Origin of the sequence: Aliarcobacter cibarius, from assembly GCF_013372265.1 — a bacterium.
GTDB classification, from domain to species: domain Bacteria; phylum Campylobacterota; class Campylobacteria; order Campylobacterales; family Arcobacteraceae; genus Aliarcobacter; species Aliarcobacter cibarius.
The window spans coordinates 1,326,445-1,441,787 of the sequence record NZ_CP054051.1 but is presented as its reverse complement, the minus strand read 5'-3'; the positions used below and the strand labels follow the sequence as shown (position 1 = coordinate 1,441,787).

Sequence of the window (115,343 nt, the reverse complement as noted above, 5' to 3'; positions counted from 1 at the left end):
TCTCTAAAAAGATAAACCTAATAGAAAATAAAAAAAGAGATTTACAAGCCTTAAAAGAGCATTTTGAAAAAGTAACACAAAAGGGAGTAAAAAATAAAGAAGAGTTAGCAAAACTTGAGATTTATAATTATGATAAGAATTTACATGAAGAATTGCTTTTAAAGCAAAAAGAGTTAAAGAGTAAGTATGAGTATATATTATCACTTGAAACTATGTTAAAAAGAGTAGATAGTATAAAAGAGGAGTTAAAAACTTCAATTTTAAATCAAGATAAGTACAATCTAGAACTTCTACAAAAAGATTTAGAGTATAAAGCTATAAACTATGATGAGGTAAAACATAAAGAGAAATTAAAAGAGTTTGATGAAGTACAAAAACAAAAAGATAGTTTAGTGACTCTTATAAATGATTTAAAAGTAAAAATAGCAACTATACAAGGGCAAATAAAAACTATACAAGAGAGTTTACAAAACAACGAAACTCAACTAAAAAAAGTACAAACAAAAAAAGATGATTTAAATGATTATGAAAAAATTAAAATAAATCTAGCAGAGTTTAAAACAAAATTAAACTCAAAAGTGGCTCCAAGAATCTCTGATATTGCTTCAAATATGTTTGCTCAAATTACAAAAGGCAAATATCAGCATATAGAAGTTTCAAATGAATTTGATTTTTATATCTATGATGAAGGTAAAAAATATCCAATAGAGCGATTTAGTGGTGGAGAAATTGACCTTGCAAACTTGGTTTTAAGAATCGCTATTTCAAAAACTTTGAGTGAACTAAGTGGTGCAAATAGTGTAGAGTTTTTAGCTTTTGATGAGGTTTTTGGAAGTCAAGATGACTCAAGACGTATGGAAATTCTAGAAGCTTTTCATACAATCAAAGAGCAATATAGACAAATATTTTTAATAAGCCATGAAGTAGAGATAAAAGAGATGTTTGAGCGGGTTGTTGAGGTTTAGTATTTAAAAATGAAAACTAATCAAATAATCATATTTTATGATGAGGAGTGTCCTTTTTGTAAAAACTATACAAACTTTTTAAAGTTAAAAAAAGGTTTTGATTTAAAACTAATTGATGCTAGAAAAGATAAAGTAGAACTACAAAATATTTGTAAAAACTTGGATATAAATGACGGGTTTATAGTTATTTATGAAAATCACTGTTTTCAAGGAGCTAAGGCTTTAGAGTTTTTAAATAGTGCAGTTGATAAAACTACGGTTTTGGGAAAATTGCATTTTTTCTTTGCTTATGAAAATATTTTTTCAAGATTCTTATATAAAATTCTTTTTATTTTGAGAAAATTTATACTTTTCGTTTTAAGAAAAGATAGCAAAATCTAATCTTTTCTTAAGATTTTAAAATTATTCGTAAAAAGAATCTATATTCTTTTTGTGTCTAGATGCCCACTCTTCAAAACTCAAAGCAGACTCTTTTTTAATTTTTTCTTTACACTCTTGATATATCTCTTCAGCTCTATCTTTTGGAATAACAGCTATTCCTTCTTCATCAGCAACTATTATATCACCTGGGTTTACGTTTATTCCACCTGCAATTATTGGTGTGTTTACAGGAACAGCTTGTTTTTTTGTTCCTGGCATTGCTAAAATACCTCGTCCAAACATGGGAATTCTTTTTTCTCTAATCTCTGCAATGTCTCTAACAACACCATCAATCACAAAACCTACAATTCCTCTATTGTATGCAATAGTGGCTACATTTCCACCTATTACTGCATAATCCATTGTATTTGATTGTGCTACGATTATAGAACCAGCAGGTGCTTCATAAATAGCCCTATGAAGTGCTAAATTTTCTCCTGCAACCATGTTTACAGTAAATGCAGGACCTGAGATTCTAGGAATATTTGACCAAAGCTCTTTTATTCCAGCATCCATAAAACTTTCTCTTTTTAAAGTTCCTGCATAATCACAAGGTGAGATTTCACTAAATTTTTGATAATCCACATATTCTCCTTACTTTTGATTAGAAATATTACACTATTAAAATAAAAAGTACCAAATACTTAGAAAATGAATAATACAGTTTTCATTATCAATAGGATAAAATTACAAAAAGAAGAGATATGTCAACTACAAAAACATTACATCCAAGAAATTTTCATAACGATAGGTATGATTTTTCTACTTTAATAAAATCTCAAAATGACCTGAAAGAGTTTGTGAAACCAAATAAATATGGTGATTTATCAATAGATTTTGCAAATTCTAATGCTGTTATTGCACTAAATAAAGCTTTGTTATCGCATTTTTATGGAATTAAAAATTGGGAAATTCCAAAGGGATATTTATGTCCTCCAATTCCTGGACGAGCTGATTATATTCATCATATTGCTGATTTATTAGCTTCTTGTAATGACGAAAAAGTTCCTAGAGGAAAAACTATTAAAGGTTTAGATGTTGGAATTGGAGCAAATTGTATTTATCCTATCATTGGAGTTAGTGTTTATGGTTGGAAGTTTTTAGGAAGTGATATAGAAAAAGTTTCTATTCAATCAGTTCAAAATATCATAAATTCAAATGAAATTTTAAAAGAAAATATTATAGTAAAACAGCAAGAAAATTCTTCAAATATTTTTGTAAATATTATAAATAAAGATGAAAAATATGATTTTACTTTATGTAATCCACCATTTCATAAATCATTAGACGAAGCATTAGCTGGAAATAAAAGAAAAGTTCAAAATCTTACAAAACAAAAAAATACAAAAAGTGCTTTAAATTTTGGTGGAAAAAATAATGAACTTTGGTGTGAAGGTGGAGAAATAGCATTTATTAAGAATATGATAAAAGAGAGTTTGAAGTTTCCAAAAAACTGTTTATGGTTTACAACTCTTGTATCAAAAAAAGAGAATCTACCTTTTATTTATAAATCATTAAAAGATATAAAAGCAGTTGAAGTTAAAACAATAGAAATGGCACATGGTCAAAAAATAAGTAGAATAGTAGCTTGGACCTTTTTATCAAAGGATGAGCAAAAAACTTGGGCTAAGAATTGGGTAAGTTAATTTATACCCAATATCTTAAAATACTCAACTCTACTTATTTCAGTTGCTCCTAAACTTGCTAAATGGTCATTGTATACTTGACAATCAATAAGCTCGATTTCATTTTCTTTTGCCCATTGACACAAATGATAAAAAGCAACTTTTGAAGCATCTGTTACTTTTGCAAACATACTCTCCCCACAAAATATATTGCCAATTACAAGCCCATAAAGTCCTCCAACAAGCTCATTATCTAAATAAACTTCTATACTATTTGCAATTTCTAAATCATGTAGTTGTGTATATGCATAAATAAATTCATCACTTATCCATGTATTATCTTCATGTTTTCTTTTTATACTTGAACAGTTTTTTATAATTTCAAGAAAATTTGTGTTTGATTTTACAACAAAGCCTTTGTTTGTAATAGATTTTCTAAGACTTTTTGATACTCTCATATTTTCAGGCTTCAAAACCATTCGTTTATTTGGACTATACCAATTTATGTAACCATAATCATCTATAAACCAAGGGAAAAGTCCATTTTCATAAGCATTAATTAATCTTTGAGGATGAAAATCACCGCCAATAGCAACCAAATCGTTATTCATTTGCTTTAAAGAAGGAAATGAAAAATCTTCCTCATCTAAAAGCCAAATTTTTTCTTTTTTATCTAATAATTTCATTTTAGAATTTTAGTTAAAAATATGTTAAATAAAGTTATAACAAATTCCTAATTTAAATAATTCATAATAACTTTTTATAATTATTATATTTTTAATATAATATTAATCTAATAGTAAATTAATATTATTTTATATATAATTATCTATATAAATAACTTAAGGAATTAATAATGATAATTTCAGTTTGTAATGAAAAAGGTGGTAGTGGTAAAACTACAATAGCCTTAAATATTGCAGTAAAACTCGGACTTTTAAAAGAAGATACTTTGCTAATTGATGCAGATCCTCAAAGAAGTATTGAAGTATTTACTAATATTAGAGCTAATGAAAATATTGATCTTATTTTTAATACTGTTTCTAAATTTGGAAGTAGTTTAGGAAAAGAAGTAAAAAGCTTGCAAAATAAATACTCTTCAATCGTAATTGATACAGGTGGAAGAGATAGTGAAGAGATGAGACAAGCATTAGCTATTAGTGATCTAATTATTATTCCTACATTACCTAGTGATTTAGATATTGCTGTTTTAAATAAAATGATAAACCTTTTTAATCAAGCTAAAGTATTTAACCCAAATGCTAAAGCACTTATAACTATTTCTAAAGCTAGCCCAAATCCTTTCTTAACTAAAAAAATAGAAGATTTAAAACAATATATTAAAGATAAAGACCTTGAAGATATAAAACTTTGTGAAAGTGTAATATTTGAAAGAGAAGCATATAAAAACTCTTTTTCAAATGGCTTAGGTATCTTAGAATTCCTTGATGAAAAGTCTAAAGCTTACCAAGACTTTAATAACTTCTTTGATGAATTAGTTGAGTATGTTAATAACTAATAACCATTAATATACTATTAGATTAATATTAAAATAATAATAAATAACAATTAATAAAGGTTATATAATGAAAGAATCTATTTTTAATAAAAATAAACAAAAATCATTTGCATTTGTAGAAGATCAAAATACTCAAAATAATGTAAATGAATTAGATGAATTTGTAAATTCAGGAAGAGGGCAAACAAAAAAAGTTCTAAACCCTAAAGGTAGACCAAAACTAAATGATGATGAATTAAAACATGAACAAATTATAGTTTACCTTACAAAAGAACAAAAAGATGAAATTACTAAAAGAGCAAAACAATCATCACTAAGTGTTTCAAAATATGTAATGCTTAAAGTGTTCGGTATAAACTAAATAAAAATAGTATTTATGCTTTTGAAATTTTTATACAAATTTAATATATTAGGAGTAACTGATACTCATTTCTTAGCACTTTGCTATTTTAAATATGTTAATATCCAAACTTTTAAAAAGGATTAGAATATTTATGAAAAGATTAGATGCATTTTTATCGAGTTTGGGATATTGTAGTAGAAGTGAAGCAAGACTTTTTTTAAGATTAAATACAGTTTTAGTAAAAAATGAAAGAGTTTTTAATCCAAGTACAAAAGTAAATCATTGTGATGTTTTGATAAATAGTGAACCTTTAGATGCTGAAAAATTAGTTATTATTTTAAATAAGCCAAGTGGATATATTTGTTCTCATAATGATGCAGGAAAGCTTATATATTCTCTTTTACCTTTAAGATATCAAAATAGGAATCCAAAAATTTCAACTATAGGAAGACTTGATATTGATACAACAGGTGCTATTTTACTTACAGATGATGGAGAATTAAATCATAAATTAACAAGCCCGAAAAAAGATGTTAAAAAAATTTATGAAGTAACTTTACAAAATCCATTAAAAGGTGATGAAAAAGAGCTTTTTTTTAGTGGAGAAGTTATTTTAAATGGTGAAGACAAACCTTTAAAACCAGCTTTTCTAAAACAGATTAATTCTAATTTAGTTCATCTTGAAATTGTAGAAGGAAAATACCATCAAGTAAAAAGAATGTTTGCATATACAGGAAATAAAGTTATAAAACTTCATAGGTTAGAATTTGCTGGATTTAGAGTTGATGATTTAAAAGATGGTGAATTTAAAATTTTAGAAAATGATAAAATATAAATATTGCAATTTGTAATATTTTTAGATGAATTTTAAACTTTTAGTTATAATAAAAAATATAAAGGAAGAAAGTGAAGAAGATAATAATCTGGCACAATAACTCTTGTTCAAAATCAAATAGTGCAAAGTGTTTTTTGGAAGATAACGGTATAGAGTTTGATGTGAGAAATTATTTAGAAAATCCTCCTTCTAAAGATGAAATAAAAGAGGTTTTAAAAAAGCTAAATATAAGTGTAAAAGAACTTATTAGAGATAGTGAAAAACTATATATAGATTTAAATATTAAAAATGTAGAAGATGAAAATATTCTTTTAAATTTTATGGTAGAAAATCCAATATTAATTCAAAGACCAATTTTAATAAGCAATGAAAAAGCTTATATAGCAAGACCACCAAAAAAGATAGAAGATATAATAAATGAGTTTTAATATAAATGAGAAACAGTTAAGAATTAGATATATAAGAGTTGTTGAGAAATTTTTGACTAGAACAATTTCTTTGTTAAAGTTAGAAGATTTTAATAAAGAGTTATTTATAAAAAGAACAACTAAAAATTATGAAGATATGTGTAAAACTCAAAAAGTAGACTTGTATTCAGATTATTATACTGGATTAAATAGTTTTATTGATAAAACAATTACTTTTATAAAGAATCCAAGTGATGATTTTGTAGATGAAAGAGCAACTTTGTTAAAAGATGCAAATTTACTTCAAAAAGAAAAAAATAAAAATACTTACAAAAAAGACAAGCACAAAAAAGATAGATTTTATGATGGAAACTAGTGAGAAAAAATTCAATCTAACAGGTGCTTTGAAAAAAGTTCTTTATAAAAACGATGAAACAAAATACATTATTGCAGTTTTAGAAAATAATCAAAAGATTTGTGGAGTATATTTCGATGCTGATATTGAGAAAATAGTTGGTGAAGAGATAATTCTAAGTGGAAATTGGACAACTCATAACAAATATGGGGTTCAATTTGAATTTGATACTTTGCAAATAAAAGAGCATGAACTATTCTTTTTTCTTACTAAAATTGTTAAAGGTTTTACAAAAAAAGTTGCAAATGAGATTTTAGAAAAATATGGTGAAGAAGGTTTAATAGAAATCTTAGAAAATAATCCAAATGAACTTTTAAATTTTAAAGGAATTAAAGAAAAGAAATTAAAAACTATTTTATCTTCTTGGCACTCTTTTAAACATTTAAGAGAACTTGGAGCTTTTTTGGGAAAATTTGGCGTAACATCAAACTTAATCACAAAAATATATTCAACTTTCGGTGAAGTTGATAATCTAATAGAAAAAATAAAACAAAATCCATATATTTTGATAAATATAAAAGGGATAGGATTTAAAAGAGCAGATGAAATAGCAAAAGCTTTAGGAATAGATCCCAAATCAGAATTTAGAATAAGAGCATGTATAAATTATACTTTAAGAGAATTTTGTGATAACAACGGTAACTCTTCAATAGATAAATTTCATCTTTACAAGCTATTAGATGAAAGCTTGAGATTCTCAAACGAAGAGATGTTATATGAAAATATTTTAACAAATATGTTAGCGAAGGAAGAAATTTATCAAACAAGCCAAAATAGAGTTGCTTTATCTATGTTATATTTTGCTGAGAAAAGAATTTTAGATTTTTTTAATAGAAGAGCAGATGATAAAAATAGAAAAATTATTGAAAATTTTGAAGAATATTTAAATAAAAAACAACAAAGTTTAGGTTTTTCTTTAAGTGACGAACAAAAGAAAGCTGTAGAACTTATAAATTCTGGAGAAAAAACACTATTCTTAATAGGTTATGCAGGAACAGGAAAATCAACATCAAGTAGGGCTATTTTAGAGCTTCTTGAAGAGATTATGAGCTATGATGATATTATAACTATTGCTTTATCAGGAATTGCTAGTCAAAGAATAAGTGATACAACAGGTTATTCATCAAGTACTATTCAAAGTTTACTTGTAAAGCATAAAGAAAAAGAATTTTTTCCATATAAAGCAATACTTTTAGATGAAGCTTCAATGGTAAATTCAGTAACTTTTTATCAAATTATTTCAAAAATCAGTGATGATACAATTTTTATTATAGTTGGAGATGATGGACAATTACCTGCTATTGGGGCAGGGAATATTTTAGCTGATAGTATAAAGTTTGAGCTTGCTCCAATATGTAAACTTACAAAAATTTATAGACAAAATGAAAATCAAGCTATTGCAACTATTGCAAATGATATTAGAAAAGGTGAACTTCCAAATTACAAAGAAGACTATGAAGATTTTAAATTTGTAGATGTTTCAATTTCAAACTATTATTCTATGAAAAATTCACTAAGTCAAAATGAGTTTTCAAATATTAGAGGTGAAAATAGTGAATATATTTTAAATAATATTTTAAATATAGCAAGTGATTATATTCAAAACTATTATGATTTTATAAAAGATAAAAATATTGGAAAAGCATTAACTTTGTTTCAAGTAATTACTCCTATGAAAGGAGGAGTTTTAGGTGTTGAAAATTTAAATGTTGAACTTCAAAGACTTTTTAATCATACAAAATCAAAAAGTCTTAAAATAAAAGATTTTGAGTATAAGTTAACAGATAAAGTTATTCATATAAAAAATGAAAATATGAAAGCTCAAACTATGAGTATGTATAAATCAAATTCTAGTGATTTTATGGAAAGAAGAGTTTATAATGGTCAATTAGGATTGATAATAAAATTTGATTTTGATGAACAAAAATGTGTAGTACTATATCCAAATGATGATATGGTAGTTTTTTATGATTTTGATAATATTCATACTCTTTTAAATTTAGCATATTGTTTAACAATTCATAAAACTCAAGGAATGGAGTACGAAAATGCACTTATTCCTATGACATTTTCTCACTACATAATGCATAATACAAAGTTATTGTATACAGCAATTACAAGAGCAAAAAGAATGTGTTTTATTGTAGGAGAAGAAGAAGCTTTTAAAAGCGCTTGCAAAAAAATTGAGGTTACAATTAGAGAATCAATAATCAACGATTTATTGAGTAAAAATGATGAAAATTTTAAAATTGCACATCCAAACAATATTATAGATATTTCTATTTAAATAACATAAAAGCAATATTTTTGTAACATATCCTCTAAAAAATTTAAAGAGGATTTGATTTTATGATAACTTGGATGCAAAGGCATAAAAAATGGCTCGTTATTACTATTTGGATTAGTACAATAGCATTTGTTGGAGCTGGATTTGTAGGTTGGGGGTCTTATGATTATGGATCTAAAGGTGGAGTTGTAGCAACAGTTGGTAATAAAGAAGTGACTGTTGAAGAGTATCAACAAGAGTACTCAAATCTTTATGGTGAATATTCAAGAATGTTTGGTCCTATGTTTTCTAAAGAGTTAGCTCAACAATTAAGATTAGAAGATATTGCATTTAAAAAAGTTTTAGAAAAAAATCTTGTTATGGCTTATGGTGATTCTGTTGGATTTACTGTAACAGATGAAGAAGTAGCAAGAGAACTTTTAAAATATGAAGTTTTCCAAAAAAATGGAAAATTTGATAAAGATTTATATGTTAACGTTTTAAATCAAAATAAATTAACACCAAAAGATTTTGAAGATAGTTTAAAAAATTCTATTCTACTTCAAAAAACTCAAGAGTTATTTACTTTAAATCCTACTCAAAATGAAATTGAAAATATTAGTAAATTATTATTTATTCAAGATGATATTACAATTAAAATTTTATCTTTAAACGATATGAAAGTAGATGTGAAAGACGAAGAGATAAAATCTTATCATGAAGCTAACAAAAGTAAGTATATGAGTGAGATAGTTTATGATTTAGAAATCAAAACTATTCCTTTAATTTCCTCAAACCCAAGTGAAGAGGAAATTAAAACACAATACGATAAATTTAAATCAGATTATAAATTTGAAGATGGAAGAATAAAAACTTTTGAAGAAGCAAAAGAACAAGTAATTGCAGATTTAGATGAAAAATTCACAAAAAAAGAAGCTTTGAGCTTATTCTTAAAACTTAAAAAAGATGAAGAAAAATTTGACAAATCTGAGAGTTTTGCACAATCTAAACTTCCTTTTGTAGCTGAAAATATTGAGAAAATAGATGAAGTTAAAAATGGTGAAGTTGTTAAACCATTTTTTGAAAATAAAAATTACTATATAGTTAAATTAGTAAATAAAAAACCTTCGGCTCCTCTTAGTTTTGAAGAAGCAAAAGATAAAGTTACTTTAGATTTCCAAAGAGAATTAAAATCAAAAAAATTAGATGAAACAGCAAATAGTATGTTAAGTGGATTTGTGGGGGACAATATTAATGATGTTACTAGAGAATCTATCTCTAAAATACCTAATCTTGGTCAGCAAGAAGCTGCAACTTTCTTAAATCAATTATTTTCATCAACTAAAAAAGAAGGTGTTATAAGACTTGATGATAAAGCAGTTTTATATAGAATAAATAATTCTAAAATGGCTACTTATGACAAGTCTAAAGATGAATTAGTTAAGAATGCTGTGATTCAAGTTCAAGAAGGTGATTTAATAAACAATTTATTAAAAAAATTAGAAACAATTTATCCAATTAAAACATCAATACAAACAAAGGAGTGACATTGAATAATATTTTAGCGATTGATTTAGGCTCTTCTGCTATTACTACTGTTATTGCAAAACATGATAATGAAAATAATATAAGTATCTTAGGTACAGGAATTCAAGTTAGTAATGGTATAAATAAAGGTTTAATAATAAATATTGAAGATGCCTCTAAATCTATAAAAGATGCTGTTGATATGGCAAAAAAATCAACAAATGAACAAGTAGATACGACTGTAGTTTCTGTTTCAGGAGCTTATTCAAAAAGTCATAGAAGTACAGGTTCTGTAAATGTTCCAAATGGTCTTATCTCTGAAACAGAAATTAATCAAGTTATGCAAATGGCACTTTATAATGCAACAATAGTTCCAGATTATGAAGTTGTTCATGTAATTCCTATGTTTTTTAAAGTAGATGATAGTGTAGAGGTTGATAATCCATTAAATATGAATGGAACAAGATTAGAAGTTTCAGTAAATATTGTAATGTCAAAAAGAACAGCTTTAACAAATATAAAATCAGCTTTAAAAACTTCTGGTATTGATAATGTAAAATTTGTTTTGGATTCTTATGCTTCAGCATTAGCGGTTTTAGATGAACAACAAAAGAAATTTGGAGCAGTAGTAGTAAATTTAGGTTCAACAGCAACTGAGTTTGTATATTTTAAAGGGAATTCTATAGTTTATAATGGATTTATTCCTGTTGGTTCAAATCATATTACGACAGATTTATCTATTATGCTTCATACACCACCAAGTGCAGCTGAAAATATAAAATTAGAGTATGGCTCTTTAATAAAAAATTATTCTGAAAATAATGAATTAGAAGATAGAAAAGTTAAAACTCCTAGAATTGGTGATGAAAACAGTACATCAGAAATAGGGTTAGATTCTATTCAAACAATAATTCACGCTAGAGTTGAAGAAGTTTTAGTGTTAGTTAAAAAGAAGTTAAAAAAGAATGCACTTTTAGATAGTACAGGTTCAGGAATAGTACTAACTGGAGGAATGACGTATCTTGATGGAATAAAAGATTTAGCTAGAAAAGTTTTTGAAGGAATTCCTATTAGTGTTTCTGCTCCAAAACCAATAATAAATAGTTTTGATGTAAATTTTGACGAAGCATATATGTCTACAATAGTTGGACTTTTAGAATATTCTTTAGGAAAAAATAGAAGTTATCAATTAGATTCAAGTAAGAAATTAGTTAGACCTATTCAAAAAGAAAGAGCTATGGATATTATTAATATGCAAAATATGGCTAACAAAGTTATGGAGCAAAAAACAGACTCTTATCAAATAAAAGAGAGTGGTGGAATGGATTTAACTCATCTTGTAAAAGAGAAGAAAAAAGAGGGAATTGGAAAATTATTTAAAAAAGTAACGGAGTGGTTTTAATGGAAAATAGCAACTTATTTGGAACAGCTGAAATAAAAGTAACAGAACAGATGCCAACAAGAGTTTTATCAAATAACCAACCAAAAATTGCAGTTATTGGAGTTGGTGGAGGTGGTTGTAATATGGTAAACCACATGATAGAAGAAGGTTCTCATAAAATTGATTTAATTGTCGCAAATACAGATCTTCAATCACTTCATTCTTCAAAAGCACCTAAAAAAATTGAACTAGGACCAAAACTTACAAAAGGTTTTGGAGCAGGTATGAATCCTGAAGTTGGAAGAGATGCTGCAATAGAGAGTTATGAAGAGATTAAATCTGTTTTAGAAGGAACAGAGATAGTTTTTGTAGCTTCTGGACTTGGTGGAGGAACTGGAACAGGTGCTGCTGCAATTATTGCAAAAGCAGCAAAAGATGTTGGTGCACTTACAGTTTCTGTAGTTACTAAACCATTTGCTTGGGAAGGTAAAAAAAGAGCGGGTTTAGCTAATTTAGGATTAGAAGAATTAAAAAAAGTTAGTGACTCTTTAATAGTAATTCCAAATGAAAAGTTAAATGAAATTGTTGATGTTGGATTAACTTTCAAAAATTCATTTAAAATAGTTGATAATGTTCTATATCAAGCAGTAATTGGAATGAGTGAAGTTATCTTAAATCCAGGACATTCTGATATTAATACTGACTTTGCTGATGTTAAAACAATTATGAAGCATAAAGGTATTGCTCTAATGGGTATTGGAAAAGGAAAAGGGGAAAATTCAGTTCAAGATGCACTTGATAATGCAATAAACTCTCCACTTTTAGATAAGGTTCCATTAGAAGGAGCAAAAGGGATTTTAATACATTTTAGTATGAGTCCAAATATAACACTTTTTGCAATATCAAGTGTTATGAGTACAATTCATGATAAATTAGATCAAAATGCTGATATTATTTTTGGAACGACAACTGATAAAACTTTAGAAAATGATGAAATTAAAGTTACTATTATAGCAACTGGATTTGATTCAAAAAATGAAGATAGAGATCAAGTTGAAAATACTGATGAGACTGAACAAAAATCTGTTCCAATTGATAGTGAAAACTATTTAGACACTCCACCTCTTATGAGAGACTATAAAATTCAATACGCTTTAAAATAATCTTTATAAGAAGAGTTTTACAACTCTTCTTATATTTGGAAATCTATCTGTTTAGATTTTTTCTTGTTTTCATCTTCCCATTCAAAAATGAAACACATAGCTAGTTTATCTTTTTTAAGTAAGTATTTACCAGTAAAATAACCAGATACAAAAATAGATATTATTGCTAAAAATGAACTAAATACCAAAGTAGAAAAGCCGCTTAGCCCTTGTCCAACAGTACATCCTATAGCCATAATTCCACCAACACCCATCATTGCTCCACCAATCATATTATATTTTACTTTATTAATATTTTTGTTTGCTGTACAACCAAAACTATATTTTTTATTAAATAAAGTCGAAACAAAAGTTCCAACAAGTGCACCAATAACCAAACAAACACCAAAACTAAACTCATTTACTTGATAATATGTAAAAAGTTCAAGTGTTTTTGCACTAGGATATACAAAGCTTATAGCTTGAACTTGTATCTCTTTTTCCATACTTTCAGAACCAATGTAACCAGTAACAAACCAAGCAGCACCTATTAATAGACCTACTATTACTCCATCATATAAGCTAAATACTCTTTTTACTTTTTTTGTAAATGTATATAAAAGTACAAATAATACAGCCAATACTACATAAATGTTTAGTTGAAAATTATCTATAGTTTTAGATATTTCTATTAATGTAGGATTATTTATAAATGGATTTATAATCTCAAATAATACTCCTTTTGTTGTAGCATATGCAAAAATTGCTATAAAAATTAATGTAATTAAAGCATTTGAATCACCTTGGGCAAATTTTACTATGCTTCTACTACTACAACCATCAGCAATCATCATCCCTGCACCAAATAAAGCTCCACCAACTATAATTGCAAAATAGTTAATATCTTTTTTGAAATAAGCACTTTGTGTTAAATCAATTTCAAAATAATTTGAAATAATTTGTGTAGAAATTACTGCAACAATCATTGCCATAATTACACTTGCTGCTCTTTTTGTAGATTTTATTTGTAAAAAATCTTTTATACTTCCACTAAAACAAAACTGGTTTTTTTGAGCAATAAATCCAAAAATTATACCTAAGGCTAAACCTAAAATATTTACTAAACTATAAGTTTCTAATTCAAACATATCTATATTTCATCCTCATCATCTTCTCTCATATCTTCAAGATCTAAAAGAATATTATTAGCCTCTTCCTCAGTTAATAGACCTTTATCTATTTGATTTAGTGCTTCATTATAAAACTTTTTAACATCTTGCATATATTCTAGTTCTATTTTCAAATTTTTATTACTACTATTTTTTTCTAAAAGTTTTTCTATTGCAACTATCTCTTCTTCTACTTCTATTAAAACATCTGTTTTTAAAAGTACTTCTAGTTCTTTTATTTTACTCAAAACATATCCTTTTATAAATTTTAAACATTATATTAAAAATTACTTTTAATTATTAATATAATTCTTTAAAATGATTATTTTTAAACATTTATGTCACTAAAAGGCTTTTTTATTTTAGTTTAGATAGACTTTATTATTGAAAATTTGTGTAAACCGGAAAATATTTTGAAAATAGAGACAAAAATAGAGAAATTTAATGAACCGTTATATCTTGAGAGTGGAAGATTACTTGAAGAGTTTGAAATAGTTTACGAGACTTATGGAACACTAAATGAAGATAAATCAAATGTAATTATTATTTGTCATGCTTTATCAGGTAGTCATCATGCTGCAGGAAGATATGAAAAAGAAGCAAAAGCAGGTTGGTGGGATAAATTTATAGGAGATGGAAAAACTATTGATACAAATAAATATTTTGTTATTTGTTCAAATAACATAGGAAGTTCTTATGGTTCGACATCTCCTTTAAGTATTAATCCATCAACAAAAAAAGAGTATAGATTGAAATTTCCTGTTTTAACAATCTCAGATATAGTTAATGCACAAATGAAACTTTATAAAAAACTAGGAATAAATAATGCAGTTGCAGTAATTGGTGGAAGTATGGGAGGAATGCAAACTTTGTGTTATGCAATAGAACATCCAACTTTTGCAAAACACTACATTGCAATGGCATGTACAGCATATACAAGACCTTGGGTAATAGCTTTAAATAAGATAGGAATAGAAGCAATTAGACATGATAAAGCATTTAAAAATGGTGAGTATGATAAAGAAGATTTAAGAGCAAATGGTCTTGTAGGATTAGCTATTGGTAGAATGGCTGGATTGATTGCTTATTTAAGTCCAGATTTATTTAATAGAAAATTTTCAAGAGATTATGTTGAAACAGATGGGCTTTATGAGCTATTTGGTAGATTTGAAATAGAAAAATATTTAGAACATAATTCTTATAGTTTTCCAAAATTTTTTGATCCATTATCATATTTATATATATGTAAAACAATTAATATTTTTGATGCAGGAAGAAATAAAGATAGCCTAGAAGAATCTTTTACGAAAATTGAAGGAAAACTTCATTTAATTGCTTTTAAAGACGATATGTTGTTTTTCCCTGAAGAGATGGAACAGATTAAAGATATCATGATAAAAATTGGTAAAAAGGAACAAGTTACATTCAAACTTGTAGATAGTTCTAGTGGGCATGACTCTTTTTTAGTTGAAGTTGAAAAATTTGAAGAGCATGTAAAAAATGTATTAAAGGATTAAAATGGAAAAAAATAATGAAGAAACTTTAAATTTTGAAGAAAAAATAGTAAAAGCAAAAGAAATTTTAGAAAAGCTTACAAAAAATGATATTACTTTAAGTGATTCTCTAAAATTATATAATGAAGGTCTAAAAGAACTAGAAGTTGCTCAAAAATTACTAGAAGAAGCAAAATTAGTTTTTACTACACAAAATAAGAGCTAAATACTCTTATTTTTCTATAAAATAAGCTATTATTAACTAAACAAATAAAAATAATAATTTTTACTAATAAAGGTATCAATATGATAAATTTTAATGAATATTTTAATAGACAAATAAATCTTTGGGGAGAAGATACTCAAAAATCTCTTCAAAATAAAAAAGTTGCAATTATTGGAAGTGGTGGATTAGGAAGTAGCTTGGGATTTGCACTAGGAGCTAGTGGTATTGGAGAATTTACGCTAGTTGACTTTGATACGGTAAGTGTTAGTAATATTCATAGACAAATAGCTTTTAAAGTCTCTGATGAGGGAAAACATAAATCAATTGTTTTAAAAGAATTGATTGAAAGTAGATGTCCTTTTACAAAAGCAACTGCTTATGTTGAGAGTTTTGATGAATTTTCTAAAAGAGATTTAAAATTTGATTTAGTAATCGATGCAACAGATAATCTTCCTACAAGAGCTGCAATAAATTCATGGTGTCAAAAAAATAATCAAATTTGGCTTTATGGAAGTGTTGAAGAGTTTCATGGACAAGTTTGTTTATTTGAAAAATCAAGTTATGAAGCTGTTTTTCAAATAACAAATAGAAAACCAAATGGTATTGCTTGTCCAATTGTTATGAATATAGGATCTCTTCAAGCAAATATTGCGATTAGATTTTTAGCAGGACTGGAAGTTCAAAAAGATATATTGCATTATTTATATTTTGATAAAAATGGAAATTTAGGAATTAAAAAATTTAATTTACCAAAATAGATATATAATAATTTTTTAATTATTATTCAGCTTTTTTTTATTAAAAGAAGCTGAATTTTGTCCTTTTTAATTCTTTTTTTACAAACTTATATCAAATTATCACATTTTAATTACTAATCTAACAAAAACTTAAGTACTTTTTAGATAAGCTTGCCAAATTTTTAAATCAGCGAAAGGAAAGTTATGCCAAAAAGAGAAGATATAAAAAACATTTTGTTAATTGGTTCAGGACCAATTGTTATAGGGCAAGCGTGTGAGTTTGATTATTCAGGTACACAAGCAACAAAAACTTTAAAAGAGCTAGGATATAGAGTTATATTAGTAAACTCAAATCCTGCAACTATCATGACAGATCCAGAGTTTGCTGATAAGACTTATATTGAGCCAATTACAGAAGAGGTTGTTCTTAATATCATTAAAAAAGAGAATATTGATGCAATCCTTCCAACTATGGGTGGACAAACAGCGTTAAATGTTGCAACTTCTATGTATTCAAAAGGTCTTTTAGAAGGAATTAAATTTTTAGGAGTTCATCCAGAAGCTATTAAAAGAGGTGAAGATAGACATCTTTTTACTGAATGTATGAAGAGAATAGGATTAGATTTACCTAGAAGTGAAAATGCATATAGTCTTGAAGAAGCTATAAGAGTTGCTAAAGAGATTGGTTTTCCAGTAATTAGTAGAGCTTCATTTACTCTTGCAGGTGCAGGAAGTGGAGTTGCTTATAATATGGAAGAATTTAAAGCTTTAGCACAAGCGGGGCTTGACGCTTCTCCAATAAACGAAATTGAGATATTAGAATCAGTTTTAGGTTGGAAAGAATATGAGATGGAAATTATACGAGATACTAATGATAATTGTATAGTAGTATGTTCTATTGAAAACTTAGACCCTATGGGAGTTCATACAGGAGATAGTATTACAATTGCACCTGCACTTACTTTAACAGATAAAGAATATGCAGTAATGAGAGAAGCTTCTTTTGCAATTTTAAGAGAAGTTGGAGTAAATAGTGGTGGATCAAATGTTCAGTTTGCAATGTGTCCAAAAACTGGAAGAATGATTGTTATTGAGATGAATCCAAGAGTTAGTAGAAGTTCTGCACTTGCATCTAAAGCTACAGGTTACCCAATAGCAAAAGTATCAACACTTCTTGCAGTTGGATTCACACTTGATGAGATTACAAATGATATGACTGGAACACTTGCAAGTTTTGAGCCTGCGGTTGACTATATAGTTGCTAAAGTTCCTAGATTTACATTTGAAAAATTCCCAAAAGCAAATTCAACTCTAACAACTTCTATGAAAAGTGTTGGTGAAGTTATGTCTATAGGAAGAAACTTTAATGAGACTATCCAAAAAGCTTATTGTTCACTAGAAACAGGAATTTGTGGATTTGATAGCATTACAACAGATTTAGACTTAATTAAAAAAGAGATAAGAAGACCAAATGATAAGAGACTTCAATACTTAATGGATGGTATGAGACAAGGTCTTACAAATGATGATATTTTTGAATTATCAAAAATTGATCCATGGTTCTTAGCAAAATTTAGAGAATTATACGAACTAGAGTTAGCAATGACTCCAGCTATTTTAAAAGATGAAGAACTTCTTAGAAAAGTAAAAGCAAATGGATTTAGTGATAAATTTATTGCAAATATTATAGGAAAAACTGAAGAAGATGTATATAATGCGAGAAAAGCTTTAGATATAGATTTTGAATATAATGAAGTTGATACTTGTGCTGGAGAATTTAAAGCTTTAAATCAATATTTATATTCAACTACTAATATTTCAAAATTACCAAAAGTAGAAACTCCTAAATCAAATGAGAAAAAAGTTATGATCATTGGTGGTGGACCAAATAGAATTGGTCAAGGAATCGAATTTGATTATTGTTGTGTACATGCAAGTTTTGCATTAGCTGAAATGGGTGTAAAAACAATTATGTATAACTGTAATCCAGAAACTGTAAGTACAGATTATGATACATCAGATGTTTTATATTTTGAACCAATTGATTTTGAACATGTTAGAAGTGTAATTGAAAAAGAGCAACCAGATGGTGTTATTGTTCATTTTGGTGGACAAACTCCTTTAAAATTAGCGCAAGTCTTAACAAAAGCTGGAGCGAAAATTATTGGAACAACTGCTGATGTAATTGATCTTGCTGAAGATAGAAAAAAATTCTCTGCTTTTGTTGAAAAAATCGGTCTTTTACAACCAGAAAATGGAACAGCAGTTAAATTAGATGAAGCTATAAAAATAGCTGAAAAAATTGGATATCCAGTATTAGTTAGACCTTCATTTGTTCTTGGTGGAAGAGGAATGAAAATAGTTTATTCTACTGAAGAGTTAAAACAATATATGGATGAAGCAGTTTCTGTTTCAAATGATGCTCCTGTTTTAATTGACAAATTCTTAGATAGAGCAATTGAGCTTGATGTTGATTGTATTTGTGATGGTAAAGAGGCTTATATTGGTGGAATCATGCAACATATCGAAGAAGCAGGTATTCATTCAGGTGACTCAGCTTGTTCATTACCTCCAATTAGTATAGAAGATAATTTAATTAAAGAGTTAGAAACAAAAACAAAAGAGATGGCTTTAGGATTAGGTGTAGTTGGGTTAATGAATGTTCAATATGCTATTCATAAAGGGCAAATTTACTTAATTGAAGTAAATCCAAGAGCATCTAGAACAGTTCCTTTTGTATCTAAAGCGACAGGTATGCCTTTAGCAAAAGTTGCAACTAGAGTTATGTGGGGAGAAAGTTTAAGAGATGCTCTTAAAGTATATGATAGAAATATCGTATATGAAGATAACGGTGTCTTAAAACCAAGATTAAAAGATCACGTAGCTGTTAAAGAATCTGTTTTCCCATTTAATAAACTTGTAGGAGCAGATTTACTTTTAAGTCCAGAGATGAAAAGTACAGGTGAAGTTATGGGTATTGCTTCAAACTTTGCTATGGCATTTGCAAAATCTCAAAGTGCAGCTAAAAACTCACTTCCTAAATCAGGAAAAGTATTTATATCTTTATGTGATTTAGATAAACCTTTTGCTGCAACTATTGCAAAAAGTTTAGTTGAAAGTGGATTTACTATTGCTGCGACTGGTGGAACAGAGAAAATTATTACTGAAGCTGGTATTGCTTGTGAGAAAGTGTTAAAAGTAAGTGAAGGGAGACCAAATATTACTGATCTTTTAACAAATGGTGATATAGCAATGGCTATAAATACAAGTGGTGAGCAAGAAAGTTCTAAAGATGATGGTAAAGAAATTAGAAGAGCAGTTTTAAGAATGAGTGTGCCTTATTTTACAACTGTTGCTGCTGCTTTTGCTGCTGCAGATGCAATTAAAGAGTTAAAAACTTCTGATGTTTCAACTCCTAAATCGATTCAAGAATATTTAAATTACTAATGAATCCTAATTTGGTGTACCTGGTACAAACTGATACCACTGTTGGTTTCTCATCAATTAATGATGAGAAACTTTCAGCTACCAAACAAAGAGATAAAAATCAAAAAAATCTTAAAACAGTAGATAGTTTTAATACTTTAAAAGAATTTACAAGAATTCCTAAAAAATATAATAAATTAGTTAGAAATAGTAAAAAATCTACATTCATTTATCCAAATTTATCATCATTTAGAGTGATATCTAAAGAATCACATTTCTTTGATTTTATAAAAAAATTCAAGATTCTTTCTTCAACATCTGCTAATAAAACAAAAGAAAATTTTCAATATGAATATGCTATAAATAATTCAGATGTGGAAGTGATAAATAATCTGGGTTTTTTTGAAACAACATCTTCAAGAATTTATAAAATTGGTAAAAATAGTTTAACAAGAATAAGGTAGACTGTTTATATCTTTTAATTTTAAGCAAAACAAAACCGAAACTAAACTATAATCCATTTTCTTTTTAAAGACCCTGTCGTCTAGTGGCCAAGGACCCTAGGATTTCCTCCTAGTGACGCATGTTCGAATCATGCTGGGGTCGCCACGTAATCATGGTACTTCTAGAACTTTTAAAGTTTTTCTATTTTTTACTTTCACACCTATTTCACACCTCTCTTGTAAAAAAATAAATAAAATTTCAATGCTAAGATTATTTTATAAAGTTTTTATTCCTAATACAAAAAATATATTATTCAGTGTTTTATTTATCTTTTAAATAATTAATATGATAAAAATAGTTTAGTTTTTTAAAGTTAGTCTTTTATTAGTTTTGCTGAGCTTTTAATTTTATAATACCTTAATACTCTAAATTAAAATAAATTATTAATTTAATATTAAAATTTATAATTAATATATTAATTTAAGCTATGTGCTTAAAATTTCTATGTATATTTGATTCCCTACGTCATTCTAATATTCTTTAATACATATTGTAACGATATTTTCGCTAAATTCATTATATTTACATTGTTTCTAAATCTATATATACTTATATAAATATTTAGAGCTTTGGCAAGCTCACATCTGCTTAGACAGATTTATCGCCCGATAAATTTGCCTAAGCTCTAAGTATTTTAATGGGTGAGTAAACGCCAAATAAGCACTCTATTTTATTACTAATTTTATAATAATTAAATTTAAAGATATAAAGCCACTTTATTGTTGGAGAATATTTTGAAGTTTAAAAAAGGAGGTTCCTAGCAATTCTTTACCTGTTAGTTTGGCGACTACAAGAATTGCTAAAAAAGTGAAAGCATTATAACATAAATCACAAATAAAATCAACCTTATTCTAATTTCAAAAAAGCAACTTAAATGTTGAGAATAAAATATTGTCCAAATAAAACTATTATTAAGCGGTAGAGTGTAAGGACTGCACAGTAAGGCGAAATCCTACAATAAATGGAATACTTACATGAGGTGAGAATGAACTCACCGAAAATAATCATAGCCAAATAAGAGACCAAATCAGCAAGGTGTGAGGATGTGTATGTGGTACGATTCACCTTGGAGATGCCCGTTCTACTATTTATGTAGTAGCAAGAACACCCCTATAGATTTACCAGTTAAGATATAAAACAGAGGTTTTTAAATTAGTAATAAGTACTAATACTGGATTGATAAAGATATAGGTTACTAGATAAGGGGAACCGTCTAGTGTAATTGTGTTGTAGATTAAGAGCTGAACAATAATCTACTTAAGTCGAAGCGACCGACCGAAAAAGTCGAGTCATAACTTAACTTGTCCTGTAACAAATTGTTAAATCCAGTTTGTTACAAGGGCAAGTTGTCTCCGCTTCCCTTCCTCCCCTATCAAATCATCTTCCTTCTTTTGTTTTTTCCCTATAAAAATAAAAAAATCAAGAAGGAGACAACTGAGACAAAGAAGGTGGAAAATAAATATTATCAAAACTATTTAATTTTTCAAATAGAATATCTGATCATTAATTATAAAAGTAATTTTTTTACATTAGTATTTGATAATTCTAATATATCACTGTATGTGATTTCATTTTCAGATTTATTAATAATTGAAGATAATTTTAATTTACTTAATTCATTGTATTTTTTATATACTTCTCCAGCATCAATAAAACCATCTTCATAAATATTTACCCATTCATCAACAGCTAAAACTTCATAATTATTATCAATAGCAATAGAAAAATTTTTACCAGGATTGAAAGCTTTATAAATAATTTCTTTTATATCATTTTTACATTGCATAAATCTTGGCTTTAAATATTCTAAGTGATTATTGAAATCTTCATCTGTAATTGATATAAATTGTTTATAAATATCTATAAATCTTTCTAAATCAACAATATTTTCTTTTTTAATTTTTGAAATTATATTGTGTTGTTTTTCTACAAAAGCAAAATCAACATAATCTCTAATGGTAACATGTTTTCTATGTTTTATTTTTTTTGCAATAATTTCTAATGGAGTTTGTATTTTTATGTTTCTGAGTCCTAAAACATCATCCACAATAAAAGGTTCTGAAGTTAGATATCTACTTTCTAAAAAATCTAATTTAAGTTGATGATTTAGATCTGATAAGATAAATGTTATTCCAGAATTTGAAACTTCAGTATCTTCTACAGAAATTTCAAATCCTTCACAAATAGCTAGCTTATAATCGATTAGTTTTTGAATACTACTTATATCTTCTGTGAAAATATCAATATCATAAGACATTCTATGATTATAATGATAGCATGACAGTGCTGTTCCTCCACCAAAACTCCAATCAGTTATATTATAATCATCTAATATATAAGTTACATCCTCTAATAATTCAGCTTGTTCTGAAAAATCATATTCATTCATATTCTTCAACTTTATAAGATGTTTTCTCTTTTAATGCAGCGTGAATTGATTTGATTTTAGCTTTGTTAATATGATTTTTTTCAACAAATTTTTCTAATACATTTCTAGGCATTTCATTAAAAATTCTTACATATATAGGACTTTTTTCTTTTTCAAATTGATCAAAGATAGTCAAAGCTTCATTTATTTTTAATTGCTTATCTTTTACAAATGACCAGTTACAATATGCTAAAAATTTATTATCATAACTTGATTCATGATTTAGAGTAATATTTTGATTAGACATATTTACATTATTGTTAAGAAGTACTTCTCTTCTAACATATCTTCTCATCTTAAATTCTCCTTATGAAAATCAATTTTTTATATATTTTCTTTACAATGTTAGCATATATAGTATAAAGTTTATTTTAATATTTGAAGTAGTTTGCATAAGAATTATTTTAATATTAAATCCACTTTTTATGTAATGCAGAGATAGGGAATGACTTCCCAAAAATGTACACATTTTTATTCTCTGCTCTACGAGACTCACTTGCTAAAACTTTTTTTCAAAAAGTTTTAGGTTTTTATTAGTGAAAAATTTTTTAAATATTTACAAACTATACATTTTATTAAATCAATATTTTAGAAGAGCTATTTGTAAATGATATTTTAAATAAATGTGATAAAAAAGTTGAAGATTTTGTTATGAATATAATAAAAATAAAGACAAGGTAAGTGTGCATGCAGGGACTTACCGTAAGTGCTGTAATTGTATACAACTATAGTTTAAAAAGAGTTTAAAATGAGCAAAAGTATTAATGTACCTAAGTTAAGATTTAAAGAGTTTAGTGGCGAGTGGCAACACATATCATTAAAAGATATTGCTTCTATTGTTGGTGGAGGAACGCCTGATACAACACAAGAAGATTATTGGAATGGTGAAATACAATGGTTTACTTCTACTGAAATAAAGAGTAAATATATTAAGGGGAGTAACAGAACTATTACAGAACTCGGATTAAAAAAGTCATCAGCTAAAGTATTACCTCAAGGTACTTTGTTATTATCAATGAAGAGAAAGTCAAAGCATTTAATGCAATTGCAGATGAAGAGAATCTAAATAAAGATGAACTAAAAAAAGTTGTAGATACCTATATTTATGAACAAAGAGAACCACTTCCTAATGATATTGCTAAAACATTAAATGTAGCTCCAAAATATCTAGAGAGAAAAATGATAGTAACTAGAGTATTAGAAAGAATAGTTGGATTTGTGGATAAGTTTTATGAGAAATAAATGTTAATATGTTGAAGAGATAATTATTTTATCTAATAATATACTATTTATATAATAGTATATTAATATCATTTTATATATAACTTAATATTAAAATATAGCTTAATTAAAAAAGTTAGGCTGAGTTATTCTCTTTTCTTATAGTTAACTAAGTAATCATCAACAATCTTTAACTTCAAACTTTTAGATGAACCTCTATGTATTTTAATTAATATTTTCAATGGAGAAAATACTCCACTTTAATCAGTGTCAAACTAGGCAGTTAAAAAATAAAATTTGATTTTGTAATTTTTTATTGATAAGCATCTTTTCTATGAGATACTCTAAGAACTAAAATTATAAGTTTTTCATTTTGCTTTTCATAAATTATTCTATAAGTTCTTAATCTTAATCTAAATAAACCTTTAAATTCTCCCTGCAAAGATTTTATTTTTTTTATTTTTATCAACTCTTTTTCATAATCTTCATCAAAATTATTTATAAAAATTTCTAACTCATCTAAAATAAAATTCCTTACAGATTTATCTAAAGACAATAAATCTTTTGAAGCTTTTTTATCAAAATCTAAACTATATTTGTTCATCTGATAATTTTCTCATTTGGCTCAAACTTATAGTTTCATTTTTTTCTAAACTTCTTTTCTTTGCAATTTGTAAATCCAAATGGTCAAAATAAAATTCCAAAGCTTGATTTATTAAAGCACTTTTATTTTGATTTAATTCTTTTGCAAATTCTGTAACTTCATCTGATAAATTTTGTGGCATTGATACTAAAAGTTTTGTATTTTTAACAGCTAACATAATTTTAATCCTTTATTTAAGATATATAAAAGTATATCTATTTAGATATAAAATTAATATTAAGATTTTAATGCCTGATCTGTCAACACTTTATAGGATAAAATTTAAAGTATTTTTATACTCCTAAGTTTTCAACAGCTTCTCTTCCACTATCTGGACTTAATTTTGCATATCTCAAAGTCATTTTTATATCTTTATGATTCATTAATTTTTGAATAGTAAAAATTGGAGTTCCATTGATAGCTAAATGACTTGCAAATGTATGTCGTAAAGTATGAATTACAACTTTATTTTTTCTATCATCTTTGTAAATTTCCATGTTAAATAAATCATCTAAAATAGTTCTTAGTCTTTTTCCTGGATTAGATTTAAAAATCTTATCATTCAAAGATATATTTTGTATTTTTGAAATTAGTAGTTCTTTTAAATCCTTTGTTAAGAAAGCTTTATAAGTTGAATTATTTTTAAAATCTTTTAGAGTTATAAGATTATGAGTAAAATCAATATCTTTTTTATGAATATTTAAAATAGTTGATAATCTTCCTCCAGTACTCAAAGCTAATTTAAAAAATAAGTAAGCAACTTCATCTTTTTTTGTTTTATCATATAAAATTTCTATCTCTTCTTTTGATAAAAATCTTTCTCTAGCATTATCAATATCTAATAAATTTATATATTTTGTGAAATCATTTCTAATTAAATCATTTTTTAAAGAGTATTTTATTATTGCTTTTAAAAGATTTAAGATATTGTTTATAGTTTTGGGGGCTATCGGTTTTTTTGTATTTAAATTTTGTTTTTCTTTTAAATGGTTTGTAAATTTCAAAATATCATTTTTAGATATACGATTTAAATCATAAAATTTAAAAAAAGGTAATATGTGAGCTTTATACGAAAATTCATCATTTATCTTAGTTTCTTTTTCAGCTCTATGTGAAAAATATTCATCAGCCAAAGTTTGAATAGATAAAATTTCTCTTTTTTTTCTTTGAGCAATTATTGGTGGTTCTTCTCCGATTCTTTGTTTTGTTAAAATTTCATTTCTTTTTGCATTGCAATAAGCTTCTCTAACACCTTCACTATATTTGCCAATTTTCAATTCCACAGTCATATTATTTTCATCTTTATATCTGATATAATAAGTTTTATCAGCTTTCCCATTTGTTATAGAATCTCTATAAATTACACCTGTTAAATTTGTTGTATGTCTTGCCATCTTTCACACCTATTTCACACCACATAATATATTTAATGAATTTTATATGGTTTATTGAGTTTTGTCAAATGTTAATAAATCCCTATAAATTGGTATTTTCTAGCATATGTTAAAATTTAAGGTTTATAAAAAAATTATTAAAATCCGGATTTCCTCCTAGTGACGCATGTTCGAATCATGCTGGGGTCGCCATTAAATTTAAACTTCTACAATTTCAATAATTTTCTGGCTTTAAAATATAATTTTTATTATTGGATTATTTAAAATAAAATAATTATTATAGAGCTTTATTTTTCGATTATAATTAATAAAATAATTTCTTAAATCTTTAAATATAAATAAATAATTAATTTACTAATTTTAAATATTACAAAAATCTTACACATTTATATTAAAATGTTGCAATATATTGTTTAATTTATAGATAATTCCTTTGAAATTTAGATAGAATTAGGATAAGATGATTAACGGAGAGATTATGTTAATGGGTTCTATACTGATATTGTTTTGTTTAAGTTTTCATCTTTAAAAATTGTCAAATAAGGTTAAGTAGACTTATGTTGAATTTATCATCAGTGATGAATAAATTGGTTGTATAAAATTGTAAGGAGAGCACAATTATGAAAAAAGTATATTTATCACTTTTAACTTCATGTTTTATTTTGGTTACATCATCTTTATCTGCTGAATTAGATAGAGTTTTGGATGATGTATTAACTACAAATCCATTAATAAAACAAAAAATGAGCAATTATGAACAAACAGTTTATGATTTAAAAATTGCTAAATCTGAATATCTACCTAAGTTAGATTATATTGGTAGATTAGGTTATGAAAAAACTTTAGAACAAGTTGGTGGAGCAAATGATGATAGAGGTTTTAATACTTATAGAAACTCTTTAGTATTAACTCAAAATCTATTTAATGGTTTAAAAACTGTTAATAGAGTTAATTATGAAGAAGCTAGAGTAATGGCAGCTGCATATAACTATGTTGAACAAACAAATGATGTTGCATTTAATGTTATTAGACAATATATTAATGTTTTGAAATTTAAAGATTTGTATAACTTAGAAAAAGAAAATGTTGGTTTGACAAGAGCAATACTAGAAAAAACACAAAGTTTGTCTGATGCTGGTTCTGGTTCTATTTCTGATGTAGAAAAAGTTGGCGCTAGTTTACAATTAGCAGAGTTTAATCTGTTAACTCAAGAGAATAATCTAATGGATTCTCAATTTAATTTGGCTAGATTAACAGGTAAAAGAATAGATAAAGATGAATTAATTCTCCCTAAATTTACATTTGATCTTCCAAAAACAAAAGATGAAGCTGTTAGTCACGCAATTAAATTTAACCCTTCAATAATTGTAGCAAATCATAATATTGAAACTGCAAAAGCTCAATTGGCTCAAAATAAAGGTAAATTTGCACCAACAATAGATTTTGAATTGGCTTATAACCTAGATAAAAATACTGGTGGAGATGAAGGTCATGAAAGAAATTATAGTGCCTTAGTTGTTTATAGACAAAACTTATATAACGGTCAAGCAGATTATAATTCAGTTAAAAAAAGTAAAGTTGCTATTAATCAAGAATATGAAATTCAAGGTGATATTAAAAGACAAATTATTGAAGGTTTAGAACTCTCTTGGAGTGCATATACTATGCTTCAAAAACAAATCGTATTCCTAACTTCATACCAAGAACAAAGTAGAATAACTTTAGAACTATATAAAGAAGAGTTTGAAACAGGAACAAGAAGTCTTATTGACCTTTTAACTGCAGAAGATGATTATATCTCAGCTAGAAATAAATTGATTACTGCAAATTATGATTTGTTGTTTGCTAAATATAGAGTTTTAGATGCAATGGGAGAATTAGTAAATAGTATTTATAAAGATAGTAGCCTAAATTACTATAAACCAGTTTTTGCAAATTATGAAAATGTAACAGATGGTAAAGTAATAGATAGAACAGATTTAGATAAAGATGGAGTAAAAGATCAACAAGATTTGTGTGATAATACTTCATTAGGAATTAAAGTTGATATGTTTGGTTGTGAAAAAGAACAAATTAACTCAGATAAAAATGAAAATAGTGATTTAAAATTAGAGAACAATACCTCTTTTAAAACAATTACACCTTATTTAGAAAATATTACTAATAAACCAAGTTAAGAGGTTAGTAATATATGTATGATCAATATAATGAAGAGACTCTAAATTCACTTTTAGAGTCTTTAGTTACTTTCACAAAATTTTATCATAAACCTTTTTCTAGAGAATCTTTAGTTCATGATTTGCCAATTGAAAATGGTAAATTTGCTCCAGAACTATTTTCTTTAGGTAATTCAAAGGGACTCTTTTCAAGAGCAGCTACTAATGCTGGTTTAAAAACAAAATTTATTAAGAAAGATTTAAAAGATATTTCAGAACTTCAATTGCCTATGATATTGTTGATGTCTAATTCAAGCAGTTGTATCCTTGATTCTTTTTCTGATGACAGAAGTAAAGTAAAAATCATATCAGAAGTTTCAAATGAAATTGTAGAACAATGGTATGATATTGAAAAAATAGAAAAAGAGTATATAGGTTTTGGAATTTTACTTAAAAAGATATTTACTTATACAAATTCTGATAAAGAAGATAAATCTAATTTTACTGTAAAACATTGGTTTTGGAGCACATTAGAAATTTCTAAAGGTATTTATATTGATGTAATTTTTGCATCAATTTTAATAAACCTTTTTATTTTGGCTACGCCTTTATTTACGATGAATGTTTATGATAGAGTTATTCCTAATAATGGAATTGAAACGTTGTGGTTTTTTTCAGCAGGAATCCTTTTAGTATATTTATTGGACATTTTCTTAAAATTATTAAGAAGTTATTTTTTAGAAATAGCAGCTAAGAAGAGTGATATTATTATGTCTTCTATAATTTTTGAAAAAGTTTTAGGTTTGAAATTAGAATTTATTCCAAAACCAATAGGAGCATTCGCAAACAATTTAAAAAATTTTGATGTTATAAGAAATTTTTTAACAAATTCTACTTTAGTTGCGTTTATTGATGTTCCATTTACAATTCTTTTTTTAATTGTTATTTATTATTTGGGTGGTGTAATTGTTATTATCCCTATTGTTGTGATACTAATGATTTTACTTATGTCTGTGTTGTTAAAAAATCCAATTCAGAATAATATTAAAAAAATAAATGAAATAATTTCTAAAAAGAATTCTATTTTAATTGAAGTTTTAAATAATCTTGAAACTTTAAAAAGTTTAGGTGGTAATAACAATATTAGATGGAACTGGGAAGAAAGCAATGGTAATATTGCTAAAATAGGTTTTCTATCAAGAATGTTATCTTCTTTTATTCCTTCTTTTACATCTTTTCTAATACAATTAAATACTGTTGTTATAGTAATTGCAGGAGTTTATTTAATTCGAGATTTTGAATTGACTATGGGTTCTTTAATAGCAATAGTGATTTTATCTTCAAGAGCAGTTGCTCCTATGGGACAAGCAGCAGGATTAATTACAAATTATGAAGATGCGGCTAATTCATACAAAATTTTAAATGAGTTAATGAATAAACCAGAAGAAAGACCAAAAAATAGTGATTTCGTATCTAGAAGAGAATTAAGTGGAAGAATAGAATTTAAAAATGTTACATTTAAATATCCCAATACAGAAGTTGAAATATTAAAAAATGCATCTTTTGTGATAAATCCAGGAGATAGAGTTGCCATACTAGGAAAAATTGGTACTGGTAAAAGTACAATATTAAAGTTGATATTAAAGCTTTATGAACCAACTAGTGGTTCAATTCTAATAGATGATATAGATATTACACAATTAGATCCTGCTGATATAAGAAGAAATATGGGGTATGTATCTCAACATATATCCTTATTTAATGGAACTCTTAAAGAAAATATTATTTTTAGAGCATCTTATGTAAATGATGAAAAAATGTTAAAAGCTGCAAAAATTGCAAATGTTGATAGTTTTGCAAATACTCATCCAAGAGGTTATGATATGCCTATTGGTGAAAGAGGTGAAGGTTTGTCAGGAGGACAAATACAATCTGTTGGATTAGCAAGAGCTTGTTTATTTGATTATCCAATTAATTTATTTGATGAGCCAACGAGCTCTATGGATAAGCAAACTGAGGATATTGTTTTAGATAATTTAAACAATTTTATGAAAAATAAAACTCTAATTGTTATTACTCAAAAAATGCCTTTACTTAGAATTGTAGATAAAATAATAGTACTAAATAATAGTACAGTATACCTTCAAGGAGAAAAGGAAGCTGTTATTAAAGCTTTATCTCAAGGAGATGGTTTTGAAAAATAATTATAATTATAGTCAAGATGATTATGAATTTATGAATAGCTTAAATTCAGCTATTCTTGAAAAAAATCCTAAGAAATTTAAACTAATTCTTTGGTTTTGGATTATTACAGTTTTTACTTTTATTATTTGGGCTTCTATTGCTGAAATTGATGAAATAGTTAGAGGTGAGGGGAAAGTAATATCTTTTGATGAAAATAAAATGATTCAAAATTTAGAAGGTGGAATAATTGAGGAGATTTTTGTAAAAGATGGAGATATCGTAAAAAAAGGTGATATTTTACTTAGAATTGATAATCAAAAATCAGTTGCTGATTATGAATCAACAAATAAAAAATTATTAGAATTAAAAGCTAAAATAAATAGATTAAAAGCTGAAATTGAAGATAAAAACTATGTTGTTGATATTTATAGCACTGAAGAATTTAAACATTATGAAAATTTGGAATTAAATTTATATGAATTAAATAAAAATAGATTAAATTCTGAAATAAGTGTTTTAGATGAACAATTAAAACAAAAAATTAATGATTTAAGCTCGACAAGAAGTAGTATTAATTATTTAAGTAGTGAATATTCTTTTGTAATTGAAGAACAAAAAATATTAGAACCTTTGGTTGTTAAGAAGTTAAAACCACAATCTGAGTTATTAAGAGTCAAAAAAGAGGCTAATAATATTCAAATGCAACTTTCATCAGCTAGAATTTCTATTCCAAAGATAGAGTCATCTATTACTGAAATAAAAAATAAAATTAATGAAGCTAAAGAAAATTTCAAAAAAACTGCCCAAGAGCAACTTAATGAATCAAGTGCTGAATTTGAAAGAATAAATGCAAGTATTGGTAGTTTAAAAGATAAAGTATTTAGAACAAATGTATATTCTCCTGATGATGGAATTGTTCAAAAAGTATTCTTTAATACTATTGGTGGAGTAATAAAACCTGGTGATAATCTTGTTGAAATTGTTCCTACTGGAAAACATCTGTTAATTCAAACAAAAATAAAACCATCTGATATAGCATTTATACATTACAATCAAAAAGCTCAAGTTAAATTTACAGCTTATGATTATGCTATATATGGTGGATTAGAAGGAAAAGTTGTAAAAATTAGTCCTGATACGGAGATGGATGAAACAAAAAAAGAGAGTTTTTATAATATAAATGTACAAACAGAAGATAACTACCTAAAAAAAGGTGAACAAAAACTTCCAATAATACCTGGTATGGTTGTTAATGTTGATATTTTAACTGGTAAGAAAACTGTTTTTGATTATATAATGAAACCTATATTTAAGGCAAAGCAATACACATTCACAGAGAGGTAATTAAAATGATTTATATTCATGACGATGGTTTAACTTTACTAAACAAATCTATTAGATTACCAAAGGAATTGAAATATAAGTTTTTTACCAATAAAAATCTTATTGAAGTAACAGATGAAGATATAGTTGTATTTTTAAATATAGAGTTAGATAGTCCTATGTTAAATGAGATAATTGATTTAAATACATCTATAATTATACTTGATTCAAATCCATCATTTGAAAAAGGTGTAAAACTACTATCATTAGGTGTAAAAGCATATGCGAATATTTTAATAAATGACATTCACTTAAAAGATGTTATTAATACAGTAAAGGCTGGAAATATTTGGTTATATCCAGAATTTATAAACTATTTAGCTTTGAATTTAAATACAAATAATAAAACTATAAATATTGATAAAGAATTTGAAGTTTTGACTCAAAAAGAAAAAGAGGTTGCTTTTTTAGTTTTGAAAAAAATCTCATATTTAGATATTTCAAAGCAGTTAAATATTTCGATAAGAACTGTAAAAGCACATACGAAAAGTATTTATGAAAAGTTTAATGTAATAAATAGGTTAGCTTTTATTTTAAAATTCTCATAATTTATTAAATAATTGCACTCAAGTACAATAGGACAATAATATCTAAAGATGGATTTTTTATTAAACATCCATATGGAACAGTTGTAATTGCTAAATTAGGAGATGTTCTTAAAGAAGGTAATGTAATTGATTAATAAAAAATAAGTTAAGTTACATAATGTATGGTAGCCCTAGCCGGAGTCGAACCGGCACTCCAATGGAACACGATTTTGAATCGTACGCGTCTACCAATTCCGCCATAGAGCCATAAATTATAAATAGTAAATTTGAGTTTTGAATTATATTGAAATTCAAAATATGAAAGTAAAGACTAAGCTTAGAAGCTTAGTCTTTAATAATTATTTAGCAACAGCCTCTTTTAAAGCTTTTCCAACTTTAAATTTAGCAACTGTTGTAGCTGGTACTTCAACTGTTTTTGTTGTTCCTGGAACTTTTGCAGTTCTAGCAGCTCTTTGAGCAACTGTAAATGTACCAAATCCAATAAAGCTTACAGAATCTTTTTTAACTAAAGCCTCAGTAATTGTATCTAATACTGCATCAACAGCACCTTTAGCATCTTTTTTAGATAATCCAGCTTTAGCTGCAACTGCATCAATAAATTCAGCCTTATTCATGTGTAACTCCTCTTAGTAATTAATATTGAGAAAACTTTATAGTAAAAAAACTTTAATAAAGCTGAAATTTAGGGGCTTACAGAATAAAAGTTATATAAAAATTATTACTTGAAAGTACTTTTTATGCTTAATAATCTACAAGAATTCTCTAAAATTGCTATTTTTTTTACAAGTTCATGTATATCTCTATCATATACATAAGTTCCAACACCTTTTATAATCATCATATTATTAGGTGAGTTTTTTAGGTATTTTGTAATTTCTAAAGCATTTCTTTTATACCAAGTTGAGAAATCTCCTGGATTATAAATAGATATTTCTTCAAACATTGTTTTTCCAAAGTAATCTTCAAATATTATATTGTCATTTACTAAGCTATAAGCTGTTGTATAAATAGGCATACCAAATGCAATATATTTTGCTTCATGTATATTTGTATATATTGTAGAGTGAACATGGGCTTCCATACTTGCAATATTCCATCTAAAATCTTGTTTATTCATATTTAAACGACAAAATGAATTTTCATCAATGTTATCAAATACTGCATCTTTTGTGTTTATCATAAAATTATTTTGGTCTAACTTTGCTGAAAGCGAACCATGATAAATACCAAAAAAGTTTTTACTAAACATAGAAAAAGATAAATCTGATAGTAGCTGCATTGTACTTTGGTCAACCATTTTAAGCCTTAAATATATTTTTGCTATTATATATCAATTTTGATAAAAGGATTAAATTGCAAGAGATTCCTCATATACCTGTTTTATATAATGAAGTTTTAGAAGCTTTTAAAAATATAAATGACGGTTTTATAATAGATTGTACTACGGGTTACGCTGGACATAGCAGTGGATTATTAAAACAAAATTCAAATATAAAGTTAATATGTAATGACCAAGATGATGAAGCATTAGAATTTTCAAAGAATAGATTAAAAGAATTTGAAAATAGGGTCCAATTTAATAAAGGAAATTTCAAAAATGTAATTTCAGAATTTGAATCATATGATATAAAAGGTATCTTAGCAGATATTGGAGTATCTTCCTTACAATTAGATAAACTTGAAAGAGGGTTTAGCTTTAACTCATTATCTTTAGATATGAGAATGGACCAAAATCAAATTTTAGATGCAGCAACAGTTGTAAATAGTTATTCTCAAACAGATCTTGAAAAAATCTTAAAAGAGTATGGAGAAGTAAGAGAATATAAAAAAATAGCTTCTTTAATAGTTTCGAATAGACCATTTTATAGTTCTAAAGAACTTGCAGACTTTTTATATAAAAAAATGCCAAAAGGTAAAATTCATCCAGCAACTTTAGTTTTTCAAGCAATAAGAATAGAAGTAAATGATGAGTTAGGAGTATTAGAAAAACTTTTTGATTCAATTGAAAATGCAAAGTTTAAAAATTGTATAGTAGCTATAATATCTTTTCATTCTTTAGAAGATAGGATTGTAAAAAACTATTTTAAAAAGTGGAGTCAAAATTGTATTTGTCCAGACGGGGTTTTTAGATGTGAATGTGGGAATAATCATGCTTTAGGTAAAATTATTACAAAAAAGCCTATAATTCCAACTCAAAATGAGATAAAACAGAATCCAAGAAGCAGAAGCTCAAAATTAAGGATATTTAAATTTGACTAGATTAAATTCAGGAAGTGCACTTTTTATAGTGATTTTTTTGTTTATATTAGCTGGAATTTTATTTTTACCAAAAATATATTTTGCAAATAATATTTACTATACAAGTAAAGATATAAATAGATTGTATGCGCACTATATTTCTCTTCAAGAAGAAAATAAATTTTTGTCTCAACAACTTGAAGATATGAAGTTTAAAAATCAAATTATTGATTCTTTGTTGTTTAATCCTCTTGTTCAAATTGAACAAAAAATAGATAAAGAGAGCTTAGAAGAGTAATCAACTAAGCTTTTAGTTCAGAATTGTAATCCCTTGAACTTTTTTTAGAATATTGCTATTTTCTTCAAACCCTTCTAATTCAATTCCAGGTTCTAAAGTTGTGAGAGTTGCTTTTCCAATAATATGTCTAAACTCCTGTTTATTTTTGTCTTTAAGTCTTATACTCCAGATGTTGTGAGCTACTAAAGGTTCATTTTCTTTCTCTCCAACATAAAGCATAATATGACCTTTTAAATATACTAATGTAGAAAAAGGAACTGCATTTTTTCTAATAAAATCTTTTTTTTCATTTAAAGTTAAATTTGAAATATCTAAATATTTTCCATTTGTTGTTTGAGCTTTTGAATTTCTATGAAGATATTTTCCAAATACAGTAAAATAATCTTGAGTAAAGCTTGAACAATCTCTATTATTTAGTAATCCTCCCCATCCATAAGGTTCTTCTAATAAGCTATTTAAAATTTTTACTCTATTCTCACTATTGTACTTTATAGGCATTTTTTCTATTTCATCAATGTTTAAATCAATATATGTAATTTTTGCATTTTGGTTTTCATCATTTGAAGCAATAATAAATTTTTCACCCCTTTTTGGAAAAATTGAGCCAATTTTTACATATTCTCTAAATACAGGATCATAAATAGGAAATTTTTCTTTTATACTTACGAAGTAGTTTGATGTTTTAAATTCATTTATAAATTCTTCATCAACAAAAGCAATACTATTTATATCAACCCAACCACCTACAAAATGTGATTCAACATATGCCCAAGCTCTATCAACTGATAGGTGAGATACTATTAAAGGTGTATTTATTTTGATTAATGAATTTTGGTTGTAATCAAAAGGAAATCCTTCTCCTGGAAGTTTCGGATTATAAAAAAATGGTGAATTTGTAGGCATTACTCTTACATTTGTATTTTTTAAAGTAATAGCTTTTTTTACATTTAAATTGTATTCCTCAAAATTTGTATTTTTTATTACTTTGTCAAACCACTCTTTACTTGCTAGTTGATGATTTTCTAAATATATTTTTTTATTTTTATAAGATATTCCCCACATTGCTTCATTTTTTGGATATGAAAGTTTTGAAGAACTCCAAGGTTTAAAATATTTAATAAAAAATTCATTACTAGCTAGATTTTGATCTAAAAAATTATCATTTGCACTATTTGAAAGAGTTGTTAAATCCAATTTTGGTGTTATTGTTTCAAATGGAACTTTTGGTTTTATATCTTTTGTACTACAAGCTGCTAAAAAGAATGATATAAAAAGAGTAAAACTGAGAATTTTAATTTTTGTTAACATATTGTTACTTGTCTCCAAATATTTTTAGAGCTCTATTTAAATCATCTTGAGTATCAATTCCAAAAGATTTTGATTCTACTTTTACCATGGCAATTTTAAATCCATTATCAATAGCTCTTAATTGTTCTAATTTTTCAATATTTTCTAATTTTGAAGGGTTTAAACTACAAAATTTATTTAGAGATTTCTTTGTAAATCCATAGATTCCTAAGTGACCAAAATAAGTACCATTTTCATTATGATCTCTATGATATGGAATTTTAGATCTTGAAAAGTATATTGCTTCTTCTAAATTATTTATAACCACTTTTACTAAATTAGGATTATCAGCATTTTCACTTGAAACCTCTTTATAACAAGATGTAATAAGTGTATTTGAGCAATTTTTAACCTCTTTTACTCTATTTATTACAGATTTTACAACATCAACTTCAATAAATGGTTCGTCAGCTTGAACATTTATTATAATTTCATCTTCACTTAAATTTAAACTATTTACAGCTTCATTTATTCTATCTGTTCCACTATTATGCTCAATTGATGTCATTATTGCTTCAAATCCATGCTTCTTTGCTAATTCAATAACTTCATGACTATCTGTTGCTATTATTACTCTATCTAGAGAACTTACTTGTTTAGCTGTTCTTATAACCATTGGAAGACCTAAAATATCAACTAAAATTTTATTTGCAAATCGACTTGAGTTTAATCTCGCTGGAATTATTATCATTTTTTCTCCGTTATACTCGTTTTTCTAATATTTCATTATATAAAAATAACGCTTTTTTGTGGCTTTTACTATAAATTAAAATACTAAAAATTAGATATTCTAAAACTAGTAAAAGCTCCTTCAACACTTGGAATACTTTTATAATGAGTGTTTGTTAATCTTACGTGTTTTGTTTTTAAATCACATATAGCAATTCTAAAACTAGACCCCATGAATGGTTCTACTACACAAACAATTTTATCTTCAACTTCTCGTGTTGCATAAATTGTACCTTGAAGAGTTGGAAAAAAATATTTTGGATAACTCAGAGGTGTTATTTCAACAATATCAATATTTTCTTGATTTTCAAGAGTTTTTACTACTTCTATTGCATCTTCATAAGTTTTAAATTGAACACACCAATCATCAAATTTTTTATTAAAATGTTGTAAATCCTCATCTAAGAAACCACCTACTAAGGATTGTAAAGCAAAAATAGACACTAAAATACCTTTAAATATATACAATTTTTGAAAAGAATTCTAACATATATAAGTTTCAAACTAATAAATAGTAAATTTAAATGTTAAATATAATAAAAATTTGAATTTTTATCTAAAGATTTTATCTCCTTTTCATAGATAATAGTTTTATTTCTACCATTATTCTTCGCTTTATAAAGTGCTAAATCAGCTTTTTCTAATAAACTTTTAACTTTGTCATTTTTTTCAAACTCAGCAATTCCCAAAGATATCGTCTTTTCTCCAACATTTGGGAATTCGTGATTTTTAATAGCATTTCTTAGTTTTTCAGCTAATATAAACGCAGAATTTTTATCTGTTTTTGTACAAATAATCAAAAATTCTTCTCCTCCATATCTTCCAAATATATCTGAACTTCTTAAATTTTCAGAAATGATTTTTGACACTTGAAATAAAACGTTGTCTCCTTCTACGTGTCCATAAGTATCATTTACATTTTTAAAATAATCTATATCTATAATAATTAAAGATAACTCTTCATTATGTCTTGATACAACATCAATTGTTTTTTGTAAAAATTCATCTAGCATTCTTCTATTATAAATTCCAGTTAATTTATCAATTGAAGCCATCTCTTCTAATAACTTTTTATCAGTAATATCAATACTTACTGATAAATATTTTTTTAATGAATGATTTTTTTCATCTATTTTTGGAATAATTGTTTGTTCAAGCCAAAATTCTCTTCCATCTTTAGTTTTATTTTTAATAATTCCAATCCATATTTGATTTTTTCTAATAGTGTTTAATAGATTTTTAATTGTCTCTTTATCTTCTGTTGGATGTTTGATTATTGATATTTTATTTCCTATTAGTTCTTCTTTTGAATAACCACTAACTTTTTCAAATGCTTCACTTGATTCAATAATTGTACCATCATTTTTTGCTGAGTAAGTAATCACATATTTATTTATAATTTCTTTAAATTCATTTAAGTCTTCATGTGCTTTGAAAAGTTCTCTTTCCAACATAATAGGTGTATTTGACATCATAACAGCCATTATAAAACTTAAAAAAAGTGTTATAAAAAGAAGAAGAACTAGAGTTTTTAATTTATCAAGAAAAATTTCATTTTTATAATTATCTTTTGCTTTGATAACCATAAGTAAATTTTCTTCATTTTTAAAAATATTTTCTAAAGAATATGTAAAAACTTCACTATCATTTAAACCATTTGGAAAATCTTCTTTTATATCTCTTTTTATATTTTTATAAGAGCTAAAAGAAAACTCTTCATTAGGATGAAATATATAGTTATTGTCTTTATCTATTATGTAATGATTAAATATAGTTGAATTAGCCACCATTTTTAAAAGATCATTTAAAAATATATTAATTACAAGAATTCCATCAAAATTATTTTTATTAAAGAGAGGAGTACCTATAATAAATGTTGGTTTATAAGGCTTTTCTATTTCTTGATTTGTAGTAACTAATTTTAATTTTGAGTACCAAATATTACTATTATCTAATTTTGATATTTTTTTAAAATAGTCTGACTCTTTTTGATCTTTTAAATTGGAATCATTTTCTACAAAAGAGTTGTTTTTTGAATTATTTTTATCCACTAGAATAACTTCTTTACCATTTTTATCTATATATCTTATTCTCATAATTAGCTCATTTGCATTACTAGTGCTTAAAAATAAATCATTTATTTTTTCTTTATTGTATAAGTTTTTAGAAGAGATAAAATCTTGCATTAGTCTACTGTTTTTTATAGATTTCAAAGTATTATCTAAGTGATTAAGATAATATTTTAATTCATTTTCATTTCTAATTTGAAAAACTTCAGAAGCTTTTTGACTTAGGATTTTATTTGCTTGCATGGTTTGTATATAATAATTTATACTTGCCCCCATTAATGAAATAAGAATTCCAAAAGTTATAAAATAAATTGTAAATAGTTTTCGAAAATTTTTATGTTTCATAATTAATCCTTTTTAAATTATTTAAACATACAACTAAAATTCTACTGTAAAAATAGAACTTATTGTACGGTTATTTGAAAATAAATTAAATATTATTTTTTTAGTTACTTTAATATTTATATAGTGACTTTATTAAATTTCTATCTCAAGAAAAGTTATTGTAAATATGATGTAATTAAGATAGTTTAAATCAGTTTATTATATCATAAAGACTCAAACTATACTATTGAAAGAAGATTATGAAAAAAACTATTACGATTATTGATACATTTGGATTTTTATTTAGAAGTTATTATGCCTTGCCACCACTTAGATCAAATAGTGGTTTTCCAACTGGATTATTAACAGGATTTATGAATTTTATTGCTGGTATTGGAAAAGATTTTAAAACAGATTATATAGTTTTTGCGCTTGATGCAAAAGGAGATACATTTAGAAATGAGCTATATTCAAATTATAAAGCTCAAAGACCTGATGTTCCCGAAGATTTGCTAACTCAATTACCAATAGCTATATCATGGGTTGAAGAAATGGGATTTAAAATAGCAATTAGAACAGGATATGAAGCTGATGATATGGTGGCTTCAATCGCAAAAGATGCAGTTTTAAAAGGTTTAGAAGTACGAATAGTATCTCATGATAAAGATTTATATCAATTAATAGATGATAAAAATAGTGTATATTTATTTGATCCAACAAAAAAACAGATAATCAATGAATCAAAATGTATAGAAAAATATGGAGTTCTTCCAAGTGAATTTACGGATTATCAATCTTTGGTTGGTGATACTGCTGATAATATTCCAGGAGTAAAAGGAGTTGGTGCAAAAACGGCTGAAGCATTGATAAAAGAGTTTAAAAATATCGAGAATATATATGATAATATTGAAAAAATCGATAAACAAAGAGTTAAAAATCTTTTATTAGAAAATAAAGAAAATGCATTTTTATCTAAAAAACTTGTAACTTTAAAAGATGATTGTCATTATATTGATAATTTAGAAGAATTTGTGCTTCCTAGTGAAAATCCAATATTAAAAATTGCTAGTAGTTTGGAAAAATATGATATGCATAGAGTTCTTGATAGAGTGAATAAAAATGGGTTAAGTTATAAAACAGAACTTCCTCAAAAACAAGAAGATGTAAAAATAGAATATATTTTATTAAATGATGAAACAAAACTAAGTTTAGTTATAAATAAAATTCCAAGAGATTCTATAGTTGCTTTTGATACAGAAACAACTGATATTGATACGCATAAAGCAAAAATTGTTGGTTTCTCTTTTTGTTTTGAAGAAAATAAGGCATATTATGTTCCAATAGCACATAATTATTTAGGTGTTGAAAAACAAATTTCTTTTGAAGTTGCAAAAAAAACAATAGAAATTTTAAATAGATATAAGTTAGTACTTCAAAATTTTAAATATGATTGGCAGATTATTAAAAACAATTTTGATATAGATTTAAAACTTTATGCTGATACTATGATTTTGTCTTGGATTTTAGATACAGATAGTAAAGTAGGTATAGATTATCAAATTAAAAAATATTTTAATACTGATATGATACCTTTTAATGATGTAGTTAAAAAAGGTGAAAATTTTTCAAGTGTAGAATTAGAAAAAGCCACTTTATATGCTGCTGAAGACGCTTTAATGACTTTAAAACTATTTAACAAACAATTAGAAGTTTTTAAAGAAAAAAAAGAAGAAGAACTTTTAAGTATAGCATTTGAATTAGAATTTAATTTTATTTATGTAATTGCTTCTATGGAGCAAAAAGGGATAAAAGTTGATGTTGATTTATTAGCTAAATATAAAGATATAAGTTCGAATTTTTTAAATTCTTTGACTTCACAAATATATGAGCTTTGTGGAGAAAGTTTCAATATAAATTCTCCAAAACAATTGGGAGTTATTTTATTTGAGAAATTGGGATTGCAAAGTTCTAAAAAGACAAAAACTGGATATAGTACAGATGAATCTGTTTTAGAAAGTTTAAAAAATGAGCATCCAGTAGTTCCATTTCTTTTAAAATATAGAGAAGCTTTTAAATTACATTCTACTTATATTGAACCTCTTTTAGAATTAGGATTAAAAGATAAAGATAACAGAATTTTTACTTCATTTTTGCAAACTGGAACAACAACAGGAAGACTTAGTTCTAAATCTCCAAATCTTCAAAATATTCCAACTTTTGGAGCAAATGGAGTTGAGATAAGAAAAGCGTTTATTGCAAAAAAAGGTTATAAACTTGTTGGCGTGGATTATTCTCAAATTGAGCTTAGACTTCTTGCTCATTTTAGTAAAGATGAAGCATTGGTAGAAGCTTTTAAAAATGATTTAGATATACATCTTCAAACAGCTATTAAAATTTTTGGTGAAGAAGAAGCGAAAAATAAAAGATCTATTGCAAAATCTATAAATTTTGGGCTTTTATATGGAATGGGAGCAAAAAAACTAGGTGATACTTTAGGAATTAGCCAAAAAGAGGCGAAATTTTATATAGATTCATATTTTAATGCATTTAAAAGTGTAAAGGATTATTTAAAATCTGTTGAAGACAAAGCTTTAGAAAATGGCTATGTAAAGACTTTATTAAATAGAAAGAGATTTTTTGATTTTCAAGGTGCAAGTCCACTTTTAAGAGCATCTTATTTAAGAGAAGCCGTAAATACTCAATTTCAAGGGAGTGCTGCCGATTTAATAAAGTTAGCTATGATAAAAATTGAGCAAAAATATGAGCATGATGAGAATATAAATATGCTTTTACAAATACACGATGAACTTATTTTTGAAATAAAAGAAGAATTTATTGAAGAAATAACGAAAAATATAAAAAATATAATGGAGACAATTTTTATCTTAAATGTGCCATTAAGCGTGTCTTTAGCGGTTGGGGATTCATGGCAAGACTTAAAATAATAAATAAAAATTATTAAAATATTTTATTTTTCTTTGACAAATAAAGAAAGTTTTGTTATTATTTTATTTGAATTTAAAATTATTAAAAAAGAGTAAAATATGTTAAAAGCAATTAAGAACATTAGAAAGTTAAACAATACAAAGTTGTTAATGGTTAGTAACGATGATGGTTATGAAAAAAGTATAAGTGGCTTTAAGGAGTTTAAACAAGTTAAAACTTTAAAAGAAGCTTTAGAGTTGGCTGTTTCTAGTCAATTTGATATAGTTGTTATTGATACAGATTTAAATGATGCAAGTTTTTATGAAACTTGTTCTGAACTATCTTCAATTGCACCTAATCTTCCAAAGATTATTATTGCAAATACTTGTAAAGAAGAAGATATAATAACTTCAATTAACGTTGGAGCTTATACAATTTTATCAAAACCTTTAAGAATGGAAGATTTAAAACTTACAACTATTATGTGTTTAAATCAAACTAAGAGAGGTGATAAAATCGAGTTTGATCATGGTATTTATTTTGATGAGTATAGAGATCAATTCTTTAGACCAGGTGGAATTTTAATAGACTTTACAAGATTAGAAAAATCATTTCTTAAACTTTTAATTGCAAAGAAAAATGAAGTTATTGATTATGAAACAATTAAAGAAGTTGTTTGGAAAGGTAAAGATATGTCAATTTATACTATGAGAAACATAGTAAATAAAATTAGACAAAAAACTTATTATGAAATAATTAAAAATCAATCAAATAGAGGATATACTATAGACATAGTGAAAAATAATTAGTATTTAATAAAATTAGGGGATAAAATGGAGAGAGAGCTGATAGTTACTAGAGAGGAGCTAATCAAGCTTTTTGATGATGAAGTAATTACTGATACAGGTAGAGCTTGGATGATGCAAGGAGTTCAAGTTGATATCATAGCTCTTCATGATATTGAACCGAAGTTTTTGCAAGATATTACAAAAGCTGAATTTTATAAAATAATTCTAAAGCCTTCTAAAAGCTTTAAAATTTAGAATTTTATTATTTTTGGCAAGTCTTTTATTAAAGACTTGCTTTTCTTATTTTATATATAAAAATACCTACGCAAAGTGTTAAAATACCTAAAGATTGTAGTATTCCCATTGTAAGCCAATTTCCAACTAAAAAACCTAGTTGTGAATCTGGTTCTCTAAAGAATTCAGCAATAATTCTAGCTATGGCATATAAAGTTCCATACATTAGTGCTAGTTGACCATCAAATCTTTTTTTATTTCTAAAATAAGCTAGAATTATGAATACAAAAAGCCCTTCTAAAATTGCTTCATATATTTGAGATGGATGTCTTAAAACTCCATCCACAAAGATTCCCCAAGGAACATCTGTAACTCTTCCTACTAACTCTTGATTGAAAAAGTTTCCAATTCTTCCAAAAATATAAGCAGCACTAATCCCTAGAACTGCAATATCAGTTATAAACCAGAAGTTAATATTTTTTCTTTTGCAAAATAGAAATGAAGCTAATACAAATCCAATAAATGCACCATGATAGCTCATTCCAGAGATTCCAACATACGTACCATTTACATAAGGATTGAAAATTTGCCAAGGATTTGTTAAATAATAAACTGTGTTTGTGTCATAAAATAAGACATAGCCTAACCTAGCTCCTAAAATAACTCCAATTTCAGCCCACCATATGTAAGAATCAAAAATATCTTGACTTATGTTTATTTTATCGTATTGAATAAACCATTTTGCTATGAAAATTGCACTTAAAAGAGCAAGTGCATACATGATTCCATACCAGTGAACTGATATTGAACCTATATTAAAAGCAACTGGATTAAAATGAGAATATATGTTTTGCCAAAGTTCCATTTTAATCTTCCAGTGCTTCTGCTATTAGTTCAATTGGATTTTTAAATATTACATCAACATTTGCATTCCATAAACTATCTGTTATTTGCATTCTACAAGCACTACATTCAGCACTTACTATTTGAGCTTTTGTATCTCTAATCATTGCTGCTTTTGGTGCTCCTGCTGCTCTTGCAAAACTGAATTTTTCTGTTTGCATAGTAACTCCACCAAAACCACAACATCTATTTGAATCACTCATCTCTTTTAAAACATAGTTTTGTTTTAAAAGTTCTCTAGGTTCTTTCCAAACACCTTGCATTTTTTTAGCATGACAAGGATCGTGATAAGTTACCATTTGATCAAACTTTTTACCAGTTTTTGCTAAAAGTTCTTTTAATTCAGTATTGTTTTCAAGCCATTTTGTAGCTAAAAATATTTTTTTAGATAGTTTTACAGCTCTTTCTTTCCATTCAGGTTGATCGTGCAAAAAATGTTCCCAATCTTTGTTTATCATTGCACTACATGTAGCTTCAGGAATAATAACAGCATCAACTTCATCTATCCATTCTTCAAAATATGCAATATTTTTTTTAGTTAGGTAATCAACAGTATCAAAAGCCCCTGTAAAATAAGCAGGTGCTCCACAGCACAACTGTTTTTTAGGAATAAAGATATCAAGCTCTAGTTTTTTTAATATTTTTACTAGGCTATCACCAGTGTTTGTATATGTATAATTACTCATACAACCAATAAAAATTGCAACTTTATTTTTTTTAGTTTCAGATTCAATTTTATTTTTTGCTTTTATATTTTCTGGATACTTATTTAAAAAGCTAACACTATCAGCATAAGGTAAAGCTCTATCTTTTTTTATAATAGGTAGAGAAAATCTTGGAGTTGCACTTTGTTTCTCTTTATCTATTTTGATTCCACAAGTTTGAAACATATATCCTAGTTTTGACATAATATTCATAATTGTTCTATGTCTTAATAGAAAGAAAAATAATCTTTTATACCAAGCTATCCCATATTTTTCTGCAATATCACTTCTTACTTGTTCTATAATCATATCTGTTGGTAAATCATTTGGACAAACTTCAACACAGTTTGTACATAAAAAACATGATTCAAATATATTTTTTGCATTAAGATCAAGTTCTAGCTCATCTCTTTTATATGCGCCCAAAAGGTCAATAAAACCTCTTGGACTAGTTGCTTCATCTTGATTTATATTGAAAATAGTACAAACAGGTTTACATTTTCCACATTTTACACAATCATCACTGATTGCTGTATAATCAAATTTTTTCATTATTAAAATATACCTTTTGGTTTAAAATCTATAAAATATTAAGTTTATAATATACAGAAATTTTAGTTAAAGTTGCATAAACAAGGATGTTTACTAGTTTAATTGAGATTTAGCTTTTATCTTGTTTTGTATATTTAAATTAGTTCTATTTATTGCATAATCTATCAAATTTCTATGTTTTAAATCAGTTATTGTTAACTCTTTAGCAGCTAAATATAATTTATTTGAAATTTCTAAATCATCATTCGCTTCAAAAATTAATCCCAAATTATAAGCAACTTCATAACTTTTACCATTTAGTTCTATATCTAAATTTTTAAGAATATCTAATGCTACTTCAAATTGTGAATTCTCTAAATAAGAAACAGCTGTTTTAAATCTATCTTTGTGTGAAGATGTATAAAGATTATTACTAGCTAATTCTTCAATAATTTCTACATTGAAATAGATATAATTTGGTGAAATATCATTTACAAAATCTCTTGCAATTTCAAATGCTATTTGTGAATTAACTTTAAAACTATCATTTTGAGCATTTAAATGACTAGGAAAAACTCTTGAATATGAGAAGTATCTATCGTAACAAACATTATCTTTTGAAGATTTATCATAAGTTTTAGAAAATATAACAGTATTTGTGTTCGGATTAACTAAGCTTAAAGCAGTTGTTACATTATAATATTTTGATTCACAAGGAATATATTTAATATCATATTGTAAGCATTGTTTTGTTCTAGTTCTTTCATCATATCTGAAATATCTACATCTTGAGTAGTCTATCTCTTCTTCATAATATACATCGTAATTTGCACTAGAATTTATAATTTCACCATTTACAATTGCATCAACTCCTATTGGATTATTTTGTAAAGTAAAAACTCTTTTATTATCAATTACTTTATTTGAAATCGCATTTGCAATACTTTGTGTTTGATTTAAATTATCATTTCTTATATTTGATATAGCAACAACGTTTACTTTTTGTGAAGATACTTTTGACGGTTCTAAAGCTTTTATAGTAATTTTTGAAGTACAAGCACTAAATAGAAAAATTGTGAACATTGGAAAAATAATCAAAAATAAACTTCTTTTAATGGTTTGCATATATGAATCCTTTTGGAAATAATATTTAAAATTTGTGTAAAAATAATTTAAAAAAGTTTTTAAGATATAAATCTTTTATAAAAAAACTATATAATAATATTTATGATTATTAAATTCTATAGATTAAAAAAGATACAAATTATACTATTACTAATATTCATCTTTTTTATTAATGTATCAATTGAATATAGTAGATTTTTAGATTTTAAAGATGAAGATATTTTTGAAGTAAAAGCTGAAATTTTAAATATTTATCCAAAAGAGAATTTTGATATTTTAAAGTTTAAAACTAATGATTTTGAATTTTTTTCAAAGCTAAATAAAAATGAGGGATTGAAAAGATTAGATTTCATTTCTTGTGCAATTGATACTAGAAATATTGATTTTATATCTTACTTAGAAGGATTTTTTACAAATATTATATATTTTGAAACTTTAGAAAAGAATATTGGTTTTAAAGAAAAAATTATAAAAAATGTGGAAAATAATCATACAAATGAACAAATAATTGAGTTATTTAATACACTTTTTCTAGCAATTCCAGTTTCACAAAATTTAAGAGACATTTTTATAAATTATGGGATAAGCCATGTGGTAGCTCTTTCAGGATTTCATTTGGTTGTTATATCTTTTGTGATTTATTGGATTTTATATTTTCCATATAGTTTTTTTCAAACTAAATATTTTCCATATAGAAATAGAAGATTTGATATTTTACTTTTTACAATAGTTGTGTTGTTTTATTACTTAATTTTAACAGATGTTGTTCCTTCACTTTTAAGAGCATTTGTCCTTTTTTGTTTAGGAATTGTTTTACTTAGGTCAAACATAAAGATTATTTCATATATGACACTTTTGTATACATTTTTAATAGTTATTGCCATATATCCTAAATATATATTTTCTATAGGTTTTTGGTTCTCTACAATAGCAGTGTTTTATATATACTTATTTTTACAATATTTTAAAAATTTAAATAAACTTGTAGCAATTCTTTTTTTTAATTTTTGGATGTTTTTGATTTTTAATCCAATTGTTCATCTATTTTTTTATCAAACTACAATTGAACAATTTTATTCAATACCTATTACTATGTTTTTTACAATATTTTATCCTTTTGAGATTTTTGCACATATTTTTAATTTTTCAAACTATTTTGACAAATATATAGAGATTTTTTTGAGTTATAAATTTTATGTATATGAAGTAAAAACACCAGTATGGTTTATAATTTTTTATTTAATTTGTTCTTTTTCTTCAATTTTTAGTAATAAAGCTTTTTCAATTTTAAATATTTTAATGTTAGGATTTAATACTTATATGTATTTATCTTTTTAGATAAAAATTAATACTGTATAACATATCTTCATCTAAATCTTTCATATTATCTTTCATCCAATTTAGGTAATTCGCGTCTTTTTTAGCAACTTCTTCGATATTCTCACCTTTATATTTACCAAATTTAAATGTTTTTATTAAAACAGGAGTTTGTGTTAATTCAACTAATTTTTGCATAGGATTTAGATTTGGATAAATTTCTCTACACTTTGCTACAAGTTTAGATAAAAAAAGTTTCATAACCAAAACATCACCAATTGCATCATGTGCTTTTATAGTAATATTTAGTTTTTTTGCTTCTGTCTCTTCAATTTTATACAAATCAAGAGCGTATCTTAAATACTGAAGTCTATGATATGCCAAATCATCAAAAAGATGTTTTGCACATCTTAAAGTATCTATTAGTTGAAAATTATTTATAAATCCCTCTTTTTTTATCATTTCTAAATCAAAATTTATATTGTGAGCAATTAAAAAATTTTCATTACTATTTAACTCTTCTAATCTTTTATAGAATTTCGTTTCAATTGCCATTGGTTTATTTTCAATCATACTAGGAGTAATATTATGTACTTCCATAGCTTCTAATTTTATAGGAATTTCGCTAAAACATAATTCATCAAAAATTTCGATTTCATTTTTCTGATTTAAAATAATAGCACCAAATTGAATAACTCTATCTTCTGTACTAGCTCCAGTAGTTTCTGTATCAAAAAGTATATAATGAGTCATTCTTTAGTCCTATTAAATTATTAGCATGGCATCGCCATATGAGTAAAATCTGTAATTATTTTTTATCGCAATATCATATATTTCTAGTGTTTTTTCAAGTCCTATAAAAGATGCAACTAACATAATTAAAGTAGATTTTGGAAGATGAAAATTTGTTAAAAGGTGATTTACAATAATTGGCTTATTTGAAGGATTTAAAAATAAATCACACTCTCCACAAATCATATTTTTTCTAGCATAGAACTCTAAAGTTCTTGTTACAGTTGTTCCTACTGCTAAGATATTTTTTGCATTGTCTATTTTATCTTTACAATTTTTATTAATTTCAAAATATTCGCTGTGCATTGGATGAGATAAAATATCTTCTACATCTACGGGTTTAAATGTTCCTGCTCCAACATGTAAAGTTAGATAGTTTAAACCATACTTTTTTTCTAATTTTTCTAAAAGTTCAGAAGTAAAGTGTAGGGAAGCTGTAGGAGCAGCAACAGCTCCATAATTTTTTGCGAATAAAGTTTGATAGTTTGTTTCATCATCTTTTGTATCTTCTCTATTCATGTATGGTGGAAGAGGAATATGTCCAATTTTATTTAAAATTTCTACTAATGAATTAAAGTCTAGTTTTTTATCATCTTTAAAAAATTCAACTACTCTAGAACCATCTTCATTTAGTTCAAGAACCACAGCAGTAAGACTTTCATCAAATATAAGTTTTGTATCAACTTTTACTTTTCCTCTAATCATTACTAAAAATCTATCCATAAACAAAGGTTTATTTAAAAGAAGTTCTATTTTTGCACCACTTATTTTTTGTCCAAAAATTCTTGCTTTTATTACTTTTGTATCATTTAAAAAAATAGTTAATTCTTCTGGTAAAAAATCCATAATATTTTTAAATACAGTATGGATAATTTTGTCATTTTTTCTATCATAAACCAATAATTTAGCACTATCAGCAGGTATTGCTGGAGTAGTTGCTATTTGGTTCTGTGGAAGAAAAAAATCATAGCTAGAAGTTTTTAAAAAATCACTCAAATTATTCTTCTTCCTCTTCTTCTTTTTGTGCAGGGTTAAATATTTTTGCAATATAAATTGATACTCCATAAAGAACAAGAAGTGGTGCAGCCATTAAAATTTGGCTAATAACATCTGGAGGAGTTAAAATTGCAGCGACGATAAAGATTAAAACAACCGCATATCTAAAAAAGTCTTTTAGCATTTTATCATCAACAAGACCAATTTTTGCAAGGAAAAATGTAATAACAGGTAATTCAAATGCAATACCAAAACCAATCATAAGTTTTGTAAAAAATCCTACGTATTTTCCAATACTAGGTAATACGCTAACAACACTATTACCAAATGCAATTAAGAAATCAAATCCAATAGGAACAACGATATAGTATGCAAAAGATGCACCCATAAGGAACATTAAAGTTGCAAAAAATACAAACGGAATAACAAGTTTCTTTTCATGGTCATATAATCCAGGAGCTAAAAATAACCATAATTGCCAGAAAATTACAGGTAAAGAAAGAATAAATCCTGCAAAGAATGCTACTTTCATAGCTGTGAAGAATGTTTCTTGAATTTCAACTGCAATCATTGAAGTCCCTGCAGGAAGAGCATGTTTTACAGGAACCATCATCCATTCTAAGATTGGTTCATAGAAACTAAAACAAGCAAAAAACATAATAACAACAGTAATACTTGAAATAACTAATCTTTTTCTAAGATCAGCTATATGTGGTTTTAAATCTTCAAACATTATTTAATATCCTCACTATTTTTTAAAGAGAATTTTTCTTCTTTTTTTTCTAAAGCTTTTTCTTCATTTACTTTTGCAAATTTTTCTCTGATTTTTTCTACTTCACTCTCTTGTTTTAAATCATCTTTTAAAATATCATCAAGTCCTAAATCAAACTTATTTTCAATAGATAAAGAAGATTTTGTATCTTCAATTTGAGCTTTAAATTTGTTTGCTTCATCTTTTAATTCTTTTATATTTAATTCATTGTCAAGAGTTGTTTTTGCATCATTCAAACCCTTTTTAACACTATTAAATAACCTTGCAATTTTAACCATTGCATCAGGAAGTTTTTCAGGACCTAAGGCAATAACAGCGACTATTGCGATAAGTAAAATTTCAGTTATTCCCATTCCAAACATTTTTTGCTCCATAATTTTTATAGGGTAGAGATTTTATCAAATTTCAACAAAAAGACATATTAAGTCTTTTTAACAATTTAGAGCTTTATTATAGGTTATTCACGTTATAAAGAAACAAAATTAAAATTCTAAGAATCGTAACAATAACTATTAGATACACTTATAAAAAAGTAAGGAAAAATATAAATGAAAATATGTAGTAATATTGTTGATATTAAAAATAGAAATATTTATCCTGCTTGCATAAGTATTGAAGATGGAAAAATTAGTTTTATTGAAAAAACAGAAGAAAAATATACTAATTATTTATTACCTGGTTTTATTGATGCTCACATACATATAGAAAGCTCAATGCTTACTCCTTATGAATTTTCAAGATTAGCTTTAACTCATGGAACTGTGGCAACTGTAAGTGATCCACATGAAATAGCAAATGTATTAGGAGTTGAAGGAATAAAGTTTATGATAGAAAGTTCAAATAAAACTCCTTTTAAATTTTATTTTGGTGCTCCTTCATGTGTTCCAGCAACACCTTTTGAAACAAGTGGGGTAATACTAGATTCTAAAAGTGTACAAAAACTTTTAGAGCAAAATAATATTTACTATCTTAGTGAGATGATGAATTTTCCTGGAGTTTTATTTAAAGATAAAGAAGTATTAGAAAAAATTAAACTAGCGAAAGAACAAAATAAACCAATAGATGGACATTGCCCAGATTTGAAAGATGATAAACTTTTAGCTTATATTCAAGCTGGAATAACTACAGACCATGAAGCTTTTAGCTATGAAGAGGCTAAAGAAAAAATTGAAAAAGGAATGAAGATTCTTATAAGAGAAGGTTCAGCTGCTAAAAATTTTGAAGCATTATCTCCTCTAATTAAAGAATATCAAAATGATTTAATGTTTTGTAGTGATGATAGACATCCAGATGATCTTGAAAAAGAACATATAAATAGTTTGGTAAAACGTTGTATTAAAAAAGGATATGACCTTTTTGATGTTTTAAAAATTGCGTGTATAAATCCTATTGAACATTATAACTTAGATGTTGGAATATTAAGAGTAGGGGATAGCGCTGATTTCATAGAAGTAAAAGATCTTGAAAATTTTGAAGTAGTTCAAACAGTGATTAATGGAGAAATTTTATATTGTAATTCGCAAATAGTTTTACCAAAAATAGAACACACTTTACTTAATAATTTTCATACAAATATAAAAAAATTAGATGATTTTAAATTTAAAAGTGATTTTAAAAAGATACGTGTTATTGAAGCTATTGATGGAGAACTTATAACTAAACAATCAACATATAAAACTACAACAGAATTTTTTGAAAGTGATATAGAAAATGATATTTTAAAAATTGCAGTTATTAATCGATATGAGGATAAAAAACCAGCTATATCATTTGTGAAAGGTTTTGGTCTAAAAAAAGGTGCTATTGCTTCAAGTGTAGCACATGACTCACATAATATTATTGTTGTAGGATGTAGTGATGAAGAGATTTTAAAAGCTATTAATTGTGTAATAGAAAATAAAGGTGGCATAGTATGTGTAGACAAAAATAATCTAAATGTATTACCATTAAGTATTGCTGGAATTATAAGTGATAAACAAGGTTTTGAAGTTGCACAAAAATATAAAGAGTTAAATGATTTTGCAAAAATAAAATTAGGTTCTAGTTTAAATTCACCTTTTATGACGCTTTCATTTATGGCTCTTTTAGTTATTCCTGAAATAAAATTAAGTGATAAAGGTCTCTTTGATTCAAATAATTTTAATTTTATTTCATCTTTTTGTTAAGTTAGAAATAGCTTCTATTTCTTCTTTTGATAATTCAAAATCGGAAATTTTTAAATCTTCTATCATATGATTTATAGATGTAGTACCATTTAATGGAATAATATCTATATGATTTAAAAATCTATAAAAAATCAATTCTACTGATTTGTTATATTTTAAAGATATTTGTTTAAGAATGTCACTATTTAAAATATCACTAACTTTAACTAGCTTTCTATTATATTGAATAGTTTTAATTCCTAAATTTATATATAATTTTAATATTCTATTATATTAATATATTTTTTTAAATCTAACTTTTGTAACAAAAAATATGATAAAAATACTAAATAAAGTTAAATAATATAAATAAAGATGATGAAGCTATTATCATTCTTTGGTGTTTTTTAGTATTTCCAATGTTTTATCAAAACTTCGCTAAAATCAGGGAAAATTTAACTTAAGGTAGCAAAATGGAGTTTCTTGTTTTAACTATTGTGATTATTATTTTATATTTTATTGGTAAAAATTATAGAACTGAAGATTTCAAAAATATTAATCTAAAAAGAAAAGAATTTTTTAGAGGAGATGTCCTAAATCATGAAGCAGGTCTTTTAGTAGCACTTTTAGCAAAAGTTGCAAAAGCAGATGGAAAAGTAGGAGAACTAGAAGCAGAACTTATAAAACACACTTTAAATGATATATCAAGTCATTTTGAAAATCAAGAAGAAGTTAGAGGAAGATTAAAAGAGTTATATAATGGTGAAAAAGATAATTTTTCAAATCTTATAATGCTTTGTGAAAGATTATATATTCTTACAAAAAATGACTATGAGCGTAGACTTACATATTTAGATTATTTATTGAATTTAGCTTTTATTGATGGAGATTTTAGTAGAACTGAAAGAGAAATTACAGAAGATATTGCTCAAGCTTTAAAAATAGAAAACAAAGATTATGCACAATTAATTTCTAAATTAGAAGCATTTCATATAAACATGAAAGAACAAGATGAACTAAGTTTAGAAAAAGCATATACTATTTTAAATTCTAGTTCAAGTGATGATGACAATACAATTAAGAAAAAATATAGAGAGTTAGTAAAAGAAAATCATCCTGATATTATTTCTGGTCGTGGTGAATCTCAAAATAAAATAGATGAAGCAACGAAAAAACTACAAGAAATAAATGAAGCTTATGAAATTATCAAAAAGAGTAGAGGTGCTTGATGGGAAAGAGTTTTCCTCATTCATACATAGTTTGCGAATGTAAGCAAGTAAGCTTAGGAGAGATAATTTTTGCAATTAAAGAAAAAGGTGCAAAAAATCTTGATGATTTAGGAAAAATAACAGATGCTGGAAGTTGTTGTGGATGTTGTAGAAGAAGTGAAGATGATATAGGTGAAAAGAAAATGGAACTATATTTAATTCAGATTTTAAATAAATTTGTTGGTTGATTAATGAAAGAAGATTTAATAGAAGAGATAAAAGAGCTCATTAAAACAAAAAAGGATGAAGAGATTTTTATAAATCCATCATATCTTGAATATTTTACCTTAGAGGAATTAGAAGAAATAAAATATAACTTACAAAAGAAGAAAGAAGAGTTTTCAAAGTTAAACTCTACTTATTTAGATGAGATTTATGAAAAAACAAAAAAAGATAAGCTATAATCTTAAAATAGGATTTGAAAATGAATGATTGGAAAAAAATTAAGCAAAAATTAATTAACTTTTTAGAGTTAGAGGTTAAAAATACTGGACATGAGAAAGTTGTATTGGGACTTTCTGGTGGATTAGATTCTGCTGTTGTGGCTGTTTTATGCAAAGAAGTATTTAAAGATAGTTTGCTTTGTATTTTATTACCGTCACAATTTTCATCTAAAGCTTCCGTTGATGATGCAATAGAACTTTGTGAAAAGTTTGATATAAAGTATGAAATTGTCTCTATAGAACCAATGTTAATAAGTTATATAAACAATATGCAAAATGATAATTTAAGAATTGGTAATTTCAGTGCAAGACTTAGAATGAGTGTTTTATATGATATTAGTGCTAGAGAAAGAAGTATTGTCGTAGGAACATCAAATAAAAGTGAGTTGTTATTGGGATATGGTACGATTTATGGAGATTTAGCTTGTGCAATAAATCCTATAGGTAATATTTACAAAAGTGATTTATTTGATTTTGCAAAATTTTTGGGCGTTACTGAATCGATTGTAAATAAAGCACCTAGTGCAGATTTTTATGAAGGTCAAAGTGATGAATCTGATTTAGGATACACATATAGTAGAATTGATGAGTTTTTAAAAGCATTTGTGGATAACAATAGTTCAAAAGATGAGCTTTTAAAACTTGGTTTTGAAGAAGAGATGATTGAAAAGATTATAAAAAGAGTAAAAATAAATAGTTTCAAAAGAGAGCTACCAAAAATAGCACAAATATAGAAAATAAGGAAAGATATGAGTAAAAATATAGCAATATACAAAGCAACTTTAGACAATGAAGAATTAAATCAAATAAGATCTGTTCTTGAAGCTAAAAACGATTTATCAAAAGTTTTAGAATTCGAAGAACTTATCAACAAATATATTGGTTCAAAGTATGCTATTGCTACATCAACTTCTACATCAGCTTTACATCTAGCCTTAAGTTCGATGAAACTTAAAAGAGGTGATAAAATTTTAATGTCTGTAAATTCTTTCGTAAATTTACCTGAAACTGTAAGACATTTTGATGCTGAACCTATTTTTGTAGATATAAATTTAGAAGATATGAATTTAGATATAGAAAAGTTTGAAGAGGCGATTATTGCAAATAAATCAAAAAAATTAAGAGCAGCTATTATTACTTTTATTGGTGGATTGGCTCCAAACCTAGATAAAATTTATGAGATAGCAAAAAAATATAATATTTTAATAATTGAAGATTGTAGAGCAGCTTTAGGAACTAAATATAAAGGACAAAAAGTAGGTAATTTAAAAGCTGATATGACAATATTTTCAACAAATCCTTCTCCATCAAAATATGCAATAAGTCGTTCAGGAGTATTAGTAACAAATAATGAAGAGTTAGCAAAAAGAGCAAAACTTTTAAGAACACATGCAATTACTACAGCATATGATAATTATGGAAATCTTGATTATGTTTATGATGTTGATGATATTGGACATAAGTTTGATTTATCAGAGCTTGATGCGGCTTATGCAATAGCACAGCTTAAAAAAACTGATGGCTTTATAAAAAGAAGACAAGAGATAGCAAAAATTTATGAGCAAAGATTGAGTGGAGTTAAACATATTACTGTTTTACCATTTAAAGAAGGGCACATTTATACTCAGTATATTATAAAAATATCAAGAAATAGAGATGCTTTTGCAAGAGCCTTAAAAGAAAGAGGTGTTGCAACAGCTTTAAATTATATTCCATTACATCTTTTATCATATTATAAAAGTAAGTATTCTATAAAAATTACTGCTTTCCCAAATGCATTAAATAATTATCAGCAAATTTTGTCTTTACCTATTTATGCAGGTCTTTTAGATGAAGATGTAAATTATATTTGTGACCAAGTAATAGAAGTGGCTAAAGAGTGGGTATGATTTGAAACAAAGATTTATTCTTTGGATAGAAGATTATCTTTTCTATCCAAATTTTTTTCAAAAAATTATCTCATTTTTACTTTTACCTTTAACTTTTGTTTATGTATGTGTAGTTTTATTAAAAAGAAGTTTAGCAAAAAAAATAGATTATAAAATTCCTGTTATTTCTGTTGGTAATTTAACTGTCGGTGGAAGTGGAAAAACTCCTATAACTATTAAATTAGCAAGTAAGTATAAAGATGTTTGCGTTATTTTAAGAGGTTATGGTAGAGCATCAAAAGGCTTAGTTATTGTAAGTTTAAATGGTGATATAAAAGTAGATGTAAATCAAAGCGGTGATGAAGCAATGGTTTTAGCAAAAAGCCTTCAAAATGCAACAATAATTGTAAGTGAAAATAGAGAAAATGCAATTATAAAAGCAAAAGAATTAGGTTGTAAAATAGTTTTTTTGGATGATGCATTTTCAAAATATCATATAGAAAAATTTGATATTTTATTGAGAGCAAAAAAAGAACCTACAAATATTTTTTGTCTACCTAGTGGAGCTTACAGAGAACCTAAAGGCTTTTATAGTAAAGCTAATTTAGAATTAAAAGAGGATAGAGATTTCAAAAGAGTTGTAACAATCAAGAAAGATGGTATTGAAGTAGAACTTCCAAAAAAGAGTTTACTTCTAACAGCTATTTCAAAACCGAAAAGACTTCTTGAATTTTTACCAAAAAATATAGAATTATTGGCTTTTGAAGATCATCATAATTTTACAAAAGCTGAAATAGATGAAATTTTGGGAAAATATAAAGATTTCTCTATTGTTACAACACAAAAAGATTTTGTAAAATTAGAGAATTTTGGATTAAAAAATATTTATTTAATGGATTTAGATATAAAATTTAGCAGCAGTTTGGATTTTAAAGATTTAGAATTTTATATAGATTCATTTAAAAACTAGAAATTCTAGTTTTTAAATAGTTTTAGAAAATCTTCTTTTCTCTTCAGGAATTTGATTTAAATAAGCATCAAATGGCATACATATATTTCTAATAAGCATAGTTCCAGTTTGAGAAACTTCTATTTTTTCATCACTAATAGATATTAAATTAGCAGTTTCAAACTCTTTTAAAGCATCTATAGCATCATTAAAATACTCTTTAAAGTTTATTTTGAACTCATTTTCAACTTTTTTGATATTTAAAGAAAAATTACTCATAAGCTCCATGATTACATATTGTCTTAAAATATCATCATCGCTCAGTTTATAACCTTTAAATACAGGTAAATCACCATTATCAATAGCATTTTCCCATTGTTCTAAATCTTTATAATTTTGTGCATAATAATTTACACCATTTCCAATAGAAGTAACACCAATACCGATTAAATCTGCACCACCTTTAGTAGTATATCCTTGGAAATTTCTATGTAATTCACCTTTTTCAATTGCTTTAAATAGTTCATCTTCTGGTTTTGCAAAGTGGTCCATTCCCACCATTTTGTATCCATTTGAAGTAAAGAAATCAATTGTCCCTTTTAACATTTCAAGTTTAACTTCAGGTTTTGGAAAAGTTGATTCATCAAATTTTCTCATAGTTTTCATAAGCCATGGAACATGAGCATAATTAAATACTGCAAATCTATCAGGACTTAAAGTTAGCATTTTTTCTAAAGTATTTTTAAAGCTCTCTTTTGTTTGATGGGGAAGACCATAAATTAAATCTGTATTTATTGATTTTATTCCTGCGTCTCTTGCTATTTTAATAACATTTTGAGTTAATTCAAACGGCTGAATTCTATGAATTGTTTTTTGAACAGTTTCATTTAAATCTTGTACTCCAAAACTTAATCTATTAACTCCTCCAGCTTTTAAGACATCCATGTGCTCTTTTGTAAAATATCTAGGATCAACTTCACAAGAAATTTCAGCATCATCACTAAAATTAGGAAAAACTTCTTTTATTTTACTTATTAATTCTTCTAGTTGACTAGGAGAGAAAAATGTTGGTGTTCCTCCACCAAAATGCATTTGACTAACAACTCTAGATGTATCTAAGTGATTTTTTAAAATATCTAGCTCTTTTTTTATGTAGCTTATATATCTTATTTTTTTATCTTCTTTTGAAGTAAAGATTGTATTACAACCACAAAAATAACATGCACTTCTACAAAAAGGAAGATGAAAATATAATGATAAATTTCTATTTTTATCTTGATTCTTAAAATAGTTTTTTAAATCTTTTTGTGTAAAACTTTCTGTAAACTCAGGAGCCGTAGGATATGAAGTATATCTAGGTCCTGGTTTTGAATATTTTACAAATTTAGCAAAATCTATCATTAGCTATCTCTTCTTTTATCTAACCAAACCATAATACCTTTTTGAGCGTGAAGTCTATTTTCAGCCTCGTCAAAAATTCTACTTTGTGGTCCTTCTAAAACAGCTTCGCTAACTTCATAATCTCTATATGCTGGTAAACAATGTAAGAAAATAGCTTTTTTATTTGCTAACTTCATAAGATCTTCATCAACCATAAATCCTCTGAACTCTTTAATTCTCATATTTTTTTCAGCTTCTTGACCCATTGATATCCATGTGTCAGTTGTAACAACAGTAGCATCTTTTACAGCTTCTTTGGGATCAAATCCAACTACTATTTTTGCTCCACTTACTTTTGCATCTTCTAAAGCTTTTTCTAAAATTTCTTTGTTTACTTGATAAGCTTTTGGAGTTGCTATTCTTAGTTCAAATCCTAATTTTGCTGCAAGATTTAGCCATGAGTGTGCCATGTTATTTCCATCTCCAATATATGCAACAATTAAGTCTTTATCTAAACCTTCTTCCATAATAGTAAGATAATCTGCCATTAGTTGAACAGGGTGATATTTGTCTGTAAGTCCATTTATTACTGGAACTTTTGAATACTTTGCAAACTCTTCAAGTTTTTCTTGTTCATACGTTCTAATCATCACCATATCAACCATTCTTGAAATTACTCTAGCAGTATCTTTCATAGGTTCACCTCGACCTAATTGAATATCATTTGATGATAAAAATAGACCAACACCACCAAGTTCATATATACCAGCTTCAAAAGATACTCTAGTTCTAGTTGAACTTTTTTCAAAAATCATTCCAAGTATTTTTTTATGCATGTAATCTTCATGCTTTCCTGCTTTTGCATCATTTTTTATTTTTTTTGCAAGAGCTAAAATATCTAAAATCTCCTCTTTTGAGAAGTCTACTAAACTTAAGAAGTGTCTCATAATATTTTCCTTATATGGATTAAAGGGAACATTTTAGTTAATTTATCTTTATAAACAGTTGAGTATTCTTTTAAATAGCTATAAAATGACACTTTAGTGACAATCTGGGTTATTTTTCATTAAGAAGATATCCTTTAGAATGCGGAGGTATTAAAAAGGATAAAAAATGCAGATAGAGATTTTAAAAAGAGATGGAAAAAAAGAAAATTTTGAAGCTTTTAAAATAGAAGATGCCATAAGAAAAGCTTTTAAAAGTGTAAATGTTAAATATGATAATTCTATATTTTTTTCAGTTTTGTTTGAATTAAAATCTTCCACTTTAACAGAAAAAATAAAAGCAGTTGAGGATATCCAAGATTGTATTGAAAAAGAGTTGTTTAAAGGTGGATATTTTGAAGTTATGAAAAGTTTTATGCTTTACAGACATCTTCATAAAATTCAAAGAGAACAGATATTAGGTCTTAGTGATGATACAACTTATGTAAATTCAACTCAGACTATTGAAGAGTATATAAATGGTGAAGATTGGAGAATAAAAGCAAATTCAAATACAGGGTATTCCCATGCAGGTCTTATAAACAATAGTGCTGGAAAATTAATAGCAAATTATTGGTTAGATAAAATTTATACAAAAGAACAAGGTTATGCTCACAGAAATGCAGATATTCATATTCATGATTTAGATTGTTTAAGTGCTTATTGTGCAGGTTGGAGTTTAAGAGTTCTTTTGGATGAAGGATTTAATGAAGTAAGAGGAAGAGTTGAAAGTAAGGCTCCAAGTCATTTTAGAGAAGCTTTAGGACAGATGGCAAATTTTTTAGGAATACTTCAAAGTGAGTGGGCAGGAGCCCAAGCTTTTAGCTCTTTTGATACTTACTTAGCACCTTATGTTTTTAAAGATAAACTAGAGTATAAAGAGATAAAAAAAGCAATAAGGAGCTTTGTATATAATTTAAATGTTCCTGCACGTTGGGGACAAAGCCCTTTTACGAATATTACAATAGATTGGACAGTTCCTGAAGATTTAAAAGATCAAATACCTACAAAAAATCAAAAGCATCTTTTTTATGATTTAAATGATGAAGAACTTTTAGCTGTGGCTAAAAGTAGGGATGTAAATAGTTTTGTTGAAATGACTTACAAATGTTTTCAAAATGAAATGAATTTGATAAATAAAGCATATTATGAGATTATGACAGAAGGTGATAAAACAGGACAACCTTTTACATTTCCTATTCCAACAGTAAATATAACTGAAGATTTTGACTGGAATGGTGAAAATACAGATATATTGTTTGAAAATACTTCAAAAATAGGTAGTAGTTATTTTCAAAACTTTATAGGTAGTCAATATAAAAAAGATGAATTTGGAAATTTAATTAAAAATGAAGAGGCTTATAAACCAGGACATGTAAGAAGTATGTGTTGTAGATTACAATTAGATTTAAGAGAATTATTAAAACGTGGTGGAGGACTTTTTGGAAGTGCTGAAATGACTGGAAGTATAGGCGTTGTTACATTAAATATGGCAAGATTGGGATACTTATATAAAGGTGATGTAGAAACTCTTTTCAATAGAGTTGAAGAGCTTATGGATTTGGCCAAAGATAGTTTAGAAAGAAAAAGAGTTTTTATACAAGAGATGTATGATAGGGATCTTTATCCTTATACAAAAAGATATTTACCTCATTTTAATAACCATTTTTCAACTATTGGTGTAAATGGTATGAATGAAATGCTTAAAAACTTTTTTGAAAAAGATGTAGATTTATCAACTAAAAAAGGTATAGAGTTTAGTTTGAAGTTATTGGATTTTATGAGAGCCAAAATGGTGGAATATCAAGAAAAAACTGGAAATTTATATAATCTTGAAGCAACTCCTGCTGAAGGAACAACATACAGATTTGCAAAAGAAGATATAAAAAGATACTCAGATATTATTCAAGCAGGAATGAATAAAAATATTTATTATACGAATTCTTCTCAATTACCTGTTGATTATACCGATGATCCTTTTGAAGCACTAAGTTTGCAAGATGATTTACAATGTAAATATACAGGGGGAACAGTTTTACATTTATATATGAAAGAAAAAATTTCAAGTGTAGAAGCTTGTAAAAAACTTGTTAAAAATGTAATAACGAATTTTAGATTACCTTATATAACTATTACTCCATTGTTTAGTGTTTGCCCAATACATGGGTATTTAGTTGGTGAGCATGAGTATTGCCCTAAATGTGATGATGAAATTTTAGAAAAGGAGTTGAAAGATGGAAAAAACAAAATTGCTTGAGAAAAATATGACAAAAAGAACTAAATGTATAGTATATACTAGGGTTATGGGTTATCATAGACCAGTTGAGAGTTTTAATATAGGAAAAAAAGGTGAACATAGAGAAAGAGTTAAATTTGTTGAGTCAAAAAATTATTTATGATTATACAAAATTTAATATGACAGATTATCCCAGGAGAAATTTCATGTGTAGTCTGGCATATTTCATGTAATCTAAAATGCAAATATTGTTATAATGATAATATAGTTTTTAGTGAACATGGGGAATATAGCTATCTTGATATCTTAGATTTTTTAAAATATAGGAAAGATTTATTAACAGCAGTTGTATTATCTGGTGGAGAGGCTACTATGCATGATTTAAGACCATTTTGTAGAGAATTAAAAAAAATGAAATTTAAAGTAAAATTAGATACAAATGGTTTAAATTTAAAAAGAATAAAAGAGTTAATAGATGAAAAATTAATAGATTTTATATCTTTAGATTTCAAAGCTACAAGAGATAAATTCAAAATAGTAACTTCTAAAAACTCTTATGATACATTTTTAAATACTTTAAAATACTTGATTAATATAAAATTTCCTTTTGAATTAAGAACTACAGTGAATAGAGATTTATTAGATGAAAAAGATATTAATAATATTATAGAAGTGGTATTTTGTATAGGATATAATAATATTTTTTATATACAAAAATTCTTACAAACAGAATCTAATATTGGAAATATAACACAGACTAAATTTATAAATGAAGATTTAATAAGAAAAGATTTATTAAAAATTGAATTTAGAAATTAGATTATTATAAGATGTACTGTTATAATCAGTTCATCTTATTTTGTTTTTTTATCTAAAACTATCATTTCAAAAGAGGTTTTTTGGATAACTAAAGCTTTTTTATCAGGAACTACAGACAAATTCTTTCTATTTTGTGTTTTATTTCTAAAGTTAAGTAAATCATTTTCTAACTCCTCAATTTTTTGATTTAATTGTAAAATAATATCAACACCAGCCAAATTTACTCCTAACTCACGAGTTAGAGTTAATACGTATTTTATATGATTTATATCTTTTTGTGAATATAGTCTTATTTTCCCATTTGTTCTAGAAGGCTTTATTAAGCCTTCTCTTTCATATTGTCTTAGAGTTTGTGGATGAATATCTAGTATTTCAGCAACTGCTGATATTAAAAATACAGGTTCAATATAGCTATTTTTCTCCATTTCTTAACTCCTAATTGTCTTTTAGCTCTTTTTCTAGTAAAGATACCAGTTCAGAACTTAAATCCTCAAGTTTTGGAAGAATTATATTTGCTTCTAAATATAAATCACCTCTAACTTTTGTTTTTCTATTTAAAACCCCTAACTCTTTTGCTCTAAATTTTTGGTTTTGTTTTGTATTTTGTGGAACTTTAAGAGTGATATTTTTGTGAATAGTTTTTATTTCCACTTTTCCACCAAATAAAGCAGTTTTTAAAGGTAAATCAAATTGTTTAATAAGGGTATCTCCATCTCTTTTATACTCATTACTAGGAGCAATATTAATTTTTAAAATTAAATCACCTCTTTGACCTTGATAAGATTTTCCCTTACCTTTTGCTCTTATTTTTTGGCCATCTTCTATTCCTTCAGGAATTTTAATATCAAAAGAGTCATTTTGTAATGATATATTTTGTTTCCCACCTAAAATAGCAACATCAAAAGGAATTGTTACTTGAGCATTTGTATCTAAATCTGGTGCATCAAAACCAAATCCTCCACTAAAACCTCCTCGACCAAAGCCTCCACCAAATCCAGCGGCTCCTCCACCAAACATTTGTCTTAAGATTTCGTCTAAATCAACTCCACCACCCTGGCTTCTTGCAAAATCACTAAAATTTTGACCACCAAACATAGAGTCACCATATTGATCATATTGTTGTTTTTTAGTTGCATCACTTAAAACCTCATATGCTGCATTTATTTCTTTAAATTTTTCCTCAGCTTTTGGGTCTTTGTTAACATCTGGATGATATTTTCTTGCTAGTTTTCTATAAGCTTTTTTAATTTCTTCAGGTGTAGCATTTTCGCTAACTTCTAGTGTTTCATATAAACTTTTTGCCATTATTAAATCCTATTTTATTAAAAATTTTAAATTATAAAGTAGAATTATATCACAAACCTTGAGTCAAAGTCAATCAAGGTTTGTAGGAAGACTTATTATAAATTTCGCACCAAAATATTGAATAGTATTATGTTTAAAGTAAGAATTTTCTGCGTGTATTTCACCTTTCATACTAGTTGTTATTATTTGTCTAGTCATATAAAGGCCTAATCCTGTACCTTGATACTGATGTTTTGTAGTAAAATATGGTTCAAATATTTTATTTAATATACTTTTCTCTATTCCAAGTGCATTATCTTTAATTATTATTTCAATATTTTCATTATTTTTTTTAGTTTTTATTTTTATAAGTCTTAGTTCATCATCATCAATATTTTGGACAAGAGCATCTTTTGCATTGTTTAATATATTAATAAAAGCTTGAGAAAATTCATTTGCGACACCAAAAATGTAAATATCATCCTCTAAATCTAATAAAATTTCAATATTAAACTCTTTAAAGAAAGTATTAATAAGTAATAGGTTGTTTTCTATATTTTCTTTTAAATTAAATAAACTTCTCTCTTTTGTATGTTTAAAAAAATCATTGAAAGTATCGATAGTATTTGATAGGTGCTCTGTTGTTTTTAAAATCAATTTTAAACTGTCATCTAAATTTTCATAATTTAATTCATTTAAATCTTTTTTTAATTTTAAGTTCGAAGCTGTAATAGAGATAATATTTAGGGGTTGTCTCCATTGATGTGCAATATTTCCTATCATTTCTCCCATAGCAGCCAATTTTGATTGTTCTGCTAATAAGTACTCTTTCCTTTTTAACTCTTCTATATCAACTATTGTAAGTATTTTAAAAATTTGATTATTTATGAAAGCATCTTTTACATTTACTATTGCTTCAAATTTACTTTGGTCTTCTCTATAAATTATTGTTTCAATAGGTGAATTGTTGTTAGTTTGTAGAATTTTTTTATCACTTATGATTTCATTGAAATTTTTACCAATTAACTCATCTTTATTTTGTTTTTTGAACAAATCAAGAGTAATTTTATTACAATTGATTACTTTTTGATCTTTAAAAAGAATTATAGCTTCCATTGTAGTATCAAAAATAAGGCTCATTTCCTCATTTCTTTCTAATAATTGATCTTTTGCATTTTGTAATTTATGATTTATCTCACATAACATTGTTACATCATAAATATATAAAATTACTAAACCACTTTTTACATCTAAAGGAGTAATTGTTATACTTTGTCTCATATTATCAAAAACTTTATCAGCAATTTTTGACAGCTCTATATTTAATAAAAAATTATTTGTTTGAGGTGTATAAAATGTTGGAGAATTGAGTTTTAAAGCAGTTATTATTTTTCTACTTAATCTTTTTTCATCTATATTTGAATAAAAATCTGTTAGCTTTTTTCCTACAATTTCTGAAGAGCTAATATTTGTTCTAATTTCAAGCCATTTATTCCAAAATTCAACTTCAAGATTTTTATTTAAAAGTATAATTCCATTATCAACAGTGCTACAAATTGCATCAAACTTACTTAATGATATATTATTCAAAGTTCATCCAAAATTTTATTTAATTTCTCTTTTATATAAAGAATAGAATTATCCGTAGTTAAAATAAATAGTTCACCATCTATATTTAAATCTATAAACTCTAGCTTTGTAGAAATGATTATAACTTTTTCATATTGACTTATAAAAATATTATTTAATTCATCTATTGAGTTTATAATTCTTATTGTTGGAGCAGAAAAAGATACACAAGTTTCAATATCTTCAGCTAATTTACTAATAGTTGAAGATGATAAAATATTTGTAATTTCTAGTGTTATATCACAAATTTCTTCCTCGTTTATCTCTTCTTCACTTAAGCCAAATTTATATGCCATGTTTTTTGCAGATTTTTTATCTATAACAAACATATTTTCACCACTAAGTACACCATTTATTTGTTGTAGAGCTACTAAATGTTCTTCATTTAGATTTAATTCTTTTGATAAATAAGATTTCAAATTTTGTGCATTTATTATTTGTATTTTAGGAATACTAAGCTTTGCAAAAGCATCTAAAATTTCAGTAATTGCCGCAGTTGCACTTCCATATGCAACATTCATGAGTTCTTGTAAACAATCTTTTTCATCTTCAGTTAATGTAATATTTTGATCCATCATTTACTCTTTATGAAATTATTTTATTTAAAATTTGTTTCATTTTTAAAGAATCAATAGGTTTTTTTATAAAATTAAAAGCCCCTAATTTTAATGCTTTATCAATAGCTTGTTTTTGAATATCAGCCGAAATTACAACAACATTAGCATCACTTTCTAACTCTTTTATACGCTTTAAAGCTTCAAAACCATCCATTACCGGCATTGTTAAATCCATTAAAACTAAATTTGGTTTATGAGTTTTGTATAAATCAACCGCTTCTTGGCCATTTGTAGCTTCAAAAACTTCATACTCAAAATTTAAAGTATCTTCTAAAGTTTTTAAAACCATTTTTCTTGCCATTTTCGAATCATCGGTAACTAAAATTTTCATTCATAAGCCTTATTTAAAATATGAGCAATATTTTACCTATATTGTTTTAAGAAAAACTTTTATTTAATAATAATATACTATACTATTGATATGAAAAAATATGATTTTATAATAATTGGTGCCGGTATTTCGGGTTGCTCTCTTGCTTATTTTTTGAGTTTATACTCAAAAAATATTCTTTTAATAGATAAAAATTCTGATGTAGCTTATGGAGCTAGTGGAGCTGCTGGAGCATTTTTATCTCCTTTATTGGGTATTGATAATAAATTTAAAACTTTGGTTTCAAATGCTCTAAATTTTTCAATGAACTTTTATAGAAATAACTTTCCTAATTTTTTAAATGATTGTGGAACAGTAAGAATTCCTAAAAATATTACTGATGAAGAAAAATTTCAAAGTTATATACCATTTATGGATTTTGAGTTTGAAAAAAAAGATGATGGTTACTTTTTTCCAATAGGAAGTACTATAAAACCATATGAAATTTGTAAAGCTTTGACAAATGATATAGAAAAAGTTTTTGATTATGAAGTTAAGTCTATCAAACAACTAAAAGAAAATTGGCAAATTAATGAAGATTATTTTGCTTCAAAATTATTTTTGTGTACGGGGTCAAATATTGAATTAATAGAAGAAGACTATTTTGATATAAGAGCTGTTTGGGGACAAAAAATAGATGTTTTGAGTTCTTCTAAAATTGATTGCAATTATCATAAAGAGTGTTCTTTGTCTCAAAGTATTGAAATCAATGGAAAGCAAAAAATATCAATAGGTGCAACTCATAATAGATTTACATCTGATATGAGTGATACTTCATATAATTTAAATCTTAAAAATATAAATAATTTAGTTCATGACGAAAAAACTATAAAAATAATAAATGAAGATATAGAAAAATTATTAAATAAAGCTAAAGACATAAAGAAAATTGAGAATGTTGAAGTTGTCGATATAAAAATTGGTGCGAGAGCTTCAAGTATTGATTATTTTCCAATGGTTGGTAGCTTAGTTGATAGTAAAAATAGTTTTTTAAAATATCCTCATATAAAAAATGGAACACATATAAAAAATGAAAATTTAGAGATAATTCCAAATTTATATACTTTAAATGGAGTAGGAGGAAGAGGTTTTGTTTTAGGGCCATATTTAGCTAATCTTCTTACTAATTTAGTCGTAAAAAATGAGAAATTACCAGAAGAAATAGAGAATTTTAGACTTTTTTCTAGGTGGGCAAAAAAATTAAATAATAAAGGTAAAAATTGAAAAATATTTTTAAAGTAGTTTTATTAGGAATTATTGGATTTGGATTTTTAGTTTATCTTACTATTCCTAGCGAAAAAATTGAAAAAATAGAGAAGGTTGAAAAAGTAGTTGAAAACCTTCCAAAATATTTTGAAATTATTGGAAAAGATGTTAAAAAAGAGGAACTATTTAAAAAAGATAGTTATATTGTTTTATTAAATCATGATTCTTTGGCTGTTTTTAAAGAACTTTATAAAAAAGTAGATAAAAATATAGTTTTAATAGCAAATATTTCAAATACACCTTGGCTTATAAAAAATATTGCAGTTGATGATGAGTTAGAAAAAATGTATAAAGAATCAAAAATACCATTAATAAATGATTCTAATGCCCAATTTAGAAGATTTTTTCAATTAAATGATGATTCTCAAAATATGTATATTATTTATAAAGTTTTAGAGAATAATCAAATAGTAAAGATTTATCAAGGAAGTGTTAAAAGAGGAGCTTTACAAGAAGGAATTAATATAGATGAGTTAAATAAAAATCTTGATGAGTTTTTAGCTAACTTAAAATGAAAAAACTTTTGAAACTATCAATTTCCAGAGATATATTTGAAGCAATATTATCAAAAAATGTTAGTTTTTTAGAAAAAGAAGCATCTAGTTATTGGAAAAAAGAGTTATTAGAACCTAAATTTGAGGATAATAAAATTTTATACGATATTTATAAAATTGAGAAAATTATTTTAACAAATGGTTTAGGTAATGATAAACCACAAATAACTATTGAAATAGACAATTTAGAGTACGATAAAAGTAGAGGATTTTTTATTTTTCATTTTGGAAAAATTTTAGAACAAAAAAATATCTCAAATGTTGTTGATGAAAAAGATATCTTAATCAAAAAACTTTTAGATGAAAAAAAAGAGCTGATGAAAATAATAGATGAAATAAAAAAAGTGAAGTTTTAAAATAGCTAAGAGATAATCTTAGCTATTTAATTATGAAATTATTTAATAATAAGATCCGCAATAGCATTCATAGTTGCTTCATCCATATCTTTTACTTGACCTACCATTAATGCTTTTTGTGGTCCACCGTAAGTTCCATCTTTGTAACCTTTAAGTGCAGCAACAAAATCAGCTTTTGTCATATCTTTAATAATTTTAGATTTTCCTAAAGCTACTTTCTCCCCATTAGCACCATGACATGCTACACATTTTGCATATGGATTAGCAAAAGCAAACGATGCTGCTAAAACTGTAGTTGCAATTATAATCTTTTTCATAATTTTTTCTCCTCTTGAAATAAATTGATTAATTCTAGTATAAATAAAATTAATATAACTTGATTCTAATCAAATATTATTTATTTATAGCAACATCAATTTTTCCAATAGCACAAGATACAAAACTCTTTGCTGTTGTTGTTGCTTTTTCAAAACCACTTAACTCATCTGTCGTTAATGGATAGCCTAAACTTCTTAGTTTTAATTTTAATGATTCAAGTTGGTTTTCTTCTAGATCTAAAGTTATTTTTTTTGGATTTACTTCTAAATCTACAACAACTTCTCCAAATTCATCTTTTAGAGATTTGATTAAAGTGTTAGCACAACCACCACATTTAACATTATAAACTTCAAATGTTTGTTTCATTTTTCACTCCTTTTAAAAGATTTATACTATTTTCAATAACCGACATAGAATTTTTTAGTTCATCTAGCTCTTCTTTGCTTAATTCTAGTTCTAAAACTTCTTCAATACCATTTTTTCCTAGAATACAAGGAACACCAAGAGGTAAATCATTATAATTATACTCTCCAAGAAGTTTAACTGAACATGAAAAAACATCTTTACTATCAGTTATAATAGCTTTACACATTAAAAAACAACAGTGTGCTGGGGCAAAATATGCTGACCCAGTTTTTAAAAGCTCAACAATCTTTGCACCACCATTTTGAGTATTTTCTAAAATATAATTGATATCCTCTTTATTTAAAATATCTATTAGCAGTTTATCATCTATTTTTACATGATTAATTAATGGAACCATTTTATTTGAGTGACTTCCTATTACTAAAGCATCTATATTTTTATAGTTAATTGTAAGTTTTTCTTCAATATAGTGCTTAAATCTTGAAGTATCAAGAGCACCAGCCATTCCAAAAACTCTATTTCTTGATAATTTAGATTTCTCTAATGCAGCGTATACCATAGTATCTAAAGGATTTGAAACTATTATAAAAATTGCATCTTTATTTTGTTCTTGTACTTCATCAAAAATATTTTTAACAATTTTTGTATTTGTTAAAAGTAAATCTTCTCTACTCATATTTGGTTTTCTTGCAATTCCTGCTGTAATTATTATTATTTTACAATTTTTAAATTCATCTTTAGAAAAACAAGCTTTTACTTTTGTATTATTATTTGATGCTTTAGCTGCTTGAGAAATATCTAAAGCCATTGCTTTTGTAAAATCTTCTCTAATATCTTTTAATAAAATTGTATTACAAAGACCACTAATTGCTAGATTAAAAGCCAAAGTTGAGCCAACATTCCCAACTCCTATTATTCCAATTGTTATATCATTCAAAATTATTACCTTAGTTTAAAATTGAAAGATTATATCACTATTTAGTTAATTGTTTAGAAGAGATAGATCTGATTTTTTAGTTATTTTAGTAAAAAAGAGAAGAAAAATCTTCTCTTTTTAAATTATGCAAGAATTTTATTTAATGTTGCAGATGGTCTCATAGCAGCAGATGTTTTTGCATCATCTGGTAAATAGTATCCACCCATATCAACAGCTTTACCTTGGCACTCTGTAAGTTCTTTTACAATTTGCGCTTCATTTTCATTCATTGCATTTGCAATTGGAGTGAACTCTGCTTTTAAATCAGCATCATCATTTTGTTTTGCTAATTCATTTGCCCAATACATTGCTAAGTAGAAGTGGCTTCCTCTATTATCAATTTGTCCAACTTTTCTAGCTGGTGATTTATCATTAATTAAGAAAGTTCCAGTTGCTCTATCTAAAGTATCAGCTAAAACTTGAGCTTTTTTATTTCCTTGAGTATTTGCTAAGTGCTCTAACGAAGCAGCAAGAGCCATGAACTCACCTAATGAATCCCATCTTAAGTAACCTTCTTCTTGGAATTGTTGAACGTGTTTAGGAGCACTTCCTCCCGCACCAGTTTCAAATAATCCTCCACCTTGCATTAATGGAACAATAGATAACATTTTTGCAGATGTTCCAAGTTCTAAGATTGGGAATAAGTCAGTATTATAATCTCTAAATACATTTCCAGTTACTGAAATAGTATCAAGACCTTTTCTCATTCTATCTAAAGAGTATTGAATAGCATCATCTGGAGACATAATAGAAATTTCTAATCCATTTGTATCATGGTCTTTTAAATATTTTTCAACTTTAGCTATCATTTGAGCATCGTGACCTCTATTTTTATCTAACCAGAATACTGCTGGAGTATTTGATAATCTTGCTCTATTTACTGCAAGTTTTACCCAGTCTTTGATTGGCTCATCCTTAGTTTGACACATTCTAAAAATATCACCATTATCAACATCAAAGCTAAATACAGTTTCTCCAGCTTTGTTTGTTACAACAATTTTTCCATCAGCTTTTGCTTGGAAAGTTTTGTCATGTGAACCGTACTCTTCTGCTTTTTGTGCCATTAATCCAACATTTGGAACTGAACCCATAGTTTTTGGATCTAATGCACCATGTTTTTTACAATCTTCAATTACAACTTGGTATGTTGTTGCATAACATCTATCAGGAATCATAGCTAAAGTATCTTCTTCTTTATCATCTTTATTCCACATTTTTCCACCACCTCTAATCATAGCAGGCATAGATGCATCAATAATAACATCAGATGGTACATGTAAATTTGTAATACCTTTTGCAGAGTTTACCATTGCAAGTCTTGGTTGTGCAGCATAAATTGCATCGATATCAGCTAAAATTTCAGCTTTTTTAGCACTATCAATGTTTTCTAATTTAGAATATAAATCACCTAAACCATTATTGAAATTAACACCCATTTCATCAAATAATTTACCATGTTTAGCAATTAAATCTTTGAAGTATACTTTTACAGCAAATCCAAACATAATTGGATCAGAAACTTTCATCATAGTTGCTTTTAAGTGAAGTGATAATAATACATCTCTTTTTTTAGCTTCATCAATTCCTTTTTGATAGAATTCTTGTAAAGCTTTTGCAGACATTTTTGTTGCATCTATAACTTCACCTGCAAGTAGTGGTAAAGATCCTTTTAAAACAGTTTCTTTTCCATCTTTTCCTACAAATGATATTTTGAAATCATCTGCTTTATCTAAAGTAGTTGAAACTTCTGTACCATAGAAATCATCAGCATTCATATGAGCTACATCAGTTTTTGAATCTTTTGTCCAAACACCCATTTTATGTGGATTATTTTTAGCATAGTTTTTAACAGCTCCTGGAGCTCTTCTATCAGAATTTCCTTCTCTTAATACAGGATTAACTGCACTTCCTAAAATTTTTGAATATCTAGTAATTGTTTCATCACTTTCATCATAATTTGGAACTTTATACCCTTTTGCTTGTAATTCAGCAATAGCTGCTTTTAATTGAGGAATTGAAGCTGAAATATTTGGTAATTTAATAATATTTGCATTTGGATCTTGAGTTAATGCACCTAATTCAGCTAAAGCGTCACCAATTTTTTGTTCAGGTGTTAGGTTTTCAGGGAAAGCTGCAATAATTCTTCCAGCTAGTGAAATATCTTTTTGTACCATTTTTATACCAGAGCTTTTTGTGAAAGCTTCAATAATTGGTAAAAAAGAGTATGTAGCTAAGGCTGGAGCCTCATCAACTTTTGTGTAAATAATTTGTGCCATGTTTTATCCTAAATGTTAAATTTTGATATGCGTGGATTTTAGCTTTAATTTTATTTAAAAGGATTGAAATTGTGTAATTTAAGCAGAGCGAATATTTGATTGTTTCAAATATTCACATCTTAATTTATGCTATTAAATAGGTCTTTGATTGAAGAAGCTTTTTGTTTTGTAATATCAGTTTTCATTATATCTTCAGCTTGAGTATCAATTTGAGTCTCTTCTTCTTTTACTTTTGTATAAGTTTTTTCTACGCCAACATTTGAATTTATATTTGCTTGATGTGTTTCATAAGAATTTGAGAATTTATGAAGACCTGTTTTGTTATCTCTTACAAAATATAAGTAATCACTTTTTACAGGAAATATTCCAGCTTTAATAGAATCTAAACTAACAGCACAAATAGGATCTTTTGGTAACCCTTTATATTTATAAGTATTATATGAACTTTCATCATTTCTTATTCTATCAGCAGTAATTACAGTATTTGAATATTTACCATAGTTTAAAGTTCCATCCATTTGAAGAGCCATATTTTTTTTAAGTCTATTATGAATTACACTAGCAACTATTGGCATTTCATTTATTGTTGCAGCTTCTTTTTGAATAATAGATGCTAATGTTATGTAGTTATACCACTTCTTTTTGTCATATGAACCAAATATTTTAGTTGAGAATTCTTCATATTTTTTATCTGTTTGAGATAGTAAATACAAAATAATATAATCTTCATTCATTCCAATAGGTAGGGAATAAGTATCTGCAAGAATATTACCATCTAGTTTATATGCAAATTCACTATAAACTTTATATAATTTCTCTTCATTTAACTCAAACTCTTTTGCAAGTTTTTTTAAAAAAACATAATACGTTTCACCAGGAACTAAAGTAATGTTTTTCATTGCAGCTTTTGAGTTTACTAATCTAATAATAAAATCCATTTTCGTAAGATTAGTCTCTCCAATATCAATCCAACCACTTTGTATAAAGCCTGTTGCTTTTATTACTACTTCATCTAATATATTCATTTCATAACCACTTTTATTTAAGTAATTTATGATATTATTAGTACTACCTTTTGGAATAAAAAGGATTTTTGATGATGTCATTGGTAGAGTCAAATAGTATAAAAGAACAATAGAAAAAATAAGGATACTTTCAATAATGCTAAAAGCTATAAAAGCTCTACTTCTCTTTTTGTTTTTGTTTATAATATTATTATTTTCTATTCTATTTTCAGGTATCAAAATAAACTCTTTTTCCTTCTCTAATCTTTTTGTGTCGCAATTCTATATAAAATTGGATAAAAAACTCATTGTTAAAGTTGATAAAATTGAGTTTACATCAAAAAAGAGTGAAGTTAAATCATCAATTGAAGACTTAAAAAAGAATATAGAATTACTTCCTAGCATAATGAATTTTTTTCAAGAAGTAGACATAAAAAACCTAAAAATAGATGGAAATGAATTTTCTATTTTCATAGATAATGATGATTTATATTTAGATAATAAGTTTGTAAATATAGTTTCTACTTTAAATAGAGCTTCTAAGCAGTTAGAATTTAATGTTAAATCTCTTTATTTAAAAGATTATAATGTTCTATTTGAGGGATTTATTGAATTAGATTATTTTAAAAATGAAATTAAATATTTTGGTGATATACATTACGAAGGTATTATTTCTAAGACAAATATTGATATTTCAAAAGATAAATTGAAATTTTTTACAAGAAGTGAGTATTTTAAAAATTTATATTTTTTAAAAAAGTTTTTAGATTTGCCTGAAATAGCAAATCAGTGGATGTATGATAATGTAGTTGGAGACTTTAAATTTGATTGGTTCTATGGAGAATATGATTTAAATAAAAATGAACTTATTGAAAAATCTTTACAGGGTGAAGCTCATATAAAAAATGCAAAAATAATGTTCCATAAAAAAGTTGATAAGATAATAACGCAAAATGTAAAAGTGAAATTTAAAGATAATGTATTACATTTTGATTTAATTGATGCCAAATTTAAGGATAAAAATTTAAAAGATTCTTATGTTACTTTAAAAAATTTAACAGATGAAATCAATGGTGTAGTTGATGTAAACATCGAAACAAAAACAAAGTTAGATAAGGATGTTTTAGCTATTCTAAAAGCATATGATATAAATTTACCAATTTTACAAAAAAGTGGTATTACAGATGCAAAACTTCTATTAAGTTTCCCATATGATGAGAAAAAATCTTTAAATACCAAAGGTGAATTTATTGTAGAAAATAGTGACATCTTAATTGATACATTTGAGTTTAAAAGTAAAAAAGCAAAAGTCTTACTTGAAAATGATATAGTTTATATTAAAGATGCAAATTTTTTGTTTAAAGATATTATAGATGCAAATGCAGATATAAAAATAGATACTAAAACTTTAAAGGCTGAAGGTAGCGCTAACATAAGTAAGCTTTTGATTAAAGATAATAAAAATAATCAAATAATTGAAGTGAAAAATTTAATTACTCCTTTGAATATGGATTTTTCAAAAAAATTAGATATCAACATTCAAAGTTTAAATACAAAACTAAAAATGGAAGATCAACTTTTTATAATAATTGAAGATTTGAGCAAAATTTATAACTATTCAAAATTTTTACAAGATTTTTCTATAAAATCTGGAGATTTGATTTTAAAAGTATTTAATGAAAATAATATAGATTTTGAAGCTATTATAGGTGGTTTGGACTTACCTCTTTATAGAAATGAGAATAAAGTATCTGAACTTAATATTGAAGGTTCAATCAAAGATGACTCTATAAGAGTTATTTCTAAAGATAATAGTATAAAAATAGAAGATACAAAAGATAAGAATAATGTTTATTTAAAAGATTACAAAATTGTCGATAATTTTTCAAAAAATATCAATAAAAGTTTTGATAAAAATATAAATATTACTTTAGAAAATTGCTCTTTACAACAAGAAGATGATATTTATGATTTTAAAAATGCAAAAGTTTTTCTAACAAAAGATGAAATAAATTTTGAAGCTCTTTTAGAAAATATTAGTTTTCCACTTAAAAAAGATGGTGAAGATTTAAAAGAGTTAGAAATAACTGGAAATATCAAAGATGATATTACAAAAATTTCTAGTACTGATGACTCTTTAAAATTAGAATTAAAAAATGATTTTTTGAAGTTAGATATAAAAAATTTAGATGTTATTTTGACTTTAAAAGGGGCTAGTAAATTAAATTATAAAAAACTACTTTTAAATGGAATAAATTCGAATATTACAATAAATGAAGATTATAAAATTTTAGCAGATAGTTATATTGTAAATTTAAATGAAAAAGAAAAATTTATATATTTAAAACATAAAAATAGTGAATTTACTTTCAATGAATATGAGAATAATGATATAGAGATACTTGCTGCTGATTTGAGTGAAGAGTTTATAAATACATTGTTGAATAAACAAGTTGTAAATGGTGGAACAATTAATTTATATGCAAATGGGAATTATGATTTGTTTAATGGAAAGCTTTTGATAAAAGATAGTGCAATTTCAAATTTATCAATATTAAGTAATCTTTTAGCGTTTGTTGAAACAACTCCTGCACTTGCTGCACAATTAGTAACTCTTCCATTTAATCCTCTTTTTGCACTTCCAGCAGCTAGTATAGGGCTTAAAAACATAGGTGTTTATACATTAAAAGAAGGAAATATGGAGTTTACTTATGACAGAAACGAAAATATTTTAAGAATTGATAATTTAAATACTATTGGAAATGGAATAGATTTTGAAGGATTTGGAGTTGTTGATTTAAATAATTTTATAATAAATGCTAAAGTAAATTTAATATTTCTAAAAGACTATACAACTTTTGTAAGATTTATTCCTTTAGTAAATTATATATTATTAGGAGATCAAGAAAGAGTTGAAACATTAGTTGATATTCATGGAAGTTTAGGTGATCCGAAAATCTCTACAAATCTTTTAAAAGATAGTTTTTCTGCACCAATGAATATTTTTAAAAGAGTTTTTACAGCTCCTGTTAATATTTTTAATGGTTTAAATTTAAGTAACAATTAATAATAAGTTTAAGAAATCAATTCAAGTACCATAAATTGAAGATTTTTTGAACCAATTTAACTTTTTTATGCTACAATAATTCAATCACAATATAAGGAGTTGATTATGAATACAAGTATCGTTGGAAGACACATTAAATTAACAGATGCAATAAAAGATTATATAAATAGTTCTATTTCTGCATTTGAAAAATATAATTTAGATATTATTTCTGTGGCTTCTATAGTGAGCGCAGATGAAAAACAAGGTAAAAAATCATTTACATTTGAATTTACATTAAATATCGCAAATATCGATACTGTTGTTGTAAAACAAAGAGATAAAGACTTATATTCTGCTATTGATATAGCTGTAGATAGGGTATCTAAAGTTTTAAGAAGACATCATGATAAAATTTCGGCTCATAAAGCTACAAAATTAAGTGAACTTGAATTAACTGAAGTTCAAGATAAAATCGCACAAGAATTAGAAAGATTTGAAGATGAAATCATACCTCAAAGATTAACATCATATAAACCAATTGATATTGAAGAAGCTTTAGAAGATTTAAAAAATTCTACTGCACAATTTAAAGTTTTTTATGATAAAGACGATAATATGAGAGTTCTATATAAAGCAAATGTAGCTGGTAAATTTGGGCTTTATTAGAAGATAAAAGAAGATAAGAAAAGGTATTAGCGACGAGCTAATACCTTTTTTAATTTATAAAATAGGATTATAAAATTTATGGAAAATAATTTAAAAAAAGTTGCTTTAATAGGGCAACCAAATGTTGGGAAGTCTTCACTTTTTAACAGACTTGCAAATAAAAGAATAGCAATAGTTTCAGATATTGCTGGTACTACAAGAGATATTAAAAAACATCAAATAGAGATTTTAGATAGATCTGCATTATTACTTGATACAGGTGGAATTGATGAAACAAATGATGAAATTTTTTCAAATGTAAAAAATAAAGCTATAAAAACTGCAAAAGAGGCTGATATAATACTTTTTATGGTGGATGGGAAAAATATTCCTGATGATAAAGATAAGGAATTATTTTATGAGCTTCAAAGATTAGGAAAAGAGCTTGCATTAGTTGTAAATAAAATTGATAATGACAAAGAATTAGAAAGATTATGGGAATTTTTTGAATTTGGAATAAGTGATGAAAATCTTTTTGGTATTTCAGTTTCTCATAATAGAGGAACAAAAACACTTTATGAATGGATTTATAAGCACCTTCCTGAAAATCCAGAAACTGTAGCTAAGCTTGAAGAAGAAAAGAGAAGAAAAGAACTTGAGGATGAGTTTTTTGAAGATGAATTTGAAAATGATGAAGATTTTTCAATTGAAGGTTTAGAAAAACTTGATGAAGAAGAAGTTATAGACGACACATCAATAAATGTTGCAATTATAGGTCGTGTTAATGTTGGAAAATCTTCTATTTTGAATTCTCTTGTTGGAATGGAAAGATCCGTTGTATCTTCAATTGCAGGAACAACAATTGACCCAGTTGATGAAACATTTTCATATAAAGATAAAAATATAACTTTTGTAGATACTGCTGGTTTAAGAAGAAGAGGAAGCATTGAAGGAATTGAAAAATATGCTTTAATGCGAACAAAAGAGATGTTAGAAAAAGCGAATGTTGCTTTAGTTGTTCTTGATGCATCAAGAGAATTAACAGATTTAGATGAAAAAATTGCAGGTCTTGTAGATGAGTATGGTTTAGGAACAATTATTGTACTAAACAAATGGGATGAAAACATGGATACATTCCAAAAAATTGAAGAAGAAGTAAGAAGAAGATTTAGATTTTTATCTTACGCTCCAATTATTGCAGTTTCAGCAAAAACAGGAAGAAGTATTGATAGATTGAAAGATAAAATTGTTGAAATCTTTGATAATTATACTCAAAGAATTCCAACTTCACAACTTAATAAAGTTATTGAAGAAGCAGTTATTAGACACTCACTTCCTAGTCCAAATGGAGCATATTTAAGAATTTATTACTCAACACAATTTAGTACAAGACCACCTAGAATTGCCTTAGTTATGAATAAACCACAGTTATTACACTATTCATATAAAAGATATTTAATTAATTTCTTAAGAGAAAAATTTAATTTTGAAGGTACACCAATTCATGTTATTGCAAGAGGAAAACATGATAAAATGGGTGATGAAGAATATTTGGAAAGATAAATGGCAAAAATTTATCTTCTAAATAATCAAAAATTTGATGGTGTAGAAAATCTTGAGATTTTTAAAGTACAAAGTTTAAAATTTGATTTAGATTTAACTTCATATGATGCTTTAGTTTTTACTTCAAAGAGTGCAATTTATGCACTTGAGGATAATAAAGTAAATTGGAAAAGCATACCATCATATTTGATTGCTCCAGCAACAGCAAATATTGCTAATGAATTTGGTGCTAATATTGCTTTTATTGGCTCAAGTGGGCATGGAAATGAATTTGCAAAAGAGTTAATTCCTCATTTAAAAGATAAAAAAGTTTTGTATGTAAAAGCAAAAATAACAGTTTCTAATCTTCCAAATATTTTAAGAGAAAATGAAATAGATATTGATGAATTAGTATCTTATGAGACGGTTTGTAATAAAAATTTAAAACATATTGAGTTGGAAGATGACTCTATTATAATTTTTACTTCACCTTCTAGTGTTAAGTGTTTTTTTAATAAATTTTCTTGGAATAGCAGTTATAAGGCTATTGTTATTGGAAAAACTACAGCAACTTATCTTCCAAAAGAGATAAAAAATTATCAAATAAGTAGTTCTACAAGTGTAAAAGATTGTGTTACTCTGGCTCTATCAAATTTTAATTAAACATAATTTTAAAGATATTTTAGATAAAATCAGTCTTAATAATATACAGCCTAAGTAGTTCGGGATTTCCATTGTCGCGGGTCCGATAATATATTTTTGTATGTAATATGTAGTTATATGGTGTGCAGCGTTTCATTGTGTTTATGCTCCTTAAATATGCTCTTGCGTACTTTCCTGACTTTTCAGGGCCATTTTTATGGTTAACGGCTACTTGGGTCTTTTTATAAATTTTTCAATAAGGAAATAATCGTGAATATATTAATACTTGGAAGTGGTGGAAGAGAATACTCTATTGGTTTAGCAATATCTAAAGAGAAATCTCATAACTTGTATTTTATGCCAGGGAATGGTGCAACTTCGAGTTTAGGGACAAATATTAATATAAAAGATTATGAAAAATTAGTATCTTTTGCAAAAGACAATAGTATAGATTTGACTATAGTAGGACCAGAGGCTCCTTTAGTAGATGGTGTTGTTGATATATTTAGAAAAAATAGTCTTGTTATTTTTGGACCAACAAAAAATGCTGCAAAGCTAGAGGGTTCAAAAGTTTATATGAAAAATGTATTGAAAAAATATAATATACCAACAGCAGCGTTTATAGAAACTTCAAATGAAAAAGAGGCTCATGAATTTATTGAAACTATGAATTTACCAATAGTTGTAAAAGCAGATGGTTTATGTGCTGGAAAAGGTGTAATTATAGCTCAAAGTAAAGAAGAAGCAAAATCTGCTGTTTCAGATATGCTTTCAGGAACTTCTTTCGGAGATGCTGGAGCTAATGTTGTAATTGAAGAATTTTTAGATGGTTATGAATTATCTGTTTTTGCTATTTGTGATGGTGAAAATTATAAGATTCTTCCAGCAGCTCAAGATCATAAAAGAGTAGGTGATGGTGATACAGGACCAAATACTGGTGGTATGGGTGCTTATGCTCCAACACCTCTTGTAAATGATGAAATTTATAAAAAAATTGAAGAAAGAGTTATAAAACCAACTTTAAAAGGAATGCAACAAGAAAAGGCACCTTTTGAAGGGGTTTTATTTATAGGTGTTATGGTTGTTAAAGGTGAACCAATTATTTTAGAATACAATGTACGATTTGGTGATCCAGAGTGTGAAATTTTAATGCCACTTCTAGAAACTCCTGTTTCGGAACTTTTCTATTATGGAGCTACAAAACAACTTGATAAATTAAATATTAAAATTAAAGATGAGTTTGCTGTAGGTGTTGTTATGGCTAGTGAAAATTATCCATATAGTTCAAGTAAACCAGCTGAAATTATTATTGATGAAATAGTAGATGAAGATTTAAAAAATAATTCTCATATCTCTTTTGCTGGAGTTGAAAATATTGATGGAAAACTTATGGCGACTGGTGGAAGAGTTCTTGTTTGTGTTGGTACAGGTAAATCAATAAAAGAGGCTAGAGATAGAGCTTATTTACTTTGTGGACAAGTTCATTTTGCTGGAAAAAAATGTAGAACTGATATTGCTTATCAGGCTTTAAAGTAGTTTTATGCAAGATAATATTGATATATCTAAACTTCAATTAGCATCTATGAGAAGTAGAGCTTTTGCTTTTGTAATTGATGATATAATTGTTAGTCTTTTAGTGATGTTTGCTTATTGGGATGTTATTGTAGCCGCTAGTAATAATAGTGAGGAGTTAATTTACTTGATGCAAGCAACATTAGTAGTTCCATTAATGGCTCTGAAAGTTGCTTATCATACTTTTTTTGTTTGGTATGATGGACAAACAATTGGTAAAAGAATTGTTAAAATAAGAGTAATTGATGGTCAAAATTGGGGCAGAGCTAATTTTATGCAAGCACTATTTAGGGCTTTTGGAAGAGTTGTTTCAGAAATGTTCTTTTATGTTGGTTTCTTTATAGGATTTTTTAATGATGGAAGAAAAACATTCCATGATTTTACAGGAAAAACGTTGGTGATAAATGCGTAAAATAGTAGCTTCTATAATCGTTACATCAGCTTTAATATATGGAGCTGAAATTAATAATGAAAAATATCAGTTAATTGCAGAAAAAGTAGATACAAAAGACAATATTATTACTGCAACTGGAAATGTTGTAATCTATTCTCCAACTTATTATTTAAGCGCAGATAAGGTTATATTTCATAAAGATAGTGAAAATTTTGAACTCTTTGACAATGTTTTAATTATAAAAGAAAATAATGTTCAAACACAAAGTAATTATGCTTATGTTGATTTAAAAAATGAGATTATAAATCAATCTCCAACTTTTTTGATGGAAAATTCAAATAGTATCTGGACGAATGCAAAAGAATCAAGAAAAAATAAAGAAATAGTAAAATTAGATGGAACAATAATTTCATCATGTGATTGTATAGATCCTGACTGGAGTGTTAGAACTTCAAGTGCTGATTATGATACTGAAAAAATGTGGATAAATGCTTATAATCCAAGACTTTATTTTAAAGATGTTCCTGTGTTTTATCTTCCTTATTGGGGATTTCCTACAGATACAACAAGAAGAACAGGTCTTTTATTACCTTTAATTGGATATTCAAGTGGAGAAGGTTTTTATTATTCTCAACCAATATTTATTGCACCTGCTGATAATTATGATATTGAAGTAATCCCTCAAATAAGAACTTTAAGAGGTTCTGGAGTTTATACACATCTTAGATATGCAGATTCTCCAGATTCTATTGTTAAGATAAAAACTGGTTATTTTAAAGAAAAACAAAAATATAGAGAAGAAGAAGGAATTGAAAATTCTGAACATTATGGTGCAAATTTAGATTATGAAAGAAGAAAGATTTTTGCAAATCAAGAAAATCATGATGATGGAATATTTGCTTCATTAAAGTATTTAAATGATGTTGAATACATAACTTTAGAAGATGCAGATAATGATATTTCGTCAGATAAGAAAGTTGAATCAAAATTAAATTATTTTTATAATACTCCAAATTATTATGGTGGAGTTTATGGAAAATATTATAAAAATTTGGGAACAACTAATATAGGTACTTCTGAAAATCCAGAATATAAACAAGTATCAAATAGAAGTACTTTACAAGAATTACCACAAATCCATGGTCACAAATATAATGAAGAGTTATTTTTAGATGGATTGGTTTACTCTTTAGATACAAAATATTATAACTATACTAGAAGAGAAGGCTTAAATGCAGATATTTATGAGATAAGTTTGCCTATATCTTATAGTAAAAATATTTTAGATGACTATATGTATATTGGAGCTGAAAATAAATCGATTTTATCACAGTATAATTATACAAACTCTCTTTATGATCTAAAATATGAAAATGGAACGCTTTTACAAAATACAACATCATTTTTTGTAGGAAGTGATTTAATAAGACCATATACTGATTATATTCATACTGTAAATTTGCAAGCAAGTTATAATATTCCGGAAAATATTAAAAAAGATGGGGATTTATATGGAATTACAGTTGAAAAAACTAATACTCCATCAAATCAAGAAGAAAGAAATAATAATTTAAAGTTTAGTGAATTATCGAGTTTTCCAACAATTAAAGATAATAAAACTATTGATTTAGAGTTAAATCAATCTATTTATGGTAAAGATAGTTTAAAACAAATTGTTAATCATAAAATGAGTCAATCAATAGTCTATGATAGTTTAGATGAACCAAAAGCTCAGGATTATGAAAATTATTTAAAATTTAATCATGACTTTGGTTCAATTTCTGGAAAAGTTATATATAACATGCAAGATAAAACAATAGTTGAAAGTAATGCTAGTAATACATTGAAATATGGAAATTTTTCTTTAACTGCAAATTATAATATGATGCAAGGTTCGGAAGAAAATAAAGAATTTAATAATAGAGATGATTTAGAATCTTATGGTTATTCAACATCATATAGATTAACAAGAGATTATTCTGTTAGATATTATGAAAATTATAATATAAAAGAAAAAGTTAGAAGTAAACAAGGAATAGGTTTTAATATTGATGATAGCTGTTGGAATTTAGATTTAATGGTTGAAAAAGATATAAAACCACAAACTGGAAAATATCCAAATGAAGAACAAACCGTTCTTTATGCATTTTTAACTTTAAAACCAGTTGGTGGAATTAGACAAAAATACAAAATAGACGATAACAGAAATGAATTTGAGCAAAGATGAATTTAGATAAAATTTATTTTAAAAATAGAGAAGATGCTGCAAGAAAATTAGCAGATGTTTTACCAATTGATAATATGAGACTCGAAGAATGGACTGTTATAGCAGTTTCAAATGGTGGATATGCAATAGCAAAAATTATTGCAAGAGAACTCAATGCTAAGTTGGATATTATGTTCAATGAAAAAATTTATGCACCTAATAATGAAGAGTGTGAAATAGCAGTTGTTACTGAGCTTGAAGAGGTTCTAATTCATGAAGAACTTGTGAAATCTTTTGATATAGATTTAAATTATATTTATTCTAAATCTAAAATAATCTATGAAGATATCCTAAAACCAAAAATAGCTAGTTTTAGAGCAGGTTTGAAGCTTGATAATTTAGAAGGTAAAAATATTTTAATAGTAGATGAGGATATAAATATAGGTTTAGTAATGATGGCTTGCATAAAAACTATTATAAATCAAAAAGTAAAATCTATAAGTGTTGCAACACCAATACTTTCAACAGCAAGTATTCCTGCAATAGATTCAATTACTGATGACTTATATTATATAAAGAGCTTAGATCATTTTGTTGAAGCAAATCATTATTATGAAGAGCTTGAAGATATTAGTATGGAAGATTTAGAAAGAATTAAAAAAGAAGGATAAATAAAATATGTCGATAATTTGTGAATTAACACTAAACAATAAAAAAGAGATTTTTGAATTTAATAAAGTTGCAAAACAAGCAAATGGTGCAGTATTATTAAAAATGGGTAATGCAGTAGTTTTAGCAGCAGTTGCTTGTGAATTTGATAATCCAGTAAGTGAGGATTTTACTCCACTTACAGTTCAATATATTGAAAAAACTTATGCAACAGCAAAATTACCAGGTGGATTTATAAAAAGAGAAGGTAAACCTAGTGATTTTGAAACATTAACTTCAAGAGTAATTGATAGAAGCTTAAGACCATTATTTCCTAAAGGATTTGTATATCCAACTACAATTACTGTAATGGTTTTAAGTGCAGATAAAGATGTTGATTTACAAACAGTTGCTTTAAATGCAGCAAATGCAGCATTATATACATCAAATCTTCCAATAAAAAAATCAGTATGTGGTGTTAGAGTTGGGAAAATTGATGGAAAATTAGTAATTAATCCAACTATTGAAGAGTTAAATAATTCAGTTTTAGATTTATATGTTGCTGGTTCAAAAGATGAACTTTTAATGATTGAAATGAAAACAATTTCATCTTTAAATAATTTAGAACATTCTACAAATGAAATGGAAGAAGAAGTTTTAGTTGAAGCAATATCTTTTGCTCAAGAAGCTTTAAAAGAAGCAAATATAGCTTATGAAAATAATTTTGAAAAAGCTTGTAAAGAGATGGCTGTAGTTGAATTAGTAGAATTTTCTATTGAAAAATCAGTTATTGATTATGTAAGAAACAATTTTGCAGATGATATAAAATCTGCAATTAAGAAATTAGCAAAAAGTGAAAGAGCTGTTGAGTTAAAAGAACTTGCTAAAGTTATATCAATAAATGATTATTGTGTATCAAACGAAATAGAGTTTAAAACAATTTATGAAGCAGTTTCTATTGTTAAAAAAGAACTTGTTAGAGATATGATTGTAAATGAAAAAGTAAGAGCTGATGGAAGAGGTCTTAAAGATGTAAGACCAATCTCTATTGAAACAAATATTTTACCTTCAGCACATTCGTCTTGTTTATTTACAAGAGGTGAAACTCAAGCATTAGTTGTTGGAACAATTGCGGGGGCTAAAGATGGACAAATGTATGAAGTTTTAACTGATAAATCTACATCTATGGAAAATTTCATGGTACATTATAATTTTCCAGGATTTAGTGTTGGTGAAGCGAAGCCAATTTTTGGAGTAGGAAGAAGAGAATTAGGACATGGAAATCTAGCTAAAAAAGCTCTTGAATCTACTATAAATAAAAATCACAAAGATACTTTTAGAATTGTTTCAGAAATTTTAGAATCAAATGGTTCTTCATCTATGGCAACAGTTTGTGGAGGTTCATTAGCTCTTAAAGCAGCACATATTCCAATTTCTGATTTAGTAGCAGGTGTTGCTATGGGAATGGTAGTTGAAGGTGATAAATATTCTATTTTAACTGATATTATGGGACTTGAAGATCATGATGGTGATATGGATTTTAAAGTAGCTGGAACAAAAAATGGAATAACAGCTCTTCAAATGGATATAAAGTTAGGTGGAATTGAGTTAAATGTTTTAAAAGAAGCTCTTTTACAAGCAAAAGAGGGGAGAGAACATATCTTAAATATTATGGAAGATGCTTCAAAAACTATTGTAGCTAGTCCTGCGTTACCAAAAATAGAAGAGTTTGATATTGATAGTTCTAAGATGATGGTTGTTATTGGTAAAGGTGGAGCAACTATAAAAGAGATTATTGAAAAATATAATGTAAGTATAGATTTAAATAGAGACGCTGGAACTGTGAAAGTAAGCGGTGAAGATTCTTCAAAAATAACTGATGCAAGTAATTTTATAAGAGACTTAGTAAATAATTCAAGTTCACAAAAGGTAGCTGCTAAGATAGATTTTGAAAAACTTTATAGTGTAGATGAAGTAGTGTCTGGAAAAGTTGAAAGAGTAGTTGATTTTGGAGCATTTATCCTTCTTGAAAAAGGTGGAGAAGGTCTTTTACACATATCAAAACTTTCAAAACAAAGAGTAGAAAAAGCAAGTGATGTTTTATCAGTTGGACAAGAAATAGAAGTTAAAGTTCTTAAAGTTCAAAAAGATAGAATTGAATTAAGTTTAAATTAATCCTTTAGGATTAATTTTTCTTCCTCCTTCTTCATAAAATAACTAGGAAATCTAATCCTAAATTAATATTTCTTACGATAGTATAATAAAAATAATTTTTTTAAATGTAAACTTTAAGGGGTTTTTATGGCCAAACTTTTAATAGTAGATGACTCAACAATGCTAAGAGATATGTTAAACTATGCTTTAAATGAAGGTGGTTATACAGATGTTGTCGAAGCAATTGATGGAGTTGATGGTTTAGCAAAAGCAAAAACAGCTGATTTTGATTTAGTTATTACTGATGTAAATATGCCAAATATGGACGGTCTTACATTAATAACTGAGTTGAGAAAATTACCAGCATATATAAAAAAACCAATTTTAGTATTGACAACTGAGAGAAGTGATGAAATGAAAGCTAAAGGAAAGGCTGCAGGAGCTACTGGATGGATTGTTAAACCATTTGTTCCAGATCAGTTATTAAAAGCTGTAAATATAGTATTAAGCAGATAAAAAGGATAAATAATGTCATTTGATATTTCTAAATATAGAGAAATGTTTCTAGAAGAGGCCTCAGAACTATTTGAATCTGCTGATAACGTCTTATTAGAAGCAGAGAACAATGGTACTTTAACAGATGATGAAATGGGACAACTATTTAGAGATGTTCATACATTAAAAGGTAGTGGTGCTTCTGTAGAATTAGCTTATTTTGCTGAATTTACACATGATGTTGAAAATCTTATGGATAAGTTAAGAAGTCATAAAATAGAGTTTATTCCTGAAATGGCAGAAACACTTTTAGATGGTCTTGATGTAATGAAAGAAATTTTAGATTTAGAAGTTTCAAATAAAATAAACAGAGAAAAGTTCACTGAAATGACAGCATCTTTACTTGAAGAGATTAGGGCTTATTCAAAAGGTGAGGCGGTTATAAAAACTGTTTCTAAACCTATTGTTGAAAAAAAAGTTGAAATTAAAAAAGATGTAGAAGATAATTCTAAAGATCACTTTGGGTTCTTTGATGAAGATATGAATACTGTAAGAGATGAAGAAAGTCCATCTTATGGTTTATTTATGGATGATGATATAAATGAAGAACACAAAACTTATGGTTTTTTTGAAGATGATTTAGAAAAAATTTCTGAATTAGTAGATAATCAACCAGAAGAAATAAAAGAAGAGAAAGAACATTTTGGATTCTTTGATGATGTTCCTTCTATAACGCCAAATTCTGTTATGAAGTTAAATGATATTGATGAAAAGGTTCAAAATGAAGCAGTTTCTGAGACAAAAACTGAAGTAGTTAAGACAGCAACTAGAAAAGTTAAACCGTCTGAACAAGATGAAGAGACAAAAAAATCAATAGCAAATAATAACAACAATAGTATTAGAGTTAATCTTGATAAAATAGACTTATTAATGAATAACGTTGGGGATTTAGTTATTACAAATGCTATGCTTACTCAATTTTCTTCTTCTATTGAAGAGACAAAAACAAGAGCTTCTGTATTAGAAAGATTAGAACTTCTTGAAAGACATATAAGAGATATGCAAGATAGTATTATGAGTATTAGAATGGTTCCAATGGAGTCTATATATTCTAAATTCCCAAAGGTTGTAAGAGATATTTCAAGAAAACTTAGTAAAAAAGTTGAATTTAAACATTATGGAGATAATGTAGAAATTGATAAAGCAATGATTGAAGGATTAACAGATCCTTTGATGCATATTATTAGAAATTCTTTAGATCATGGTATTGAGATGCCAACAGAAAGAGAAGCTGCTGGGAAACCTGAAACAGGTTCTATTTCTATTTCAGCAGAGCAAGCAAACGGTCAAATGATTATTACAATCGAGGATGATGGTAAAGGTATTGACTGTGAAAAAGTTGCTCTTAAAGCTTTAGAAAAAGGTCAGATTGATGAATATCAATACAATAATATGACTGAAAATGAAAAAGCTATGCTTATTTTTGGAGCAGGACTTTCAACAGCTGATCAAATTACAGATATTTCAGGTCGTGGTGTTGGAATGGACGTTGTAAAAACAAATATCTATAAGTTAGGTGGGGCAATTAAACTAGATACTAAACTAGGAGAAGGTACTACAATTACAATTATGCTTCCTCTTACTCTTGCTATTTTAGATGGGTTAGATATAAAAGTGGGAGATCAAAAATATATATTACCACTTAGCTCTATAGTTGAGTCACTACAACCAACATCTGATATGATTAAAAAAATTGGTGATGGAAGTAGAGATTTATTGATGTTAAGAGAGGAATTCATTCCTATAGTTAGACTTCATCAGCTGTTTGGCTTAGAAGATAGCTTTGAAAATTTAGAAGATGGGATGTTAATAGTTGTTAAGTCAGGAAACACAAAAGTTGCATTATCTATTGATGAATTTTTAAATCAACATCAAGTTGTTGTTAAGCCTCTTGATAAAAATTTCAGAAGCGTTCAAGGAATTGGAGCAGCTACTGTAAGAGGAGATGGAAGTATTGGACTTATCTTAGATGTAGTAGGTATAATAAATGCTCAAATTAAGATAGAGAAAGATATGCATTCTGTAAAAAAGGCTTCTTAAAATATGTCTTATAGCGTAGAAGACATTCATAATAGAGTAAAAAAGATTCTTTATTCTCTAACAGGAATTACTCTTACAGAGAATAAAGAGATTATGATCTCCAATAGAATTGATAAGTTAAAAAGAAACTGTAAATTTTACGGAGATATAATGGAGTTACTTGATTTAGTAGAAGAAGGTAGATATGAAAGAGATTTTATAAATACTTTTACTACTAATAAAACACATTTTTTCAGAGAAGATTTTCATTTTATAGATTTAAAAGATAGAGTTCTACCTAAATTCGCTCAAAGTGGAGAAAAGATTTCTATGTGGTGCTCAGCTTCTTCAACTGGAGAAGAACCATACTCTATGGCTATGACGGTTTTTGAAGGTGTGGAGGAAAGTGGAAGAAACATTAGTGCTTCTATTATAGCTACAGATATAGATACAAATGTTTTACAATACGCAGCAGATGGTATTTATAGGTATTCAAAATCTTCAAAAGAGTTTCCTTCTTGGATTAAACCTCAAAAATATTTTAAAAGAAGAGTTCAAAAAACTTTATCAGGAGATGAAGTATTAATTAAAGCAAATGATGAATTAAAAAGAATGATTAGTTTTCATGAGTTAAACTTAAATGATTCATCTTATGGTTTTTCAAATAATCAATTTGATGTAATATTTTGTAGAAATGTGCTTATATATTTTTCAGTTGAAGATCAAAATAAGATTCTAAAAAAAATATTTCGTCATTTAAAAATTGGTGGAACTTTGTATCTTGGTCATTCTGAAAATCCTCAAGATTTAATTAATTATGTAAAAAGAGTTGGACAAAATATTTTTATAAAAGAAAAAGAGATTATATGATTATAATTGGTCATAAAGATGGTAGTATAGAAAAGACATCATCTTCTAGATTTACTCAACAAACAAAAGGTTATAATACACATACTGTTATTGGCGGTGAATTTGCTGTTGGAAAAGATGATGATGATGTAGCTTTTAAGACGTTATTAGGATCTTGTGTTGCTTTAATGTTTTATGATAAAGATAAAAAAGTTAAAGGTATGAACCATTTCTTACTACCAAAAACAGAAAATACTATAGATGATATGAAATATGGTCTTTATTCTGTTGAGGCAATGTTAAATGAAATGTACAAAATGGGTTGTAAAAAAGAGAATATGGTTGCAAAAATATCAGGAGGTGCTGATATTATGCAATTAAATCTATCAAATACATCTATTGGGCAACGAAATGTTGAGTTTGCTAAAGAGTTTTGCAGATCTGAAGGATTTAAAGTTTTATCTGAACATACAAGAGGAGAGCATGGAAGATTAATTCTTTTAGCCGATAATTTTGATACTTTTATTAAAGTTACTCAAAAATCTGATACTGATAGTAAAATTCTTTCTGATGAGAAAAAATTACAAACAGAGATTACAAAAGCTCCTGTTATCAAAGAATACAGTGGTGCTGTTGAGATTTTTGGTGCTGAGAATAAAGAAATTGAACCTCAAATGGAAATTGAACTTTTTTAAAATATAATTTAGGGTTAAGATATGTATACAGTTTTGGTTATTGATGATTCTGCTTCTATGAGAAGAGTTTTAAAAGATTTAATTAATTCTATTGATGAATTTGAAGTTATTGGTGTAGCAAATGATGCTTATGAAGCCAGAGAAAAAATTAAAGAATTTGAACCAGATCTTGTAACAATAGATATAAATATGCCTAAGATGGATGGAGTTACATTTTTACGAAATTTAATGAGACTACATCCTATGCCTGCAGTTGTAATTTCAGGTGAGAGTGTAAGAGGAAATGACATATTTGATGATGGTGCTGTTGGATTTATTCCTAAACCAGAAACAGGTGAATCTATGGACTCTTTTTCAGAAAGAATAAAAGATACTCTTTTAAGTCTTACTTTTTTATTGAAAAGATATACTCTTAAAAAACCCAAACCTTTAAAAGCTGTAGTTAGCTATCATAATAACACTGATTATAAAGTTCATCCAGATGAAGTTATTCCTCTTCGAGCATCAAAATTCCCTGGTACAAAAGTAATAGCAATAGGTTCATCAACTGGTGGGGTAGAATCATTACTTAGAGTTTTTAAAAGATTACCAAATGACCTTCCTCCTATACTTATAACTCAACATATTCCATATGGTTTTTCTAACTCTTTTGCTCAAAGATTAAATGATAATTCAGATGTAGATGTTTGTGAAGCAAAAGATGCCATGGTTTTAGAAAGAGGTCATGCTTATTTAGCACCAGGAAATATGCATTTAACTATTGAAAAATATGGAAATGAATTAAGAACAAAATTATTAGACACTAAAAAGGTAAGTCAACATAAGCCAAGTGTTGATGTACTTTTTAGATCAATAAATAATAGTGTTGGTGGAAGTGCTATGGCTGTTATGATGACTGGTATGGGGGATGATGGAACAATTGCAATGAAAGAACTTTTTGATAATGGCGCTTATACTATTGCTCAAAATGAAGAGAGTTGTGTTGTTTTTGGAATGCCTATGAAAGCAATACAAGCTGGAGCAGTGAAAGATATTGTACATTTAGATGAAATTGCTTCTTATATCATAGACTTTTCTAGAGGAAAAAGAAAATAAATTTTAAAACTCTTCCCTTTTTTTATTATTATAGATTAGACTATATTTATTAGTCTAATCTAGGGCCAGCAGCTGTAAAGTCATATTCACTTTCTAAAGTTAAGTACTTTTTAAAGTTTTCAATATACATTTCTGCTAATTTTCTTTTTGCTTTATCATATTCTAAAGGATCAGACCATGTATATCTAGGAGTTAATACATGAGTGTCTACACCTTTTAATGTTTTAGGAATTTGTAAATTAAATATAGTCATATTTTGGAATTCAGAATCATTAATAGAGCCGTCTAAAATTGCATTTATACAAGCTCTTGTATTTTTTATACTCATTCTTTTTCCAACACCATAAGGACCACCAGTCCATCCTGTATTAACTAAGAATACATTTACGTTATGTTCATCTATTTTTTTACCTAAAAGCTCAGCATAAACTGTTGGATTTAAAGGTAAGAAAGCTTCTCCAAAACATGATGAGAATGTTGCAATTGGTTCCGTAATTCCTCTTTCAGTTCCAGCAACTTTAGCTGTATAACCACTTAGGAAATAATACATAGCTTGTTGTTTATTAAGTTTAGCAACTGGAGGAAGAACACCAAAAGCATCAGCACATAAGAAAATGATATTTTTTGGATGCCCACCTCTCATAGTAGGAGCATGATTCTCTATATGATCAATAGGATAAGAAACTCTAGTATTTTCAGTTTTTGATTTATCATTATAATCAACTACACCATTTTCATCAGCAACAACATTCTCTAATATTGCACCTTTTCTAATAGCTCCAAAAATCTCAGGTTCACTATCTGGATCAAGATTTATTACTTTTGCGTAACAACCACCTTCAAAATTAAATACACCCTTATCATCCCAACCATGCTCATCATCACCAATTAGTGCTCTGTTTGGATCAGTTGAAAGTGTAGTTTTTCCAGTCCCACTAAGTCCGAAGAATAGTGCTGTATCACCATCTTTACCAATATTTGCTGAACAATGCATTGGTAATTTTCCTTCTAATGGAAGCCAGTAGTTCATCATAGAGAACACACCTTTTTTCATTTCACCAGCGTACCAAGTCCCACCAATAATTGCTTGATTTTCTTCTACATTGAATATTACGTAAACTTCAGAGTGTAACCCATGACTAACATATGACATATCAACAGTTTTACAAGCATTATAAATTGTAAAATCAGGTTTGAAGTTTTCTAATTCTTCTTTTGTAGGTATGATAAACATATTTTGAATAAAGTGAGCTTGCCAAGCAACTTCTGTTATAAATCTAACAGCTCTTCTTGAGTCTAAAGATGAACCACAATAAACATCAGTTACAAAAACATCTTTATTACTTAGTTGTTTTTTTGAAGTTTTTAATAAATCTTCATAAACATCTTTTGAAACTTTTCTATTGATATCACCCCAAGCAATATACTTGTTAGAAGGATCTTGATTAACAAAAAATTTGTCTTTTGGGCTTCTTCCTGTGAAAATTCCCGTGTCAATCATTAAAGCACCTGTTGAAGATATCTTAGCACCTTCATTTTTAACTGCAAAATCGATTAAAAAATCAATATCCGAATTTCTAAATACAGTTCCAACGTTTTCTAAACCTAATGAGTCTTTAATATTAGACATAATTTAAATTCCTATCCTAATTTTTAATGCGAAATTTTATCCAAAAAAATATAAAACTTTCTGAAATATGAGTAATTTTTGCTAAAAAATCATATTTTTTTCATTTTATTTGTTTTTTTATTACTTCAAATAACTTTTTTATAGTATTTTATCCCCAATTTTATAGATTAAATGATCAATCTTTTTAAAAAAATTAAATAAACTATTTTTACTTTCAATAATTTTTTTTGGCATTTTAAATCCTTAATAATTTTTTTAATATTACAATATTTAATTAATTTACTTGAAAAATATTGCAAATTGTAATATAATTCTAAAATTATTTTTATAAGGTGGTTTATATGTTTATGATTGATGAAATTATAAATAAATTAAAAGATATATTAAGTACAGATAATAAAGATAAAAAAATTTTTGATAAGGATGTTGCTGAGTCACTTGATCTTTCTCAGGCAAATTTTGCAACTATGAAAAATAGAGGAAAAATTCCATATTCAAATATTTTAAATTTTTGTGCAAAAAGAAGAATTTCTATTAACTGGCTTCTATATAATCAAAATCCAAATTCATTAATTGATAGTACTGATAAATATTGGATAAAGTATTATCCTAGTGTTAGTGTAAGTGCTGGAGGTGGGGCTTATGAAGATGAAGATAGTTATGAAAGTTTAGAATTACCTGAATACTTTTTGACTATTTTAGGTGGTAAAGATAATCTTAAAAATATAGAAGCTATTAATGTTGTTGGTGATTCTATGGAACCTACTTTGAATTCAAATAATATTATATTTGTTGATAAAACAAAAAATGATTTAAATAAAGATGGAGTTTATGCCTTTACCACAAATTATGGACTTTTTGTAAAAAGAGTTCAAAAAAGAGTTGATGGACAATTGGATATTATTTCTGATAATAAAGATTACCCTTTACAAGTACTAAAAAAAGATGAGATAAATATACTTGGCAAGGTTGTTGGTTCTTTTGGAAAAATATATTAAAATAAAGTAGGTCTATTTTGAGATTTTTGAAGATATTCTAAAATCTCTTTATAGCTAAAATCTATTAAGTATGCACAGTTAAAATTTGAGATTTTTAAAATATTTTTTAATTCATCAATGTTTTTTATAAGAATTTGTTTTTCTTTATTTATAAATTCAACATAATTTTTAGTTATAAATATAGATTTTGCATATTTAAATTCATCATTAATATATTTAATCTCTGCTTGAATTAAATTCTTATTATTTTGACAAATTATAAAACTATCACTTTTACCAAATTCAATTGGCTCGAAATTTTTATCTATAAATATCGCTTTAAAATTTGTATAAAATTTTAATTTTGATACATCTATATCTTTATTAAAAAAATTATAAATATTTAAAAAGCTATTTAAATATAAGCTTGATAATCTTAGTCTTGAAAAATAGTTATCTTCATAAGAAAAACTTAACTCAAAAAGTGAGTGTTTTACTAAATTTTTAATATTATTTTCATCTATATATTTTTCAAATTTTTTATTTTTAGGATATATATTGTTTAGAATTTGATAATTTTTTGAGATTATAATATCTCCATCTTCTACTTCATCTATAAATTTAAAAGATTTCTCTATATCTTCTGAAAGTAGAAAAATATTTTTAGAATGATTATTTTGATAAAGTTCAAACATATCAAATGTTTCATTATCACAAAAATAAGCATCTATTTTTAAATTTGATAATTTATATCTTAGAATTTTTATAAGAGCTAGTTCTAGATTTTTTACTTTAATAAAAGCAACTTCATTATCAATAATAGGAAAATTTTCTTCAAAAATAGTTGCATAAGCACCATTTGAAATAGCAATTTTTAAATCTTCAAAATTTTTTGCAATAAATAAATCAGAAGTCTTTACAGTTTTTGCATCATATTTTATACCATTTATAAATGAGATTGATGGAGAATTTAAAAGTTCTCCATCAATAATATCTACTATAGAAGAGATTTTCACTAGCTTATTTTTGTCCCAATTTTTTTAGGTTTTTCAGGACGAATTAGGCTTAATCCATTTTCATCTTTAGCTGCAAGTAGCATTCCTTCACTAACATAACCCATCAATTTAGCAGGTTTTAAATTTGCAGCAACACAAGCTTGAGTACCTATTAAATCATTTGCGTTATAAAATTCTTTTATTCCTGCTAAAATTTGTCTAGGTCGATTTTCTCCTAAATCAACTTTTAATAAAAGAAGTTTAGAAGATTTTGGAACTTCTTGAGCTTCTAAAATTGTTCCCACTTTAATTGACGCTTCAAAAAATTTATCAATAGTTATTAAGTTGTCTTGTATTTCAAGTTTTTCTAATTCTACTTTAGTAGAAATTTCTTCTTCACTCTTTGAAATATCACCACACGGAGGTTGAGCTAAAAGAATATCTTCAACTCTAGGGAAAAGAGCATCGATTTTTGTAATTTTAACATCATCTAAAAGTTCTTTATTTAAAATTAACTTATTATAATTTTCTGTTGAAATTTGAATTCCTAAACAAGTAGAAATATCTTTTATTTTATGAGGCATAACAGAATCTAACAATAATGCAACTTTTGCCATAATATTTGTAATTAATGCAACTAAAGCCATAGCTTCTTCAGTTTTACCATCTTTTATTAAATTCCAAGGTTCGTAATCATTGATTGCTTTATTTCCAATAGTTAAAATTTTCCAAAGTTCTTCAAGATATTTATTTATTTGCATGTTATAAATAAATCCTTGTAATGTTTCAATTATAGAATTTACATCTTCAAGTTCTTTTTTATGGAATTTTTCTACATCTTTAGAAGATACATTAAAATCAAAATATTTACCACTCATTCCTATGATTCTATTTAAAAGATTTCCTAAATCATTTCCTAAATCTGAATTAATTCTATCAATTAAAGCTTTTTGTGAAAAATCTCCATCTTGTCCAAAAGGAACTTCTCTTAAAAGAAAATATCTAAACGCATCTAATCCATATGCATCGGCTACTTCTTTAGGATTTACTACATTTCCTTTTGATTTACTCATTTTTTCACCATCTCTTGTCCACCAACCATGAGCAGCAATGTGTTTTGGAAGAGGTAATTCTAGTGACATTAAAAATGCTGGCCAATAAATAGCATGGAATCTTAAAATATCTTTTCCTACTAAATGGATGTTTGCTGGCCAAAATTTCATATTTTCTTCAGTTGCACCATACCCTAAAGCTGTTGCATAATTTAAAAGTGCATCTAACCAAACATACATAACATGTTTTGGCTCATTTATTTCAGCTGGTAATTTAATTCCCCAGTTAAAAGAAGTTCTAGATATTGATAAATCTTTTAATCCATTTTTTACAAAATTTATAACTTCATTTTTTTTTGCTCTTGGAAGAATGCAATCAGGATTTTGTTCATACCAATCTAAAAGTCTATCTTGATATTTTGATAATTTAAAAAAGTAACTCTCTTCTTTTACAACTATTGTTGATCTTCCACACTCAGGACAAAATTGTTCATCTATTAGATTTGATTCTGTATGAAATGTCTCGCAAGGAACACAATAAAATCCTTCATATTCATCTTTATAAATATCACCTTTTTCATACATTTTCAAAAAAGCATGTTGAACACCTTTTTTATGTTCTTCATCTGTTGTTCTTATAAACTTGTCATAAGTTATATCAAAATCATCCCATAAGCTTCTAAATTTTCCAGATATTTCATCTGCATACTCTTTTGGAGTTTTATTTCTAGCTTCTGCGCTTTGAGCAATTTTTTGTCCATGCTCATCTGTACCTGTTAGAAAATATGTATTGTGACCTACTAATCTAGAATGTCTTGCTAACATATCAGCAATAATAGTAGTATACGCATGTCCTATATGAGCTACATCGTTTACATAGTAAATTGGAGTTGTTATATAAACATTTTTACAAGAGTTTTGCATCTTTTCCCTTCTTAATTAAAATTCAAATCCACCGCTAGAGCCTTTATTCATTGACTCATAAACAGCAACTACATACTTTTTTCTTAAAGTACAATCAAAAAACTCATTACATGGTTTGCAAGAGTTTAAATCTTTAGATTCTTGACAACTTTTTAAATCTTTTAAAACATCTTCAAGATTCTTTTCCCAAATATCAAGCTCTTTTTGTTCAGACATTTTTACTATAAACTTCCAAAACTCTTTTTATTTCATTGTTTGAACCAAAAAAACAAGGAGTAGTATCATGAATGTGAGAAGTTTCTACCTCTAAAACTCTTTTAAATCCATCAATAGCACCGCCACCAGCTTTTTCAAAAGCTAATGCAAAAGGAAATACTTCAAATAGTTGTCTTAATTTACCTTTTGGTTTATCACTAGTACCTGGATAAGAGAATAATCCTCCACCTTTTAATAAAATTTGATGAAGATCTGGAACCATTCCTCCACTATATCTTAATCTGTAACCGTCATTGAAAATATCATCAATTAATTGTTTATGAAAAGGAGCCCAACAGTTTTGTGTTGAACCTGGAGCATTTAATTTCCCTTTTTCATTTAATTTGATATTCTGAATAAATTTAAATTCATTATTTAAAAGTCTATACATTTTTACATCATCAGTTGTAACTACCATTTCAACTCTAGGACCAAAAACTACATAAACTGAAGCAATTATATTTTGTGCATTAAATTCATTTTTGTAAATACCAAAAATTGAACCAACGCTTAAATTTACATCTACTAATGAAGAACCATCAAGTGGATCGTAAGCTATTAAAAATTCTCCATCACTATTTATATTTTTAATACTATCTTGTTCTTCACTTACTATTGCTTTTATACTTGGAATTTTTAAAAAAATTTCTTCAATTATCTCATCACTTTGTATATCTAATTTAAGTTGAGTATCTCCAGTGCTATTTTCACTTTGAGATTTACCTGTATCTCCAGTTTCAATTAAATATTTTATTCTTCTTGCTGATTCTTCTATTGCTTTAATTATCTCTTGCATTTATACCCTTTTCGCATTTTTATCTATCCAGTTTATAATATCTTCTGGACTATTTAAATTTAAAATATCTAAGTTTTTTGGAATTGAATTTTCATCAATGCTATCATCGATTGCCAAGGCATCAGAAACATTGAAATAGCTTTCATCTAGATTATTTCTAAAAATAGAAATTCTAGGTAATTCCAGAGTTTTTAAACCCTCAACAAGCAAATAATCAAAATCATCAAATATAGAAATCAATTCATCTATAGTTGAAGTTCCTTTTTTAAATATCGTTGTTTTATTTGGGCTAACTACTGCAACATCGGCACCTGTTTGAGAGAATTTAAATGAATCTTTTCCCTCTCTATCAAACATTGCTTTATCTTTTGGATCGTGTTTTACTATACAAACTTTAAAACCACTATCTTGTAAGATACTTGCAACTTTAACAATAGCTGTTGTTTTTCCACTATTTGATGGACCTGAAAAGGCCACTACTAATCTTTTTTTATTCATGGTTTGGATTTTATCTAAAGAATTGTTAAACTCTATTTATAAAAATATTTCTTAAAGGCTTTGTAATGTACAATAATAGGCAATTTTGAAGGAGAATTTATGTATAAATTTCTATTTTTATTAGTAATTTCACTCACTTTCGTCTCTTGTACTCCAAAAAATAGTGCTTTTAGATTTTTTGATAAAAGTTTAGAAGAGACTAAAGCAGTTAAATATACAAAAAAGACAGATATAGTAAAAGATAAAGAAGTTGATACTATTTTTATGGCAACTCATTTAAATATGGTTGATCCAAAGATAGATAAAACAAAAAAAGAGCAATTCTTAGTTTTTACATATTTTACAAAAGCACAGACTCAAGATATTGAGAGTAATGGCTACAAACTATTTTTAAATCAACAAGAACCAGTTTTTTTAGAAAAAGTTGAAAATAATGATGAAAAATATAAAAATTATATGCTTAAAAATCATTGGGGAACTTATTATATTGTTGAATTTGAGAATTTAAATGATATTAAAAATTTCTCTTTGGTTTTACAAAACGAAGAGTCTAGTAAGGCGACACTAAGCTTTGTAAAATAGTTGATAGTGAGATTTTGTTCTCACTATTTAAATAGTTATTATAAATATAGTAGTTTGTTAAAACTTTTTTACCATAGTCTTTTGTTTCATTATAAGAGATCATTTCCATACTTAGAAATGGTTCAAATCTATTTTTTTCTTTAAACAAACCTTTTTTCAATTGAGTTCTTGTATAGCCAGCTCCTCCATTGTAAGCATAAGCTACGAATAAAGGATTATTATCAAATTGTTTATTTAATTTATCTAGATGATAACTTGCAAATTCAATATTTTTTTTAGGATTAAATTGTTCATAAATATTGTAATTTTGACCTAATTCTTTTGCTATATCTTTAGATAAAAAAGGCATTATTTGCATAACTCCTTGAGCACTTGAAAATGATACTGCTGATGGAATAAATCTACTTTCTTGTCTTGCTATAGAATATATTAAAACTTGCTTATCAATGTCATAATTTTTTAATATATCTCTATAAGGAGTTATATAGTATTGAACTTTATACTTTTCAAATCTTTCTAAAACAAAAGCCATGTGAGGTTCTGTATCTTTTGAAGAAAAAATATTATAATATTTTTGAAGTTTAATCTCATCTAAATTTTTCTTTGTATCTTCAACCACTTCATCCCATAGAAAAGGATTATAAACATCATAATTTGTAGATTGATTTTTTAAATCTATATCGTAAAAAATATTATCAGCTTTTATTCCTAATAACTCTTTTGCATAAAGTGAATAGATATTTATATCGCTACTATTTGCTAATTCATTTAAATAGTTTTTATCATTTGAACTTAAATATAGCCAATATAGTGACTTATCTTTATCTGATTTAGAATAAGAGTTATTAAATGATTGATTGAAAAAATCTTTTGCTTTTGTTAAATCTTTATTGTTTATAGCATTTATACCAAGCATAAAAGATATAGTTGAAGATAAATTTATACTTTTATTCAAGTTATGTAGTGATTTCTGAATATTTTTTAATTCTTTGTCATAAATAACATATCGTAGAAATTTTTCAAAATCTTTACTTTTTGATATTTCATTTAAAAAATTTATATCAATAAATTTATTTAGATATTTACTTCTATAATTGTCACTTACATCAAAAAATATTTTTAAAAATCTAGAACTATCACTATTTCTTAAATCTTCAAAAACAGTATTTGAGGCTATAGTTTGCAAATCTTTTTTTAAAGTAGGGTAAGGATCTAATTTTGAAATAAAAAATTTTAAATCAGTTTTTGACAAATCAGAGGCTTTTTTTAATGAGCCTAATGCTAGTGCAATACATCTTGAATTTTGAGATTTTAACTCAATAATAGATGCATTGTAGCAAAATCTATCCTCTGGTGATATCTTGTCATTGAATTTTTGTTTGAAAGCTTTATCTAAAGTGGCATTGTTGCCTTTTCTCATATCATAAGCTTTTTTTGCCATATCATAACTTAGATTTTCATCTTCTAGATATTGTAAAATAAAGAAATCTTTTGCACTAGATTTTGGTCTATTTTCTAGCCAATCAATTGTAACTTTAAAATCTTTTTGCATAAAATCAGTTTTTGGACTTTCAAGTGCAAAAAGATTTAAAGTAAGAGTTGAAATTAAAGAGAGTTTTAAAATAGCTTTTGTCATATCAACTTACATTAAAACTTTTTGTAAAAATGTCTCTAAAAAAATCAAAGCAAAGATTAAAATAAGAGGGGCTAAATCCATTCCACCAAAAGTTGTTGGAATGATGTTTCTTATTTTTGCATAAACTGGCTCTGTTAGTCTATAAAGCATCTGAACTATTGGATTATATGGATCTGGTCTTACCCAAGATAAAAGAGCAGAAATTATTACAACCCATTTATAAAGAAAAATAATACTAAACAAAACAGTTAAAATTGAACTAAATAAAGCATCTATCATCTTACAATTTCTCCTATATAGTTTTTAATAAATGGATAAATATCAGCTAAGTTAGGTCCATTTTCAACACCTGTTAGAATATATCTAAGAGGCTTAAATAGATTTTTTCCTTTTAAAGCTGTATTTTCAGTAACATGATTTTTTAAATCATCATAGCTTTCAAAGTAAGAAGTTTTTTGTAAAACTTCTTTTACTTTCTTACTCTCTTCTTCAAAACCTTCTAAAGTGGTTTTTACACTAAATATATCATCTAATTTTGCTTTTATCTCTTTTATTGTGCTAGCTTCTTCTAAATATAGTTTTGCTAATTTACCAATATTTTCATCAGCAAATCCTAAAATTTTTGATAATCTCATTTCATCTAGCATTTCAATATGTTTTCTATTTATAAATCTTAGTTTATCAATATCAAATTTAGCACCACTTTTTGAAACATTTTCAATTTTAAACCATTTTATAGCTTCTTCAAGAGTGAAAATTTCTGTTGGAGTTTTATTTCCTATTAAAACTAAATAATTTGCTATGGCACTTGGCAAAAATCCTTGTTCAATCAACCATTTAACACTACTTGCATCATCTCTTTTACTCATTTTTTTACCTGTTTGAGCATTTAAAATGATTGGTAAATGAACATATTTTATCTCCTTTGTATATCCTAAAGATTCTCTAATATGTATTTGTTTTGGAGTATTAGAAACGTGATCTTCTCCTCTAATTACCATAGAAATGTCCATTAACATATCATCAACAGAACAAGCATAATTATAAGTTGGAGTTTTATCTTGTCTTAAAATAATAAAACTATCAACATCAAACGGTGCATAATCAAAATCACCTTTTAAAACATCTGTGAATTTAATATTATGATCTGGTTTTTTTAATCTTACTGTAAATGGAGCATTTGTGTTTAAAACAGTTTCATCACTTAAAGTTTCACAAAAACCATCATATCTAAAAGGAATTCCTTTTTTAATACTCTCTTCTTTTAATTCTTCAAGCTTAGTATCACTACAAAAACAAGCAAAAGCTTTTTTTTGAGTCATTAATTGAAGTGCCATTTTTTGATGATATTTTAAATTGTCACTTTGATAAAAAACGCTTACATAATCAATAGAAAATAGATTTAAAATTTCTAAAATTTCTTTATCTTTTCCTTCTATATTTCTAGCTTTATCTGTATCTTCAATTCTAATAATTAGCCCTTCATTTAATTGTTTTGATACTATATAATTGAAAATTGCAACTCTTAAATTTCCTATGTGCATATCACCTGTTGGGCTTGGTGCAAATCTTAGCATAAATTATTTCCTTACAACAAAAAATGTTAAATTATTTAACTCAGTATGAGTTTTAATATATGAATTTAAATCTTCCAAAGTTAAATTTTGAATTTTTTCAATCTCCATTTTTGGATAATCTTGACTTAATCCTCTAAAATCAAGCATAAATGCTCTGTTTAATCTTTGTGCTAAAGTCTCTGTTCTAAGAGGTTCACTTCCACTTAAGAAATTTTTAGCAGCTTCTAATTCTTCTTTAGTAACACCATTTTTTACAAACTCTTCTACTAGAGAAATTACAATATCTCTTGCTTCTTTATAACTTTCATTTTTTGTTTGTAAATAACCACTAAAACTAGAGTAAGATTTATTAATATTTATATTTGAATAAGCTGAATAAGCTAAACCTCTTTTTACTCTTATCTCTTCCATTAATCTTGAACCAAATCCAGAGCCACCTAAAATAAATGAAGCGACTTTTGCCTTATAGTTATCTTCATCTTGGCTATTTGCATTGAAATTTGAACCAAAGTAAATATAAGCTTGTTCAGTAGGTTTTAAAAGTTCTTTTTCCTCTTTTTTAGAAGTAAATTCTATTTTAGAAGTTTCTTCTTTATTTCCCGCTTTTAACTCTTTTAAAATAGGAGTTATTGATTTTGCTAACTCTTCTAAAGTTATATCACCACCTGCAACAATAACTAAGTTATTTAAAATTAAAGAGTTAGATAAAAATTCTTTAATATCTTTTAAATTAATTTTAGAGATTGTCTCAATAGTTCCATTTGAAGGATTTGCTAAAGGTGTTCCATTGTAAAGTAGGGCATTTAAACCTTTACTAGCTACATCATCAAAATCATTCTCTTTTCTTTTAATGCTTCCTGTTACTAAAGTTTTTACTTTAGAAAGAGCTTTTTCTGAATAGTTTGGCGATTTTAAAAGTGAATCTAATAATTCTAGAGCTAAAGTTGATTTTTCTTTTAAGCTTGAAAGTTCAATTGTTAGAGTTTCAAAACCAATTGCACTATGAAGTGTTATAGCATTGTCATCTAATTTTTCTGCAAATTTTGTAGCTCCCAATTCTTTTGTACCTTCATTTAAAATTTTTGAAGATAGATTTGCTAATCCTAAACTATCTTTATCTTTTATGTAACCAGAATTTTTAAAAATTAATTGTAAATTTAAAATTGGAAGTGACTTTTGTTCTTCAAAAATCACTGGAATATCAACATTGTTTATATTTATATGCTTTATAGTCGCACTCATTAAACTTCCTTGTAATATTAAAAAAATATATAAAATATATCTTATTTTCATTTTTCGTTAAAATCTCTCTAATATATTATAAGCTGTATCTCTTTTTGCAGGAAATTCATCTATATCTTTTATTAATCTAATCATCTCTTCTTGATTCATTCTATTTGCTGCACCTGCCGCTTTTACAACATTTTCTTCCATCATTGTACTACCTAAATCATTTGCACCAAATTTTAATGCCATTTGTCCAATATAAGAACCTTGTGTAACCCAAGAACTTTGAAGATTTCTAAAGTTATCTAAATATAATCTTGAAACAGCAAGAAGCCTTAAATATCTATTTGAAGATTGAGGCTTTATATCAGGAATTTCTTTTGTTAGTTCAGTATTTTCTCCTTGAAAACTCCACATAATAAATGCTCTAAATCCATCTGTTTCATCTTGAAGTGTTCTTATTAAATCCCAGTGTTCAATAATCTCTTCATCTGTTTCAACAGTTCCAAACATCATAGTAGCAGTTGTTTTCATACCTATACTATGAGCTGTTCTATGAATTTCTAACCATTTTGAAGTATCCAATTTTTTTGGAGCTATTATATCCCTTACTCTATCACTTAAAATTTCAGCGCCAGCACCAGGAATAGAGCTCAATCCTTTAGCTTGAAGTCTTTTTAAAACTTCTAAAATAGATATTTTTGATACTCTTGCTATAAAATCAACTTCAATTGCAGAAAAACCATGAATTGTAATTTGAGGATATTTTGTGTGAATATGTTCTACTAGCTCTTCATAATAATCAATTTTTAAATTAGGATGGACTCCACCTTGAAAAAGAATTTGAGTTCCGCCAATAGCTAGAAGTTCATCAATTTTTTTATCAATTTCATCAAATTTTAGAACATAAGAATCATTATCTTTTTTATGTCTATAAAAAGCACAAAATTTGCAATCAACCCAACAAACATTTGTGTAGTTTATATTTCTATCTACTATAAATGTTGTAAGTTTTTCTGGATGTAGTTGTAACTTTTTTTTGCTTGCAAGTTCGCTTAATTCAAGTAAAGGAGCGTTTTGTATTAAATAAAGAGCATCCTCTTTACTTAATCTTTTTTGAAAATCTACTTCTACTTTTTTAGTCATTAGAAGCTTGCTCCAAATGAGAACTCAAATGAAGATGTATCATCACCTGGTTTATCTCCTATTGGTCTAGCAAATATTAATTGTAGTGGACCCATTGGAGAAACCCACTCTAAAAGTGCTCCTGTTCCTGATCTTGAAATTTCGCTAAATGAGTTTTCACCTATCATACCATAATCATAGAATAATCCCCATCTCATTTTCGCACTAGGTACTAGAGGGAAACTAACTTCGAATTGATTTGCCCACATTTTTGTATATGGATCTTGATAAAATCCAGATTCATTATTTGGGAATGCATAAGATTTATAACCTCTTAAAGTTCTAGGACCTCCAAGATATAAAGAATCTCCTTGATTTATTTGACCATTATCTATTAGAACTTTAGCTTGTGTTTTAAATCTTAAAATCCAGTCAAGATCTGTTAAATCTTCTAAAGAATAAAAATATCTAAAGTTAGCACTTGGTTTTACATATTTCGAATCTCCACCAACTCCAGCATATTCAGCTGAAATATTAGATCTCCAACCTTCTCTTGGAAAATAGAAATCATCTGTATTATCAAAGTTTATGTATGGAGTAATAGAACTATTAAGATAATCTTGGTCTTTAAATAACTTTTTTTCTCCAGAAGCAAGTTTACTTATAGTGTCAGGATTATTTAAAAAATTACTATCGTAATCATAAGTTTCTTTTACTGAATCAAGAGAATATTTTAAACCAGCATATGTATCTCTAATTATCTCTTTTCCTGCACCAATTGAGAAACCTTTTGCTTTTACATCAGAATCATATTTACTTCTTCTAATTTCATTATCAGTAGCATGAATTTCAACTTCACCATTATAATCACTATCTTTAATAGCTGGATTTTTTAAGCTAAGTTCATATCTAGTTGTTCTTTTTGATAAATCAGCACTTAAAGAAAGAGCAAGTCCTGAACCAAATATATTTGAATCACTAATAGACCCATTTACCATGAATTTATCGTAAGAACCATATCCTCCACCTAGCATTAAACTACCTGTTGGAGCTTCAGTTACTTTTACAATAATATCCATTTTGTCATCACTGATTCTTTTTTCTTCAATTTGTACATCTTCAAAGAATCTAGATCTTTTTAATTTATTTGTTGAATCTTTAAAATCAGTCATATTATATAGATCACCAGGAGCTAGATATACATCTCTTCTAATAACTCTATCAAGTGTTCTTGTATTTCCTGAAATTTTTACATCATTTATATATACTTTTTTACCTGGAACTACACTAAATACAACATCAACTTTATGCTCAGCTTCATTTTTCTTTAAATCAAATTTTACATCAGCAAAAGCATAACCTTGATTTGCTACTTGAGTTTTTATATATTCTTGATCTTGTCTTAATTTCTTAATATTGAAAGTTCTATTAACTTTTAATTTTAATTCTGGGTAGATATCATCAGGATTAACAATAGAAGGGTCTAAAAATATTTTAATATCTGTAGTTGTATATTGTTCTCCTTCTTTAACAAAGAAATCTAATTTTGCTTGATTTGATGCAAAATCAACATCTAAAAAAGGTTCTTTAACATCTGCGTCTAAGTAACCTTTTTCAAAATATAGATCATTTATTCTTCTTGCATCATACTTTAATTGGTCTAATTTTAATTCACCTGTATTTTGTCCAAACCACCAAGATGCAAACTCTTTTTCTTTATTTGCTGTTACTTCATCAAAATCACTTTGTTCTAAATTACTAGCACCATGATATTGAGCTTTATTAATAATGATTTCATCACCTTTATTTACATAAAATGTAACTTTTTTAGCATTTTCACCTAAAGTTTCTACTTCTGTTTCAACAACAGAGTTTATAAAACCTTCACTTTCTAGCATACTTAAAAGTTTGTTTTCAGCCTCTTTTACTCTTTTTTCAGTATACATAGAACCTTTTTTGAATTTAATAATATTTTTTATATTATCTATATCTTCGCTTCTTGTTTTATATCCTTTGATATCAACGCTTGCAACTGAAGGATTTTCTTTAAATTTAAATAATAAATTTCCATCATTATTTAAAACTTCAACATCCTCAAAATAACCATATTTATAAAACTTTACAACGGCTTCATTTAGTTTATTTTCGTCTAGTTTATCTCCAACTTTCATATCTATAGTTTCAGCTAAAACCTGAGGAGATAATTTATTTACATCTTTATATTCAATAGATTTGATTGTAGTTGCACTAAGTAGTGTCGCACAAGTCAATGATAAAAGTATTACTTTGTTTTTCACAGGTGTCCTTAATTTGCATAATAAAGCAATAATATATCTAAAAATAGTTTATATAAATCTAAAGTAAGATATAATTTTCTTTAATTTATTTAGAAAAGGTTAAATTTTGAATATAGGAATTATAGGTTTAGGACTTATGGGTGGTTCTTTAGCAAAAGCTGTAAAAAGATATGGGATTGCCGAAAAAGTTTATGGTTTCACAAATAGTGAAAAAAATAAAAAAGATATTTTAGAATTAAATTTAGTTGATGAAATAGTTGATTTAGAAACTTTAAAGAAAGTAAGTGATGTTATTATTTTATCTATACCTGTTGATGCAATTATTGCTATGTTTCCAAGTTTTCTTGATATTGATGAAAAAACAACTATTATAGATATGGGATCAACAAAAGAATATATTGTTAAAAATATACCTTCTAAAATAAGAAAAAACTTTATAGCAGCTCATCCAATGACTGGAACAGAAAAAAATGGTCCAAAGGCAGCTATTGATAATTTATATGAAGGTAAAACTGTTGTTTTATGTGATTTAGAAGCTAACGATAATATCCACGTAAATAAAGCTTTTAGAATTTTCCAAGAAATTGGTATGAGAATAGTAGTTATGGATAGTAAAGAGCATGATGTAAATGCTTGTTATATATCACATTTACCACATTTAATCTCTTTCTCTTTAGCAAATACAGTTATGAGTCATCAAAATCCAAAAGAGATTATTGCTCTTGCTGCTGGTGGATTTAAAGATATGAGTAGAATTGCAAAATCTAGTCCAAGAATGTGGGGAGATATTTTTAAGCAAAATAGAGAAAATATGCTTGAATCTATAAAATATTTTGAAGAGCAGTTAAATCTTGCAAAAAATATGATTAAAGAAGAGAAATACGAAGAATTAGAAGAGTGGATGAAAAAAGCAAATAGCTTACACGAAATTCTATAATTTATATATTTTTCAATACAAACTAACATATTAATAATACAAAAAAACTTTTTATTGACATATAATTACTTCAAGTTAGTATTTACTAGCTTTAAGTAACAAAGGTTGTTTATTATGACAAAAAAAGTTTGGATTATTGGTGCTAGTAGTGGAATTGGTTTAGAATTAGTTAAATTATGGCTAGAAAATAATTTTCAAGTAATTGCAAGTTCTAGAGATATTGAAAATTCAACTAAACTTTTAGAATTAAAATCTAAATATTTAACTAATCTTGAGCTTATAAATATTGATGTTTTAGATAATCAAAATGTAGAGAAAACTGTATCTAAAGTATTTAATATTTTTAATGGCTTAGATATTTGCTTTTATAATGCAGGTGTTTATGAATCAATGTCTTATGAAGAGTGGAATATTTCAAATTTTGAGTCTATGATAGACATAAATTATTTAGGTGTTTTAAGAGTTTTAAAACCTCTAATTGTTAATTTAGAAAAACAAAAACAAAAATCAAATATAGTTTTAAATGCAAGTTTAGCAAGTTGTTTTGGTTTACCTTATGGTGGCGCTTATAGTGCATCAAAAGCTGCTTTAGTAAATATCGCACAATCACTGCAACCAGAATTGCAAAGAAAAAATATCTATTTACAAATTATAAATCATGGTTTCGTAAAAACAAGACTTACTGCTAAAAATGATTTTGAAATGCCTCAGTTAATGGAAGTAGATTATGCAGCTAAAAAAATATTTGATGAACTAAATAAATCTTATAAATTTGAAATCTCTTTCCCCTTTATGTTATCTAAATTTTTAAGAATACTTAGTTTCCTACCATACAGTTGGAGTTTTTCTATAACAAAGAAGTTTTTAAAATGATTAAAACAAAATTTTACACAATAAGCGATGTTAGATTTTGAATAAAAATACCCTAAAAAGCAAAGAAGTATTCCTTTATGGCATCCTTGGAATTCCTATTGCTTTTTTGGGTTTTCCTTTATATATATACTTACCAACTTTTTATGTAGAACATATTGGTTTAAGCATTGGATTTGTTGGTTTTATTTTACTAATTGCAAGAATATTAGATATGATAGCTGATCCATTTATTGGACGATTTTGTGATATTTATAGTACAAAATTTAAAATTATATTTATATCTTCTTTTTTTCTAATTGCAGGTTTATTTTTTTTAATAAAACCTTTTTATAACAGTTATATTTGGTTGTTTGTTTTTTCAATAATTACTTACATCTCATATAGTTTTGTCTTAATTCCCTATTTAAGTTTAAATTCTATTTTAAGTAATAATGAAAAAGATAATACAAGATTAGCTTTCTCAAGAGAAATTTTTATAATTATTGGTGTTTTAATATCTCTATTAATTCCCTATATTTTTTTAGTTTCGAAAGATTCAAAAAAAAGTTTAGAGATTTTACTATATTTTATTTTGGCTATTTTTCCGATTATTTCCATAATTTTTTATACAAAATTAAAATCTTTAGAAATTAAAAATAAAAATATTGTTCATAATAATTTTTTAGAATCATTAAAAAACTTTTTTATTAGTTATCCAAATCAAAAAAGACTATTTTTTGCTTTTTTATTTAATAACTTAGCAAATGCTCTTCCTGCAACTTTATTTTTATTTTTCGTAAAATATATTTTAGTTTTAGAAGATAAAACTGGTCTATTTTTAATAATATATTTTTTGAGTGCAATTGTTACTTTTCCTATTTGGATAAAAATTTCAAATAAATTATCAAAAAAAACTACTTGGATTTTATCAATAATTATTGCTATTAGTGCATTTATTTTTGTACCATTTTTAAATGAGGGCGATTTTATATATTTTACTCTTATTTGCTTTTTTACTGGAATGTGTTTGGGAGCTGATATGGCATTACCATCATCTATTCAAGCTGATGTTGCTAATTTTACAAAACAAAAAGAGGATTTAACAGGAGTTTTGTTTGGTTTTTGGGCTATGATTACAAAATTATCATTAGCACTAGCTGTTGCAATATCTTTTATAACTTTAGAATTTACAAATTTTGAAAATGAAAACATAAATCAATACTCAATTTTTGCAATTATTTTTTTATATTCAATTCTACCAATAATATTTAAAATATTTTCAATTATTTCATTACTTAAATATCAACTGACAAAATAAGTATACAAAATTCTCTTTTTTTATAATAAATTAATAAAGTTTATTAAAGGAGTATTTTTGAAGTCTATATTTTTAACAATATTTTTTTCTTTAACCACCCTTTTTGCAAATAATTCGATTGATGCAAAAAAGTTTTCAGGGCTTTGGTATGAGATTGCAAGAGTTGAAAACAAATTTCAAACTTCCTGTGTAGCATCAAGTGTTGAATATAAACTTGAAAATGATAACACATACGATGTTTATAATAGATGTTTTGAAAATGAATTAAATGGAAAATTAATCGAATATAATGGTTCGGCAGAACTAGAAAATAATGAACTTTTTATGAGATATTTTTTAGTTTTTACAAGTTCATACAAAATAGAGTATATAAATGATTACAAAACGGCGGTTATTACAAATAATGATTATTCAAATGTTTGGATTATGAGTAGAACTCCAAATATAGATAAGTTTGAATTAGAAAATATATTAAAAAACTTAGAGAAAAAAATGGATACTTCAAAATTAATTTTTACAAAACTTGATCCAAAAGGAAAATATAAATGAAAATAGCAGTTTTAGGAGCTGGAATTAGTGGACTTGGAAGTGCTTATATTTTAAGTAAAAAATATGAAGTTGACTTATATGAAAAAGATAATAGATTAGGTGGACATGCAAGAACTACTATGGTTGAAGAAAATGGTAAAGTTTTTGGTGTAGATACTGGTTTTTTAGTTTTTAATCATCCTACTTATCCACTTTTAACAAAACTATTTAAAGAGTTAGATGTAAAAATAGAGAATTCTGATATGAGTTTCGCTTTTTGGGATAAAGATGAAAATAGAGCTTATAATGGTTCTTCTTTAAAAGGTATGTTTGCTCAAAAAAGAAATCTTTTCTCTGTAACTCACTATAAAATGATAAGTGATATTTTAGCTTTTAATAAAAAAGCAAATCAAGATTTAGAAACAAATAGTAAAGACTTAGATAAAACTTTAGGTGAATATATAAAAGATTATTCAAATGCTTTTAAAAAGAGGTATTTACTTCCAATGGGAGCTGCTATTTGGTCAACTCCAAGTGATGAAATGAATCTTTTTCCAGCAAGAACATTTTTAACATTTTTTAAAAACCATGGACTTTTAGGTGTAACAACACATCATCAATGGCTTACTGTTAGTAATGGAAGCATAAATTATGTAAATAAAATTAGAGAAAAGATTTCTGGAAAAATATTTTTAAATTCAGATGTTATAAAAGTTCAAAGAGAACAAAATGGGGTTTATTTAATTCATAGAAATGGGAATAAATCTTTTTATGATAAAGTAGTTCTTGCTATGCATGCACCTGAAGCTTTAGAGATTTTAGAAAATCCAACACAAAAAGAGATTGAGATTTTAAGTGCTTTTAAATATAAAGAAAATAGTGCAGTTTTACATAGTGATAATAATATTTTATACTCAGATAAAAAAATGTATGCAGCTTGGAACTATACAAGTTCAAATAAACAAAATCAAGTTGTGACTTTGACTTATTGGATAAATACTTTACAAAATTTAAAAACAAAAAAAGATTATTTTGTTTCTTTAAATGAAACTCAAAATATAGATAATGTAATTGAAAAAATATCTTATGACCATCCTCAATTTGATACAAAAGCTATAAAAATGCAAAATAGAAAAGATGAAATATGTGGACAAAATAATACATATTTTGCAGGAGCATACTGGAAATATGGGTTTCATGAAGATGGACTTTTGAGTGCTACAAAAGTAGCTTCGAAACTTGGATGTGAATTTTAAATGAAAAATATATCAAATCACAATATTTATGAAGGAACTATTTATCATAAAAGATTTCTTCCTAAAAAACATGATTTTAAATATAACTTTTATTTATTAGATATTGATGTATTTGATTTAGAAAGTTTGAAAAATAGAATTTTTTCATTAAATAAATTAAATTTTATGAGTTTACAAAGTTCTGACCATTTTGGAACAAGTATTGATTTTTTAAAAAATATAAAAGAACTTTTAAAAAAATTTGATTTAAAAGCTACATCAAAAATGAGATTTATAACACTTCCAAGGGTTTTAAACTTTGTTTTCAATCCAATTAGTGTTTTAGTTTTATTTGATGAAGAAAATTCTCCAACTCATATTTTAGCTGAAGTTCACAACTACAATAATGGTAGGGTTGTTTACCCCGTAAAACTTGAAAAAAAGAATAACTCCTATTTTGGTGTTGTAAAAAAAGATATGTATGTATCACCATTTTTTAAGTGTGAGGGAATTTATGCATTTGAGCTAAAGTATGATGAAAATAAATTATTCATAAAAATAGATTTATATGAAGATGAACAACACAAATTAACAGCGGTTTTTAACTCAAAATCAAAACCTTATAATTTTAAAAATATATTAAAAATATTTCTAAGATATATGTTTGCAACTTTTTTAGTGGTAACTAGAACATTTTATCATGCTTTTAGGTTGTATATAAAGGGTTTAAAAATCTATTCTCCACGAGAAAATGACAAAATAAGGAGGTATTAAAAATGCAGAAATTATGGAATAAATTTGGTGATAACTTCTTTTCAAAGATAAAAATAGGAACTTTAGAAGTTATTTATAAAGATAAAAATAAAAAACTTTACGGAGAAGGTAAACTTCAAGAAAAAATCACTTTAGAGATAAAAAATAATAGATTTTTTACAAGAACTATATTATATGGAGATATTGGGTTTGCAGAAAGCTATATTGATAAAGATTTTGAAACATCAAATCTTACAAAACTTATAGAATTAGCTCTTTTAAATGCAGAATATCTTGGAACTACAAGTGAAAATGAAAAAAATAAACTAATAAACCTAATGCCTGTTTTTAATAAAATAAAACATAGTTTACGAAAAAATTCAAAAACAAATTCAAGAAAAAATATATCTGCGCACTATGACTTATCAAATGATTTTTATAAATTAATGCTTGATGAAACTATGATGTATTCAAGTGCAGTTTTTTCGGACAAAAACCAAGATTTATATGAAGCTCAAAAAAATAAATTAGAAAAATTATCATCAAAATTAAATCTAAAAGAGGGCTCTAAAGTTCTAGAAATTGGTTCAGGATGGGGAGCTATGGCACTTCATTTGGCAAATGATAAAGGATGTGATGTTACAACTGTGACTTTAAGTAAAGAGCAAAAAAAACTTTGTGAAGATAGATTTAAAGAACATAAAGTTGAAGATAAAATTGATATCTTACTAAAAGATTACAGAGATTTAGATGGTACTTTTGATGCAATTATAGCTGTTGAGATGTTTGAAGCAGTAGGACGTGAGTATTTTCATATATTCTTTAAAAAGTGCCAAGAGTTATTAAAACCAAATGGAGTTTTAGTACTTCAAGTAATTACAATGCCGGATCAAAGATATGAAGCTTATTCAAAAGGAACAGATTTTATACAAAAGTATATTTTTCCAGGAGGACATCTTCCAAGTATTTCAAAAATTCTTCAAGTTACAAGTAAACATACAAGATTAAATTTAAATCATCTTGAAGAATTTACTGAAGATTATGCAAAAACTTTGAATATTTGGCATGAAAACTTTGAAAAAAAATTAGATGAAGTTAAGAAATTAGGATTTGATGAATATTTTATACGAATGTGGAGAATGTATTTAAACTACTGTGAAGCAGCATTTAAAACAAGAAATATAAATCTTCATCAATTAGTTTTTACAAGAGATCAAAATATAGATTTAAATAGAGGATTAATAGCATGAAAAGTTTAATATTTATTTTTTTAACAATAATTTTATTTACAGGATGTTCAAGTATGAAAATAGAAGATTTTAATAATACAAAACCAGAGTTTATTCCGCAAGAATATTTTAATGGAAATTTAAAAGCTTACGGAATAGTAAAAGATAGAAGTGGGAAAATAACTAGATCATTTAAAGGAACTATGGTTGGTTCATGGGATAAAAATGGTATTGGAACACTAGACGAGTATTTTGTTTATGATGATGGTGAAGAGATGAAAAGAGTTTGGACTCTAAAGCCAATCGGAAATAAAAAATTTATAGCAACAGCAAATGATATTATAGGTGAAAGTCCAATGATAGCAAATGGAAATACTGTTATGATTGATTATATTATGAGAGTGCCATACAAAAGTTCTACAATTGATTTAAGTGTTCAAGATTGGCTTCATTTACAAGATGAAAAAGTTATCATTAACCATTCTAAAATGAAAAAATTTGGATTTGTTGTTGGAGAATTGGTTATTACAATTATAAAAGAGTAGGTATGTAATTTATTAGATAGAATTCTATCTAATAAATTTAGACTTAATAAATACTGAAATTAATCGTATATTAAAGTATAAATTAATAAAAAAAGCAAATATTAAGTCTATTTAGTTTATATTTATAGCTAAAAATAATTTAAAATTAAAGGAAAATTTTTGGATCCCGATATACAGTCCATTCTTATGCTCATAGCAGCAGTACTACTAGTTCTTCTAAATGGTTTTTTCGTTCTATCTGAGTTTGCAATTGTTAAAGTAAGAAAAAGTAAACTTGAAGAGTTTGTTAAACAAAAAAAAGGTGGAGCTTCATTGGCATTAAAAATGTCTAACTCTCTTGATACATATCTAAGTGCTACACAACTTGGTATTACATTTTCTTCTCTTGCATTAGGTTGGATTGGTGAACCTGCATTAGCCAGAATTATTGAATCAAATTTCTCATCATATTTTGCTGGAGATTCTGTTTTATTACATACAGTAAGTTTCATTATTGCTTTTGCTCTTGTGACATTTTTACACGTTGTTTTTGGAGAGATAGTACCAAAGTCAGTTGCTATTGCAAAAGCTGAAGTTATGGTTTTATATATTGCAAGACCATTGTATTTATTCTGGATAGTATTTTATCCTCTTATTAGATTCTTTGATATTGTTGCTGCTTTCTTTGTAAGAATGCTTGGAGTTAAAGCTGCAACTGCTCATGATTTAGCGCACTCTGAGGAAGAACTTAGAATTATTGTAAATGAAAGTTTTAA

The 115,343-nt window shown here is 26.3% G+C and carries 114 protein-coding genes and 2 tRNA genes (2 of these 116 only partly in view); 68 read left to right on the top strand and 48 right to left on the bottom strand.

The window, feature by feature from the left end:
- Positions 1 to 965, top strand: the end of a protein-coding gene (locus tag ACBT_RS07160; protein ID WP_024775110.1) for an AAA family ATPase. Its footprint begins 1,405 nt before the window's first position; the window shows 965 of its 2,370 coding nt (coding positions 1,406–2,370); its start codon lies off the left edge, out of view; it ends in the stop codon at positions 963 to 965.
- A 9-nt stretch (positions 966 to 974) separates the two neighbouring features.
- Complete coding sequence (locus ACBT_RS07155) at positions 975 to 1,346, top strand: DCC1-like thiol-disulfide oxidoreductase family protein (protein WP_024775109.1); 372 nt, start codon at positions 975 to 977, stop codon at positions 1,344 to 1,346.
- Positions 1,347 to 1,367: 21 nt separating this feature from the next.
- Here ACBT_RS07155 and ACBT_RS07150 read toward each other — a convergent pair whose 3' ends face one another.
- A complete protein-coding gene (locus ACBT_RS07150) occupies positions 1,368 to 1,970 on the bottom strand; it encodes an RraA family protein (RefSeq protein ID WP_024775108.1) in 603 nt (200 codons plus the stop codon).
- Positions 1,971 to 2,089: 119 nt separating this feature from the next.
- On the opposite strand from ACBT_RS07150, the gene rlmF reads away from it, so the two are divergent.
- A complete protein-coding gene (rlmF, locus tag ACBT_RS07145) occupies positions 2,090 to 3,031 on the top strand; it encodes a 23S rRNA (adenine(1618)-N(6))-methyltransferase RlmF (RefSeq protein ID WP_034218538.1) in 942 nt (313 codons plus the stop codon).
- Here rlmF and aat read toward each other — a convergent pair.
- Positions 3,028 to 3,696, bottom strand: a complete 669-nt coding sequence (aat, locus tag ACBT_RS07140; RefSeq protein WP_024775106.1) for a leucyl/phenylalanyl-tRNA--protein transferase — start codon at positions 3,694 to 3,696, stop codon at positions 3,028 to 3,030. The genes rlmF and aat overlap by 4 nt on opposite strands.
- 170 nt (positions 3,697 to 3,866) lie before the next feature.
- Between aat and ACBT_RS07135 the strand changes: the two genes are divergently transcribed.
- From ACBT_RS07135 to ftsZ, 9 genes are all read left to right on the top strand, one after another.
- Positions 3,867 to 4,529, top strand: a complete 663-nt coding sequence (locus tag ACBT_RS07135; RefSeq protein ID WP_024775105.1) for an AAA family ATPase — start codon at positions 3,867 to 3,869, stop codon at positions 4,527 to 4,529.
- A gap of 67 nt (positions 4,530 to 4,596) precedes the next feature.
- The gene (locus tag ACBT_RS07130) at positions 4,597 to 4,890 is read left to right on the top strand and encodes a plasmid mobilization protein (protein ID WP_024775104.1); all 294 of its coding nucleotides are present in this window, start codon (positions 4,597 to 4,599) and stop codon (positions 4,888 to 4,890) included.
- A gap of 133 nt (positions 4,891 to 5,023) precedes the next feature.
- Entirely contained in the window at positions 5,024 to 5,707 is a 684-nt protein-coding gene (locus ACBT_RS07125; RefSeq protein WP_228130295.1) for a pseudouridine synthase, read from the top strand.
- Between the two features lie 71 nt (positions 5,708 to 5,778).
- Positions 5,779 to 6,135 (top strand): arsenate reductase (glutaredoxin), encoded by a 357-nt coding sequence (arsC, locus tag ACBT_RS07120; protein WP_024775102.1) that lies wholly within the window; start codon positions 5,779 to 5,781, stop codon positions 6,133 to 6,135.
- Positions 6,125 to 6,490 (top strand): hypothetical protein, encoded by a 366-nt coding sequence (locus ACBT_RS07115; RefSeq protein WP_024775101.1) that lies wholly within the window; start codon positions 6,125 to 6,127, stop codon positions 6,488 to 6,490. The genes arsC and ACBT_RS07115 overlap by 11 nt, the downstream gene beginning before the upstream one ends.
- Positions 6,477 to 8,816, top strand: a complete 2,340-nt coding sequence (locus ACBT_RS07110; RefSeq protein WP_228130294.1) for an AAA family ATPase — start codon at positions 6,477 to 6,479, stop codon at positions 8,814 to 8,816. Before ACBT_RS07115 ends, ACBT_RS07110 begins: the two co-directional genes overlap by 14 nt.
- A 62-nt stretch (positions 8,817 to 8,878) precedes the next feature.
- Complete coding sequence (locus tag ACBT_RS07105) at positions 8,879 to 10,342, top strand: peptidylprolyl isomerase (RefSeq protein WP_024775099.1); 1,464 nt, start codon at positions 8,879 to 8,881, stop codon at positions 10,340 to 10,342.
- A gap of 2 nt (positions 10,343 to 10,344) precedes the next feature.
- Positions 10,345 to 11,724, top strand: a complete 1,380-nt coding sequence (ftsA, locus tag ACBT_RS07100; protein ID WP_024775098.1) for a cell division protein FtsA — start codon at positions 10,345 to 10,347, stop codon at positions 11,722 to 11,724.
- Positions 11,724 to 12,866: a cell division protein FtsZ gene (ftsZ, locus tag ACBT_RS07095; RefSeq protein ID WP_119183990.1), complete on the top strand. Its 1,143-nt coding sequence runs from the start codon at positions 11,724 to 11,726 to the stop codon at positions 12,864 to 12,866. The genes ftsA and ftsZ overlap by 1 nt, the downstream gene beginning before the upstream one ends.
- A gap of 29 nt (positions 12,867 to 12,895) precedes the next feature.
- Here ftsZ and ACBT_RS07090 read toward each other — a convergent pair whose 3' ends face one another.
- On the bottom strand, positions 12,896 to 13,993 hold the full coding sequence (locus tag ACBT_RS07090; RefSeq protein WP_024775096.1) for a YeeE/YedE family protein: 1,098 nt from the start codon (positions 13,991 to 13,993) through the stop codon (positions 12,896 to 12,898).
- Positions 13,994 to 13,995: 2 nt separating this feature from the next.
- Entirely contained in the window at positions 13,996 to 14,262 is a 267-nt protein-coding gene (locus ACBT_RS07085; RefSeq protein WP_024775095.1) for a hypothetical protein, read from the bottom strand.
- Between the two features lie 165 nt (positions 14,263 to 14,427).
- Here ACBT_RS07085 and metX point away from each other — a divergent pair, with 165 nt between their 5' ends.
- From metX to ACBT_RS07055, 6 genes are all read left to right on the top strand, one after another.
- On the top strand, positions 14,428 to 15,531 hold the full coding sequence (gene metX / locus ACBT_RS07080) for a homoserine O-acetyltransferase MetX (RefSeq protein WP_024775094.1): 1,104 nt from the start codon (positions 14,428 to 14,430) through the stop codon (positions 15,529 to 15,531).
- Between the two features lies 1 nt (position 15,532).
- Entirely contained in the window at positions 15,533 to 15,733 is a 201-nt protein-coding gene (xseB, locus tag ACBT_RS07075; RefSeq protein WP_024775093.1) for an exodeoxyribonuclease VII small subunit, read from the top strand.
- Between the two features lie 80 nt (positions 15,734 to 15,813).
- Positions 15,814 to 16,491 (top strand): HesA/MoeB/ThiF family protein, encoded by a 678-nt coding sequence (locus tag ACBT_RS07070; RefSeq protein ID WP_024775092.1) that lies wholly within the window; start codon positions 15,814 to 15,816, stop codon positions 16,489 to 16,491.
- Between the two features lie 183 nt (positions 16,492 to 16,674).
- The gene (carB, locus tag ACBT_RS07065) at positions 16,675 to 19,917 is read left to right on the top strand and encodes a carbamoyl-phosphate synthase large subunit (RefSeq protein WP_024775091.1); all 3,243 of its coding nucleotides are present in this window, start codon (positions 16,675 to 16,677) and stop codon (positions 19,915 to 19,917) included.
- Positions 19,917 to 20,360, top strand: coding sequence for a Sua5 YciO YrdC YwlC family protein (locus tag ACBT_RS07060; protein ID WP_024775090.1), 444 nt, complete (start codon positions 19,917 to 19,919; stop codon positions 20,358 to 20,360). The genes carB and ACBT_RS07060 overlap by 1 nt, the downstream gene beginning before the upstream one ends.
- 69 nt (positions 20,361 to 20,429) lie before the next feature.
- Positions 20,430 to 20,505: transfer RNA gene (locus ACBT_RS07055), tRNA-Glu, on the top strand.
- Positions 20,506 to 21,907: 1,402 nt separating this feature from the next.
- Here the strand turns inward: ACBT_RS07055 and ACBT_RS07050 are convergent.
- Complete coding sequence (locus tag ACBT_RS07050; protein WP_024775089.1) at positions 21,908 to 22,789, bottom strand: nucleotidyl transferase AbiEii/AbiGii toxin family protein; 882 nt, start codon at positions 22,787 to 22,789, stop codon at positions 21,908 to 21,910.
- On the bottom strand, positions 22,782 to 23,123 hold the full coding sequence (locus ACBT_RS07045; protein WP_024775088.1) for a hypothetical protein: 342 nt from the start codon (positions 23,121 to 23,123) through the stop codon (positions 22,782 to 22,784). The genes ACBT_RS07050 and ACBT_RS07045 overlap by 8 nt, the downstream gene beginning before the upstream one ends.
- 453 nt (positions 23,124 to 23,576) lie before the next feature.
- On the opposite strand from ACBT_RS07045, the gene ACBT_RS07040 reads away from it, so the two are divergent.
- Positions 23,577 to 23,894: a restriction endonuclease subunit S gene (locus ACBT_RS07040; RefSeq protein WP_024775087.1), complete on the top strand. Its 318-nt coding sequence runs from the start codon at positions 23,577 to 23,579 to the stop codon at positions 23,892 to 23,894.
- Positions 23,816 to 24,070 (top strand): type I restriction endonuclease subunit R, EcoR124 family, encoded by a 255-nt coding sequence (locus tag ACBT_RS11825; protein ID WP_084031345.1) that lies wholly within the window; start codon positions 23,816 to 23,818, stop codon positions 24,068 to 24,070. The genes ACBT_RS07040 and ACBT_RS11825 overlap by 79 nt, the downstream gene beginning before the upstream one ends.
- A 292-nt stretch (positions 24,071 to 24,362) precedes the next feature.
- Here the strand turns inward: ACBT_RS11825 and ACBT_RS07030 are convergent, their stop codons facing one another.
- The 3 genes from ACBT_RS07030 to ACBT_RS07020 all read right to left on the bottom strand — a co-directional run bounded on the left by ACBT_RS07030 (position 24,363) and on the right by ACBT_RS07020 (position 26,086).
- Positions 24,363 to 24,653, bottom strand: a complete 291-nt coding sequence (locus tag ACBT_RS07030) for a type II toxin-antitoxin system RelE family toxin (protein WP_024775086.1) — start codon at positions 24,651 to 24,653, stop codon at positions 24,363 to 24,365.
- Positions 24,640 to 24,870 carry a hypothetical protein gene (locus ACBT_RS07025; protein WP_024775085.1) on the bottom strand — a complete coding sequence of 77 codons (231 nt, stop codon included), beginning with the start codon at positions 24,868 to 24,870 and terminating at the stop codon, positions 24,640 to 24,642. Before ACBT_RS07025 ends, ACBT_RS07030 begins: the two co-directional genes overlap by 14 nt.
- A gap of 115 nt (positions 24,871 to 24,985) precedes the next feature.
- Positions 24,986 to 26,086, bottom strand: a complete 1,101-nt coding sequence (locus ACBT_RS07020) for a tyrosine-type recombinase/integrase (RefSeq protein ID WP_024775084.1) — start codon at positions 26,084 to 26,086, stop codon at positions 24,986 to 24,988.
- Between the two features lie 620 nt (positions 26,087 to 26,706).
- On the opposite strand from ACBT_RS07020, the gene ACBT_RS07015 reads away from it, so the two are divergent.
- From ACBT_RS07015 to ACBT_RS07000, 4 genes are read left to right on the top strand one after another with little or no spacing between them, the layout of a single operon-like run.
- Positions 26,707 to 28,263 carry a TolC family outer membrane protein gene (locus ACBT_RS07015; RefSeq protein WP_176325392.1) on the top strand — a complete coding sequence of 519 codons (1,557 nt, stop codon included), beginning with the start codon at positions 26,707 to 26,709 and terminating at the stop codon, positions 28,261 to 28,263.
- A gap of 14 nt (positions 28,264 to 28,277) precedes the next feature.
- On the top strand, positions 28,278 to 30,446 hold the full coding sequence (locus ACBT_RS07010; RefSeq protein ID WP_024775081.1) for a type I secretion system permease/ATPase: 2,169 nt from the start codon (positions 28,278 to 28,280) through the stop codon (positions 30,444 to 30,446).
- On the top strand, positions 30,436 to 31,770 hold the full coding sequence (locus ACBT_RS07005; protein WP_024775080.1) for an HlyD family type I secretion periplasmic adaptor subunit: 1,335 nt from the start codon (positions 30,436 to 30,438) through the stop codon (positions 31,768 to 31,770). The genes ACBT_RS07010 and ACBT_RS07005 overlap by 11 nt, the downstream gene beginning before the upstream one ends.
- A 5-nt stretch (positions 31,771 to 31,775) precedes the next feature.
- Entirely contained in the window at positions 31,776 to 32,357 is a 582-nt protein-coding gene (locus ACBT_RS07000; protein ID WP_024775079.1) for a LuxR C-terminal-related transcriptional regulator, read from the top strand.
- A gap of 162 nt (positions 32,358 to 32,519) precedes the next feature.
- Here ACBT_RS07000 and ACBT_RS06995 read toward each other — a convergent pair.
- The 3 genes from ACBT_RS06995 to ACBT_RS06985 all read right to left on the bottom strand — a co-directional run bounded on the left by ACBT_RS06995 (position 32,520) and on the right by ACBT_RS06985 (position 33,654).
- Positions 32,520 to 32,603 (bottom strand) — tRNA-Leu (locus ACBT_RS06995).
- Between the two features lie 92 nt (positions 32,604 to 32,695).
- Positions 32,696 to 32,971 carry an HU family DNA-binding protein gene (locus tag ACBT_RS06990; RefSeq protein ID WP_024775078.1) on the bottom strand — a complete coding sequence of 92 codons (276 nt, stop codon included), beginning with the start codon at positions 32,969 to 32,971 and terminating at the stop codon, positions 32,696 to 32,698.
- Positions 32,972 to 33,075: 104 nt separating this feature from the next.
- Positions 33,076 to 33,654 (bottom strand): class II aldolase and adducin N-terminal domain-containing protein, encoded by a 579-nt coding sequence (locus tag ACBT_RS06985; protein WP_024775077.1) that lies wholly within the window; start codon positions 33,652 to 33,654, stop codon positions 33,076 to 33,078.
- A 56-nt stretch (positions 33,655 to 33,710) separates the two neighbouring features.
- Between ACBT_RS06985 and rsmH the strand changes: the two genes are divergently transcribed.
- Both rsmH and ACBT_RS06975 read left to right on the top strand, forming a co-directional pair.
- Positions 33,711 to 34,616: a 16S rRNA (cytosine(1402)-N(4))-methyltransferase RsmH gene (rsmH, locus tag ACBT_RS06980; protein WP_024775076.1), complete on the top strand. Its 906-nt coding sequence runs from the start codon at positions 33,711 to 33,713 to the stop codon at positions 34,614 to 34,616.
- Entirely contained in the window at positions 34,609 to 34,893 is a 285-nt protein-coding gene (locus ACBT_RS06975; protein ID WP_024775075.1) for a hypothetical protein, read from the top strand. Before rsmH ends, ACBT_RS06975 begins: the two co-directional genes overlap by 8 nt.
- A gap of 12 nt (positions 34,894 to 34,905) precedes the next feature.
- Here ACBT_RS06975 and ACBT_RS06970 read toward each other — a convergent pair whose 3' ends face one another.
- From ACBT_RS06970 to ACBT_RS06955, 4 genes are all read right to left on the bottom strand, one after another.
- Entirely contained in the window at positions 34,906 to 36,201 is a 1,296-nt protein-coding gene (locus tag ACBT_RS06970; protein WP_024775074.1) for an SH3 domain-containing protein, read from the bottom strand.
- Between the two features lie 4 nt (positions 36,202 to 36,205).
- Positions 36,206 to 36,931, bottom strand: coding sequence for a 3-deoxy-manno-octulosonate cytidylyltransferase (gene kdsB, locus ACBT_RS06965; RefSeq protein ID WP_024775073.1), 726 nt, complete (start codon positions 36,929 to 36,931; stop codon positions 36,206 to 36,208).
- An 83-nt stretch (positions 36,932 to 37,014) separates the two neighbouring features.
- Positions 37,015 to 37,413 (bottom strand): hypothetical protein, encoded by a 399-nt coding sequence (locus ACBT_RS06960; RefSeq protein ID WP_024775072.1) that lies wholly within the window; start codon positions 37,411 to 37,413, stop codon positions 37,015 to 37,017.
- 83 nt (positions 37,414 to 37,496) lie between these two features.
- Complete coding sequence (locus tag ACBT_RS06955; protein ID WP_024775071.1) at positions 37,497 to 39,383, bottom strand: sensor domain-containing diguanylate cyclase; 1,887 nt, start codon at positions 39,381 to 39,383, stop codon at positions 37,497 to 37,499.
- A gap of 239 nt (positions 39,384 to 39,622) precedes the next feature.
- On the opposite strand from ACBT_RS06955, the gene polA reads away from it, so the two are divergent.
- From polA to ACBT_RS06940, 3 genes are all read left to right on the top strand, one after another.
- Positions 39,623 to 42,307: a DNA polymerase I gene (polA, locus tag ACBT_RS06950; protein WP_024775070.1), complete on the top strand. Its 2,685-nt coding sequence runs from the start codon at positions 39,623 to 39,625 to the stop codon at positions 42,305 to 42,307.
- A 99-nt stretch (positions 42,308 to 42,406) separates the two neighbouring features.
- Positions 42,407 to 43,096, top strand: a complete 690-nt coding sequence (locus ACBT_RS06945) for a response regulator transcription factor (RefSeq protein ID WP_024775069.1) — start codon at positions 42,407 to 42,409, stop codon at positions 43,094 to 43,096.
- A 24-nt stretch (positions 43,097 to 43,120) separates the two neighbouring features.
- A complete protein-coding gene (locus ACBT_RS06940; RefSeq protein WP_024775068.1) occupies positions 43,121 to 43,330 on the top strand; it encodes a hypothetical protein in 210 nt (69 codons plus the stop codon).
- 28 nt (positions 43,331 to 43,358) lie between these two features.
- On the opposite strand, the gene lgt is transcribed toward ACBT_RS06940, so the two are convergent.
- The 3 genes from lgt to ACBT_RS06925 form a co-directional block, all read right to left on the bottom strand.
- Positions 43,359 to 44,174 carry a prolipoprotein diacylglyceryl transferase gene (gene lgt, locus ACBT_RS06935; protein WP_024775067.1) on the bottom strand — a complete coding sequence of 272 codons (816 nt, stop codon included), beginning with the start codon at positions 44,172 to 44,174 and terminating at the stop codon, positions 43,359 to 43,361.
- 1 nt (position 44,175) lies between these two features.
- Entirely contained in the window at positions 44,176 to 45,468 is a 1,293-nt protein-coding gene (locus tag ACBT_RS06930) for a (Fe-S)-binding protein (RefSeq protein ID WP_024775066.1), read from the bottom strand.
- 93 nt (positions 45,469 to 45,561) lie between these two features.
- The gene (locus ACBT_RS06925) at positions 45,562 to 46,572 is read right to left on the bottom strand and encodes a hypothetical protein (protein WP_024775065.1); all 1,011 of its coding nucleotides are present in this window, start codon (positions 46,570 to 46,572) and stop codon (positions 45,562 to 45,564) included.
- 102 nt (positions 46,573 to 46,674) lie between these two features.
- Here ACBT_RS06925 and ACBT_RS06920 point away from each other — a divergent pair, with 102 nt between their 5' ends.
- A complete protein-coding gene (locus ACBT_RS06920; protein ID WP_024775064.1) occupies positions 46,675 to 47,910 on the top strand; it encodes a ComEC/Rec2 family competence protein in 1,236 nt (411 codons plus the stop codon).
- On the opposite strand, the gene ACBT_RS06915 is transcribed toward ACBT_RS06920, so the two are convergent.
- From ACBT_RS06915 to tatB, 4 genes are read right to left on the bottom strand one after another with little or no spacing between them, the layout of a single operon-like run.
- Positions 47,899 to 48,642, bottom strand: coding sequence for a 3'-5' exonuclease (locus ACBT_RS06915; RefSeq protein ID WP_024775063.1), 744 nt, complete (start codon positions 48,640 to 48,642; stop codon positions 47,899 to 47,901). The two genes, ACBT_RS06920 and ACBT_RS06915, sit on opposite strands and share 12 nt — an antisense overlap.
- A gap of 12 nt (positions 48,643 to 48,654) precedes the next feature.
- Positions 48,655 to 49,677 (bottom strand): tRNA preQ1(34) S-adenosylmethionine ribosyltransferase-isomerase QueA, encoded by a 1,023-nt coding sequence (gene queA / locus ACBT_RS06910; protein WP_024775062.1) that lies wholly within the window; start codon positions 49,675 to 49,677, stop codon positions 48,655 to 48,657.
- 1 nt (position 49,678) lies between these two features.
- Positions 49,679 to 50,410, bottom strand: a complete 732-nt coding sequence (gene tatC / locus ACBT_RS06905; protein WP_024775061.1) for a twin-arginine translocase subunit TatC — start codon at positions 50,408 to 50,410, stop codon at positions 49,679 to 49,681.
- Entirely contained in the window at positions 50,410 to 50,811 is a 402-nt protein-coding gene (tatB, locus tag ACBT_RS06900; RefSeq protein WP_024775060.1) for a Sec-independent protein translocase protein TatB, read from the bottom strand. Before tatB ends, tatC begins: the two co-directional genes overlap by 1 nt.
- 186 nt (positions 50,812 to 50,997) lie before the next feature.
- Here tatB and ade point away from each other — a divergent pair, with 186 nt between their 5' ends.
- A complete protein-coding gene (gene ade, locus ACBT_RS06895) occupies positions 50,998 to 52,614 on the top strand; it encodes an adenine deaminase (RefSeq protein ID WP_024775059.1) in 1,617 nt (538 codons plus the stop codon).
- Here the strand turns inward: ade and ACBT_RS06890 are convergent.
- Complete coding sequence (locus tag ACBT_RS06890; RefSeq protein ID WP_157833402.1) at positions 52,600 to 52,749, bottom strand: hypothetical protein; 150 nt, start codon at positions 52,747 to 52,749, stop codon at positions 52,600 to 52,602. The two genes, ade and ACBT_RS06890, sit on opposite strands and share 15 nt — an antisense overlap.
- 317 nt (positions 52,750 to 53,066) lie before the next feature.
- Here ACBT_RS06890 and ACBT_RS06885 point away from each other — a divergent pair, with 317 nt between their 5' ends.
- From ACBT_RS06885 to ACBT_RS06860, 6 genes are read left to right on the top strand one after another with little or no spacing between them, the layout of a single operon-like run.
- A complete protein-coding gene (locus ACBT_RS06885; RefSeq protein WP_024775058.1) occupies positions 53,067 to 53,822 on the top strand; it encodes a TerB family tellurite resistance protein in 756 nt (251 codons plus the stop codon).
- Positions 53,822 to 54,049 (top strand): (2Fe-2S)-binding protein, encoded by a 228-nt coding sequence (locus ACBT_RS06880; RefSeq protein ID WP_024775057.1) that lies wholly within the window; start codon positions 53,822 to 53,824, stop codon positions 54,047 to 54,049. Before ACBT_RS06885 ends, ACBT_RS06880 begins: the two co-directional genes overlap by 1 nt.
- 3 nt (positions 54,050 to 54,052) lie before the next feature.
- The gene (locus ACBT_RS06875; RefSeq protein WP_024775056.1) at positions 54,053 to 54,265 is read left to right on the top strand and encodes a hypothetical protein; all 213 of its coding nucleotides are present in this window, start codon (positions 54,053 to 54,055) and stop codon (positions 54,263 to 54,265) included.
- Between the two features lie 20 nt (positions 54,266 to 54,285).
- Complete coding sequence (locus tag ACBT_RS06870) at positions 54,286 to 55,038, top strand: NAD+ synthase (RefSeq protein ID WP_034218525.1); 753 nt, start codon at positions 54,286 to 54,288, stop codon at positions 55,036 to 55,038.
- A gap of 15 nt (positions 55,039 to 55,053) precedes the next feature.
- Entirely contained in the window at positions 55,054 to 56,193 is a 1,140-nt protein-coding gene (locus ACBT_RS06865; protein WP_024775083.1) for a DegT/DnrJ/EryC1/StrS family aminotransferase, read from the top strand.
- 1 nt (position 56,194) lies between these two features.
- Entirely contained in the window at positions 56,195 to 57,142 is a 948-nt protein-coding gene (locus ACBT_RS06860; protein ID WP_024775055.1) for a tetraacyldisaccharide 4'-kinase, read from the top strand.
- A gap of 12 nt (positions 57,143 to 57,154) precedes the next feature.
- Here the strand turns inward: ACBT_RS06860 and hemN are convergent, their stop codons facing one another.
- Positions 57,155 to 58,522, bottom strand: coding sequence for an oxygen-independent coproporphyrinogen III oxidase (gene hemN / locus ACBT_RS06855; RefSeq protein ID WP_024775054.1), 1,368 nt, complete (start codon positions 58,520 to 58,522; stop codon positions 57,155 to 57,157).
- Positions 58,522 to 59,448 carry an ornithine carbamoyltransferase gene (argF, locus tag ACBT_RS06850; RefSeq protein ID WP_024775053.1) on the bottom strand — a complete coding sequence of 309 codons (927 nt, stop codon included), beginning with the start codon at positions 59,446 to 59,448 and terminating at the stop codon, positions 58,522 to 58,524. The genes hemN and argF overlap by 1 nt, the downstream gene beginning before the upstream one ends.
- 166 nt (positions 59,449 to 59,614) lie before the next feature.
- On the opposite strand from argF, the gene ACBT_RS06845 reads away from it, so the two are divergent.
- Genes ACBT_RS06845 through ACBT_RS06835 form a run of 3 tightly spaced genes read left to right on the top strand, consistent with a single transcriptional unit; the run spans position 59,615 to position 62,539 of the window.
- Entirely contained in the window at positions 59,615 to 61,741 is a 2,127-nt protein-coding gene (locus ACBT_RS06845) for a ribonucleoside triphosphate reductase (RefSeq protein WP_024775052.1), read from the top strand.
- Positions 61,719 to 61,883 carry an anaerobic ribonucleoside-triphosphate reductase gene (gene nrdD / locus ACBT_RS11790; RefSeq protein WP_119183988.1) on the top strand — a complete coding sequence of 55 codons (165 nt, stop codon included), beginning with the start codon at positions 61,719 to 61,721 and terminating at the stop codon, positions 61,881 to 61,883. Before ACBT_RS06845 ends, nrdD begins: the two co-directional genes overlap by 23 nt.
- A 23-nt stretch (positions 61,884 to 61,906) precedes the next feature.
- Positions 61,907 to 62,539, top strand: a complete 633-nt coding sequence (locus ACBT_RS06835) for an anaerobic ribonucleoside-triphosphate reductase activating protein (protein WP_323053534.1) — start codon at positions 61,907 to 61,909, stop codon at positions 62,537 to 62,539.
- A gap of 35 nt (positions 62,540 to 62,574) precedes the next feature.
- On the opposite strand, the gene ACBT_RS06830 is transcribed toward ACBT_RS06835, so the two are convergent.
- The 5 genes from ACBT_RS06830 to ACBT_RS06810 all read right to left on the bottom strand — a co-directional run bounded on the left by ACBT_RS06830 (position 62,575) and on the right by ACBT_RS06810 (position 66,400).
- Positions 62,575 to 62,964: a heat shock protein transcriptional repressor HspR gene (locus tag ACBT_RS06830; RefSeq protein ID WP_024775051.1), complete on the bottom strand. Its 390-nt coding sequence runs from the start codon at positions 62,962 to 62,964 to the stop codon at positions 62,575 to 62,577.
- 10 nt (positions 62,965 to 62,974) lie between these two features.
- On the bottom strand, positions 62,975 to 63,844 hold the full coding sequence (locus ACBT_RS06825; protein ID WP_024775050.1) for a DnaJ family protein: 870 nt from the start codon (positions 63,842 to 63,844) through the stop codon (positions 62,975 to 62,977).
- A 69-nt stretch (positions 63,845 to 63,913) separates the two neighbouring features.
- Positions 63,914 to 65,413, bottom strand: coding sequence for a PAS domain-containing sensor histidine kinase (locus ACBT_RS06820; RefSeq protein WP_024775049.1), 1,500 nt, complete (start codon positions 65,411 to 65,413; stop codon positions 63,914 to 63,916).
- On the bottom strand, positions 65,410 to 66,027 hold the full coding sequence (locus tag ACBT_RS06815) for a chemotaxis protein CheC (RefSeq protein WP_024775048.1): 618 nt from the start codon (positions 66,025 to 66,027) through the stop codon (positions 65,410 to 65,412). The genes ACBT_RS06820 and ACBT_RS06815 overlap by 4 nt, the downstream gene beginning before the upstream one ends.
- A 10-nt stretch (positions 66,028 to 66,037) precedes the next feature.
- Complete coding sequence (locus ACBT_RS06810) at positions 66,038 to 66,400, bottom strand: response regulator (RefSeq protein WP_024775047.1); 363 nt, start codon at positions 66,398 to 66,400, stop codon at positions 66,038 to 66,040.
- A 90-nt stretch (positions 66,401 to 66,490) separates the two neighbouring features.
- On the opposite strand from ACBT_RS06810, the gene ACBT_RS06805 reads away from it, so the two are divergent.
- The 3 genes from ACBT_RS06805 to ACBT_RS06795 are packed head-to-tail and all read left to right on the top strand — an operon-like array spanning position 66,491 to position 68,615.
- Positions 66,491 to 67,663, top strand: a complete 1,173-nt coding sequence (locus tag ACBT_RS06805) for an FAD-dependent oxidoreductase (RefSeq protein ID WP_024775046.1) — start codon at positions 66,491 to 66,493, stop codon at positions 67,661 to 67,663.
- Positions 67,660 to 68,220 carry a hypothetical protein gene (locus ACBT_RS06800; RefSeq protein WP_024775045.1) on the top strand — a complete coding sequence of 187 codons (561 nt, stop codon included), beginning with the start codon at positions 67,660 to 67,662 and terminating at the stop codon, positions 68,218 to 68,220. Before ACBT_RS06805 ends, ACBT_RS06800 begins: the two co-directional genes overlap by 4 nt.
- A complete protein-coding gene (locus ACBT_RS06795) occupies positions 68,217 to 68,615 on the top strand; it encodes a hypothetical protein (protein ID WP_034218522.1) in 399 nt (132 codons plus the stop codon). Before ACBT_RS06800 ends, ACBT_RS06795 begins: the two co-directional genes overlap by 4 nt.
- A gap of 38 nt (positions 68,616 to 68,653) precedes the next feature.
- Here the strand turns inward: ACBT_RS06795 and ACBT_RS06790 are convergent, their stop codons facing one another.
- From ACBT_RS06790 to mltG, 5 genes are all read right to left on the bottom strand, one after another.
- Positions 68,654 to 68,932, bottom strand: a complete 279-nt coding sequence (locus ACBT_RS06790) for a c-type cytochrome (RefSeq protein WP_024775044.1) — start codon at positions 68,930 to 68,932, stop codon at positions 68,654 to 68,656.
- A 76-nt stretch (positions 68,933 to 69,008) separates the two neighbouring features.
- Positions 69,009 to 69,299 (bottom strand): heavy-metal-associated domain-containing protein, encoded by a 291-nt coding sequence (locus tag ACBT_RS06785; RefSeq protein ID WP_024775043.1) that lies wholly within the window; start codon positions 69,297 to 69,299, stop codon positions 69,009 to 69,011.
- Entirely contained in the window at positions 69,283 to 70,236 is a 954-nt protein-coding gene (locus tag ACBT_RS06780) for a malate dehydrogenase (protein ID WP_024775042.1), read from the bottom strand. The genes ACBT_RS06785 and ACBT_RS06780 overlap by 17 nt, the downstream gene beginning before the upstream one ends.
- A gap of 122 nt (positions 70,237 to 70,358) precedes the next feature.
- Complete coding sequence (locus ACBT_RS06775) at positions 70,359 to 72,551, bottom strand: NADP-dependent isocitrate dehydrogenase (protein WP_024775041.1); 2,193 nt, start codon at positions 72,549 to 72,551, stop codon at positions 70,359 to 70,361.
- Positions 72,552 to 72,670: 119 nt separating this feature from the next.
- Complete coding sequence (mltG, locus tag ACBT_RS06770) at positions 72,671 to 73,792, bottom strand: endolytic transglycosylase MltG (RefSeq protein ID WP_407647545.1); 1,122 nt, start codon at positions 73,790 to 73,792, stop codon at positions 72,671 to 72,673.
- Between the two features lie 55 nt (positions 73,793 to 73,847).
- Here mltG and ACBT_RS06765 point away from each other — a divergent pair, with 55 nt between their 5' ends.
- The 14 genes from ACBT_RS06765 (at position 73,848) to ACBT_RS06700 (ending at position 91,620) form a co-directional block, all read left to right on the top strand.
- The gene (locus tag ACBT_RS06765; RefSeq protein ID WP_162147701.1) at positions 73,848 to 76,622 is read left to right on the top strand and encodes a YhdP family protein; all 2,775 of its coding nucleotides are present in this window, start codon (positions 73,848 to 73,850) and stop codon (positions 76,620 to 76,622) included.
- A gap of 105 nt (positions 76,623 to 76,727) precedes the next feature.
- Positions 76,728 to 77,270: a ribosome hibernation-promoting factor, HPF/YfiA family gene (hpf, locus tag ACBT_RS06760; RefSeq protein WP_024775038.1), complete on the top strand. Its 543-nt coding sequence runs from the start codon at positions 76,728 to 76,730 to the stop codon at positions 77,268 to 77,270.
- Between the two features lie 78 nt (positions 77,271 to 77,348).
- Positions 77,349 to 78,812 (top strand): ribosome biogenesis GTPase Der, encoded by a 1,464-nt coding sequence (der, locus tag ACBT_RS06755; RefSeq protein WP_024775037.1) that lies wholly within the window; start codon positions 77,349 to 77,351, stop codon positions 78,810 to 78,812.
- Positions 78,813 to 79,454, top strand: coding sequence for a uroporphyrinogen-III synthase (locus ACBT_RS06750; RefSeq protein ID WP_024775036.1), 642 nt, complete (start codon positions 78,813 to 78,815; stop codon positions 79,452 to 79,454).
- Between the two features lie 249 nt (positions 79,455 to 79,703).
- Positions 79,704 to 80,969, top strand: a complete 1,266-nt coding sequence (gene purD / locus ACBT_RS06745) for a phosphoribosylamine--glycine ligase (protein ID WP_024775035.1) — start codon at positions 79,704 to 79,706, stop codon at positions 80,967 to 80,969.
- Between the two features lie 4 nt (positions 80,970 to 80,973).
- Positions 80,974 to 81,417, top strand: coding sequence for an RDD family protein (locus tag ACBT_RS06740; protein WP_024775034.1), 444 nt, complete (start codon positions 80,974 to 80,976; stop codon positions 81,415 to 81,417).
- A complete protein-coding gene (locus ACBT_RS06735) occupies positions 81,410 to 83,626 on the top strand; it encodes an LPS-assembly protein LptD (RefSeq protein WP_024775033.1) in 2,217 nt (738 codons plus the stop codon). The genes ACBT_RS06740 and ACBT_RS06735 overlap by 8 nt, the downstream gene beginning before the upstream one ends.
- Positions 83,623 to 84,276, top strand: coding sequence for a phosphoribosyltransferase family protein (locus ACBT_RS06730; RefSeq protein WP_024775032.1), 654 nt, complete (start codon positions 83,623 to 83,625; stop codon positions 84,274 to 84,276). The genes ACBT_RS06735 and ACBT_RS06730 overlap by 4 nt, the downstream gene beginning before the upstream one ends.
- A gap of 7 nt (positions 84,277 to 84,283) precedes the next feature.
- Positions 84,284 to 86,428: a polyribonucleotide nucleotidyltransferase gene (locus ACBT_RS06725; protein ID WP_024775031.1), complete on the top strand. Its 2,145-nt coding sequence runs from the start codon at positions 84,284 to 84,286 to the stop codon at positions 86,426 to 86,428.
- Between the two features lie 126 nt (positions 86,429 to 86,554).
- On the top strand, positions 86,555 to 86,923 hold the full coding sequence (locus ACBT_RS06720) for a response regulator (protein ID WP_024775030.1): 369 nt from the start codon (positions 86,555 to 86,557) through the stop codon (positions 86,921 to 86,923).
- A 12-nt stretch (positions 86,924 to 86,935) separates the two neighbouring features.
- The gene (locus tag ACBT_RS06715) at positions 86,936 to 89,002 is read left to right on the top strand and encodes a chemotaxis protein CheA (RefSeq protein WP_024775029.1); all 2,067 of its coding nucleotides are present in this window, start codon (positions 86,936 to 86,938) and stop codon (positions 89,000 to 89,002) included.
- Positions 89,003 to 89,005: 3 nt separating this feature from the next.
- Complete coding sequence (locus ACBT_RS06710) at positions 89,006 to 89,851, top strand: CheR family methyltransferase (RefSeq protein ID WP_024775028.1); 846 nt, start codon at positions 89,006 to 89,008, stop codon at positions 89,849 to 89,851.
- A complete protein-coding gene (locus ACBT_RS06705) occupies positions 89,848 to 90,525 on the top strand; it encodes a chemotaxis protein CheD (protein WP_024775027.1) in 678 nt (225 codons plus the stop codon). The genes ACBT_RS06710 and ACBT_RS06705 overlap by 4 nt, the downstream gene beginning before the upstream one ends.
- Positions 90,526 to 90,546: 21 nt before the next feature.
- On the top strand, positions 90,547 to 91,620 hold the full coding sequence (locus tag ACBT_RS06700; RefSeq protein WP_024775026.1) for a protein-glutamate methylesterase/protein-glutamine glutaminase: 1,074 nt from the start codon (positions 90,547 to 90,549) through the stop codon (positions 91,618 to 91,620).
- Positions 91,621 to 91,669: 49 nt separating this feature from the next.
- Here the strand turns inward: ACBT_RS06700 and pckA are convergent, their stop codons facing one another.
- Entirely contained in the window at positions 91,670 to 93,250 is a 1,581-nt protein-coding gene (gene pckA / locus ACBT_RS06695) for a phosphoenolpyruvate carboxykinase (ATP) (protein WP_024775025.1), read from the bottom strand.
- A 341-nt stretch (positions 93,251 to 93,591) separates the two neighbouring features.
- Between pckA and ACBT_RS06690 the strand changes: the two genes are divergently transcribed.
- Positions 93,592 to 94,248: a S24 family peptidase gene (locus ACBT_RS06690; RefSeq protein ID WP_024775024.1), complete on the top strand. Its 657-nt coding sequence runs from the start codon at positions 93,592 to 93,594 to the stop codon at positions 94,246 to 94,248.
- Here ACBT_RS06690 and ACBT_RS06685 read toward each other — a convergent pair.
- Genes ACBT_RS06685 through mobB form a run of 5 tightly spaced genes read right to left on the bottom strand, consistent with a single transcriptional unit; the run spans position 94,245 to position 98,747 of the window.
- The gene (locus ACBT_RS06685) at positions 94,245 to 95,243 is read right to left on the bottom strand and encodes a UDP-N-acetylmuramoyl-tripeptide--D-alanyl-D-alanine ligase (RefSeq protein ID WP_024775023.1); all 999 of its coding nucleotides are present in this window, start codon (positions 95,241 to 95,243) and stop codon (positions 94,245 to 94,247) included. The genes ACBT_RS06690 and ACBT_RS06685 overlap by 4 nt on opposite strands.
- Positions 95,243 to 97,198, bottom strand: coding sequence for a methionine--tRNA ligase (gene metG, locus ACBT_RS06680; protein WP_024775022.1), 1,956 nt, complete (start codon positions 97,196 to 97,198; stop codon positions 95,243 to 95,245). The genes ACBT_RS06685 and metG overlap by 1 nt, the downstream gene beginning before the upstream one ends.
- A gap of 15 nt (positions 97,199 to 97,213) precedes the next feature.
- Positions 97,214 to 97,414: a hypothetical protein gene (locus ACBT_RS06675; RefSeq protein WP_024775021.1), complete on the bottom strand. Its 201-nt coding sequence runs from the start codon at positions 97,412 to 97,414 to the stop codon at positions 97,214 to 97,216.
- Entirely contained in the window at positions 97,407 to 98,249 is an 843-nt protein-coding gene (locus ACBT_RS06670; RefSeq protein WP_024775020.1) for a class 1 fructose-bisphosphatase, read from the bottom strand. The genes ACBT_RS06675 and ACBT_RS06670 overlap by 8 nt, the downstream gene beginning before the upstream one ends.
- Positions 98,250 to 98,747, bottom strand: a complete 498-nt coding sequence (gene mobB, locus ACBT_RS06665; RefSeq protein WP_024775019.1) for a molybdopterin-guanine dinucleotide biosynthesis protein B — start codon at positions 98,745 to 98,747, stop codon at positions 98,250 to 98,252.
- A 99-nt stretch (positions 98,748 to 98,846) separates the two neighbouring features.
- Here mobB and ACBT_RS06660 point away from each other — a divergent pair, with 99 nt between their 5' ends.
- Positions 98,847 to 99,329 carry a hypothetical protein gene (locus ACBT_RS06660; protein WP_024775018.1) on the top strand — a complete coding sequence of 161 codons (483 nt, stop codon included), beginning with the start codon at positions 98,847 to 98,849 and terminating at the stop codon, positions 99,327 to 99,329.
- On the opposite strand, the gene ACBT_RS06655 is transcribed toward ACBT_RS06660, so the two are convergent.
- From ACBT_RS06655 to bamA, 6 genes are read right to left on the bottom strand one after another with little or no spacing between them, the layout of a single operon-like run.
- Positions 99,298 to 100,965 (bottom strand): lytic transglycosylase domain-containing protein, encoded by a 1,668-nt coding sequence (locus ACBT_RS06655; protein WP_024775017.1) that lies wholly within the window; start codon positions 100,963 to 100,965, stop codon positions 99,298 to 99,300. The two genes, ACBT_RS06660 and ACBT_RS06655, sit on opposite strands and share 32 nt — an antisense overlap.
- Before the next feature lie 6 nt (positions 100,966 to 100,971).
- On the bottom strand, positions 100,972 to 101,244 hold the full coding sequence (locus tag ACBT_RS06650; RefSeq protein WP_024775016.1) for a YggT family protein: 273 nt from the start codon (positions 101,242 to 101,244) through the stop codon (positions 100,972 to 100,974).
- Positions 101,241 to 102,542: a glutamate--tRNA ligase gene (gltX, locus tag ACBT_RS06645; RefSeq protein WP_024775015.1), complete on the bottom strand. Its 1,302-nt coding sequence runs from the start codon at positions 102,540 to 102,542 to the stop codon at positions 101,241 to 101,243. Before gltX ends, ACBT_RS06650 begins: the two co-directional genes overlap by 4 nt.
- 3 nt (positions 102,543 to 102,545) lie before the next feature.
- Positions 102,546 to 103,784 carry a M16 family metallopeptidase gene (locus ACBT_RS06640; protein WP_024775014.1) on the bottom strand — a complete coding sequence of 413 codons (1,239 nt, stop codon included), beginning with the start codon at positions 103,782 to 103,784 and terminating at the stop codon, positions 102,546 to 102,548.
- A gap of 57 nt (positions 103,785 to 103,841) precedes the next feature.
- Positions 103,842 to 104,915 (bottom strand): dehypoxanthine futalosine cyclase, encoded by a 1,074-nt coding sequence (locus ACBT_RS06635; protein WP_024775013.1) that lies wholly within the window; start codon positions 104,913 to 104,915, stop codon positions 103,842 to 103,844.
- The gene (gene bamA / locus ACBT_RS06630) at positions 104,915 to 107,191 is read right to left on the bottom strand and encodes an outer membrane protein assembly factor BamA (RefSeq protein WP_024775012.1); all 2,277 of its coding nucleotides are present in this window, start codon (positions 107,189 to 107,191) and stop codon (positions 104,915 to 104,917) included. Before bamA ends, ACBT_RS06635 begins: the two co-directional genes overlap by 1 nt.
- Before the next feature lie 106 nt (positions 107,192 to 107,297).
- On the opposite strand from bamA, the gene ACBT_RS06625 reads away from it, so the two are divergent.
- The 9 genes from ACBT_RS06625 to ACBT_RS06585 form a co-directional block, all read left to right on the top strand.
- Positions 107,298 to 108,128, top strand: coding sequence for a prephenate dehydrogenase (locus ACBT_RS06625; protein WP_024775011.1), 831 nt, complete (start codon positions 107,298 to 107,300; stop codon positions 108,126 to 108,128).
- Between the two features lie 114 nt (positions 108,129 to 108,242).
- Positions 108,243 to 109,001: an SDR family NAD(P)-dependent oxidoreductase gene (locus ACBT_RS06620; RefSeq protein WP_024775010.1), complete on the top strand. Its 759-nt coding sequence runs from the start codon at positions 108,243 to 108,245 to the stop codon at positions 108,999 to 109,001.
- Between the two features lie 37 nt (positions 109,002 to 109,038).
- Complete coding sequence (locus tag ACBT_RS06615) at positions 109,039 to 110,298, top strand: MFS transporter (RefSeq protein ID WP_024775009.1); 1,260 nt, start codon at positions 109,039 to 109,041, stop codon at positions 110,296 to 110,298.
- 57 nt (positions 110,299 to 110,355) lie between these two features.
- Positions 110,356 to 110,847, top strand: a complete 492-nt coding sequence (locus ACBT_RS06610; RefSeq protein ID WP_024775008.1) for a lipocalin family protein — start codon at positions 110,356 to 110,358, stop codon at positions 110,845 to 110,847.
- Entirely contained in the window at positions 110,844 to 112,082 is a 1,239-nt protein-coding gene (locus tag ACBT_RS06605; protein WP_024775007.1) for an NAD(P)/FAD-dependent oxidoreductase, read from the top strand. Before ACBT_RS06610 ends, ACBT_RS06605 begins: the two co-directional genes overlap by 4 nt.
- Positions 112,083 to 112,835: a DUF1365 domain-containing protein gene (locus tag ACBT_RS06600; protein ID WP_024775006.1), complete on the top strand. Its 753-nt coding sequence runs from the start codon at positions 112,083 to 112,085 to the stop codon at positions 112,833 to 112,835.
- 2 nt (positions 112,836 to 112,837) lie between these two features.
- Complete coding sequence (locus ACBT_RS06595; RefSeq protein WP_024775005.1) at positions 112,838 to 114,064, top strand: SAM-dependent methyltransferase; 1,227 nt, start codon at positions 112,838 to 112,840, stop codon at positions 114,062 to 114,064.
- Entirely contained in the window at positions 114,061 to 114,588 is a 528-nt protein-coding gene (locus ACBT_RS06590) for a DUF3833 domain-containing protein (protein ID WP_024775004.1), read from the top strand. Before ACBT_RS06595 ends, ACBT_RS06590 begins: the two co-directional genes overlap by 4 nt.
- A gap of 186 nt (positions 114,589 to 114,774) precedes the next feature.
- Positions 114,775 to 115,343, top strand: partial view of a hemolysin family protein gene (locus ACBT_RS06585; protein ID WP_051429946.1) — the 5' end (the start) only. It continues 739 nt past the right edge of the window; the window shows 569 of its 1,308 coding nt (coding positions 1–569); it begins with the start codon at positions 114,775 to 114,777; its stop codon lies off the right edge, out of view.

Bases quoted from the DNA above. Each gene is read 5' to 3' on its own strand.
- ACBT_RS07155 (WP_024775109.1), top strand. From the start codon at position 975: ATGAAAACTAATCAAATAATCATATTTTATGATGAGGAGTGTCCTTTT.
- rlmF (WP_034218538.1), top strand. From the start codon at position 2,090: ATGTCAACTACAAAAACATTACATCCAAGAAATTTTCATAACGATAGG.
- aat (WP_024775106.1), bottom strand. From the start codon at position 3,696: ATGAAATTATTAGATAAAAAAGAAAAAATTTGGCTTTTAGATGAGGAA.
- ACBT_RS07135 (WP_024775105.1), top strand. From the start codon at position 3,867: ATGATAATTTCAGTTTGTAATGAAAAAGGTGGTAGTGGTAAAACTACA.
- ACBT_RS07130 (WP_024775104.1), top strand. From the start codon at position 4,597: ATGAAAGAATCTATTTTTAATAAAAATAAACAAAAATCATTTGCATTT.
- ACBT_RS07125 (WP_228130295.1), top strand. From the start codon at position 5,024: ATGAAAAGATTAGATGCATTTTTATCGAGTTTGGGATATTGTAGTAGA.
- ACBT_RS07115 (WP_024775101.1), top strand. From the start codon at position 6,125: ATGAGTTTTAATATAAATGAGAAACAGTTAAGAATTAGATATATAAGA.
- ACBT_RS07110 (WP_228130294.1), top strand. From the start codon at position 6,477: ATGATGGAAACTAGTGAGAAAAAATTCAATCTAACAGGTGCTTTGAAA.
- ACBT_RS07105 (WP_024775099.1), top strand. From the start codon at position 8,879: ATGATAACTTGGATGCAAAGGCATAAAAAATGGCTCGTTATTACTATT.
- ftsZ (WP_119183990.1), top strand. From the start codon at position 11,724: ATGGAAAATAGCAACTTATTTGGAACAGCTGAAATAAAAGTAACAGAA.
- ACBT_RS07090 (WP_024775096.1), bottom strand. From the start codon at position 13,993: ATGTTTGAATTAGAAACTTATAGTTTAGTAAATATTTTAGGTTTAGCC.
- xseB (WP_024775093.1), top strand. From the start codon at position 15,533: ATGGAAAAAAATAATGAAGAAACTTTAAATTTTGAAGAAAAAATAGTA.
- ACBT_RS07070 (WP_024775092.1), top strand. From the start codon at position 15,814: ATGATAAATTTTAATGAATATTTTAATAGACAAATAAATCTTTGGGGA.
- carB (WP_024775091.1), top strand. From the start codon at position 16,675: ATGCCAAAAAGAGAAGATATAAAAAACATTTTGTTAATTGGTTCAGGA.
- ACBT_RS07060 (WP_024775090.1), top strand. From the start codon at position 19,917: ATGAATCCTAATTTGGTGTACCTGGTACAAACTGATACCACTGTTGGT.
- ACBT_RS07050 (WP_024775089.1), bottom strand. From the start codon at position 22,789: ATGAATGAATATGATTTTTCAGAACAAGCTGAATTATTAGAGGATGTA.
- ACBT_RS07045 (WP_024775088.1), bottom strand. From the start codon at position 23,123: ATGAGAAGATATGTTAGAAGAGAAGTACTTCTTAACAATAATGTAAAT.
- ACBT_RS07040 (WP_024775087.1), top strand. From the start codon at position 23,577: ATGAGCAAAAGTATTAATGTACCTAAGTTAAGATTTAAAGAGTTTAGT.
- ACBT_RS07030 (WP_024775086.1), bottom strand. From the start codon at position 24,653: ATGAACAAATATAGTTTAGATTTTGATAAAAAAGCTTCAAAAGATTTA.
- ACBT_RS07025 (WP_024775085.1), bottom strand. From the start codon at position 24,870: ATGTTAGCTGTTAAAAATACAAAACTTTTAGTATCAATGCCACAAAAT.
- ACBT_RS07020 (WP_024775084.1), bottom strand. From the start codon at position 26,086: ATGGCAAGACATACAACAAATTTAACAGGTGTAATTTATAGAGATTCT.
- ACBT_RS07015 (WP_176325392.1), top strand. From the start codon at position 26,707: ATGAAAAAAGTATATTTATCACTTTTAACTTCATGTTTTATTTTGGTT.
- ACBT_RS07010 (WP_024775081.1), top strand. From the start codon at position 28,278: ATGTATGATCAATATAATGAAGAGACTCTAAATTCACTTTTAGAGTCT.
- ACBT_RS07000 (WP_024775079.1), top strand. From the start codon at position 31,776: ATGATTTATATTCATGACGATGGTTTAACTTTACTAAACAAATCTATT.
- ACBT_RS06990 (WP_024775078.1), bottom strand. From the start codon at position 32,971: ATGAATAAGGCTGAATTTATTGATGCAGTTGCAGCTAAAGCTGGATTA.
- ACBT_RS06985 (WP_024775077.1), bottom strand. From the start codon at position 33,654: ATGGTTGACCAAAGTACAATGCAGCTACTATCAGATTTATCTTTTTCT.
- ACBT_RS06970 (WP_024775074.1), bottom strand. From the start codon at position 36,201: ATGTTAACAAAAATTAAAATTCTCAGTTTTACTCTTTTTATATCATTC.
- kdsB (WP_024775073.1), bottom strand. From the start codon at position 36,931: ATGATAATAATTCCAGCGAGATTAAACTCAAGTCGATTTGCAAATAAA.
- ACBT_RS06955 (WP_024775071.1), bottom strand. From the start codon at position 39,383: ATGAAACATAAAAATTTTCGAAAACTATTTACAATTTATTTTATAACT.
- polA (WP_024775070.1), top strand. From the start codon at position 39,623: ATGAAAAAAACTATTACGATTATTGATACATTTGGATTTTTATTTAGA.
- ACBT_RS06945 (WP_024775069.1), top strand. From the start codon at position 42,407: ATGTTAAAAGCAATTAAGAACATTAGAAAGTTAAACAATACAAAGTTG.
- ACBT_RS06940 (WP_024775068.1), top strand. From the start codon at position 43,121: ATGGAGAGAGAGCTGATAGTTACTAGAGAGGAGCTAATCAAGCTTTTT.
- lgt (WP_024775067.1), bottom strand. From the start codon at position 44,174: ATGGAACTTTGGCAAAACATATATTCTCATTTTAATCCAGTTGCTTTT.
- ACBT_RS06930 (WP_024775066.1), bottom strand. From the start codon at position 45,468: ATGAAAAAATTTGATTATACAGCAATCAGTGATGATTGTGTAAAATGT.
- ACBT_RS06925 (WP_024775065.1), bottom strand. From the start codon at position 46,572: ATGCAAACCATTAAAAGAAGTTTATTTTTGATTATTTTTCCAATGTTC.
- ACBT_RS06920 (WP_024775064.1), top strand. From the start codon at position 46,675: ATGATTATTAAATTCTATAGATTAAAAAAGATACAAATTATACTATTA.
- ACBT_RS06915 (WP_024775063.1), bottom strand. From the start codon at position 48,642: ATGACTCATTATATACTTTTTGATACAGAAACTACTGGAGCTAGTACA.
- tatC (WP_024775061.1), bottom strand. From the start codon at position 50,410: ATGTTTGAAGATTTAAAACCACATATAGCTGATCTTAGAAAAAGATTA.
- tatB (WP_024775060.1), bottom strand. From the start codon at position 50,811: ATGTTTGGAATGGGAATAACTGAAATTTTACTTATCGCAATAGTCGCT.
- ade (WP_024775059.1), top strand. From the start codon at position 50,998: ATGAAAATATGTAGTAATATTGTTGATATTAAAAATAGAAATATTTAT.
- ACBT_RS06885 (WP_024775058.1), top strand. From the start codon at position 53,067: ATGGAGTTTCTTGTTTTAACTATTGTGATTATTATTTTATATTTTATT.
- ACBT_RS06880 (WP_024775057.1), top strand. From the start codon at position 53,822: ATGGGAAAGAGTTTTCCTCATTCATACATAGTTTGCGAATGTAAGCAA.
- ACBT_RS06875 (WP_024775056.1), top strand. From the start codon at position 54,053: ATGAAAGAAGATTTAATAGAAGAGATAAAAGAGCTCATTAAAACAAAA.
- ACBT_RS06870 (WP_034218525.1), top strand. From the start codon at position 54,286: ATGAATGATTGGAAAAAAATTAAGCAAAAATTAATTAACTTTTTAGAG.
- ACBT_RS06865 (WP_024775083.1), top strand. From the start codon at position 55,054: ATGAGTAAAAATATAGCAATATACAAAGCAACTTTAGACAATGAAGAA.
- hemN (WP_024775054.1), bottom strand. From the start codon at position 58,522: ATGATAGATTTTGCTAAATTTGTAAAATATTCAAAACCAGGACCTAGA.
- argF (WP_024775053.1), bottom strand. From the start codon at position 59,448: ATGAGACACTTCTTAAGTTTAGTAGACTTCTCAAAAGAGGAGATTTTA.
- ACBT_RS06845 (WP_024775052.1), top strand. From the start codon at position 59,615: ATGCAGATAGAGATTTTAAAAAGAGATGGAAAAAAAGAAAATTTTGAA.
- nrdD (WP_119183988.1), top strand. From the start codon at position 61,719: ATGGAAAAAACAAAATTGCTTGAGAAAAATATGACAAAAAGAACTAAA.
- ACBT_RS06830 (WP_024775051.1), bottom strand. From the start codon at position 62,964: ATGGAGAAAAATAGCTATATTGAACCTGTATTTTTAATATCAGCAGTT.
- ACBT_RS06825 (WP_024775050.1), bottom strand. From the start codon at position 63,844: ATGGCAAAAAGTTTATATGAAACACTAGAAGTTAGCGAAAATGCTACA.
- ACBT_RS06815 (WP_024775048.1), bottom strand. From the start codon at position 66,027: ATGGATCAAAATATTACATTAACTGAAGATGAAAAAGATTGTTTACAA.
- ACBT_RS06810 (WP_024775047.1), bottom strand. From the start codon at position 66,400: ATGAAAATTTTAGTTACCGATGATTCGAAAATGGCAAGAAAAATGGTT.
- ACBT_RS06805 (WP_024775046.1), top strand. From the start codon at position 66,491: ATGAAAAAATATGATTTTATAATAATTGGTGCCGGTATTTCGGGTTGC.
- ACBT_RS06795 (WP_034218522.1), top strand. From the start codon at position 68,217: ATGAAAAAACTTTTGAAACTATCAATTTCCAGAGATATATTTGAAGCA.
- ACBT_RS06790 (WP_024775044.1), bottom strand. From the start codon at position 68,932: ATGAAAAAGATTATAATTGCAACTACAGTTTTAGCAGCATCGTTTGCT.
- ACBT_RS06785 (WP_024775043.1), bottom strand. From the start codon at position 69,299: ATGAAACAAACATTTGAAGTTTATAATGTTAAATGTGGTGGTTGTGCT.
- ACBT_RS06775 (WP_024775041.1), bottom strand. From the start codon at position 72,551: ATGGCACAAATTATTTACACAAAAGTTGATGAGGCTCCAGCCTTAGCT.
- hpf (WP_024775038.1), top strand. From the start codon at position 76,728: ATGAATACAAGTATCGTTGGAAGACACATTAAATTAACAGATGCAATA.
- der (WP_024775037.1), top strand. From the start codon at position 77,349: ATGGAAAATAATTTAAAAAAAGTTGCTTTAATAGGGCAACCAAATGTT.
- ACBT_RS06750 (WP_024775036.1), top strand. From the start codon at position 78,813: ATGGCAAAAATTTATCTTCTAAATAATCAAAAATTTGATGGTGTAGAA.
- ACBT_RS06740 (WP_024775034.1), top strand. From the start codon at position 80,974: ATGCAAGATAATATTGATATATCTAAACTTCAATTAGCATCTATGAGA.
- ACBT_RS06735 (WP_024775033.1), top strand. From the start codon at position 81,410: ATGCGTAAAATAGTAGCTTCTATAATCGTTACATCAGCTTTAATATAT.
- ACBT_RS06730 (WP_024775032.1), top strand. From the start codon at position 83,623: ATGAATTTAGATAAAATTTATTTTAAAAATAGAGAAGATGCTGCAAGA.
- ACBT_RS06725 (WP_024775031.1), top strand. From the start codon at position 84,284: ATGTCGATAATTTGTGAATTAACACTAAACAATAAAAAAGAGATTTTT.
- ACBT_RS06720 (WP_024775030.1), top strand. From the start codon at position 86,555: ATGGCCAAACTTTTAATAGTAGATGACTCAACAATGCTAAGAGATATG.
- ACBT_RS06715 (WP_024775029.1), top strand. From the start codon at position 86,936: ATGTCATTTGATATTTCTAAATATAGAGAAATGTTTCTAGAAGAGGCC.
- ACBT_RS06710 (WP_024775028.1), top strand. From the start codon at position 89,006: ATGTCTTATAGCGTAGAAGACATTCATAATAGAGTAAAAAAGATTCTT.
- ACBT_RS06705 (WP_024775027.1), top strand. From the start codon at position 89,848: ATGATTATAATTGGTCATAAAGATGGTAGTATAGAAAAGACATCATCT.
- ACBT_RS06700 (WP_024775026.1), top strand. From the start codon at position 90,547: ATGTATACAGTTTTGGTTATTGATGATTCTGCTTCTATGAGAAGAGTT.
- pckA (WP_024775025.1), bottom strand. From the start codon at position 93,250: ATGTCTAATATTAAAGACTCATTAGGTTTAGAAAACGTTGGAACTGTA.
- ACBT_RS06690 (WP_024775024.1), top strand. From the start codon at position 93,592: ATGTTTATGATTGATGAAATTATAAATAAATTAAAAGATATATTAAGT.
- metG (WP_024775022.1), bottom strand. From the start codon at position 97,198: ATGCAAAACTCTTGTAAAAATGTTTATATAACAACTCCAATTTACTAT.
- ACBT_RS06675 (WP_024775021.1), bottom strand. From the start codon at position 97,414: ATGTCTGAACAAAAAGAGCTTGATATTTGGGAAAAGAATCTTGAAGAT.
- ACBT_RS06670 (WP_024775020.1), bottom strand. From the start codon at position 98,249: ATGCAAGAGATAATTAAAGCAATAGAAGAATCAGCAAGAAGAATAAAA.
- mobB (WP_024775019.1), bottom strand. From the start codon at position 98,747: ATGAATAAAAAAAGATTAGTAGTGGCCTTTTCAGGTCCATCAAATAGT.
- ACBT_RS06660 (WP_024775018.1), top strand. From the start codon at position 98,847: ATGTATAAATTTCTATTTTTATTAGTAATTTCACTCACTTTCGTCTCT.
- ACBT_RS06655 (WP_024775017.1), bottom strand. From the start codon at position 100,965: ATGACAAAAGCTATTTTAAAACTCTCTTTAATTTCAACTCTTACTTTA.
- ACBT_RS06650 (WP_024775016.1), bottom strand. From the start codon at position 101,244: ATGATAGATGCTTTATTTAGTTCAATTTTAACTGTTTTGTTTAGTATT.
- gltX (WP_024775015.1), bottom strand. From the start codon at position 102,542: ATGCTAAGATTTGCACCAAGCCCAACAGGTGATATGCACATAGGAAAT.
- ACBT_RS06640 (WP_024775014.1), bottom strand. From the start codon at position 103,784: ATGAGTGCGACTATAAAGCATATAAATATAAACAATGTTGATATTCCA.
- ACBT_RS06635 (WP_024775013.1), bottom strand. From the start codon at position 104,915: ATGACTAAAAAAGTAGAAGTAGATTTTCAAAAAAGATTAAGTAAAGAG.
- ACBT_RS06620 (WP_024775010.1), top strand. From the start codon at position 108,243: ATGACAAAAAAAGTTTGGATTATTGGTGCTAGTAGTGGAATTGGTTTA.
- ACBT_RS06605 (WP_024775007.1), top strand. From the start codon at position 110,844: ATGAAAATAGCAGTTTTAGGAGCTGGAATTAGTGGACTTGGAAGTGCT.
- ACBT_RS06600 (WP_024775006.1), top strand. From the start codon at position 112,083: ATGAAAAATATATCAAATCACAATATTTATGAAGGAACTATTTATCAT.
- ACBT_RS06595 (WP_024775005.1), top strand. From the start codon at position 112,838: ATGCAGAAATTATGGAATAAATTTGGTGATAACTTCTTTTCAAAGATA.
- ACBT_RS06590 (WP_024775004.1), top strand. From the start codon at position 114,061: ATGAAAAGTTTAATATTTATTTTTTTAACAATAATTTTATTTACAGGA.